This window comes from Halorubrum rubrum (genome assembly GCF_024494685.1).
GTDB classification, from domain to species: domain Archaea; phylum Halobacteriota; class Halobacteria; order Halobacteriales; family Haloferacaceae; genus Halorubrum; species Halorubrum rubrum.
The window spans coordinates 54180-138855 of sequence record NZ_JANHDM010000011.1 but is presented as its reverse complement, the minus strand read 5'-3'; the positions used below and the strand labels follow the sequence as shown (position 1 = coordinate 138855).

Annotated in this window: 85 protein-coding genes, 5 tRNA genes and 2 pseudogenes (1 of these 92 running past the window's edge); 43 read left to right on the top strand and 49 right to left on the bottom strand. The window is 68.1% G+C overall.

Going from position 1 to position 84676, the window contains the following annotated elements; genetic code table 11:
• Nucleotides 1-178 (bottom strand): annotated as a pseudogene (locus tag NO889_RS12890) (phosphoadenosine phosphosulfate reductase family protein); the annotation flags it as partial.
• Nucleotides 179-380: 202 nt separating this feature from the next.
• Between NO889_RS12890 and NO889_RS12885 the strand changes: the two are divergent.
• Complete coding sequence (locus NO889_RS12885; RefSeq protein WP_256412646.1) at nt 381-2246, top strand: aldehyde ferredoxin oxidoreductase family protein; 1866 nt, start codon at nt 381-383, stop codon at nt 2244-2246.
• Between the two features lie 119 nt (nt 2247-2365).
• Nucleotides 2366-3157 (top strand): aldo/keto reductase, encoded by a 792-nt coding sequence (locus tag NO889_RS12880; RefSeq protein WP_256412654.1) that lies wholly within the window; start codon nt 2366-2368, stop codon nt 3155-3157.
• A 33-nt stretch (nt 3158-3190) separates the two neighbouring features.
• Here NO889_RS12880 and NO889_RS12875 read toward each other — a convergent pair whose 3' ends face one another.
• The 3 genes from NO889_RS12875 to NO889_RS12865 form a co-directional block, all read right to left on the bottom strand.
• Entirely contained in the window at nt 3191-3424 is a 234-nt protein-coding gene (locus NO889_RS12875; RefSeq protein ID WP_256412645.1) for a YgaP family membrane protein, read from the bottom strand.
• Between the two features lie 131 nt (nt 3425-3555).
• Entirely contained in the window at nt 3556-3987 is a 432-nt protein-coding gene (locus NO889_RS12870) for a universal stress protein (protein ID WP_256412644.1), read from the bottom strand.
• Nucleotides 3988-4070: 83 nt separating this feature from the next.
• The gene (locus NO889_RS12865; RefSeq protein WP_256412643.1) at nt 4071-4571 is read right to left on the bottom strand and encodes a cupin domain-containing protein; all 501 of its coding nucleotides are present in this window, start codon (nt 4569-4571) and stop codon (nt 4071-4073) included.
• A gap of 89 nt (nt 4572-4660) precedes the next feature.
• Between NO889_RS12865 and NO889_RS12860 the strand changes: the two genes are divergently transcribed.
• The 3 genes from NO889_RS12860 to NO889_RS12850 all read left to right on the top strand — a co-directional run bounded on the left by NO889_RS12860 (nt 4661) and on the right by NO889_RS12850 (nt 7106).
• Nucleotides 4661-5491, top strand: a complete 831-nt coding sequence (locus NO889_RS12860; protein WP_256412642.1) for a hypothetical protein — start codon at nt 4661-4663, stop codon at nt 5489-5491.
• Between the two features lie 467 nt (nt 5492-5958).
• A complete protein-coding gene (locus tag NO889_RS12855; RefSeq protein WP_256412653.1) occupies nt 5959-6789 on the top strand; it encodes an IS5 family transposase in 831 nt (276 codons plus the stop codon).
• Between the two features lie 140 nt (nt 6790-6929).
• On the top strand, nt 6930-7106 hold the full coding sequence (locus NO889_RS12850) for a hypothetical protein (RefSeq protein ID WP_256412641.1): 177 nt from the start codon (nt 6930-6932) through the stop codon (nt 7104-7106).
• A 1169-nt stretch (nt 7107-8275) separates the two neighbouring features.
• Here the strand turns inward: NO889_RS12850 and NO889_RS12845 are convergent.
• The 4 genes from NO889_RS12845 to NO889_RS12830 form a co-directional block, all read right to left on the bottom strand.
• Nucleotides 8276-8974 (bottom strand): LiaF transmembrane domain-containing protein, encoded by a 699-nt coding sequence (locus tag NO889_RS12845; protein ID WP_256412640.1) that lies wholly within the window; start codon nt 8972-8974, stop codon nt 8276-8278.
• A 611-nt stretch (nt 8975-9585) separates the two neighbouring features.
• Nucleotides 9586-10602 (bottom strand): NADP-dependent oxidoreductase, encoded by a 1017-nt coding sequence (locus NO889_RS12840; RefSeq protein ID WP_256412639.1) that lies wholly within the window; start codon nt 10600-10602, stop codon nt 9586-9588.
• Nucleotides 10603-10676: 74 nt separating this feature from the next.
• A complete protein-coding gene (locus NO889_RS12835) occupies nt 10677-11213 on the bottom strand; it encodes a GNAT family N-acetyltransferase (protein ID WP_256412638.1) in 537 nt (178 codons plus the stop codon).
• Nucleotides 11210-12481: an ornithine cyclodeaminase, nickel-pincer nucleotide-dependent gene (locus NO889_RS12830; protein WP_256412637.1), complete on the bottom strand. Its 1272-nt coding sequence runs from the start codon at nt 12479-12481 to the stop codon at nt 11210-11212. The genes NO889_RS12835 and NO889_RS12830 overlap by 4 nt, the downstream gene beginning before the upstream one ends.
• A gap of 278 nt (nt 12482-12759) precedes the next feature.
• Here NO889_RS12830 and NO889_RS12825 point away from each other — a divergent pair, with 278 nt between their 5' ends.
• Nucleotides 12760-14043, top strand: a complete 1284-nt coding sequence (locus NO889_RS12825; protein ID WP_256412636.1) for an RNA-guided endonuclease InsQ/TnpB family protein — start codon at nt 12760-12762, stop codon at nt 14041-14043.
• A gap of 11 nt (nt 14044-14054) precedes the next feature.
• On the opposite strand, the gene NO889_RS12820 is transcribed toward NO889_RS12825, so the two are convergent.
• Complete coding sequence (locus NO889_RS12820) at nt 14055-15893, bottom strand: site-2 protease family protein (protein WP_256412635.1); 1839 nt, start codon at nt 15891-15893, stop codon at nt 14055-14057.
• 109 nt (nt 15894-16002) lie between these two features.
• Between NO889_RS12820 and NO889_RS12815 the strand changes: the two genes are divergently transcribed.
• Nucleotides 16003-16242, top strand: a complete 240-nt coding sequence (locus NO889_RS12815; RefSeq protein ID WP_256412634.1) for a DUF8024 family protein — start codon at nt 16003-16005, stop codon at nt 16240-16242.
• A gap of 81 nt (nt 16243-16323) precedes the next feature.
• Here the strand turns inward: NO889_RS12815 and NO889_RS12810 are convergent, their stop codons facing one another.
• The 3 genes from NO889_RS12810 to NO889_RS12800 all read right to left on the bottom strand — a co-directional run bounded on the left by NO889_RS12810 (nt 16324) and on the right by NO889_RS12800 (nt 19966).
• Nucleotides 16324-18054 carry a methyl-accepting chemotaxis protein gene (locus NO889_RS12810; RefSeq protein ID WP_256412652.1) on the bottom strand — a complete coding sequence of 577 codons (1731 nt, stop codon included), beginning with the start codon at nt 18052-18054 and terminating at the stop codon, nt 16324-16326.
• Nucleotides 18055-18210: 156 nt separating this feature from the next.
• The gene (locus NO889_RS12805) at nt 18211-19194 is read right to left on the bottom strand and encodes a 5,10-methylenetetrahydromethanopterin reductase (RefSeq protein ID WP_256412633.1); all 984 of its coding nucleotides are present in this window, start codon (nt 19192-19194) and stop codon (nt 18211-18213) included.
• A gap of 16 nt (nt 19195-19210) precedes the next feature.
• Complete coding sequence (locus NO889_RS12800; protein WP_256412632.1) at nt 19211-19966, bottom strand: coenzyme F420-0:L-glutamate ligase; 756 nt, start codon at nt 19964-19966, stop codon at nt 19211-19213.
• A gap of 560 nt (nt 19967-20526) precedes the next feature.
• Here NO889_RS12800 and NO889_RS12795 point away from each other — a divergent pair.
• Entirely contained in the window at nt 20527-21030 is a 504-nt protein-coding gene (locus tag NO889_RS12795; protein WP_256412631.1) for a DUF367 family protein, read from the top strand.
• 358 nt (nt 21031-21388) lie between these two features.
• Here NO889_RS12795 and NO889_RS12790 read toward each other — a convergent pair whose 3' ends face one another.
• Entirely contained in the window at nt 21389-21751 is a 363-nt protein-coding gene (locus NO889_RS12790; RefSeq protein WP_256412630.1) for a DUF5518 domain-containing protein, read from the bottom strand.
• 149 nt (nt 21752-21900) lie between these two features.
• On the opposite strand from NO889_RS12790, the gene NO889_RS12785 reads away from it, so the two are divergent.
• From NO889_RS12785 to NO889_RS12775, 3 genes are all read left to right on the top strand, one after another.
• Complete coding sequence (locus NO889_RS12785) at nt 21901-24390, top strand: heavy metal translocating P-type ATPase (RefSeq protein ID WP_303653138.1); 2490 nt, start codon at nt 21901-21903, stop codon at nt 24388-24390.
• Nucleotides 24391-24450: 60 nt separating this feature from the next.
• Complete coding sequence (locus tag NO889_RS12780; RefSeq protein ID WP_256412629.1) at nt 24451-25455, top strand: hypothetical protein; 1005 nt, start codon at nt 24451-24453, stop codon at nt 25453-25455.
• Nucleotides 25456-25536: 81 nt separating this feature from the next.
• Complete coding sequence (locus tag NO889_RS12775; protein WP_256412628.1) at nt 25537-25836, top strand: WNWW family protein; 300 nt, start codon at nt 25537-25539, stop codon at nt 25834-25836.
• A 54-nt stretch (nt 25837-25890) separates the two neighbouring features.
• Here NO889_RS12775 and NO889_RS12770 read toward each other — a convergent pair whose 3' ends face one another.
• The 5 genes from NO889_RS12770 to NO889_RS12750 all read right to left on the bottom strand — a co-directional run bounded on the left by NO889_RS12770 (nt 25891) and on the right by NO889_RS12750 (nt 31934).
• A complete protein-coding gene (locus NO889_RS12770; RefSeq protein WP_256412627.1) occupies nt 25891-27024 on the bottom strand; it encodes an ABC transporter ATP-binding protein in 1134 nt (377 codons plus the stop codon).
• A complete protein-coding gene (locus tag NO889_RS12765; RefSeq protein WP_256412626.1) occupies nt 27014-28243 on the bottom strand; it encodes an ABC transporter ATP-binding protein in 1230 nt (409 codons plus the stop codon). Before NO889_RS12765 ends, NO889_RS12770 begins: the two co-directional genes overlap by 11 nt.
• Nucleotides 28240-29136: an ABC transporter permease gene (locus NO889_RS12760; RefSeq protein WP_256412625.1), complete on the bottom strand. Its 897-nt coding sequence runs from the start codon at nt 29134-29136 to the stop codon at nt 28240-28242. The genes NO889_RS12765 and NO889_RS12760 overlap by 4 nt, the downstream gene beginning before the upstream one ends.
• Nucleotides 29137-29138: 2 nt before the next feature.
• On the bottom strand, nt 29139-30098 hold the full coding sequence (locus NO889_RS12755) for an ABC transporter permease (RefSeq protein WP_256412624.1): 960 nt from the start codon (nt 30096-30098) through the stop codon (nt 29139-29141).
• A 75-nt stretch (nt 30099-30173) separates the two neighbouring features.
• A complete protein-coding gene (locus NO889_RS12750) occupies nt 30174-31934 on the bottom strand; it encodes an ABC transporter substrate-binding protein (protein ID WP_256412623.1) in 1761 nt (586 codons plus the stop codon).
• 251 nt (nt 31935-32185) lie between these two features.
• On the opposite strand from NO889_RS12750, the gene NO889_RS12745 reads away from it, so the two are divergent.
• Both NO889_RS12745 and NO889_RS12740 read left to right on the top strand, forming a co-directional pair.
• A complete protein-coding gene (locus NO889_RS12745) occupies nt 32186-33697 on the top strand; it encodes an amidase (RefSeq protein ID WP_256412622.1) in 1512 nt (503 codons plus the stop codon).
• Nucleotides 33698-33838: 141 nt separating this feature from the next.
• Complete coding sequence (locus NO889_RS12740) at nt 33839-34030, top strand: hypothetical protein (protein WP_256412621.1); 192 nt, start codon at nt 33839-33841, stop codon at nt 34028-34030.
• Between the two features lie 49 nt (nt 34031-34079).
• Here the strand turns inward: NO889_RS12740 and NO889_RS12735 are convergent, their stop codons facing one another.
• Nucleotides 34080-35147 carry a type II glyceraldehyde-3-phosphate dehydrogenase gene (locus NO889_RS12735; RefSeq protein WP_256412620.1) on the bottom strand — a complete coding sequence of 356 codons (1068 nt, stop codon included), beginning with the start codon at nt 35145-35147 and terminating at the stop codon, nt 34080-34082.
• A gap of 234 nt (nt 35148-35381) precedes the next feature.
• Between NO889_RS12735 and NO889_RS12730 the strand changes: the two genes are divergently transcribed.
• Nucleotides 35382-36332 carry an aminopeptidase gene (locus NO889_RS12730; RefSeq protein ID WP_256412619.1) on the top strand — a complete coding sequence of 317 codons (951 nt, stop codon included), beginning with the start codon at nt 35382-35384 and terminating at the stop codon, nt 36330-36332.
• 16 nt (nt 36333-36348) lie between these two features.
• Here NO889_RS12730 and NO889_RS12725 read toward each other — a convergent pair whose 3' ends face one another.
• The gene (locus tag NO889_RS12725) at nt 36349-37314 is read right to left on the bottom strand and encodes an HVO_0234 family beta-propeller protein (RefSeq protein WP_256412618.1); all 966 of its coding nucleotides are present in this window, start codon (nt 37312-37314) and stop codon (nt 36349-36351) included.
• Between the two features lie 129 nt (nt 37315-37443).
• On the opposite strand from NO889_RS12725, the gene NO889_RS12720 reads away from it, so the two are divergent.
• Nucleotides 37444-38427: a nucleoside recognition protein gene (locus NO889_RS12720; protein WP_256412617.1), complete on the top strand. Its 984-nt coding sequence runs from the start codon at nt 37444-37446 to the stop codon at nt 38425-38427.
• Between the two features lie 9 nt (nt 38428-38436).
• Here NO889_RS12720 and NO889_RS12715 read toward each other — a convergent pair whose 3' ends face one another.
• Together NO889_RS12715 and katG are read right to left on the bottom strand one after the other, a co-directional pair.
• Nucleotides 38437-39729: an MFS transporter gene (locus NO889_RS12715; RefSeq protein ID WP_256412616.1), complete on the bottom strand. Its 1293-nt coding sequence runs from the start codon at nt 39727-39729 to the stop codon at nt 38437-38439.
• An 84-nt stretch (nt 39730-39813) separates the two neighbouring features.
• Nucleotides 39814-41958 carry a catalase/peroxidase HPI gene (gene katG, locus NO889_RS12710; protein WP_256412615.1) on the bottom strand — a complete coding sequence of 715 codons (2145 nt, stop codon included), beginning with the start codon at nt 41956-41958 and terminating at the stop codon, nt 39814-39816.
• Nucleotides 41959-42337: 379 nt separating this feature from the next.
• Here katG and NO889_RS12705 point away from each other — a divergent pair, with 379 nt between their 5' ends.
• Nucleotides 42338-43648: a phosphoribosylamine--glycine ligase gene (locus NO889_RS12705; RefSeq protein ID WP_256412614.1), complete on the top strand. Its 1311-nt coding sequence runs from the start codon at nt 42338-42340 to the stop codon at nt 43646-43648.
• 195 nt (nt 43649-43843) lie between these two features.
• Here NO889_RS12705 and ddh read toward each other — a convergent pair whose 3' ends face one another.
• Entirely contained in the window at nt 43844-44818 is a 975-nt protein-coding gene (ddh, locus tag NO889_RS12700) for a D-2-hydroxyacid dehydrogenase (protein ID WP_256412613.1), read from the bottom strand.
• A gap of 522 nt (nt 44819-45340) precedes the next feature.
• Here ddh and pcm point away from each other — a divergent pair.
• Both pcm and NO889_RS12690 read left to right on the top strand, forming a co-directional pair.
• Complete coding sequence (gene pcm / locus NO889_RS12695; protein WP_256412612.1) at nt 45341-46021, top strand: protein-L-isoaspartate O-methyltransferase; 681 nt, start codon at nt 45341-45343, stop codon at nt 46019-46021.
• Between the two features lie 73 nt (nt 46022-46094).
• Complete coding sequence (locus tag NO889_RS12690) at nt 46095-46874, top strand: protein-L-isoaspartate O-methyltransferase family protein (RefSeq protein WP_256412611.1); 780 nt, start codon at nt 46095-46097, stop codon at nt 46872-46874.
• A 51-nt stretch (nt 46875-46925) separates the two neighbouring features.
• Here NO889_RS12690 and NO889_RS12685 read toward each other — a convergent pair whose 3' ends face one another.
• The gene (locus NO889_RS12685; protein ID WP_256412610.1) at nt 46926-47408 is read right to left on the bottom strand and encodes a DUF7382 domain-containing protein; all 483 of its coding nucleotides are present in this window, start codon (nt 47406-47408) and stop codon (nt 46926-46928) included.
• A gap of 511 nt (nt 47409-47919) precedes the next feature.
• Here NO889_RS12685 and NO889_RS12680 point away from each other — a divergent pair.
• From NO889_RS12680 to NO889_RS12665, 4 genes are read left to right on the top strand one after another with little or no spacing between them, the layout of a single operon-like run.
• The gene (locus NO889_RS12680; protein ID WP_256412609.1) at nt 47920-49119 is read left to right on the top strand and encodes an ATP-binding protein; all 1200 of its coding nucleotides are present in this window, start codon (nt 47920-47922) and stop codon (nt 49117-49119) included.
• A 40-nt stretch (nt 49120-49159) separates the two neighbouring features.
• Nucleotides 49160-49507 (top strand): fluoride efflux transporter FluC, encoded by a 348-nt coding sequence (locus NO889_RS12675; RefSeq protein WP_256412608.1) that lies wholly within the window; start codon nt 49160-49162, stop codon nt 49505-49507.
• A complete protein-coding gene (locus NO889_RS12670; RefSeq protein WP_256412607.1) occupies nt 49504-49866 on the top strand; it encodes a fluoride efflux transporter FluC in 363 nt (120 codons plus the stop codon). Before NO889_RS12675 ends, NO889_RS12670 begins: the two co-directional genes overlap by 4 nt.
• Before the next feature lie 49 nt (nt 49867-49915).
• Nucleotides 49916-50278: a hypothetical protein gene (locus NO889_RS12665; RefSeq protein WP_256412606.1), complete on the top strand. Its 363-nt coding sequence runs from the start codon at nt 49916-49918 to the stop codon at nt 50276-50278.
• A 32-nt stretch (nt 50279-50310) separates the two neighbouring features.
• On the opposite strand, the gene cca is transcribed toward NO889_RS12665, so the two are convergent.
• Complete coding sequence (gene cca, locus NO889_RS12660; protein ID WP_256412605.1) at nt 50311-51729, bottom strand: CCA tRNA nucleotidyltransferase; 1419 nt, start codon at nt 51727-51729, stop codon at nt 50311-50313.
• Nucleotides 51730-51852: 123 nt separating this feature from the next.
• On the opposite strand from cca, the gene NO889_RS12655 reads away from it, so the two are divergent.
• The 3 genes from NO889_RS12655 to NO889_RS12645 all read left to right on the top strand — a co-directional run bounded on the left by NO889_RS12655 (nt 51853) and on the right by NO889_RS12645 (nt 52604).
• Nucleotides 51853-51959, top strand: a tRNA-Asn gene (locus NO889_RS12655).
• A gap of 60 nt (nt 51960-52019) precedes the next feature.
• The gene (locus NO889_RS12650) at nt 52020-52484 is read left to right on the top strand and encodes a group I intron-associated PD-(D/E)XK endonuclease (RefSeq protein WP_256412604.1); all 465 of its coding nucleotides are present in this window, start codon (nt 52020-52022) and stop codon (nt 52482-52484) included.
• Nucleotides 52485-52528: 44 nt separating this feature from the next.
• Nucleotides 52529-52604: transfer RNA gene (locus tag NO889_RS12645), tRNA-Ile, on the top strand.
• A 45-nt stretch (nt 52605-52649) separates the two neighbouring features.
• Here the strand turns inward: NO889_RS12645 and NO889_RS12640 are convergent.
• On the bottom strand, nt 52650-53519 hold the full coding sequence (locus tag NO889_RS12640; protein ID WP_256412603.1) for a TIGR01548 family HAD-type hydrolase: 870 nt from the start codon (nt 53517-53519) through the stop codon (nt 52650-52652).
• A gap of 152 nt (nt 53520-53671) precedes the next feature.
• Nucleotides 53672-54184, bottom strand: a complete 513-nt coding sequence (locus tag NO889_RS12635) for a UPF0146 family protein (RefSeq protein ID WP_256412602.1) — start codon at nt 54182-54184, stop codon at nt 53672-53674.
• Nucleotides 54185-54223: 39 nt separating this feature from the next.
• Here NO889_RS12635 and NO889_RS12630 point away from each other — a divergent pair, with 39 nt between their 5' ends.
• The 3 genes from NO889_RS12630 (at nt 54224) to ygfZ (ending at nt 56346) form a co-directional block, all read left to right on the top strand.
• The gene (locus NO889_RS12630) at nt 54224-54745 is read left to right on the top strand and encodes an archaemetzincin family Zn-dependent metalloprotease (protein ID WP_256412601.1); all 522 of its coding nucleotides are present in this window, start codon (nt 54224-54226) and stop codon (nt 54743-54745) included.
• A 74-nt stretch (nt 54746-54819) separates the two neighbouring features.
• On the top strand, nt 54820-55119 hold the full coding sequence (locus tag NO889_RS12625; RefSeq protein WP_256412600.1) for a DUF6432 family protein: 300 nt from the start codon (nt 54820-54822) through the stop codon (nt 55117-55119).
• A gap of 75 nt (nt 55120-55194) precedes the next feature.
• Nucleotides 55195-56346: a CAF17-like 4Fe-4S cluster assembly/insertion protein YgfZ gene (ygfZ, locus tag NO889_RS12620; RefSeq protein ID WP_256412599.1), complete on the top strand. Its 1152-nt coding sequence runs from the start codon at nt 55195-55197 to the stop codon at nt 56344-56346.
• 503 nt (nt 56347-56849) lie between these two features.
• On the opposite strand, the gene NO889_RS12615 is transcribed toward ygfZ, so the two are convergent.
• The 5 genes from NO889_RS12615 to secF form a co-directional block, all read right to left on the bottom strand.
• On the bottom strand, nt 56850-58028 hold the full coding sequence (locus NO889_RS12615; protein ID WP_256412598.1) for an inorganic phosphate transporter: 1179 nt from the start codon (nt 58026-58028) through the stop codon (nt 56850-56852).
• A 2-nt stretch (nt 58029-58030) separates the two neighbouring features.
• A complete protein-coding gene (locus NO889_RS12610) occupies nt 58031-58159 on the bottom strand; it encodes a DUF7859 family protein (RefSeq protein WP_255417636.1) in 129 nt (42 codons plus the stop codon).
• A gap of 445 nt (nt 58160-58604) precedes the next feature.
• Nucleotides 58605-59117 carry a metallophosphoesterase gene (locus NO889_RS12605; protein ID WP_256412597.1) on the bottom strand — a complete coding sequence of 171 codons (513 nt, stop codon included), beginning with the start codon at nt 59115-59117 and terminating at the stop codon, nt 58605-58607.
• A gap of 63 nt (nt 59118-59180) precedes the next feature.
• Nucleotides 59181-60806 carry a preprotein translocase subunit SecD gene (locus tag NO889_RS12600; RefSeq protein WP_256412596.1) on the bottom strand — a complete coding sequence of 542 codons (1626 nt, stop codon included), beginning with the start codon at nt 60804-60806 and terminating at the stop codon, nt 59181-59183.
• The gene (gene secF, locus NO889_RS12595) at nt 60806-61690 is read right to left on the bottom strand and encodes a protein translocase subunit SecF (RefSeq protein ID WP_256412595.1); all 885 of its coding nucleotides are present in this window, start codon (nt 61688-61690) and stop codon (nt 60806-60808) included. Before secF ends, NO889_RS12600 begins: the two co-directional genes overlap by 1 nt.
• 146 nt (nt 61691-61836) lie before the next feature.
• Here secF and NO889_RS12590 point away from each other — a divergent pair, with 146 nt between their 5' ends.
• From NO889_RS12590 to NO889_RS12580, 3 genes are all read left to right on the top strand, one after another.
• Nucleotides 61837-62754, top strand: a complete 918-nt coding sequence (locus tag NO889_RS12590; protein WP_256412594.1) for a winged helix-turn-helix domain-containing protein — start codon at nt 61837-61839, stop codon at nt 62752-62754.
• 207 nt (nt 62755-62961) lie between these two features.
• On the top strand, nt 62962-63672 hold the full coding sequence (locus tag NO889_RS12585) for a class I SAM-dependent methyltransferase (protein ID WP_256412593.1): 711 nt from the start codon (nt 62962-62964) through the stop codon (nt 63670-63672).
• Entirely contained in the window at nt 63669-65381 is a 1713-nt protein-coding gene (locus NO889_RS12580) for a serine hydrolase domain-containing protein (protein ID WP_256412592.1), read from the top strand. Before NO889_RS12585 ends, NO889_RS12580 begins: the two co-directional genes overlap by 4 nt.
• Nucleotides 65382-65896: 515 nt before the next feature.
• Here NO889_RS12580 and NO889_RS12575 read toward each other — a convergent pair.
• A complete protein-coding gene (locus NO889_RS12575; RefSeq protein WP_256412591.1) occupies nt 65897-66367 on the bottom strand; it encodes a DUF5812 family protein in 471 nt (156 codons plus the stop codon).
• 8 nt (nt 66368-66375) lie between these two features.
• Nucleotides 66376-66921 (bottom strand): DUF8056 family protein, encoded by a 546-nt coding sequence (locus tag NO889_RS12570; protein WP_256412589.1) that lies wholly within the window; start codon nt 66919-66921, stop codon nt 66376-66378.
• A gap of 75 nt (nt 66922-66996) precedes the next feature.
• Here NO889_RS12570 and NO889_RS12565 point away from each other — a divergent pair, with 75 nt between their 5' ends.
• On the top strand, nt 66997-67605 hold the full coding sequence (locus tag NO889_RS12565; protein WP_256412588.1) for an undecaprenyl diphosphate synthase family protein: 609 nt from the start codon (nt 66997-66999) through the stop codon (nt 67603-67605).
• A gap of 35 nt (nt 67606-67640) precedes the next feature.
• Here NO889_RS12565 and NO889_RS12560 read toward each other — a convergent pair whose 3' ends face one another.
• Together NO889_RS12560 and NO889_RS12555 are read right to left on the bottom strand one after the other, a co-directional pair.
• Nucleotides 67641-68819 carry an inorganic phosphate transporter gene (locus NO889_RS12560; protein ID WP_256412587.1) on the bottom strand — a complete coding sequence of 393 codons (1179 nt, stop codon included), beginning with the start codon at nt 68817-68819 and terminating at the stop codon, nt 67641-67643.
• 306 nt (nt 68820-69125) lie between these two features.
• Nucleotides 69126-69196: transfer RNA gene (locus NO889_RS12555), tRNA-Gly, on the bottom strand.
• Nucleotides 69197-69413: 217 nt separating this feature from the next.
• Here NO889_RS12555 and NO889_RS12550 point away from each other — a divergent pair.
• From NO889_RS12550 to NO889_RS12535, 4 genes and pseudogenes are all read left to right on the top strand, one after another.
• Nucleotides 69414-70079 carry a DUF7114 family protein gene (locus NO889_RS12550; protein ID WP_256412586.1) on the top strand — a complete coding sequence of 222 codons (666 nt, stop codon included), beginning with the start codon at nt 69414-69416 and terminating at the stop codon, nt 70077-70079.
• A gap of 73 nt (nt 70080-70152) precedes the next feature.
• Nucleotides 70153-70224: transfer RNA gene (locus NO889_RS12545), tRNA-Thr, on the top strand.
• Between the two features lie 357 nt (nt 70225-70581).
• The gene (locus tag NO889_RS12540; RefSeq protein ID WP_256412585.1) at nt 70582-70863 is read left to right on the top strand and encodes a ribbon-helix-helix domain-containing protein; all 282 of its coding nucleotides are present in this window, start codon (nt 70582-70584) and stop codon (nt 70861-70863) included.
• A pseudogene (locus tag NO889_RS12535) lies at nt 70856-71140 on the top strand (type II toxin-antitoxin system RelE family toxin). The gene NO889_RS12540 and the pseudogene NO889_RS12535 overlap by 8 nt, the downstream one beginning before the upstream one ends.
• Before the next feature lie 54 nt (nt 71141-71194).
• Here the strand turns inward: NO889_RS12535 and NO889_RS12530 are convergent.
• The 5 genes from NO889_RS12530 to NO889_RS12510 form a co-directional block, all read right to left on the bottom strand.
• Complete coding sequence (locus NO889_RS12530) at nt 71195-71752, bottom strand: class I SAM-dependent methyltransferase (RefSeq protein WP_256412584.1); 558 nt, start codon at nt 71750-71752, stop codon at nt 71195-71197.
• Nucleotides 71753-71830: 78 nt separating this feature from the next.
• A complete protein-coding gene (locus tag NO889_RS12525) occupies nt 71831-72949 on the bottom strand; it encodes an aminotransferase class V-fold PLP-dependent enzyme (RefSeq protein WP_256412583.1) in 1119 nt (372 codons plus the stop codon).
• A 28-nt stretch (nt 72950-72977) separates the two neighbouring features.
• Nucleotides 72978-73322 (bottom strand): thioredoxin, encoded by a 345-nt coding sequence (gene trxA, locus NO889_RS12520; RefSeq protein WP_256412582.1) that lies wholly within the window; start codon nt 73320-73322, stop codon nt 72978-72980.
• A gap of 96 nt (nt 73323-73418) precedes the next feature.
• Nucleotides 73419-74510 carry a sulfite exporter TauE/SafE family protein gene (locus tag NO889_RS12515; protein WP_256412581.1) on the bottom strand — a complete coding sequence of 364 codons (1092 nt, stop codon included), beginning with the start codon at nt 74508-74510 and terminating at the stop codon, nt 73419-73421.
• Nucleotides 74507-74668, bottom strand: a complete 162-nt coding sequence (locus NO889_RS12510; protein ID WP_256412580.1) for a DUF7512 family protein — start codon at nt 74666-74668, stop codon at nt 74507-74509. Before NO889_RS12510 ends, NO889_RS12515 begins: the two co-directional genes overlap by 4 nt.
• Before the next feature lie 404 nt (nt 74669-75072).
• Here NO889_RS12510 and NO889_RS12505 point away from each other — a divergent pair, with 404 nt between their 5' ends.
• On the top strand, nt 75073-75297 hold the full coding sequence (locus NO889_RS12505; protein ID WP_256412579.1) for a hypothetical protein: 225 nt from the start codon (nt 75073-75075) through the stop codon (nt 75295-75297).
• Nucleotides 75298-75495: 198 nt separating this feature from the next.
• A complete protein-coding gene (locus tag NO889_RS12500; protein ID WP_256412578.1) occupies nt 75496-75861 on the top strand; it encodes a DsrE family protein in 366 nt (121 codons plus the stop codon).
• A gap of 46 nt (nt 75862-75907) precedes the next feature.
• On the opposite strand, the gene NO889_RS12495 is transcribed toward NO889_RS12500, so the two are convergent.
• Nucleotides 75908-76609, bottom strand: coding sequence for a cyclase family protein (locus NO889_RS12495; protein ID WP_256412577.1), 702 nt, complete (start codon nt 76607-76609; stop codon nt 75908-75910).
• A 190-nt stretch (nt 76610-76799) separates the two neighbouring features.
• Here NO889_RS12495 and NO889_RS12490 point away from each other — a divergent pair, with 190 nt between their 5' ends.
• A complete protein-coding gene (locus NO889_RS12490) occupies nt 76800-77006 on the top strand; it encodes a hypothetical protein (protein ID WP_256412576.1) in 207 nt (68 codons plus the stop codon).
• Nucleotides 77007-77120: 114 nt separating this feature from the next.
• Here NO889_RS12490 and NO889_RS12485 read toward each other — a convergent pair whose 3' ends face one another.
• Nucleotides 77121-77519: a helix-turn-helix domain-containing protein gene (locus tag NO889_RS12485; RefSeq protein ID WP_256412575.1), complete on the bottom strand. Its 399-nt coding sequence runs from the start codon at nt 77517-77519 to the stop codon at nt 77121-77123.
• A 122-nt stretch (nt 77520-77641) separates the two neighbouring features.
• A complete protein-coding gene (locus NO889_RS12480; protein WP_256412649.1) occupies nt 77642-78493 on the bottom strand; it encodes a universal stress protein in 852 nt (283 codons plus the stop codon).
• A gap of 140 nt (nt 78494-78633) precedes the next feature.
• Here NO889_RS12480 and NO889_RS12475 point away from each other — a divergent pair, with 140 nt between their 5' ends.
• Complete coding sequence (locus tag NO889_RS12475) at nt 78634-78801, top strand: hypothetical protein (protein WP_256412574.1); 168 nt, start codon at nt 78634-78636, stop codon at nt 78799-78801.
• A gap of 39 nt (nt 78802-78840) precedes the next feature.
• On the opposite strand, the gene NO889_RS12470 is transcribed toward NO889_RS12475, so the two are convergent.
• From NO889_RS12470 to NO889_RS12460, 3 genes are read right to left on the bottom strand one after another with little or no spacing between them, the layout of a single operon-like run.
• Nucleotides 78841-79608, bottom strand: a complete 768-nt coding sequence (locus NO889_RS12470) for an ABC transporter ATP-binding protein (protein ID WP_256412573.1) — start codon at nt 79606-79608, stop codon at nt 78841-78843.
• Nucleotides 79596-80408, bottom strand: coding sequence for an ABC transporter permease (locus NO889_RS12465; RefSeq protein WP_256412572.1), 813 nt, complete (start codon nt 80406-80408; stop codon nt 79596-79598). The genes NO889_RS12470 and NO889_RS12465 overlap by 13 nt, the downstream gene beginning before the upstream one ends.
• Nucleotides 80408-81433: an ABC transporter substrate-binding protein gene (locus NO889_RS12460; RefSeq protein WP_256412571.1), complete on the bottom strand. Its 1026-nt coding sequence runs from the start codon at nt 81431-81433 to the stop codon at nt 80408-80410. The genes NO889_RS12465 and NO889_RS12460 overlap by 1 nt, the downstream gene beginning before the upstream one ends.
• 247 nt (nt 81434-81680) lie before the next feature.
• Here NO889_RS12460 and NO889_RS12455 point away from each other — a divergent pair, with 247 nt between their 5' ends.
• Entirely contained in the window at nt 81681-82592 is a 912-nt protein-coding gene (locus NO889_RS12455) for a 1,4-dihydroxy-2-naphthoyl-CoA synthase (RefSeq protein WP_256412570.1), read from the top strand.
• A 402-nt stretch (nt 82593-82994) separates the two neighbouring features.
• Here the strand turns inward: NO889_RS12455 and NO889_RS12450 are convergent.
• Nucleotides 82995-83079: transfer RNA gene (locus tag NO889_RS12450), tRNA-Leu, on the bottom strand.
• A 73-nt stretch (nt 83080-83152) separates the two neighbouring features.
• Nucleotides 83153-83536: a ferredoxin gene (locus tag NO889_RS12445; protein WP_256412569.1), complete on the bottom strand. Its 384-nt coding sequence runs from the start codon at nt 83534-83536 to the stop codon at nt 83153-83155.
• Nucleotides 83537-83697: 161 nt separating this feature from the next.
• On the opposite strand from NO889_RS12445, the gene NO889_RS12440 reads away from it, so the two are divergent.
• Together NO889_RS12440 and rnhB are read left to right on the top strand one after the other, a co-directional pair.
• Nucleotides 83698-84069: a 30S ribosomal protein S8e gene (locus NO889_RS12440; protein WP_066411517.1), complete on the top strand. Its 372-nt coding sequence runs from the start codon at nt 83698-83700 to the stop codon at nt 84067-84069.
• Between the two features lie 408 nt (nt 84070-84477).
• Nucleotides 84478-84676 carry the 5' end (the start) of a ribonuclease HII gene (gene rnhB, locus NO889_RS12435; protein ID WP_256412568.1) on the top strand. It continues 461 nt past the right edge of the window, so 199 of the gene's 660 nt are visible here — the first part of the coding sequence; it begins with the start codon at nt 84478-84480; its stop codon lies beyond the right edge, outside the window.

Genomic DNA, 84676 nt, shown 5'->3' with positions numbered 1-84676 from the left:
TCAGCGTCGAGTCCTTCCCGCCCGTCCACATCACCGCGGGGTTGTCGTACTGCTCGAGACCCCGCCGCGTGACCTCGACCGCCTTCTCGATCTTGTGCTGGAGCGACGGGTAATCGCCCGGACCCTCGCCCTCGCCGTCCGCGTAGTCGACGTCGATCGCCTCGGGGAAGTCGCTCATTCGCTTGGGACGCGGCGTGCGAGGAAGAAGGGTTTTGTGTTTTCTCGCGGGTAGCGCCCGTGAACACGGCTCACACGGAGTGTGGGCGAAACGCAAACGGGACGAGTGCTGAGTCCTCAGAGGTTCACGGTGGAGCGTGACGAATCCGATCCGGGACGCCTCGCCGCACACGTTTTTGTACGATCGCCGTGATGTCGTGTCAATGGCAACCAGGACGGACGGAGCCGCGACCGGCAGCGTACCGAGCGAGATGCGTCACCTGCTTCGGGTGGACCTCTCGGAACGAACCGTCGAGACCGAGGAGATCCCCGAGTCGTACCGGAACGCGTTCGTCTCCGGGAAGGGACTCGGCGCCGCGATGCTCCTCAACGAACTGCCGCCCGGAACGGATCCGCTCTCCCCGGAGAACCCGCTGTTCTTCGCCTTCGGTCCGCTCACGGGACACGCACCGGGAACCTCGAGGTACGGCGTGGTGACCAAGTCGCCGCTGACCGGCGCGTTCGTCGACTCGTACTCCGGCGGACACTTCCCGTCGATGTTCCGCTTCGCGATGCCGAGCTATCTCGGCGTCGTCTTCGAGGGCAGCGCCGACGAGCCGGTCCTGCTCCGCGTCGACGACGGCGAGGTTTCCATCGAGGACGCCGACCACCTGTGGGGGAGCCACGACGCCCGCGAGACTGCCCGAGAGTTCGCCGACCGCAACACCAAGGTCGCGGCGATCGGGCCGGCGGGGGAGAACCGGGTGCGGTTCGCGACGATCTCGAGCGACGAGGCCTCGCACCACGCGGGTCGCGGCGGGGTCGGCGCGGTGATGGGCAGCAAGAACCTCAAGGCGGTAGTCGCGAGCGGAACGAAGCCGGACGACGGCGAGCTACAGGACCTCCGGATCGACCACATGCGGCGGCTCGGAAACGACGCGGAGGTCGAGTGGGCACGGGAGGGAGGCACGCAGCTCATCGTCGACTGGACCCAGGAGGTCGGCGCGCTCCCCTCGCACAACTGGACGGAGGGGACGATAGACGACGTCGAGACGCTCAACATCGACGCCTTCGAGCCGGGACATCGACGACCCGACTCCTGTTACAACTGTCCGGTCGCCTGCGGGCACGTCACCGACTTCGCCGGCACCGACGTCGACGGCGCGTTCCCGGACGCCAGCGTCGCGTGGGGGCCGGAGTACGAGACGATCGGGATGATGGGCGCGAACACGGACGTGACCGACGTGACGGGCGTGACGGAACTCGCGGACCGCGCCGACCGGCTCGGGATGGACACGATCACCCTGGGGAACGTCCTCTCCTGGTTGATGGAGGCGAGCGAGCGCGGCTTCGTGGAGTTCGACATCGAGTTCGGCGACGCGGAGACGGCCGCGCGGGTGGTCGAGCAGGTCGCCCACCGAGAGGGGATCGGCGACGCGCTCGCCGAGGGAACGGTCGGCGCGGCGGAGCGCCTCTGTCCGGACGCTCCGGAGGCCCGCGAGGCCGCAGTCGAGGTGAAGGGGATGGAGCTTCCGGCGTACGACCCGCGCGCGTCCCTCAGCATGGCGCTCGCGTACGCGACCTCGGACCGCGGCGGCTGTCATCAACGCGCGTTCCCGATCGGCTCGGACGCGCTCGGCGGGGAGCGCGACCCGTTCGACACCGAGGGGCACGCGGCGACCGTCGTCGCAGAGCAGAACGAGAGCGCGCTCTCGTTCAGCATGGTCGCGTGCGACTTCACCGCCTACAACTACGAGCGCGTCGCCGAGTGGCTCCGCGAGTTCGGTTACGATCTGACCGTCGACGACCTCGAGACGGTCGGCGAGCGGGCGTGGACGATGACCCGCCTCTTCAACCTCCGCGAAGGGTTCGGCCGCGAGGACGACAGCCTCCCCGAACGGTTGACGCGGCCGCTGGAGTCGGGCGGCCCCGCGGACGGCAACCGGGTCACCGAGACGGAGTTCGAGACGATGCTCGAGGAGTACTACGACATTCGCGGCTGGACCGACGAGGGCGTCCCGGAGGCGGAGACGATAGATCGGCTCGAGCTCGAGGCGTTCGTCCCGGACGAAGTCGAGATCGGGAGGTGATCCCGACGCCGCGGAGGAGTTCTCGCGCGCGTTTCCGAACCCATTAGTCGCTCGAGCGTCCACCTCCATTCATGCCTTCTTCCGAGCAGTCGTCCGACGGCGTGACGCGAGCGAACGGGATGCCGGTCCTCGGACTCGGCACCTGGGAGAACGAGGACCCCGAGCAGTGCGCCGAGAGCGTCAGGGCCGCCCTCGAGGCCGGCTACCGTCACATCGACACCGCGCAGGCGTACGGCAACGAGGCGGCCGTCGGCGAGGGGATCGCCGCGAGCGACGTCGACCGCGAGGACGTCTTCCTCGCCACCAAGGTGTGGATCTCGAACCTCGCGTACGAGGACGTCATCGAGACGACCGAGGAGAGCCTCGCGAAGCTCGGCGTCGACGCCGTCGACCTGCTGTACGTCCACTGGCCGGCCGGCGCGTACGACCCCGAAGAGACGCTGCCGGCGTTCGACGAGCTCCGCGATCGCGGGCTGATAGACCGGGTCGGCGTCTCGAACTTCGAGCCCGACCACGTCGAGCGGGCCATGGACGTTCTCGACGCGCCGGTCTTCGCGAACCAGGTCGAGACGCATCCGTTCTGCAAGCAGACGGAGCTGCGCGAGCACGCGGAGGAACACGGCTACGAGATCGTCGGCTACTCGCCGCTCGCGCGGGGAACGGTGTTCGACGACGACGTGATCGGGGAGATCGCCGCCGACCACGACGCGAGCGCGGCGCAGGTCAGCCTGGCGTGGCTCCGCGAGCGGGGCGTGACGGCGATCCCGAAGGCCACGAGCGAGGACCACATCGTCGACAACTGGGCGAGCCGGACGCTGGAGTTGACGGGCGAGGAGCTGGATCGGATCGACGGGATCGAGCGGTACGACCGGCGGGTTCACCCGGACTTCGGCCCGGACGCCTGGGAGTAACGCCGCCGAAGCGGTTCCGAACGCTCGGGTCGATTATCGCGTTTCGTCGGGCGAGACCGAGCAGGTGTCGATCCCGAGGAGTGAGTACAGTCCGCACGTCCCGGTCGCGGCGGTGACGAGCATGGCGAGCGAGGCGATACCGAGGATCGGTGCCGCGATCGCCGGAAGCGGAACGGATCCGGCGAGCGTCGCGAGCGACGCGACCCCCAACGCTGCGCCGACGGCCGTCCTGACGCGTTTGTCCATAGCTCCCACGTTCTTGTCCATACCACACACTACTACCGCGGGAGACTAAAGGCTATCGGCGATCGGATCCGGACGGCGATCGCCGGAAGCGGCAGCGATCGGCGGCGAGTCGTCTCGGTCGTCGTCGCCGGATGTCCGTCGCCGGACGACCGTCACCGAATGACCGTCACCGGGACGACCGCCTTGTCGACGACGCTCTTCGCGACGCTGCCCACGACCTGTTCGCGCTCCTCGGAGAGCCCGCGGTGGCCGACGTAGATCGCGTCGGCCGCGGTCTCGCCCGCGAACTCCGTGATCGCGTCCGCGGGGCGGCCGGTGAGAAGCTGCATCTCGACGTCGATCTCGACGTCCTCCTCGTCGGCGAGGTCGGCGGCGACCGACCGCGCGTTCTCGAGGATACGCTCGCCCTCCTCGACGGCCGCCTCCTCGCCGGGGAGGACGAGCGTGCCGTCGATCAGTTCGGAGTCCGGCGTCAACACGTGGGCGATCACGAGCGTGGCGTCGAACGCGATCGCCTGACGTGCGGCGTACCGGACCGCTTCGTCCCCCAGCGTGGACCCGTCGGTGGCTACGAGGTAACGCATATCTGGAGGTTTCGCCGCGACCCACATAACTCCTGTCGGGCGTTCCCGTGTCGTGGCTCTCCGGGGACCGTGGAGACCGCCCGCTACTCCCCGTCCCAGTAGTCGACGCCCGCGTCGGCGTCGTAGTACCCCTCCAGCGACCGCTCCTCCCGGCCGCCCGGCGGCGATCCCACGAACACTCCGAACGTTCCCGAGTCGGGGTACACCGTGACGTCCGGCTCGACCATCGTCGAGGTCGCGAGGTATCGGAGGGGGTCGTCGGAGTCGTTGATCACGCGGTGGCCTCCGGACGCGTCGGCCGGGAGCGCGACGTACGCGCCCGCCTCGATCGGACGGGTCCCGTCGGCGGAGCCGTCCTCTCCCGTCGCCAGTCGGATCGCGCCGGTGCCCTCGAGGACGTAGATCGCCTCCTCGTTCGCGGTGTGGTAGTGGTACGGCCACGACTTGTGGCCCGGCGGAATCTCGTACAGGCTACACCCGAGCGCGTCGCTGCCGGCCGCCTCGCCGAGCTGCTTGCGTTTGAACCGGGCCTCGCCGCGGTCGGTCTCGATCCACTCCAGATCCGTCTCGTTCACGTGCCCCATGGGCCGTCGACGGAAGCGGACGCCATAGTTCCGGGGGGCGGGGGGCCGCTCGCGGCGTCGTGGACCTTTATGAGCCGCCCCTCCGAACCGTGCGACGTGATCCCCTCCACGACCGTCACGACCGAAACGGCCGGATCGTCCCCGCGATCGTCCGCGACGACTCGCTCGAACTCGGCCGCCCCGCGTCGATGTATCTGACCCTCTTCGGAGCCCTCCTCGTCGGGCTCGGCCTCGCGATGGCGTGGTACGGGCTCCGCCCGCTCGCGGTGCTCCCGCGCCTTCTTCGAGCCGAAGTCCGGCATCCCGACGCGGCGAGGGAGGCCGCGGACGGCGAGTTCGTGGCGGTCCGCGGAACCGCCCGCGCCGCGGGGGAGACGCTCTCGGCACCGTTCACCGGAACCGACTGCCTCGGCTTCGAGTTCGAGGTCACGGAGCGCCAGCCGTTCGCGGTCGGGCTCCCGTGGCTCGACGCCCGCCTCGACGACGGCGTCGCGACGAGGTCGTTCGTGCTTGAGGGTCCCGGCGGCGACCTCGCCGTCCGGCCGTCGTCGCGGCGGTTCGCGCTCGACACGGCGTCGACGGTCGTCCGCGTCGGCGCGACGGAGACGCCGCCGGACCGGATCCGGCGGTTCGTCGACACCCGCGAGGGGCTCGATCCCGTCGCCGGCTGGGTCGCGGCGATCCCCCTCTTCGGCGCTCGTCGGTATATCGAGCGGCGGATCGACCCCGACGGGACGTACCTCGTCGCCGGGCGGGTCGATCGTGGGGAGGGGAGAGATGGTCTCGCGCTCGCGGGCGACCTCGTGATCACGGATCGCTCGATCCGCGGATTCGTGCTCTCGCGGCTCCGGCGGGCCGCGTTCCCGCTTCTCGTGGGGATCCTGTTCGTCGCTATCGGGCTGTGGGGGATCGCGGCGTGAGTGTGCGTCCGGCGGAAGGGTTCGATCGTCCGTCGTTGAGGCGGCGACACCGCCAAAGCCCCAGTCGCCCGCCCGTACGCAGCAGAAGCCGCGACTGTGAAGGAGCCTCCAAACCCCCATCCCGCCCGCTACCGCGCCTCACGCCTCCCCAGCCTCGTCACCGGACTACGTCCGGCTGCAAGCGAGAGCCTCGCTCTCTCCCTGTCATCCGCCCTCCGCTTCGCTCCGGTCGGCCGATTCCCTCGCGCGGTTCGTTCGCGGCCCGATGGGGCGCTCACGGCACGCGCCACCGCATCGAGAATCCGTCGTTCGGTGGGGTGGTCTCGGTTGAGTCGGCTTTAGTGAAATTCTCGGTCAGTGATGGGTTCTGACGGGCTTGCCGGATACACGCCGGTGGCTGTGTTTAGACGCTAAGAATATTGCCTGAACGGCGTGATTTCGAGGAAGTGAAGCGAGCAGAGTTCGATGTGCCTTCGAAACTCGCCCGCTTCACCGACCGATGTGTGGCTTTGTCTCAAAAATCTGTCGGGAGTGACGGAAATAAGCCTGTCAAGAAAGGGGAAGGTGGCTACGCTGACTGGGTGATCATCACTCTCCACGGACTCCGTGAATATCTCGACCTTCCGTACCGCCGACTCCTCGATATCCTCCGTGAAATGCCTGATATCGTGGAGAAACTCGGGCTGTCGGTCGAGGAGTTGCCGGACTTCACCACGGTTTGTGCTCGGAAGCAAGCGCTGAAGATGCGCGTCTGGCGAGTGCTGTTGCGGCTGTCGGTGAATCTATTTGATACTGGAGAGATTCAGGCCATCGACTCCACCAGTCTCGCTCATCGTTCGTCCAGCCACAACTACGCGAAGCGTGTCAAAGGCACGTTTGAGTCGGTTAAAACCACGCTTCTCGTGGATTGCTCGACGAGAGCAATCCTCGATGTTCACTGTTCAAAGAACCTTCCACACGACACACAGATCGCGTGGCAAGTCCTCACGAGAAATCTCGAACAGCTAGGAACTGTAGTCGCCGACAAAGGCTTTGACTGGGACGAACTCCGTCATATGCTGCGTGAAGAAGGCATCAGACCGGTGATCAAGCACCGTGAATTCTACTCGCTTGATGCCGCTCACAATGCTCGGATTGATGATGAAACGTACCATCGACGATCTATTATTGAATCGATATTTTTCGCGCTGCGCAAGCGATTCGGCTCGACGATTAAAGCCAGAACGTGGTTTGGTCAGTTTCGAGAGATCGTCCTAAAGGTCGCCATCAGAAACATCGAGCAGTCTCTCACCGCCTGAAACACGTGAATTCGAGCGTCTAAACAAGGCCCTGGGCGCGTATGTAGCACCGAAGGAATTCGTGAGTACTCGACGATCAAGGTACGCGTTCGTGTATACCACTAGTGAAGAATTAACACACTGTCGTTAGAAGTACCTACATGGATATCCGACGGAACCTCTACGTCGCTGCATTCGTTGGTGCATCGTTGTCGTACATTTTCAACGTCCTTGCATTCACTGGCACCTTCGATGTGTTCCGTTGGTTCGTGTTCGCTGTCGTCTTTCTCGGCTTTACTTTTGGGTTTGAGAGGTTCATCGGGTGGCAGACTGGATAGCAAGAGTCTCGATTGAGGCGAGTTGTCATTCAGTGCTGCAGACATGCTCTATATTCAGCAAGTCCTTGAGATCGTATCAATGGAACGATGGAACAGAAAACCGTCGCCTCATCTTGCTCGCCATGCGAGTCGCGCTGTGTATGCAGCACGCTCGCATAAGTATCCATCCGAAACTGGTGATTTCTCTAACGAGAAGTCCCACATCTGCATAACGACTACTCCGGCAAGAAAGGTATCGAGAAAATAGGATTTCAACAGAGCCACAGAGACGATTCTCCCGATCGGCAGCGTCCTGTACATCGTCGCCGCGCTGGGATGCGCCGTCGAGGGCGTGGGCTACATTCTCTACCAAGATTGGGCAGTGAGAGTACTCGTCGCTACCGCCGTCCTATCGACGGTGGTCCTCGTCGTGATGTGGGACCGAAAATCGAATCTGTTGGTAGAGAAACGGATACTGGGCGAACTCATCAATCTCGCTATCGTGTACTTGCTCGTCCTACGGTGACGGCCGACCTTCCTCCAACGATACCGACGGAAGGCCGAACGAGGTGGTTCGAACTGTATGCAGTAACGGGTCCAACGATGCTCCTCACGTTATGTCTGCTGAATCCGCGATTCGCTCGTACACTCGTCGCTGGCATCGTTGGCTTCCTCCCAGCAGTGCTCCTGCAGTTGGTCGCCGGAGAGGATGTCGGAGTGCTCTCGGATGCTTCGACATGGTTCCACGGTATCGGGACAGCTGTGCAGTCCGTCAGCGGTGAGTCGTTCCAGCTTGTCGGTGGCGGTCTGCTCGTCGTCGGTGCAGTTGTCATAACTGTTCTTTCGTATCGACTGGCTGTATGGAGATTTGACCGATACTCACCCTCTTTGTAGCATTATCGGGGATGATCTCAATTATCCAGAAATTGAGGAGACTACTCACAACCGGTGCAGGTGCCGGGTTGGTGATTGCGCTCGTTTCCGGGGCTGTAGTCTATCATACCGCAACGAGTGGGTGAGCGCCTCATCAGACCGAACCGGATACCCAGATAGTCCACAATTTGATGTTGTGTTAGCCTCCAAAGTGGTCTATTCTACAGGAATTCGCTTTTCATTGGACTGGTCAGACTATCTGTCGGATGAAAATCGCGGAGGTCGTTCAATGCGGCTCGGTGTGTGCGAACGGGACGTCAGTCACGGACCTGGATGTCTCCGAACACCGCGATGCCAGTCACGATCAGGTCTGGATCGCCATCTCCTGTTTGGGCGTCGGACCGTTTCGGACGCCGGTCGGTCGTCTCGCCGAAGATGCTGAGTGTCTCGATCCGGACGTCCCAGTCGTTCGGAACCCGGATTTCAGCGTCTCCAAACACCGATATCGTCTCGACGATGGCGGGACGCGTCCGAACAGTGGACTCGCGGAGATCGATGAGGGCATCACCGAACACCGAGACGAGTTCTGCACCGGTAAACCGATCAGTGGAGACGCGCCGTTCGTCAGTACCGAAGACGGCGATGGCGGTCAATTCACCGGCAGCGCTATGGCCTTCAAGTCGGATACGTTGGCGTCGCCGCGAGCGATTGACCAGTATCAAGAGCCCAAACAGAACGACAAACAGCGGCCACCAAGTGCTGATCGTCCCATCCGGTAGGGTACCGACGTTGCGAAGGAAGAACGTTCCCGCGATAGCGATGATCATCACCGGGCCGACGAGGTTCCGGAACTCACTTCGAAGCAATGCCCAGACACCAAGGAGTACGAACAGCAGCGGAACCCACTCCCAGATAGATCGAATTTCGAGAACGCCTGTCGTTGAAAGGAGCAAGAGCAGACCGATGAGGACAATGAGGCCGCCAGTAGTGAGTCGTCCAGAGAGATTTCGAGTCATAGATCGTGCTTGTCCAACGAGCACATTAAATATGAGCCACCTGATGGTCGTGCTCAAGACAGGAGCAGGCCGTACGCCAAGCGGATCGAGTTCTATCAGGAGGACTGGAGCGTATTAACTGATTTGTGAACCGTGAACTTACGGGTTCGGGTTCCACTCACGCACCTGTGTTACAAAGAATTCGTGCGTGTAAGATGGAGGGCGCTAATCAGTTGGTTTTGCGTTCGAGATACCACCCGATTCCTCCACCGACTAAGTCACCCAAGAGAACACCAAACGGACCACCGAGCATCAGACCGAATAGAATTCCGAGTACCGCTCCGACGGCGGCATATCCGCCTTCAAGATCGGGCATAACGAGAGAGAATGAGCGTCAGTAACTCGTACCCACATAGCTTCGTCCTCTCGGTTTGTCAGATGTTACACTCCGAAAATCGAGAATCCACTCCTCGGTAGTTGCTAAACTCATCCTCTATATTCAGCACGCCGTGTCTATCAATTCAGTACTATTCCAGCGGAACCGTTGGGGTTGGAACGTCGCTCGTCGAGATCTCGACGAAGCACTCAGTGAGTGGACAATCACGGCCCGACCGGGACCCCGTCACCCGACCTCACTCCGCCGACGACACCCGCACGACCTGCTTTCCGACGTTGTCCCCGGAGAAGAGCCCGAGGAAGGCATCCGGCGCGTTCTCCAGTCCCTCGACGACGGTCTCGCGGTGGCCGATCTCGCCGTCGGCGACCCAGCCCGCGAGCCGCTCCGCGGCCTCCCCGAACCGGGTGGCGTAGTCGCTCACTAAGAGCCCCTGGACTCTCGCTCGCGGGGCGATGAGGAGCGGGAGCTTCCGCGGCCCGGTCGGCGTCTCCTCGTCGTTGTAGTGGGCGATCTGGCCGCAGACGGCGACCCGCGCGTCGAGGGTGAGTTCGCGAAAGACCGCGTCCGTGATCGGTCCGCCGACGTTGTCGAAGTAGACGTCCACGCCGGCGGGGGCGGCCTCCGCGAGCGCCGCACCGTAGTCCTCCGCACGCCGGTAGTTGATCGCGGCGTCGAAGCCGAGATCCTCGGTGAGCCAGTCGGTCTTCTCGTCGGTACCGGCGAAGCCGACGACGCGACAGCCGTTCAGTTTCGCGATCTGACCGACGACGGAGCCGACCGCGCCGGCCGCACCGGAGACGACGACCGTGTCGCCCGGCTTCGGCTCGCCCACCTCGAGCAGCCCGAAGTACGCCGTCCGTCCGGGCATCCCCAACACGCCGAGGTACGCCGACGGGTCCGCCACCGTCGGGTCGACCGGCGCGGCGTCGTCGGCGTCGAGGAGCGCGTGGTCGGCCCACGTCCCGTTCCCGGTGACGAGGTCGCCGGCGTCGTAGCGGTCGTCGTCGCTCGCGACGACCTCGCCGACGACGCCGCCCCTCAGCGCGTCGCCGACCGCCCACGGCTCCGCGTACGACTCCGCGTCGCGCATCCGCCCGCGCATGTACGGGTCCACGGAGAGGTAGCGGACGCGGACGAGCACCTCGCCGGGGTCGGGCTCCGGGCGCTCGCGCTCGCGGAGGTCGAAGCAGTCGAGGTCCGGTTCGCCGCGGGGCCGTTCGGCCAGGATCCACTCGCGCGTGGTGTCGGTCACGCCCGCCCTTCTCGGCCGCGAGTCAATAGCCTTCGGGCGGCGGCGATCGGTCGCGGTCGGGCCCCGCCCGCGCTTCAGTCGAGGTCCGTCCCGACCGGCCGGGCGACCATCTCGCCCCAGTGTTCGAACCCGTGGCGCGCGTAGAAGGCCCGCGCGCGCTCGTTCGCCGCGTCGACGTCGAGCACGATCCGGTCGAGCGGGAGGTCCTGGTCGGCGGCGAGGTCGACCGCGGCATCCATGAGGTCGTCGGCGACGCCGGTTCCCCGGTGGCCGGGCGCGAGGTAGAGCTCGTTTATCACCGCGGCGTCCCAGACGAACGCCAGCCGCTCGGGGAGACAGAAGACGTAACCGACGAGGGAGGCGTCGGCGTCGTCGCCGTTCCCCGCGGATCCGTCCACCGCGACGGTCACGCAGCGCGGCTCGTCGGCGACGCAGCGGTCGACCCACGCGAGCCACGCCTCGCGGTACTCGTCGGTGAGCTTGCCCTCGTAGGTCGTCGCCTTCTCGTCGCCGCCGGTGTTCTCGCCGAGCCCGCGCTCGAAGGCGACCTTCAACTCGTAGAGCGCGTCGGCGTCGGTCGCGGCGTCGTAGGGGCGGAGCGCGACGCTCACGCGTTCTCACCCGCCTCCGCGACCGCCGCGTCCTCCCCCTCCAGCACGAACTCCGCGAGCGTGGGCACGAACGTGCCGATGTCGGTGACCATGCCGACCGCCTGCGCGGAGCCGCGGTCGAGCAGCTGCGTGACGGTGGCGGGGTTGATGTCGACGCAGACCGTCTTCGTCGTCGACGGGAGACAGTTCCCGACCGCGACCGAGTGGAGCAGGGTCGCGAGCATGAGCACGATGTCGGCCTCGTGCGCCTGGTCGCGGATCGCGTCCTGCGCCTCCACCGCGTCCGTGACCGTGTCCGGCAGCGGACCGTCGTCGCGGATCGACCCCGCGAGCACGGTGTCGACGTCGTTTCGCACGCACTGGTACATCACGCCCTCCGTGACGATCCCCTCCTCGACCGCGGCCTCGATCCCGCCGGCGCGGATGATCTCCGAGATGGTCCAGATGTGGTGTTTGTGGCCCTTCCGCGGGTGTTCGAGCGTCTCGACGTTCATACCGAGCGAGGTGCCGTACAGCGAGCGCTCCAGGTCGTGGGTGGCGAACCCGTTGCCCGCCGACAGCGAGTCGACGTAGCCGGCCTCGACGAGCTCCGCGAGCGCGTCGCCCGCGCCGGAGTGGATCACGGCGGGTCCGGCGACGACCATCACGTTCCCGCCCGCCGCCTTCACGTCGCGCAGCTCCGTGGCCACCTCGCGGATCGTCGACTCGGAGGGCCGCTCGGAGGAGACGCCGCCCTGCATGAATCCGAACGCGCCGCCGGAACCGCGGGGTCGCTCCGGCGGGTTCACGCGGATCCCCGACTCGTCGGTCGCGACGAGGTCGCCCTCCTCGACGCCGTTGAGCACCTTCGTGTACGCCCGCGGCTCCCCGTCGGGGCCGTCGGGGTCGACGATCAGCGCGCAGTCCATCTCGATCCGCTCGACGTCGATCCACTCGCCGTCGTAGCGCACCTCGGTCGGGTGATTCGTCGTCGAATAGAAGTCGGGGGGGACGACCTTGTCGTCGGGGGCGGCGACGAGCGTCACGTCGGAGGGGTCCTCCAGCACCGCGCCGTTCTGGTGGAGCTCGTGGAGGATCGCCTGGAGCGTTCCCTCGTCGTCGGCGGAGACGCGCATCCGGCAGTACGACTCGGCCTCCTCGTGGGTTCCCACGTCGAACTGCTCGACGTCGAAGGAGCCGCCCAGATCCATCACCGCGCCGAAACACCGCTGCATCGTCCCGCTGTCGATGATGTGTCCCTCGATCTCGACGGTGCGCGAGTGGCTCATACCTCCCCGTGTCCCCCCGCGGAGAAACCGGTTTCCCCTGCGGCGGACGTTGCTGTCGGCGGGGGCGTCGGCGGACGGCGAAACGGGTCGACGGTCCCCGCGGCGGCCGGTCAGCAGCATGAGACAAGTGGAACCTCCGACCTCAAGGAGCAAGCGGAGCGAGCGAGTAGGTCGGAGAGGGAACCGACCCGGCACTACACCAGCCACGTTCGATGGTTGGTCGACTCCTCACAGAACCGTTACTAATTTAAAAACAAGAAAATACATCTGAGTTACGGATGGAGGTCCGTCGCACCATTCCTGTCAAGCTCGATGTGGCCGACAGCGACGCCGACCTCCTACATGAAACCATCTCCGAGTTCCTGTGGGCCGCCAACTACGTTGTAGACCACGCCTGGCAAGGCGAGTATAAAACGACAAGCAAAGCCCAACTCCAACGTGAAACCTACGACGACGTACGGACTGAGACACGGTTACAAGCGAATCTCGTTCAGAACGCTCGCAACAAGGCCGCCGACGCCGTCCAGAGCGTCGTCGCCCGCTGGAAACAAGGCGACTACGCGGGAAAGCCGCACTTCTCCGCCTCCACACTCGTCTACGACAAGCGGTGTGCCACGTTCAACGACGACCACGCGACGCTCTCAACCGTCGAAGGCCGCATTACGGCCGAGTACGTCCTTCCGGACGAGAATCGCGAGACGCCTCACTCGGAGTACCTGTTCAACGACGACTACGACGTGACGGGCGCAGAACTCCACTACCGCGACGGCGAGTTCTACCTTCACGTCCGCACAAAGGCGGACGTGGAGTTCGAGACTGCCGACGACGGCAACGCCGAGCACAGCACAGTCCTCGGCGTTGACCTCGGCATCGAAAACGTCGCCGTCACGTCAACAGGCACGTTCTGGAACGGCGCAGAGCTGAACCACTGGCACCGCGAGTTCGAAAAGCGACGCGGGTCGCTCCAACGGCGTGGGACGCGGGCGGCCCACGAAAATATCCAATCGGTCGGACGCACGGAGACGGGACGCTACGACCACTTTTTACACACCGTCTCGAAGGAACTCGTCGCGGAAGCAGTCGAACGCGACTGTGACGTGATCGCGTTCGAGAACCTGACGGGGATTCGTGAGCGGATGCCGAACGCCAAGAAGTTCCACGCGTGGGCCTTCCGACGCCTGTTCGAGTACGTGGAGTACAAAGCCGAAGTCGTCGGTGTCTCGGTTGAACAGGTGAGTCCCGCCTACACCTCCCAGCGGTGTTCGAAGTGCGGGTTCACTCACGAAGACAACCGCCCCACTTCGGACGGACAGGACGTATTCGAGTGTCTGAAGTGTGGATACTCTCCCCACGCAGAGTACAACGCGGCGAAGAACATCGGCCTGAAGCATCTCCGCTCGGCGCAAACGTCGTCGGGCGGAGGCGCACCCGTAAACGTGCGCTTGAATCGCGGGACGTTGAACGTGAACGGCGATTATGAGCCTGCCAGCGATGGCCAGAACGGGAGTCCACGCGAAAGCCCCGCCCTCAACGAAGCGAACGGCGAAGCCGTGAGCGAGTAGGGCGGAGTAGTTTACATCAGTCCGAGCGCCGAGAGGATCTGGTTGCCGAACACCATCGACACCAGCCCGAAGAGCATGACCAGCCCGGAGGAGACCGTGATCGTCCGGACGGCCGCGTGCCGGTCGCCGATCGGGAGCCGGCTCACGACCGCCTCGGCGACCATCCGGAGGATCCGGCCGCCGTCGAGCGGGAACGCCGGCAGACAGTTGAACAGCGCGAGCTGGATGTTGATCCAGCCGGTCCAGAAGAGCAGGTTCGCGAAGAGGAACGCGCCGCCGCCGAGGAACGCGAGCCCGCCTTCGAGGACGTAGAAGTTGGTGATCCCGCCGGCGAACCCGGCGAAGTTGAACGGGAGCCCGAAGAGGCTCCCGAGCGGAAGGATCAACGTGACGAAGACGAGCCCGAGCGCGGAGTTCGCGAGTCCGCCGATCGGAACGCCGTCGAGCGCGTCCTCGCCGCCGTCGCCGCCGAGCAGTTCGAGGTACGCGCCGGCCGGGTACTCGGAGACGCCGACGTCGTCGAGGGCGAGCCCGCTCGTGCCGGGGAAGACGCTCACGCCGATGAACCCGCCCTCGCGGTTCGGGTGGGGATCGAGCTCGACGTCGTAGCTGACGCGCTCGTCCGCGGCGGTGTACGCGATCACCTCGACGGTCGTCCCCGGCTCCCGCTCCTGGAGGGTCGCCGCGAGCGCGTCGTCGTCGCGGATCCGGTCGCCGTCGATCTCCACGATCGTGAGCGGCTCGCCGACCGCCGCGCCGGCGTCGGCGATGGGGCCGTCCTCCTGGACGCCGACGACGTACGCGCCTATCGGCACCTCGCGTTCGGTGACGTTCGCGCCGTCCGTCGCCTCGGTCGTCACGGTCGCGCGCTCGTCGTCGCCGACGGCCCCGAGGAGTTCGCTCTCGGTCCGAACCGGCTCGCCGTTCACCGCGGCGACGACGATCGGGTCGTCCTCGACGGTGACGCCGAAGGGGTTGCCGCCGGCCGATCCGATCGCCTGGAGCTCCCGTTCGACCGTGACCTCGCGCTCCCCGTCGCCGTCGTCGACGAGCATCGAGACGTCGGCGTCGGCGTCGGCGTCGGCGAGCGCGGACTCGAACTCGGCGGCGTCAGCGACCGGCTCGCCGGCGACCTCGACGATCCGGTCGCCCCGCGTCAGGTCCGCGTCGGCCGCCGGCGACCCCGGATTCACCTCGCCGACCGCGTAGCCGGGCGCGACGCTCATCGCGCCGACGACGGGACCGAAGAGCAGCGCGAAGACGACGACCGTGAGGACGACGTTGGCGGTGACGCCGGCGGCGAACATCCGAGCGCGCGCGCCGCGGGACGCCTCCTGGGTCGCCTCCTCGTCCGGCTCGACGAACGCGCCGACGGGAAGGATCGCGAGGAAGACCAGCCCCATCGAGTCGATCTCGATGCCCTCGACGCGACAGAGCAGGCCGTGTGCTCCCTCGTGGACGACCATCGCGATCGCGAGCCCGCCGACGATCTCGGGCGCGACCGACAGCGGGAGGAACTCGTTGACGCCGGGGATGATGAGGAAGTTCTGCGGCTGCTGGATCGCGGAGGGCTGCGTGGTCGACAGCGCGGAGAGCCCCGAGGAGACGATGAGGACGAACGAGCCGACCATCGCGACGAGCGCGCCACCGAGCCCGAGGTTCGCGACCGCGCGCCAGAACCGCCGCGGTCCGGCCAGTCGCTCGAGGAGCATCCGTCCGCGACGGGTGTGGAGGGTCGTGAGCGGCCCGGAGACCCGCACGGAGTCCGGGAGGATCCCCCGGTTCCGGAGCCACGTCATGGCCGCCGTGTACGCGAGGACCCCCGTCAGGACCCACAGCACCGTGTTCATGTCGAACCCGTCAGGGTCGGCCGGGTGTAAGGCGTTCGGTTCGGGGAGTCGGACCGGCCGCCGCCTCGCGAACTAAAACCCCAAGTACCCCCCCGACCAACGTCGATACATGATGGCGCTCATCGACTTCGTCTCCCGGCTGGTCGGCGACGTCGGCCGCTTCGTCGACATCTTCGCGAACGACCTGATCCTCGGCGCTGGCGACCCGCTCTCGGCGCTTCTGGTCGTCGTCGGACAGGCGTTGATCGTCGCCTCCGTGGCCGTGCTCGGCTACGCGGCGGTCGGCGCGCTCCTCGGCGAGATCGGCGTGAAACTCCCCTCGCTCGGCGGTCGCGGTCCGAGCGAATAGACGTCTGGAAGCGCCCGAGCCGCCGATATCGGGCGACCCGCGGGCGTCGATTCCCGGTCCGTTTCGACGGACGCGCGCCGATCAGTCGTCGCTCGGGGTCGACTGTAGCTTTCCTTTCTTCGTCGTCTCCGCCGCCGCGGTCGTCGCCTCCGGTTCCGTCGCCTCCACGTCCGCCTGCTCCGTCACCCCCGCCCGCCCCGTCGTCCCCGCCGGAACCGTGAACTCGTCGAGCGTCGACAGCAGTTCGGCGGATCGATCGGCGAGGGCGTGGACGTGTCGGGTCACCTCCGAGACCGTCGCGGTCTGTTCCTCGGCCGCCGCCGCGACGGTTTCCGCCTCCGTCGCGGTCTGTCCGCTGACCGCCGCGATGTCGTCGACCATGTCCACGACCTCCTGTGTCGTCCGAGCCTGGTCGTCGGTCGCGTCGCTTATCTCCTGGACCGTCTCGTCGACCGTCGTCACGCCCTCGACGACCTCCTCGAACTCTCGGAGGGTGGACTCGATCGTGTCGACGCTTTCCGCCACCTGCGACTCCATCGCCTCCACGTCGTCGGCGGTCTCCGAGGAGGCCGCCTGGACCTCCTCGATCCGCCCCGAGATCTCGGCCGCCTCCTCGCGGGTCTCCTCCGCGAGCGACTTCACCTCGTCGGCGACGACCGCGAACCCGTTCCCGGAGCCGTTCGCCCGTGCGGCCTCGATCGAGGCGTTGAGCGCGAGCAGGTTCGTCTCCTCCGCGATCCCGTCTATCACGGAGGCGATCTCGTCGATCTCGCCGATCCGGTCGACGAGGTCCGCCACCGCGGCGGACACCTCCGCGATCCGCGCCTCGAGCGTCTCCAGTTCCGCGATCGCCTCCACGGCCTCCTCGCGGCCGGTCCGCCCGCGGTCGGCCGCGCTACGGGCGGTTTCGGCGGCGTCGTCCGCCGACGCCGCGATCTCCTCGACGGTCGCCGACAGCGTGCTCATCTCGCCGGAGACCGCCTCCAACTGGTCGGTCTGTGCGGCCGCACCGTCCGAGATCTCCTGGACCGAGCGGGCGACCTCCTCGCTCGCGTCGTCGACCTCGTCCATGCTCGCCCGAACGTCGTCGCTCGCGGCCGCGACGTCGTCGGTGAACGACTGGACGTCGCCGACGGTCCCGCCGAGCGTGGCGACGAGCCGGTTGTAGTTCCCGACGATCTCGGCGTACCGGTCCCGGTCGGTCGCCAGCGAGTCGGCGTCGATCGTCGCCGTGAGGTCCCCGTCCTGTGCGCGCTCCGCGGCGTCCCCGAAGGCGTCGACGAGCGACTCGAGCTCCGTCGTGTACGCCTCGAGGTTCGCGGCCATCTCCGAGAGCGACTCGCCGAAGGAGCCGGGAACGTCCTCGTCGAGCGCGGGATCGTCGAAGGTCTGTGCGGCGAGCGCCTCGGCCTGCGACGACACGGTCCCGAGGTAGCGCTGTACCTCGGTGAAGGAGTTCACGAGGCTGCCGATCTCGTCGGGCTGGTCGCTGCCCGCGAGTGCGGTGCCGGCGGTCTCCCCAGTCCTGCCGGTCTCCATCCCTGTCGAGTCCCCTCCGACGTTCCCCGCCGCGATCGCGTCCGCGCCGGCCTCCAACTTCCGAACCGGGACGACGAAATCGCGCCGCACGATGAGGAGGGTGTTGTAGATCGCCACGATCGCGCCGAGAAACAGGACCCCCGAGACGACGTACGAGAGCCGGCCGGCGAACAGAAACGGCGTGAGGAAGATCGCGACGGTGACGAGAAACTGGATCCCGACGGCGGCGACGATCTTCCGCTCCATCGACTTCGAGATACCCAGCCGGTCCATCGTTCCCCAGAGGAGCGACTCGTACCGCCCGCGGGCCCCGGCGTGTCGCTGTCGTGCGGTCGACATACGCGACGTTCGACGGAACCGAGTAATGAACCTCACCCCGAGGTTATCAGACGCGATTCTCGATTTTCGAGTCGCGAGAATTCGGCGGGATCAAAACAGGCCGTCGACGGCGTCCGCGGCGAGGTCGACGCCGGCCTCCAGGTCCGGGCCGAGCGGCGATCCGACGACCAGTCCGTCGGCGTGCTCGGCGAGAGCGCTCGCGCGCTCGCGGACGGTTTCGGGCGTTCCCGCCATACAGAACGCGTCGATCATCTCGGGAGTCACCCGGTCGAACGCGGCCGAGAAGTCGCCGGCGGAGACGCGCTCGCCGATGGCCGCGGCGGCGTCGACGTCGATCCCGTGGCGGTTCAACACCGGCGGAGGCGCGCCGCCGGCGATGAACGCGACCGGAGGACGGGCCGCCTCGCGGGCCGCCTCGTCGTCCTCGGCGATCGACACCGCGGCGTAGGCGATCAGGTCGAACGCCCCGCGGTGATCGGGACGGTCGGAGAGTCCGTCGTCGACCTGCTCGCGGGCCCACGCGAGGTCCTTCGGGTGCGAGCCGTTGTACAGCAGCCCGTCGGCGTGCTTCGCCGCCATCCGACACATGTGTGGGCCCTCGCCGCCGACGTGAACCGGAACGTCGGCACCCTGTGGCGGCTCGTAGTTGAGCCCCGCCTCGCTCGCCTCGAAGGTCCCCTCGTGGTCGACGCGCTCGCCGGCCCACAGCTTCTGAGCCGTCTTGAACGCCTCCAACACGGGGCGGAGCCCGCGCTCGTCTTCGAGTCCGAGGTTCCGCAGCGTCGAGGGGTCGCCGGGGCCGATCCCGAAGACCGCGCGCCCCCCAGACAGTTCGTCGAGGGTGGCGACCTGCGAGGCGAGGGTGACGGGGTGGGTCTCGTAGGGGTTGGCGACGCCGGGGCCGAGCCGGACCGACTCCGTGGCGGTCGCGAGCCGTGAGAGCACCGCCCACGGGTCGCGGTTGTTGTAGTGACACGTCGAGTAGACGGCGTCGTAGCCGGCGGCCTCGGCGCGGACGCCGAGGTCGACGATGCGGTTCGGGTCGTGTTCGGGGGTGAGTTCGATGCCGAGCATTGGTGGTGTCGTGTGGCTACGCCTCGTAGTTCCAGTCGCGCAGTGCCTGCCGGACGAAGTCGCCCTCGACCTCGCGGAAGTGCTCGTCCGAGCCGTCGTGATCGCCGAACGCCCAGTCGCGGACGACGACGACCGGGGTTCCGCCCGCGCCCTCGCCGGCGACGAGGTTCGCCGCCGACGCGAGCTCGTCGATCACGTTCTGGACGGTGACGCCCAGCTCGCGGCCGTCGCGGTCGCGCTCGCCGCGCCAGTCGCGGCTCGCCGGCAGCCCAGCCCAGCCGATCGCGACGCCGCGCTGGCCGTGGCGGAACGGCCGGCCGCAGGTGTCGCTGACGATCACGTGGTCGGCCGCGACGCCCTCGCGGATCCGCGCCGCGCTCTCGGAGGGGCGCTCCGGGAGCAACAGCAGGTCGCCGCCGGGGACGTTCGACCGGTCGATGCCCGCGTTGACGCCGACGTGGCCGAAGCGGGTCGCCGTGAGCAGGAAGGGAGCCTCCATGATCAGTTCGGTGGACTCCTCGAGGACCGCCTGCGCGAACCGGGGGTCCTTCTCCTCGCCGGCGATATCCGAGAGCCGGTCGGCGATCTCGTTGGCGCGCGGGCTCGGCTGGAACGCCGCGAGGTCGTAGGTTCGGCCCTCGGCCTTGGAGACGATGGTGCTGGCGACGACGACGACGTCGTCCTCGCGGAGGTCGACGCGCTCGTCGATCATGGCCGCGAGGTCGTCTCCCTCCCGGATCTCCGGGAGGTCCGGGACGGCGAACAGCTCCATACACGACCCTGCGCGTCGGCGAGGAAAAACCCCGCCGGTACCGGGCCGGCTTGACGGTACCCGACGAACCGGATCCGTCGACACGAGAACAGACGAACGGACGCGGTGGCGTGCGCCGGCGAGCACCGCGAAGCGGTGCGAGCCGCCCGCACGAGGGAGTCGACTGGCCGGAGCGACGCGGAGGGCAGTCGACGAGGCTGGGGAGGCGTGAGGTGCGGATGTGGGGCGGTGCGGTCGGGAGGGGTGGGACTCAAAGGGGCAGCCGGGAGGCGGGCGCAGGCGTTCACGAGAGCAAAGCTCTCGTGAGCCAATCAGAACGTTTTGCGTTCTGATGACGACGTAAGCACTGGAGGGAGTGAGCGAAGCGAACGACCGAAGCGCGCAGCGAGCGTGCGCCTCCCGGCTGGGGCTTTGGACGTGTTCTCCGCGCCAGCAACGACTTAGTAAAAGTAACAGACCGAAGCGACGATCGATCCGAACACGCTCTCCGTAACGACGTATACGTATCCGCGCTCGACCGCTCCGCACACCTTATAAACGACTCCGCCGATCTCGTACTTGTGGACCTCCACGTCCGGTACGAGGGCGACGACGACCCCGAGAAGTGTACGGCCCGGAAGCTCGCGCGGTTCGACCTCGCGGAACTCCACCGCTCGGACCGGGCCACCCCGTACGGGGTCGTCCTCAATCCGCACGCCGAGCGGGCGCTCTCGCCGGCGGATACGGAGGTGGCCCGCGAGAACGCGCTCGTCGCGCTCGACTGCTCGTGGGAGTCCGCCGGCGAGAAGCGGTTCACGATCGCGGGCGAGCACCGCGCGCTGCCGTACCTCGTCGCCGGAAACCCCGTGAACTTCGGCCGCCCGATGCGGCTCACGACCGTGGAGGCGTTCGCGGCCGCGCTCTCGATACTCGGCGAGCCGGACCACGCCGAGCGGGTCATGGCCAAGTTCACCTGGGGCGAGACGTTCCTCGAACTCAACGAGGAACCCCTGCGGCGGTACGCCGACTGCGAGGACTCGAGCGAGGTCGTCGCAGTCCAGCAGGAGTACCTCGACCGCGAGTGAGGTGGCGGAGTATTCGATGTCGCCCGACGGGACGAAACGAGAGGCGTGGTTACGGAAGGCGTTTCCAAAAATCCAGCCGATCGACTGTATGGGGTGAAACAAGCGACTGCGGAGAACGTCCCCAAAGCCCCAGCCGCGAGGCGATACGCGCCTCTGGAAGCCGGCGGCGGAGCCGCCGGCGACTGCCCCGTTGAATCCCACCCCGCCCCGCGACCGCACCTCACGCCTCCCCAACCTCGTCGCTCACTGCGTTCGCGACGTCCCTCGCGGTCGGTTCGCGGGTGCTGTCGCACCCGCTCACCGGCGCGCCACCGCATGAATCAATTTCGAAAGATCCGACGAAGCACCGTTCCGAACCTTACTCCCCGAGCACGCCGCCGATCGCCCCCGCGAGCGCGGAGTCGACCGCGAACAGGAACGTGAGGAGGAGCCCGACGACGAGGACGCCGGCGCCGCCCAGCAAGCCGCCGAGCGGGCCGCCCGCGAGCCCGACGAGGCCCCCGAACGCGGCGAGCAGCAGCGTGACGACGACCCCGCTCACGGAGCCGGCGAGCAGGCCGTGCCACGTGCCGGAGAGCAATCCGCCGCCGGCGACGTAGCCCGCGACGAACCCGCCGATCAACCCGGCACCCACGTGGCCGACCACGGGCGCGAACGTCGCCAGCAACCCGGCTATCACCGTGACGACGAACCCGTAGCCGACGGCGCGCCAGTCGGTCATACCCGCCGGTAACCGCCCCGTCGGTAAATACTCGCCGTCGTTCCCCCGACTGTGTTATTAAAATATCCCCCAAGGATACGAACCGCATATAAATATACGACGGATCCTGGCAGATGGATTAATAACCGTGGATCGGTTAGGGATCGCCAATGAGCGAACGAAACGGGACGAACGGCTCCGAGGACGACGAGCCCGGCGGTGCCGGTCCCGAAACTCACGGTTCCGAACTCCGGCTCACGGTCCCCGACATGGACTGTGCGTCCTGTGCGGGCAAGGTCGAGGGAGCCCTCGACCGCGCGGGCGTCCTCGCCGTCGACACGCGACCGACGTCCGGGGTCGTCGTCGTCACCCACGACCCGGCGGTCCTCGACGCCGACGGGATCGTCGCGGCGATCGAGGGCGCGGGCTACGCCGTCGCCGACGCGGACGCCGACACGGTGGCCGACGACCTGTGGCGGAGTCCGCGCGCGATAGCGACCGCGGCCGGCGGCGCGTTCCTCGTGGTCGGGCTCGTCCTCGAGTGGCTCCTCCCCGGAGCGAACCCCGTCTTCGCCACCGTCGGCGGTGGCGTCGGCGTCGTCGGCCCGTGGGAGGTCTCGGGCGCGTCGCTCGCGTACCTGCTGGCGATCGCGGCCGCGGCCCCGCCGATCCTCCGGAACGGGTACTACTCGCTGCGGGGGCTGAGCCTCGACATCGACCTCCTGATGTCGATCGGGGTGGTCGCCGCCCTGCTCATCGACCTCCCGTTCGAGGCGGCGACGCTCGCGGTGCTGTTCTCGACCGCGGAGCTCCTGGAGCGGTTCTCGATCGACCGCGCGCGCACCTCGCTGCGCGAACTGATGGAGCTCTCGCCCGACGAGGCGGTCGTGATCCGCGACGGCCAGGAGGAGACCGTGCCGGCCGCGGCGGTCGCGGTCGGCGAGCGGCTCGCCGTCCGGCCGGGCGATCGCGTCCCCCTCGACGGGATCGTCCGCGAGGGCGCCGGTACGGTCGACGAGTCCCCGATCACCGGCGAGTCGGTCCCCGCCGAGAAGGAGCCGGGCGACGAGGTGTACGCCGGCTCGATCAACGAGGCGGGCTACCTCGAGGTCGAGGCGACCGCCCCCGCCGAGGAGTCCACCATCGCGAAGGTGGTCGAGCTCGTCGAGGCGGCCAACGCCGAGGAGACCCGCGCCGAACGGTTCGTCGACCGGTTCGCGGGCGTCTACACGCCGATCGTCGTGACCGCCGCGGTCGCGACCGTCGTCCTCGGTACCGTCGTCGTCGGCGGCCCGGCGGAGACGTGGTTCGTCCGCGGACTCACCCTGCTCGTGATCGCGTGCCCGTGCGCGTTCGTCATCTCGACGCCCGTCAGCGTCGTCTCCGGCGTGACCGCCGCCGCGCGAAACGGCGTCCTGATCAAGGGGGGCGAACACCTGGAGGCCGCGGGCGACGTCGACGCCGTCGCCGTCGACAAGACGGGGACGCTCACGACCGGCGACCTCGCGGTCACCGACGTGGTCCCGCTCGGTGGAACCGACGCCGACGACCTCCTCGCGTGTGCGACCGCGCTGGAGCGCCGGAGCGAACACCCCGTCGCGGAGGCGATCGTGACGTACGGCGAGGGTGCCGGCGAGGACGCCGGCGAAAGCGACGACGACCGCGACGCCGCCGACGCCGACCGCGCCGATCCCGGCCGCGACGTGACCGGCTTCGAGGCGCTCGCCGGCGAAGGCGTCCGGGCCGAGATCGACGGCGAGACCCACTACGCCGGCAAGCCGTCGCTGTTCGAGGACCTCGGCTTCGATCTGGGTCACGCCCACGTCCGCGCCGACGGCGGGGCCCTCGAACGGGTGGACGGGACCGGCGAGGTCGACGACGCCGGAGCGTCCGAGGAGACCACCCGACTCCACGAGCCGGAGCCCTGCGAACACGGCGAGTACCTCGACCTGGCCGGCGAGACGATCCCGCGGCTCCAGGCCGCGGGCAAGACGGTCGTGCTCGTCGGCACCGAGGACCGGCTGGAGGGCGTGATCGCGGTCGCCGACGCGGTCCGGCCCGAGGCGGCGTGGGCCGTCGACCGGCTCCACGACCTCGGTATCGACCGCGTCGTGATGCTCACCGGCGACAACGAGCGGACCGCCCGCGCGATCGGTGAGACGGTCGGCGTCGACGAGGTGCGCGCCGAGCTGCTCCCGAAGGAGAAGGTCGCCGCCGTCCGCGAGATCGGCGACGCGAGCGACGGCGGGGTCGCGATGGTCGGCGACGGGATCAACGACGCTCCCGCCTTGGCGGCCGCCGACGTCGGGATCGCGATGGGTGCGGCCGGCACCGACACGGCCCTCGAGACCGCGGACGTGGCGCTCATGGCCGACGACCTGACCCGCCTCCCGTACGTTATCGACCTCTCGGCGCGCGCCGGACGAACGATCCGGACGAACATCGGCGCGTCCCTCGCCGTGAAGGCGCTGCTCGCCGCTGGCGCGCCGTTCGGGTACGTCTCCGTCGCGACGGCGGTGATCGTCGGTGACATGGGGATGAGCCTCGGCGTCACCGGCAACGCGCTCCGGCTCGGGAACGTCGAGCCGGCGGAGCCGCCGGAGCCGCCGGACTCGTCGGAGCCGACGCGGACGATCGACTCGGCCGAAGCGGCGGAATAGCCCCCCACGATCCCGAATTCGGTCGGATTTAACAACGCGCCGCGCCTACCGGAGACCGGGATGCCCTCCGAGAGCGGTTCCGCCGAGCCGGTCGAGACGGCCGAGTCGTCTGAGACGACAGAGCGGACCGAGGCCGCCGTCGAGTCGACGATCGACACGAACTCGGTGACGGCGGCCGAAGCGGGGTCGATCCCCGATCCGGTCGAGTGGGGACCGGTCCGTCACGACCGGCTCCGGTCGGTCGCGCTCGGCGTGACCGTCGTCGTCGGGGTCGCCCTCCTCGCCGTCGGCGGGATCGTCGCCGTCGGCGTGGCGGGCGCAGCGTGGACCGCGGCGACCGGCGGCGGGTTCGGCGGAGAGAGCGACCTGTGGGTGCTCGCCGTGCTGCTTTTCGTCGGCGGCCCGTTCTCGCTTCTCTACCTCCTGATCGCCTACGACCGGTCGACCGAAGGGGCACGAGAGCGGGTCCGGTCGTCGTTCGGCGACTACTCGCTCTCGCGGGAGTCGATCCGGCCCGCGTGGGTGCTCGCGGGCGCGGCTCCGTTCGGCGCGCTCTGGGTGTGGGGCCCCTCGCCGGCCGAGGTCGGGCTGTTCTACCTCTTCCCGCTCATTTGGTTCCTGCCGGTCCTCGTCGGTTCCAAGGGAACGTCGGTCCGACTCGATCCCGCGGAGCGCGTCGTCGAGCGGACGGACCACACGCACGACCGGACCCGATCCGACGACCTCGACGCCGTGATCCGGACGCGTCGGATCGAGCTGCCGTGGACGACGTTGTTCCTCCTGGCGTACCGGGGGAACGCCTGGTACCGGTCGACGCCGTGGCTGTTCGTCCCCAGCGAGCGGGCCGACGCCGTCGAGGACGCGCTCGACGCCGTCCTCGCGCGCTCCGACGGGCCCGACCGGGCGAGCGTCCCCGAGCGGGTCACCCTCGCGATCCTCGGGAGCAGTTCGCTCGTCGTCGGCCTGGCGATGTCGGCGGCGGGTGCCGACGGGGGTGGGGTCGCGTTGGGGCTGCTCTCCGCGCCGTTCACCCTGCTGTTCTTGGCGCTCGCGGCGCGGCTGTGACCCGGCGACAGAGCGGAGGACGACGCCCGACGGATCGCCCTCACCGGACGACTCAAATAGCCGCACGACCTATCCGAAAACATGGACCGCAAGCGGCTGGAGCGGACGTTGGCCGAGGAGTTCGGGGGTACCGCCGCGGAGCGGCGCGTGATCGCTCGGGCCGCCAGCGACCTCGCGGACTCCGGAAAGCCCTCCACCGACCGCGGACACGCGCTGACCGTTCCCGGCGTGGTCCGGCACCTCTCCGACGCGCCCGACGGCTCGTCGCTCGTCGAACGCTGGAACTGGTGGATGGGCGCACTGGAGACGGCCTACGGCGGCTACGACTACTTCACCGTCCGGTTCGTCGAGGACGACGAGGAAGCCGGTCTTCGGCGGTAACGGTCGAAGAGGCGACACGGCGTCGCCGATCACTGACGCCGGAACGGAGACGGCTCAGGACATCGGGTCCTGATTCTCGCGCCGCTCGCTGGATCTCCCTAGCCAGTGGCAGGCGATCGCGTGCTCCGCGGAGGACTCGCCGCCGGTGGAGATCGCCTCGACGCGTTCCGGCGGGGGGACGGTGCCGGACTCGCCGGCGACCGCCCGAAGCTCGGGTTCCGTTCCGGCACACTCGTCCCCGAGGTACTCCGGACACCGCGTCCGAAATCGACACCCCGACGGCGGATCGATCGGGCTCGGCGGGTTGCCCTCGAGCAGCGACTCGTGACGTTTCCGCTCGCCGTCCACGCGCGGTATCGAGTGAAGCAGCGCCCGCGTGTACGGGTGTTGCGGGTTTCCGAAGATGTCCTCCTTCCGTCCCCGCTCGACGATTTTCCCCAGATACATCACGGCGACGCGGTCGCTGATGTGTTTGACGACGCTGAGGTCGTGCGCGATGAACACGTACGAGAGGCCGTACTTGTCCTGGAGCCGCTTCATCAGGTTGATGATCTGCGCTTGAACGCTCACGTCCAGCGCGGAGACGGGCTCGTCGGCGATGATCAGATCCGGCTCGACCGCGAGCGCGCGAGCGATCCCGATCCGCTGCCGCTGTCCGCCGGAGAACTCGTGTGGATACCGGTCGAGGTGTGACTCCTGGAGTCCGACCTCGTCGAACAGCTCGGCGAGCCGTTCCCGTTTCTCCGCGCCGCTCGCGATGTCGTGGACTTCCAGCGGTTTGGCGACGATCTCGCTCGCGGTCTTCCGCGGGTTGAGCGACGACATTGGGTCCTGGAAGATCACCTGAACCCGCTTTCTGAGTCGCTTGAGTTCGTCGCCGCCCAGGTCGGTGATCTCCTCGCCGTCGAACTCGAGCGTCCCCGCCGACGGGTCGTACAGACGGGAGAGTACGCGGCCGAGGGTCGTCTTTCCGCAGCCGGATTCGCCGACGAGACCCAGCGTCTCCCGTTCGCCCACTGCGAGGTTCACCCCGTCGACCGCCTTGACGTGCGTGGGCTCCCCGAGGAATCGATCGAGGAGCCCCGTCTCGGTCTGGAAGTACTTCCGTAACCCCGTGGCGCGGAGCAACGGTTCATCGGTCGATTCGGCGGCCGGCGCCGTTGACGTCTCGAGTGAATCAGTACTCATCGCGATCACCTCGGCGTTCCGTTTCGTCGAAACCGCCCGTCGGACTCCCTCCATCGGCTCGGACGGTCGACTCCGCTACGGTGGCGTCGTTCGAGCTCCCGTCCCCGGCCTCGATCCGCCTCTCGAGGGCCGCGACGGCTTCATCGGGCACGTCGGTGACGTGGCCCGACTCGTCGACGCGAACCCGGTCGTTTTCTCGATGACAGCGCACCGCGTGCCTCGCCCGTCTGTTCGAGTCGAGTTCGTACTCGACGAGCGGCCGGTCACAGAGGTCGAACGCGTACTCACAGCGGTCTTGGAACGGACACCCCGGCGGTTTGTCGATCAGATCCGGGACGGTCCCCTCGATGACGCTGAGCCACTCGCGGTCGTCGTCGATCCGCGGAATGCTCGCAAGCAGTCCCTCGGTGTAGGGATGATGCGGATCCTCGAAGAGATCGTCGACGTGGCCGGTCTCCATGAACTCGGAGGCGTACATCACGGCGACGCGGTCGCAGGTCTCCCGGACGACGCCGAGGTCGTGCGTGATGAGCATCACCGAGATGCCGAACTCGTCGCTCAACTCGAGGATCTCGTTGAGGATCTGCGCCTCGATGCTCACGTCCAGCGCCGTCGTCGGCTCGTCGGCGACGATCAGCGACGGGTCTCCGGCGAGCGCCTGCGCGATGACAACGCGCTGGCGCATCCCGCCGGAGAGCTGGTGTGGGTACTCCGTCGCCCGCTGTTCGGGCTCGGGGATCCCGACGGTCTCGAGCAGTTCGATCGCCCGCCGCCAGGAACGGCTCTCCGTCGAGGTTCCGGTGACGTACTTCCGGCGCATCTCGCTCCAGAACCCGGTCCGCTCGCCGACGTCGCCGTGGTGGCGAACGACCTCGGCGATCTGCTCGCCGATCGTCATCACCGGGTTCAGGCTCGTCATCGGGTCCTGGAAGATCATGCTGATCTCCCCGCCGCGGACCGAGCGCATCTCGGACTCGCTCAACGAGAGCAGGTCGGTACCGTCGAACCGCACCTCGTCCGCCTCGACCGTCCCGGCGTCGTCGAGGAGTCGCATCACCGACAGCGCCGTGACGCTCTTTCCGGAGCCGGATTCGCCCACGACGCCGAACACCTCTCCCTCCTCGATGCTGAAGGAGACATCGTCGACGGCGGTGAGCCGCCCCTGTCCGGTCTCGAAGGACGTCGTGAGTCCGCGTACGTCCAACAGCGGTTCGCTCATTCGCTATCCACCTCCCTCACGTCGAAGGCGTCCCGTAAGGCGTCACCGAAGAGGTTGATTCCGAGAACGGTTATCATGATCAGAACTCCGGGAAGGATCGAGATCCACCACGCCGTCGTGATGAAGTCGCGACCCTGTCCCAACAGCGCGCCCCACGTCGGCGTCGACGGCTTCACGCCGAGGCCGAGGAACGAGAGCGTCGCCTCCGCGAGCATGGCGCGGGCCACGAGCACCGTGAACTGGACGATGATCGGGGCGACGGTGTTCGGGAACACCTCCTCGAAGACGATTTCGAGGTCGCCGAGACCGACGCTCTCGGCGGCGAGCACGTACTCCTCCTCGCGGATGGAGAGGACCTCGCCGCGGGTGATCCGGGCGAAGTCGTCGATGTAGGCGAACCCGACGGCGACGATGACGTTCCAGACGCCCTGTCCGAACACCGCGACGAGCATGATGGCGATCAGAAGCCAGGGGAACGCCCACATCACGTCGACGCCCCGCATCAGGAGGTCGTCGATCCAGCCGCCGTAGAACCCGGCGATCAGTCCGAGGAGAACGCCGCTGATCGCGCCGAACAGGACGGCTCCCAGCCCGACGCCGAGGCTGATCCGCGCCCCGTACATCAGTCGGGAGAGGAGGTCCCGTCCGAACGAGTCGGTTCCGAGCGGCGTCTCGCTCGACAGGGCGGGCGCCTGAAGCGGAGCGAAGTCCTGTGCCATCGGGTCGTACGGCGCCAGTTCCGGCGCGAATATCGCCGCGATGACGAACAGCGTGACGATGACCACGCCGAGCTTGGCTTTCAGGTCCCGGTTGACCGTGCCGATGAACTGTTCGATGAGGTCGGTCCGGAGGCCGAACACGCGGCCGCCGTCGGTGTCGAATCGACTCGACACGGTCACTCACCACCGCCGTACTTGATGCGTGGGTTTATCATCGTATACAGGAGGTCGACGACGATGTTCGCGAGCACGAACACGAAGGAGACGATCAGCACGGTCCCCTGGATCAGCGGGAAGTCTCGTCGGTTGATCGAGCCGATGAGCAGCCGACCGATGCCGCGGATCCCGAAGACGATCTCGACGGCGACGACGCCACCGAGTACGACCGCGAGGAAGATCCCCGCGAGCGTAACGACGGGGATCAACGCGTTCTGTAGCCCGTGTTTGAACAGCACGAGGTTCGAGGTGAGCCCCTTCGCGCGTGCGGTCCGCATGTAGTCCTCGTTGAGCACCTCGAGCATCGACGACCGCATCATCCGCATCAAGATCCCGCCGTACGGGAACCCGACCGCGATCGCCGGTAGGAGGATCGACCTGAGCCACGGCCCGACGCCCTCGTTTATCGGCGTATACCCGAACGTCGGGATCGCGTCGACGTTCACGCCGACGACGAGGATCAGGACGATGCCGATCCAGAAGGCGGGCATGCTGATCCCGAAGAACGCGATCGTCGTCGAGAGGTAGTCCTCGATCTCGTACCGTTTGACCGAACTGACGATCCCGGTCGGAATGGCGATCACGAGCGCGATGACCATCCCCAGCATCGCGATGCTTAGCGTGGGACCGGCGACCTGAACCAGCGATCCGAGGACCGGCTCCCCGGTGCGGATCGACTCGCCGAAGTCCCCCGTCAACAGCCGTCGAAGCCACTGGAAGTACTGGACGTACAGCGGCTCGTTCAGCCCCAGTTCCGCCCGAAGCGCCTCGAGCGCCTCCGGGTCCGCGTCGCCGCCGAGCATCAGCCGCGCCGGGTCGCCCGGGATCGATCGGACGGCGAAGAACACCACGGTGACCACGAAGAGCATGACGAACACGGAGTGGACCAGCCGCTTGAGTAGGTACTGTCTCAGGCCCATCCGCGCTCACCCCCTTCGGGTCGGGACGCCTTCCCGGCCGTGAACCCCCTGCGGGCGATCGGCGTCGGTCGTACGCTACTCATCCAGCGAGGCGCGGTGGAAGTTGCTCAGTCCCGCCTGGGTGCCAACGCCGCCGAGCTCCGAGACGAGCGCCTTCGGATTCAGCGGGAACATCGTCGGGATGAACGGCACGTTCTCCACGAACATCTCGTTGATATCCTGGTACACCTCGGCGCGGTCCTCGAGGTTCGGCGTCGTGTTCGCCTCCGCGAGCAGGTCGCTGTACTCCTCGTCGAACCAAAGCGAACGCTGCCAGGCACCCTCCGTCGTCTCCTCGTTCGGGTAGCCGAACTGCTTGAAATCGGACATCCACGGGTCGACGTCGGACGCGCCGCCGTACGCACACAGGAGCTGCTCGTACCGGTACGTGTTGTCCCAGTACGACGACTGCTGTTGGATGTCGATCTCGATCTCGACGCCGATCTCGCTGAGCTGCTCTTGAACGACGGTGAGCTCCCGTTCGTCCTCCGTGAGCGCCAACACCGTCGCCTCGAGCCGCGGCTCGCCGGTGTAGCCGGCCTCGTCGAGCAGCTCCTCGGCGCGTTCGGGGTCGTAGTAGAAGCCCGGATCCGGCTCGCCCTCGCCCAGTTCGTTGTACAGCCACCCGATGGCGGGGTTGTAGAGCGTGTGTGCCGGTTGGCCGTAGCCGAACGCCGCCCGTTCGACGATCTCCTCCCGGTCGATGGCGATCGCGAGGGCCTCGCGAACCCGCGGGTCGGCGGTCGGGATGTCCTCCCCGTTCCACATCTCCGTCGGCTCCTCGCCGAGCCCGCTGATCCACCGCACCATCTCCGGGTTGTCGTCGGGGTTCGAACAGAGCGGCGCTATCCCGCTCCACTCGCCGGCGCTCGCCGTCTGAACGGTGAGGCTGCCGGTCCCCTCCGCTTGCTGTGCGAACTCGCCCGTGAGGAGGTTCGCGTAGTCGATCTCGCCGCCCTGGAGGGCCGACCACATGGTGCTCGGCTCCGGGATCAGCTCGATGTCGATCCCGTCGAGGTACGGAAGCGAGTTCCCGTCCGCGTCGGTCTCCCAGTAGTCGTCGTAGGCGTCGAGCGTGAGCGACTCGCCCGCGGTCCGTTCGGTGAGTTCGAACGGGCCGCTGCCGATCGGCATGCGCGCGTACTCGTCGGGATCGTCCGCGGCGCTCTCGTGAACGATCGTCCCCGCACGCCCCGGTCCGCGGAGCATGAACGAGACGAACGGCGCGTACGGCTCCGTGAGGTTGATCGTCAGGTCCAGCCCGTCCGCCTCGATGGAGTCGACGTTGGAGACCTTCCCGGCGTGGGGAGAAGTGTCCATTCCGGCGAGCCGTTCCAGCGACCACTTGACCGCCTCGGCGTCGAGCGTGTCCCCGTTGTGGAACGTCATCCCCTCGTGGAGTTCGAACTCGTACGTCGTGTCGTCGGGGAGCGACCAATCGGCCGCCGCGTCGCCGACGATCTCGATGTCCTCGTTGAGCTTCAACAACCCGTTGAAGAGGTTCGAGTGGATCTCGATCTGGATCCCCAGATCGACCATGTGCGGGTCGAGGAACTCGATCTCGTCCGTGAGCCAGCCGGCGCTTATCCGACTTCCGGAGGCACCGCCGCCGCTTTCACCGTCGTCGCCGCTTTCACCGTCGTCGCCGCTTTCGCCGTCGCCGCCGTCCCCGCCCGAGCCGTCGCCGCCGCCGAGACAGCCCGCCGTCCCCCCGATACCCGCGGCACCGAGCAGTTTTACCGTCGTTCTCCGGTCGATCTTCGGTCCTTCCAGATCCGATCTCTGTATGTCGTCCATGTCGACGATGGCAGAAACAGAATCGATAGATGAAAACGCTACGTATTCAGTAAGGTAATGTCCTAATACGATACTCATATGTCCAATTATTGTGTCCGTTGAAGGTGATCCACAGTCTACCGTATTCCTTTAACATTTGGTCCTCTTCGGCGTGTCTAATCGACGAACGCCGAGCAGAATTTCAGTTATGCGGAGATACGGACATAACGGAGGGAAAGCCCTATTTGTTCGCCCTCTGTCTCCCTCCCTAGATGGACGACCGAACGATCGACGACGACTTCGACCTGTTGGAGACGACGGTCGGCGAGATACACGACGCCTTCGAGGCGTCGACGCTGACCGCGGCGGAACTCGCCGAGGCGTACCTCGACCGGATCGCAGCGCACGCGGACGACCTCAACGCGGTCCTGACGGTGAACGAGGGCGCGCTCGCGCGTGCCAGGGAGTTGGACGAGCGGTTCGAGGCGGACGGCCCCGTCGGCCCGCTCCACGGGATCCCGACGGCGATCAAGGACAACCACGACACGGCCGACATGCCGACGACGGCGGGGTCGAAGCTCTTCGCGGAGTTCGTCCCCGACGAGGACGCGTTCGTCGTCGAGCGGCTCCGGGAGGCGGGCGCGGTGATCCTCGCGAAGACGAACCTCCAGGAGCTCTCGTTCGGGGTCGACTCCGTGAGCTCGCTCGGCGGCGAGACGCGGAACCCCTACGCGCTCGACCGGCGGCCGTCGGGCTCCAGCGGCGGGACCGCCGCCGCGGTCGCGAGCAACCTCGCGGCGGTCGGGACGGGGACGGACACCTGCTCGTCGGTGCGATCCCCGCCGGCGTTCACGAGCCTCGTCGGCGTCCGGCCCACGCGGGGGCTCGTGAGCCGCACGGGGATCGTCCCGCTCTCGGCGACGCAGGACACAGCGGGCCCGATCACCCGGACCGTCGCCGACGCGGCGCGGACGCTCGAGGCGATGGTCGGGTACGACCCCGCGGACCCCGTCACGGCGCTCGGCGTCGGCGAGGTGCCGGAGGAGGGGTACGCGGCGCACCTCGACGCCGACGGGCTCGAGGGCGCGCGGATCGGCGTCGCGCGCGACCTCTTCGAGGTGTCCGACCCGGAGAACCCGGCGGCGGACACCGCCGAGGCGGTCGAGGCCGTCATCGAGGACGCGATGGAGGACCTGACGGCCGCGGGCGCGACCCTCGTCGACCCGGTCGAGGTCGTCGACGCGGAGACGTTGGACTCCGCGCGGGTCGTCGGCGAGGAGTTCGAACGCGACTTCGACGCGTACCTCGCCGCCCACGAGGACACGCCGGTCGACTCGCTGCGGGAGCTGGCCGAGAGCGGGACGATGGCCCCGAGCGTCGAGGAGCGCGTCCTCGACGGCGGGATCCTCGGCGTGGCCGAGGGAGTGGACGACGACCCCGAGTACCAGCGGGCGCTCGCGCGGCGCGAGACGATCCGGACCGAGACGGTGAACCGGCTGGTCGCCGACGATCTCGACGCGCTGTTGTACCCGCCGTCGATGGCGCTGCCGGTCGAGATCCCGGAGCACCAGCCGTTCTCGGAGATGCGCTGTGAGCTTTCGGCACACACCGGACTCCCCTCGATCGTGTTGCCCGCCGGGTTCGCCGCCGGCGAGAACGGCGGGGACCTTCCGGTCGGGTTCGAACTCCTCGGCCGACCGTTCGACGAACCGCGGCTCCTCGAGCTCGGGTACGCCTACGAGCGGGCGGCCGAACCCCGCCGGCCGCCGGAGCGGTTCGCGTAGGCGGCGGGAACGGCGACCGGGTCTCGGCGACCCGCTCGGCGGCGGCCCGATCGTCGGCGGATCGCGCGGGGGATCGCTTCACTTTCAGTTTCACTCCGCGGTTGGCTCGGTTATACGGGCGTTCCGGTCGAACCCGCAGGTATGAGCGTGTCATCGGAGGACCGGCCGCGGTACGCGTCGCCGACGCGCGTGGACGTCACGGAGTGTCGAACCGACCGCATCGCCGACCGGGTCCGGTCGAACCGGGTCGCCGGCGGCGAGGTTCACCTGGAGCGTCGGGGCGGCCGGACGTACCTCGTGGCGACGCCGACCGAAGGGGCCCAGTCGCGGTAGGGCGAGGAATCGAATCGAGAGAGGAGCCCGTCCCGAGAGTCGGGACCCGTCAGTCGTCCGCGGTGATCGGATCGCGGGCGTCGCCGCCGGACAGCAGCAGGCTCTCCAACCCGACGCCGAGCGCCTCGTTCGTTCGCTCCACCGACTCGGCCGCGGAGAGGTCGGTCGTCAGCGCGCGGATCGCGTCGACGTTCTCGGGGACCACGTCCGCCTCCTGGTGGACGTTCTCGAAGAGGTACAGGTCGCGGCCGGAGACGTTTATCGACTCCTCCCAGACGCAGTTCTCCCAGAGGTCGCCACGGGGCCGACCGCGGTCCATCGCGTACTCCTTCAGTTTGCCGGCCCCGTCGATGCCGGCCGCCTCGGGGATGGTGAAGATCCGGGACTCGTCGGCGAGCAGGTCGCGGACCGCCTCGGTGGTCGGGGGCTCACGGAGCGTGACGTTGACGCTGTGAGTGTGCATCGTCGTCACCGGAGCCTTCAGCGCGGCCGTGTCGACGTCGACGCCCGACAGAACGGTGTTGACGTCCGGGCCGTGGTGAGAGGGGACGGTCGTCGGATCGGGCACCACGTCGTTTATCGGGCCGCGGCCGGTCTCGCTCGGGTCACCGCCGCGGCGGACCAGCGTGACGCGGGCCTTCTCGATCCCGTAGGCCGCCTCCAGCGGCGCGAGCAGGCGGGCGAGCCCCGTGGTGTTACACGAGACCACGCGCAGGGTGTCGGCCCCGCGGCTGGCCTCGAAGTTCGTCCGAGCGTTGAAGGAGGCGTCGGCCACGTCGGCGCCCTCGCCTCCCTGGAAGATCGCGGGCGTGTCGTGGGCCGCGTACACCGACCGGTTCTGCGCGCCGATCCCGGAGGGCGCGCAGTCGACGACGACGTCGACGGACTCGAGCAGATCGGGGAGGGTCCCGGCGATCCCGACGCCCGCGGTCTCGAACTCGCCGGCGCGCTCGGCGATCGCCGCGTAGAGGTCGTAACCGCGCCGAATGGCTGCCTCGGCCTCGTAGTTCGGCTTCGTCTTCGTGACGCCGACGAGTTCCATGTCGGGCTGGGCCGCGACCGCGTCCGCGACGCGTTTCCCGATCGTCCCGTAGCCGTTGACGCCCACGCGTATCATATCTTTACGTCCACTGTGGCACCCTATAATCTTTTCGAGGAAATCAATAAGAAATTAACTACTTCATGAGTAATGACTCCGTTAATTCGCGCCGGAGGAACGTACAACCTTGTTCCGTAATCCAGTAATAATAGAGTTGTTCCGTCAATGGATCGCGTGCGTGGTCGGTCACCGTCCCGGATCGGTCGGATCGGGATGGTAAGGACTAACGCCCGTGGCGATCCACGGGGCGACATGAGCGATCACCTCGCGGAGGCGGCCCGAACCGCCGTCGACCAGTGTCTGGACGTGAAGGCGGACGAGTCGGTGGTCGTCGTCACCGACGACGAGCGCGAGCCGATCGGGGAGGCGCTGTACGCGGCCGCGACCGCGGCGACCGACGACGCGACGCTGCTCCGGTACCCCCCGAGCGAGCAGCACGGGACCGAGCCGCCCGCGCCGGTCGCGGCCGCGATGGCGGAAAGCGACGTCTTCTGTGCGCCGACGACGAAGAGCCTGAGCCACACCCGCGCCCGCGGGGCCGCCTGCGAGGCCGGCTCTCGCGGCGCGACGCTTCCGGGGATCACGGAGGACGTGTTCGTCACCGGGCTCGACGCCGACTACGCCGCCATCGACGCGGCCTGCGACCGGGTGCTCGACGCGGTCGGCGACGCCGAGGAGGTCCGCGTCACCTCGCCGGCGGGGACGGACGTCACCTTCGGGATCGGCGACCGCGAGTGGCTCGCGGACACGGGGATGGTCCACGAGCCCGGCGACTTCTCGAACCTGCCGGCCGGCGAGGTGTTCGTCGCGCCGGAGACCGCGACCGGGACCTACGTCGTCGACGGGACGATGATGCCGCACGGCCTGCTCGACGACGGCGAGGAGCTCGTCTTCGAGGTCGAGGACGGGCTGGTCACCTCGATCGAGGACGACGCGATCCGCGCCGACGTGGAGGCCGCCGCCGAGGCGGTCGGCGACGCCGCCTACAACCTCGCCGAGCTCGGGATCGGCACCAACGTCGGCGTCGAGGAGCTCGTCGGCTCCGTTCTCCTCGACGAGAAGGCGGCGGGAACGGTCCACGTCGCCATCGGCGATAACGCCGGGATCGGCGGGGAGACCGACGCGCCGCTCCACCTCGACGGGATCATCAGGAATCCGACCGTTTACGCCGACGGCGAGGCGGTCGCGCTGCCGAGCGCCTGAACGAGCGTCGTCGAGTTCACTCCACGACCGCCAGCGCGATCCCCGCGACTCCGGAAACGCCGAGCGCCTGGTGTCGCCAGCCGTCGCCAGCGTCGACGCACAGCGTCCCGGCGTCGGTGACCGCGACCGACACGCCGGGGCCGTATCCGAGCGCGGCCGGCCGCTCCTCGACCGGGAGGTCCGCGACGCGCCAGGCGTCGGCGGCCCAGCCGGCGTCGTCCGCGTCCCGGTTTTCACCGTCGCGAACCAGGAGATCGCCGTCGACGGCGGCGAGCGCGTGGCCGTCGCCGTCGGCGGCGACGGCGGTCGCGTCCCCGTCGCTCGCGGACATCCAACCGTTCCCGAGCCAGTAGAGTCCGTCCGCGGTCGCCGCCAGGGGGACTCCCGCGCCCGCGACGTCGCGGGCGTCCGCGAGCCCGACGGACTCGAGCGCGGAACCGTCGTCCCCGCGGATCGCCGCCCCGCCGACCCGATGGACCCCGTCGTCCGCGGCGACGAGCGGCCCGTCGACCGCGCGCGCGCCGTTCACCGTTCCGATCCGGGTCACGTCGGTCGCGGAGGGCCCGTACCCGCCTCCGTCACCGTCGACCCGGTGGATCCCGCCCGCGGCGTCGGCCGCGAGGAAGGCCCCGTCGTGGACGCCGACCGCGACCGCGGAGTCGATCCCGACGGGCGAGAGTGCCGGATCGTCGCCCGCGACCCCGCCGTCCACGGACTTGCCGCCGCGGCCGTCGCCGATCGGACCGACGAGGAGGTCCTCGTCGGTCGCGACCGCCAGGATATCGGAGGCGTTCGACCGTGCGAGGACGGCGACGTCGCGGGCGGGATCACGGGTCGCCAGCTCGAACTCGCCGACCTTGTCGCCGGAGATCGCGACCCGGACGACGCCGGCCCCGGTCGCGACGTAGGCGTCCGTGCGACCGGCGGAGCCCGCGTACACGCGCTTCTCCTCGATCGAGATGTCGTCCTCGGCGGGTGCCATCGCGAGGGGGTTCTCGGCGGGAGACTATAAGCCGCGCGGCGGCGCGACCGGCCAGTCCCCCGCCGTCGGTGTCGTCCGGTCGCGACCGGTTCCGACGGTCATTTGCCGGACCGGGACGTACCGTCGCGAGTGCAATCGGTCGTCGCCGAACTCGCCGGGTTGGTCGCCGAGGTGCTGCCGCGGCTCGCGCGGATCACGTTCTTCATCGCCGCCGGGGTGTTCGCCGCGAACGTCGCGGTCGCGTTCGGGCTGATCCGGTACGTGGCCGGACTCTCGGGATACCTCACCCGACCCGCGAACCTCCCGGACGAGGTGGGCACCGCTATCCTCACGACCGCGGCGTCGACGACCGCGGGGTACGCCACGCTCGCGGAGTATCGCGAGTCGGGGCTGCTCGACGACCGCGCGACGCTCGTCGCCGTGGTGATAAACACGTTCTTCGGGTTCGTCCAGCACGTGTTCACCTACTACGTCCCGGTCCTGATCCCGATCCTCGGGGCGACGACCGGCGTCCTGTACGTCTCCGCGCGCGCCGGCATCGCGCTCGCGATCACGGTCACGGGCGTGCTCCTTGGGGGGATCCTCGTGTCCGAGCGCAACGTGGACCGCTCGGCGCTCGCCGACGTCGACGCCGCCGGCCCCGAGGGCGACGACCGGACCCGCTCCGAGCGCGTCCGCGAGGCCGCCGCGAAGTCGTGGTCGACGCTCCGGCGGATCGTCCCCCGGCTGGCGGTCGTGTACACGCTCGTTATCGCGTTCGTGGCCAACTACGACGTGGAGTCGCTGACGGCGGTCGCGGAGCCGGTCACGGGGGCGCTCGGACTGCCGAGCGCGGCCGTTCCCGTGATCGCGGTGTACACCCTCGATACGACCGCCGGCGCGGTCGCCATCCAGCCGCTTCTCGACGGGACGTTCACGCCGCGGACCGCGGTCGCGACCCTGCTCATCGGCGGAATCCTCTCCTTTGCCGTCTCGACGTTCCGGCGCTCGATCCCGTTTCAGTACGGGATCTGGGGGGCGTCGTTCGGCACGAAGGTGATCGCCGTCAACACCGCGTTGAAGCTCGTCTTCATCTCGCTGACGGTCGCGCTGCTTCTCGTCCCCGCATGGTGAGGGAAGTCGTCAGGATCCCTGCTCGGCCGCGGCCGCCGCCGCGCCGTCTCGGATCCCGTCGCGGTAGCGGGCCACGATGACGACCGTCGCGACCGCGGCGAGCACGGCGAAGACGCCGACGAGCGCGAACGTCCCGCGGTAGCCGCTCGACTCGATGAGCGCGCCGAAGAGCGGCGGCGCGACCGTGTTCCCGATCATGATCCCGATCGTCACGACCGCGAAGTTCCGCCCGATGTCGCTCCGCGCCGACAGCAGGTCGGCGAGCTTGTCGCGGGCGGGGAGCCCGATGCTCCCGAGGCTGCCGGCGAGGACGCCGATCCCGACCGCGACGAGCGGCGGGGCGAACTCCGAGGCCAGCGCGAAGACGGCGACGCCGACGAGCAGGTACGCGGCCGCGAGGATCGGGCCCGGCCGGAACCGGTCGGCCAACACCCCGCCGGCGAGTATCAGCGCCGCGCCCGCGACGAACATCGCCGTGAGCGAGAGGCTCGCGATCCCGGAAGCGACCCCGTAGCCGTTCTCCAAGAACACCGCGAGATACGAGGAGACGCCCCAGAACGCCGTCGACGCGAGTAGCGCGACCACGCCGAGCCCGAGGATCGGCCGCGACGCGCCGAGCGCGCGGATCTCCTCTCGGATCCGGGCGAGCCGGGAGGTCGCCTCCGTGCGCGCGTCCCCGACGTCGGGGTTCGGCCGCGTCACCTCGTCGCTCACGTGTCTGGCGAGCACGTAGCAGGCGATCGCGCCGTAGACGGCCCCGACGACCGCGATGAGGCCGAAGGCGTGCCGCCACGTCGCGCCGGGCAGCGACGTGACGCCGAGGATGACCACGGGCGGGGCGGCGAACCCGAGGTTCCCGGCGAAGCCGTGGGCGCTGTAGGCCTTCCCGCGGAGGTCGGCGCTGCTGGCGTCCGAAAGCAGCGGGAAGTGCGACGGGTGGTGTCCGGCGATGCCCGCGCCGAGCACCGCCTGCCCGACGAGGAGGGCCTCGAAGGTCGGCGCGACCGCGAGGATCCCCGCGCCGAGCGCGCCGAGCCCGAGACAGAGCGCGAGGGTGATCACGCGGTCGTAGTTGTCCGAGAGGTAGCCGTACGGCAGCTGGAGGGCGGTGTTGACGAACGCCTGGACGCCCATCGCGACGCCCAACGCCGCGAGCCCCACGTCGAAGTCGGCGGCCAGCGTCGCCAGGATCGGCGGGAACAACACGAGATACAGGTGGTTCACGACGTGTGAGCCACTCACGAGCCCGACCACGACGGCGGTCTCACGGGGCACGGAACCGAGCCCGAGACGTTCGAACATCTACCGGTCCATCGCGAGATCCGGGCAAAACGGTACGTCAATCGGCCGGCGTTGCCGAGGAGTGGTCCGTCGGCTACGGACCCCTCACTCGAGGTCGAAGCGGTCGAGCGTCATGACCTCGCTCCACGCGTCGGCGAAGTCCCGAACGAACTTCTCCTCGCCGTCTTCGGCACCGTAGACCTCTGCGACGGCGCGGAGGCGGGCGTTCGACCCGAATATCAGGTCGAGGCGCGTCGCCGTCCAATCGACCTCGCCGGTCTCGGGGTCGCGGAGCTCGAAGACCTCCTCGTCCTCGTCGACCGGCTCCCAGTCCCGATCGAAGTCGAGCAGGTTGACGAAGAAGTCGTTCGTCAGCGTCTCCGGCTCCTCGGTGAACACGCCGCGGTCGGAGCCGTCGTAGTTCGCGTCGAGGACCCGCATGCCGCCGACGAGCACCGTCATCTCGGGGACGGACAGCTTCAACAGCTCGGCCCTGTCGACCATCTCGTGTTCCGGCTCGTGGGGCAGGTCCTCGCCGAGGTAGTTGCGGAAGGCGTCGACCTCCGGCTCGAGCACCTCGAAGGACTCCACGTCCGTCTCCTCCTGCGTGGCGTCGACGCGCCCCGGCTCGAACGGGACGTCGACGTCGTGGCCGGCGGCCGCGGCGGCCTCCTCGACCGCGAGGTTTCCGCCGAGGACGATCAGGTCGGCGAGCGACACCCGCGTGTCGTCGTCGCGCGACCCGTTGAACTCCGCCTGGATCCCCTCGTAAGTCTCCAGCACGGACTCCAGCTCCTCGGGGTCGTTGACCTCCCAGCTTCGCTGGGGCTCGAGGCGGATCCGCGCGCCGTTCGCGCCGCCGCGCTTGTCGCTGTGGCGGAACGTGGACGCGGACGCCCACGCGGTCTTGACCCGCTCGGAGATCGACAGATCGGCGTCGGCGATCAGCTCCTCGAGGTCGGCGATCGCCGCCGCGTCGACGACGTCGTAGTCGGCGTCGGGAAGGGGATCCTGCCAGAGCATCGTCTCCTCGGGGACCTCGGGGCCGAGGAACCGCTCCGGCGGGCCCATGTCGCGGTGGATGAGTTTGTACCACGCCCGCGCGAACGCGTCCTGGAACTCGTCGGGGTCGTCACGGAACTCCTCGAGGACGGCTCGGAAGTCGTCGTCGTGTTTCAGCGCGACGTCCGTCGTCAGCATCATCACGTCCTCCTTGTCCGCGGGGTCCTGGACGCCGGGGGCGGCGTCGTCGAGCTCGTCGTTCTTCGTGGTCCACTGCCACGCGCCGCCAGGACCCTTCTCCGGCTCCCACTCGTAGCTGAGCAGGTTGTTGACGTAGCTTAGGTCCCACGAGGTCGGCGTGGCGTTCCACGGCCCCTCGATCCCGCTCGTGATCGTGTCGGGGCCCTTCCCCTCGCCGAACTCGTTGTCCCAACCGAGCCCCTGCAGATCGATGGGGGCGTCCTCGGGCTCCGGCCCGAGGTTGTCGCCGGAGTCGGCGCCGTGAACCTTGCCGAAGGTGTGGCCGCCGGCGATGAGCGCGACCGTCTCCTTGTCGTTCATCGCCATGTGGCTGAACGTGTCGCGGATGTTCGCCGCGGACCCCTCGAGATCCGGCTCACCGTTCGGGCCCTCGGGGTTCACGTAGATGAGGCCCATGACCGTGTTTCCGAGCTCGTCGTCGAGGCGTCCGTCCTCCTCGAAGCGCTCCGCCGAGGTCGACTCCCACTCGTCCTCGGGACCCCAGTCGACGGCGTCGTCGGGCTTGAAGTCGTCCTCGCGGCCGCCGGCGAAGCCGACCGTCTCGAAGCCCATCGACTCGAGGGCGACGTTCCCGGTGAGGACGATCAGGTCGGCCCACGAGAGCTTGCGACCGTACTTCCGTTTGACCGGCCAGAGCAGTCGCCGCGCCTTGTCGAGGTTGACGTTGTCCGGCCAGCTGTTGAGCGGCGGGAGACGCTGTCGGCCGCCGGCCGCGCCGCCGCGGCCGTCGTGCGTTCGGTACGTCCCGGCGCTGTGCCACGCCATCCGGATGAAGAGCGGGCCGTAAGTGCCGTAGTCGGCCGGCCACCACTCCTGTGACGTCGTCATTACCTCCTCGATGTCCGCCTTCACCGCGTCGAGATCGAGCTCCTCGAACGCGTCGGCGTAGTCGAACTCCTCGTCGAGCGGTCCGGGGTTGCCGGCGTGTTCGTCGAGGACGTCCAGGTCAAGCTGGTTCGGCCACCAATCGGAGTTGTCTCTTGGCATTATGGGTGAGATCGTGATTGCGTCGTCCGTGTTCGTCACCGAACGCGTCCGTACGGGGACTCCGCCCGGTGGGGACGGGACTGCCGAAGTTCGCCGCCAGTGCGAGAACGCCCGGCCTGGCGATCCATGAGGTACCCGTCCCGGAAGCGGAGTGGTCACGCGTTCGGCGTCGTCCGTGTTTTTCTTACCTCGAATAAAAATCTGGCCACTCTTCGCAGTACCGTGCATAACACGGAACTCTTATTCTGAATTCGTAAACGATAATTTAAGACGCGGGAATTCGGCGAGTCGGTCCGTGGCTCCGGTTCGTCCGGAGTCGGGAGCGGGATCGGTCTCGACGCCAGCACACACTAAAGGTCCCGCCGCGAGACGGACCTCCATGGACACCAAGCGGTTCCTGTTCGTCTCCGCCGACGCCGCGTTGATCACCGACCTGGCCTGGCAGGTACATCGCGAGGGCCACGACGTGAAGTACTACATCGAGGCCGAAAGCGATCGGGAGGTCGGCGACGGCTTCGTCCCGAAGACGGACGACTGGCGCGCGGAGGTCGAGTGGGCGGATGTCATCATTTTCGACGACATCTGGATCGGTTCCGACATCGGCACGGGTGAACTCGCCGAGGAACTCCGTGAGAACGGGAAAGCTGTCGTCGGCGGGACGCCGAACACCGATCATCTCGAAGAGGACCGAGGGTACGCGATGGAGATCCTCGAAGAACACGGCGTGAACACCGTCGAACACCATATCTTCGACAGTTTCGACGCGGGGATACAACACGTCCAGGAGAATCCTGCCCCGTATGTGATCAAACCACTCGGCGAAGTCCAGAACGTCAAGCGCTTACTGTACGTCGGGAACGAGGACGACGGGAGTGACGTCGTAGACGTGTTGAAGGCGTACAAGAAGGCGTGGGGTCACCGGATGAAGGGCTTCCAGCTACAGCGCAAAGTAGAGGGTGTCGAAGTCGCTATCTGCGGGTTCTTCAACGGGAACGAGTTCATTGACCAGGTCAATTTCAATTTTGAGCATAAGAAATTGTTCCCAGGGAACATCGGTCCCTCGACCGGCGAGATGGGGACCTCGATGTTCTGGGCCGGCCAGAACAAACTGTTCAAGGAGACCTTCGGGAAACTCGAAGGGTGGCTCGCCGACGAGGGCTACGTCGGGAGCATCGACATCAACTGTATCGTAAACGAGACCGGGATCTACCCGCTGGAGTTCACGCCGCGGTTCGGCTACCCGACGATCGCGTTACAGGAGGAGTCCATCGAGTCCGCGACCGGCGAGTTCTTCTACGACCTCGCGCACGGTAACGACCCCGACCCGGAGGTACACAGGGGGTATCAGATCGGCGTGCGGGTCGTCCTCCCGCCGTTCCCGTTCGACGACGAGAAGACCTACGACGAGAACTCCCGGAACGCCGCCGTCGTCTTCGAGACCGAGAGCCGCGAGGGCGTCCACCTCGAGGACGCGAAGCAGGTCGACGGCCAGTGGCGGGTCGCGGGCGACAACGGCATGCCCGTCGTCGTGACCGGCAAGGGCGACACGATGCAGGCGGCGCGCGAGCAGGCGTACGACCGCATCGACGACCTCGTGATGCCGAACATGTACTACCGCGACGACATCGGCGAGCGCTGGATCGACGGCGACGGCGACCGACTCCAGGCGTGGGGATACCTCGGCCCGTAGGTACGTTCTCCGTCGGAAGAACGGACGTCTCAGCCGTCGGCCCGCTCCGCGAGACGCTCGACGCGACGTCGGTCCAGTTCAACGACCGCCGACGGCGACACTCCTACCCGCGGTTGGACGACCGGGGGTACCGCCACGAGACCGTCGAAGACGGCGGGAGGGTCGTGACCGTGATCTGGCCGAGCCGTCCCCGCCTCAGATCACGCGATTCACGAGGGGTTCGCCGGCGATCGCCCGTCGGCGGTTCTCGCGGACGACGTCGGCGATCCGCCGATAGTAGTCGCGGGTCGCCGCCGCGGCGTGCGGCGTGACGATGACGTCCTCGCGGTCCCAGAACGGGGAGTCCTCGGGCAGCGGCTCCGTCTCGAAGACGTCGAGGGCCGCGCCCGCGAGCCGGTCGGTCTCGAGTTCCTCGAGCAGCGCCGCCTCGTCGACGACGCCGCCGCGCGAGACGTTCAACAGGTAGCCCGAGTCGGGCATCGCCGCCAGCACGTCGGCCCCGATCAGGCCCCGCGTCTCCTCGGTCAGGGGAGTCGCGACCGCGACGAACCGCGCGCCCGCGACGGCGGTCTCGATCGCTCCCGGCGTGTACACCTCGCGGACGTGAACGACGGGGGTCGGCGTTCGCCGCACGCCGACGACGTCCATCCCGCAGGCGTCGGCGCGGGCGGCGATCCCTCGCCCGAGCGTCCCGAGCCCGACGACGCAGAGCGACTCCCCGTCGAGGGTGAACGGTTCGTCCCACTCCGGGGGGCTCCACTCGCGCTCCCGTCCGCGATCCCGGTGGTGGTGGAGCCGGCGGGCGAACGAGAGCATGTAGCCGAGGACGGTCTCCCCCACGGCGTCGCCGTGGATCCCGGTGCTGTTGGTGAGCCGGATCCCTCGCGATTCGAGCTCGTCGAACGGGAACCGGTCGACGCCGGCCTGGATCGAGTGGATCCACGAGAGGCCCGCGGAGAGGAACGCGTCCTCGTACGCGAAGGTCACCAGCGCGTCGCACGCCTCGAGTTCGGCCGCGGAGCCGACGACGCGAACCTCGGAGCGATCGGCCGAGTCGGCGGCGTCAGCGCCGGCTGAATCCGCGTCCTCGTCCGGGTCGAGGGCGTCGCACAGGACGGTCGGCGGAAAGATCAGGTCGACCGACTCGTGGACGCCGAGAGTGAACGCCATGCGACCGGCTACCGACAGCGGGGACAAATAGGTTGCTCCGGCGTCGGCGGATCGCTCGATACAGTCGAAGGAGTGAGCGATCCATGCGGTGGCGCGCCGGTGAGCGCCCGGAGGGCGCGAACCCGACCGCGAGGGACGCCACGAGCGCTTGAAAAGCGCGAGTGGCGAGGCTGGGGAGGCGTGAGGTGCGGTGCGGCGCGGTTGGGGTGGGATTCAAAGGGGCAGTCGCGAGGGCGACGGCGGCCGACGTAAGCACCACAGCGAGTGAGCGTAGCGAATGAGCGAGGAGCGCAACGAGGCCTCCGAGCCGTCGCGACTGGGGCTTTGGCGGTGGTCACCGCGCCAGCAACGATCCCGTTCTATTCATCCCGATCAGCCTCAATATATCCACCCTATAAGCACCGCTCGACGTACCGGATCGCGCCCTCGTCGGACGGTGAACGGATCCGGACCGCCCGAAACGATCCGATCGAACCTCCTCATGCCGATAAGTTCTCTACGACGGGAGTGATACGGCGTGGCATGGACGACGTCGATCACGCCGCGGAGCGCCGACGGCTCGTCGAGCACCTTCGGCGGCGAACCGACGCGAGCGAGCGGACGCTGTCGGCGATCGCCGCCGTCCCCAGACACGAGTTCGTCCCCGACGGGGATCGAGCGCACGCGTACGCGGACCGGCCGCTGCCGATCGGCCACGGACAGACGATAAGCGCGCCGCACATGGTGGCGGTCATGGTCGACCTCCTCGAGGTCTCCTCGGGAGACCGGGTGTTCGAGGTCGGCACGGGCTGTGGCTATCACGCCGCGGTCGTCGCCGAGATCGTCGGCCCCGGAAACGTCTACAGCGTGGAGTACGTCCCGGAACTCGCCGACGCCGCCCGCGACCGGCTGGACCGGCTGGGATACGACGTTACCGTTCGAGCCGGAGACGGACGGACCGCGTTCGCGGAGCGTGCCCCCTTCGACGCCGCCTATCTCACCTGTGCGGCACCGGGAGCCGTTCCCGACGAGATCGTCGAGCGGACGCGGGTCGGGGGGCGCGTCGTCGCCCCCGTGGAGTCGAACGACGACGCGGGCGGCCTCCTCGGCGGCGTCGGAACCGGTCGATCCGCCGCGAGCCAGCGGCTCGTCCGGCTGACCGTCCGCGACGACGGCGTCGACCGCGAGGACCACGGCGCGGTACGGTTCGTGCCGATGCGGTGAGTCGCGAACCCCGGCCGTCACGTCACCCCGCGCGGAGCGTGCGGTTTTAGACCACGGACCGCCGAGAACGGGCATGGACGAAGCGGCGCTCCGGACGGACATGATCGAGGGGCTCGAACACCAGCTCGGCGAGCCCCTCGGCGCGTCGGTGCTGTCGGCGCTCCAGACGGTCCCCCGCGAGGCGTTCGTGGACGACGCCCCGTACGCGAACGACGCGAGCGAGGAGGCCGGAACGCGAGCGCTCGCGCCGGCGACCGTCGCGCGGATGCTCACGGCGATGGACGCCGACGAGGGGGACGACGTGCTCGTCGTCGGGGCCGGGATCGGCTACACGAGCGCCGCGCTCGCGGAGATCGTCGGCGCGCGCCACGTCCACGCCGTCGACATCGACCGACGCGCCGTCCACCTCGCCCGCTCGAACCTCGCGGACGCCGGATACGGCGCCGTCCTCGTCGACCGTCGCGACGGCGCGGGAGGGCTCCCGGAGTACGCCCCGTACGACAGGATCCTCGTCGAGGCGGCCGTCGTGACCCCGCCGCGGTCGCTCCGCGATCAGGTCGACGCCGACGGACGGATCGTGTACCCGCGCGGGGCGGGCGACCAGACGCTCGCCGCGATCGAGCCGACCGATCGCGTTGACGGTTCCGGACCGAGCGACGACCCCGCGCCCGACGGCTTCCGAACCGTCGAGGAGGCGGGTCCCGCACGGCTCCGTCCGATGCTCGTCGACGGCGAGCAGGCCGGGATCGAACGGAACCGGACGCGACGCGAGGACGCCGAGTTCGCCGAACAGGGGTACTTCGCGAGAAGCGGCTGGGAACAGGAGTGGATCGACTGGGACGAGCGGATGTGAACTGCGAGGCGGATGAGCGAAACGCCGCACGCCACGCATCTTGGTGTCGACTCACTCCGCGACCACGAGCACCTCGGTGTTGGCGCGTTCGTCGACGAAATCGCTTCCGGCGGGCGGTTTGACGTCGATGGAGAGCGTTCCATCGAGCTGGTTCGCACCCAGTTCCGGAGATACGTCGACGCTGGCTATCCCGTCCGAGCCGGACTTCGCGGTGGCGAGCCCGTCAAGTCGTGCGGAGCCGCCGCGGACGATCACCGTCGCGTCCGAGACGCGGTTTCCGTCCGGGTCGACGACCGCGACGTCGAGCGTCTGTGACCCCGGCGTCGTCACCTCCGGCTGCGGCTGCGCGTCGATCTCCGTCGACGAAAGCCCGTCGATGTCACCTATCATCCCCATCATCACGCTGAGGCTCGCGACGCCGACGACGAGGGCGATCACTAGCCTGACCGGCAACCCCTCGATCGCGCGGCGGTCGTCGAGAAACGATCCGACACCGGCCTTCGAGTCCGACGTGTCCGACTTCGAGTCGAGCATACGACCGGTGGCCGCGGATTAGTATATAAGCAGTCGGTCGGGATCGAGAAGAGCGGCTCCGCTGAAAACAGCCGCTATGTTTCGAGTGCTAATTGGACGGGTGTTTCAGTAGTGATCGGGGTGATGAGAACGGGATCGTTGCTGGCGCGGTGACGACGTCCAAAGCCCCAGCCGGCTCCAGTCGAGGGCCTCGCTGCGCTCCTCGCTCACTTCGTTCGCTGCGGTGCTTGCGTCGGCCGTCTTCCCGGAGCCGGCTGTCCCTTTGAGTCCGCCCGCAACCGCCCCGCAACCGCACCTCACGCCTCCCCAACCTCGCCACTCGCGCTTTTCAAGCGCTCGTGGCGTCCCTCGCGGGCTCCTCGCGTCCCGATGGGACGCGAGGAGGCGCGCCGACCGTTCGGGCGATCGCTCGTTGCTTAGGCTGTACTGAGGATCTCGACAGAGCCGAGTGAGCGGTCCGCCGCTCACGTCTCGTGCGACGGCTTTTATTCGATACCGCACGATCCCGCGTATGAACGTTCTCGGGCGGGACGACGGCGGAGGCGGAGCGGATGACGGGAGGAACTCATCGCCGGCGAGCGTCCGCCTCGGCTCCTTTCTGGCTCGGGACGGGAGCGACGGGGCGGCCGTCGGGATGGACGCCGACTCCCCGCACGCGGCGGTGGTCCTCGGGAAGCGCGGCACCGGGAAGTCGTACACGCTCGGCGTCATCGCGGAGGGGCTCGCGGACGCGGTCGGGGTGGCTCCGGTCGTCGTCGATCCAATGGGCGTCTTCGGCGGACTGACCGATATCGGCGGGCGGGTCGTCGATCCCGCGGTCCGCCCGGCCGATATCCCGGCCTCGGTCTGGCCCGACCTCGTCGGGCTCGACCCCGCGGACGGCCCCGGAAGCCTGCTGTGGCGGGTCGTCGCCGACGCGACGGAGCGGAGCGGGCCGACGAGCGACGTCTCCCCGTCGATCGAGTCGCTCCGGTGGGCCGTCTCGGAGGCCGACGCTCCCGACCGGACGCGTCGGGCCGTCCGGAATCACCTCCGGCTGGCGGAATCCTGGGGCGTCTTCGACGCGGCGGCCCCGCCGGTCACCGCCTTCGCCGCGGGCGGCGACCCGACGGTACTCGATCTGTCCGGAACCCCCGAGGTCGCCGCCGGGGCGGTCGTCCGCGCGGTCGCCCGCGGCCTGTACGACGCACGAGTGAACGGGACCGTCGACCGACTCCCCTGGCTGCTCGTCGACGAAGCACACGCCTTCTTCGACGGCGTGGCCGACCCGGCGCTGCGGACGCTTCTGACGCGGGGACGCGCCCCAGGGGTGTCGCTCGTCTGTGCGACCCAGCGTCCGAGCGCGCTGCCGGACGTCGCCGTCTCGCAGTCCGACCTCCTCGTGGCACACCGGCTCACGGCCGGCCCGGACGTGGACGCGCTGGCGACGGCGGAGGCGACGTACCTCGCCGGCGACCTCGTCGCTCGGCTGCCGACGGGCACCGGCGAGGCGCTCGTCGTCGACGACGCGAGCGAGACGGCCCACTCGGTCCGCGTGCGAGAGCGACGAACGCCACACGGCGGCGGCGATCCCCGTGCCCGCGACACGGAGGCGGCTCGGAGCGAACGGGCGGCACGAATCGAGGAGGCAGCACGGGACGAGGAGCCAACGCGGACCGATAGATCGTCGGGGGGCGAACGGGTCGTCGGGACGGCCGGCCGCGGTCCGTGAGCATCGGAACGCACAACTCGGTCCGCCCGCAGGGACGGTCATGGAACGGACGGCCTCGGGGGTCGGACTCGTCGCACTCGGCGGATTCGTCGGCGCACTGGCTCGATACGGCGTCGACGTCGCCGCCGGCGACGTGACCGGGGCCGGAACGCTCCTCGTGAACGTCGTCGGGTCGTTCGCGCTCGGATTCCTCGTCACGCGAGCGGTCGGTCCGCGGACGCGGCTCTTCGTCGGCACTGGCGTGATCTCCTCGTTCACCACGTACAGCACGTTCGCGACCGACACGGTCGCGCTCGGCACGGTCGGCGGAACGGCCTACGTCGCCGTGAGCTACGGACTTGGGTTCGCGGCCGCGCTGGCGGGGCTCGCCGTCGGGAGGCGACCGTGACGGCGGCGAACCCGCTTCTCGGAGCGGTCGCGGTCGGCCTCGGCGGCGCGGCGGGCGCGACGTGTCGCCACCTGATCGGCCTCACCGTCTCCGGTCGTCGCTCGCTCGCCGCGGTCAACGTCCTCGGGAGCCTCGTGCTCGGGGCCGTGCTCGCCGCTCCGGTCGACTCCGCCGTCGCGCTGGGGGTCGGCGTCGGCTTCTGTGGCGCGTTCACGACGTTCTCGTCGTTCGCGGTCGAAACGGTCACGACGGCGGAGAGCGGCGAGGCCGACGTCGCCGTCGGGTTCGCCCTCGGAGTCCTCCTCGCGGCGATCGGGGCGGCGCTCCTCGGGTCCGCGGCCGTCGCCGTGGCCACGTGACCGCGGAGAGAGCGACAGTTACAGGACGGACGAGGCCGTACGACGCGACGTGAACGACGACGCCGACGCACCGACGGAATCTCCGAGCGCGGACGGCGGATCCGGCGTCACCGACGCGAGCGAGACGGACGCTCCGAGCGAGACGGACGCTCCGAGCGAGACGGACGCTCCGAGCGACGTCGCGGACGTGGACTTCGCGGACCTCTCGCTGCCACAGCGGGTGTTCGTCGCGGCCGTCCAGAACCCGACCCGCGGCGTCGTGGTCGCGGTGCTTCTCGCGTTCGGGTTCTCGTTTTACATCGCGCTCTGGATGGCGTTCCCCCGCGTCGCCGTGCTGTTCTCGGTGGTCGCCGTCGTCGTCGTCCTCGTCCTACTCGGGCTCTACTACCTGTCGACCCGCGTCCTCGACTGATATCGGCCGGTACCCGACCGGAGGGGCGGACCTCACGGGTGCGGCTCGTAGAACTCCCGGAGCCCCCTCCCGAAGCGGTCGGCGAGCGTCGCCACGGCGTCCCCGACGAGCACGTCCCGGTCCGCAAACGCCGGCTCGATCTGGGCACCGAGGGCGATGTCGGCGGCGGCGTCGCTCTCGAGGTATCCGCGGACCGTGGTGAACTCCCGCTCGCGCTCGACGACGTACCGGTTTCCGTCGATGAAGGGGCCGTACGTGTCGGGATCGACGTCGTCCGCGTACGACTCGTAGAACCGATCGGCGTGTTTCCGCACGGCGACCGGCGGCCCCTCGTGGCGCTCGACCGCCGGCCGTGTCGCCGTCTCGACCTCGACGTACAGGGCCGCTCGACCCCCGCCGTCGCCGCTTCGGTCGCGACCGCTTCCGTCGCCGCCCACACCACGTCCGCCGCCGTCCCCGACCATCGCCCGAGCGCGGAGCGCGTCGAAACCCCGTTCGTTCAGCCCGCGAACGACGCCGTCGAGCGATCGGCGGAGCTGGGGCCACAGCTGGTCATCGACGACGTCCGGGGCGTCGAAGACGACGGCGACCGGGGTCGTCTCGCGTCTGTCGAGGTGATCGCGGACCGCCCCCGCGTCGAGCGGTTCGGGAGTTCGCGGCTCGAACAGCTCCTCGCGGGGGGTCGCGAGCAAATCCCTCGCGTAGTGTTGAAACCGCGCCAGGTTCGCCGCCGATAACACCGCCGCGACGTTTCGCGTCGGGTCCGTCGGATCGACGACGACGAGCGGGTCCTCGAACGTCCGTTCCGCGTGTCCCTCGGGATCGAACTCCACCGGCGGGTGCCAGCTCCGGGCGGACTCGACGAGCGGGACGAACCCGCCGAGTTCGGCGACGAGTAGCTCGGTGAGGTATCCCGAAAAGCCCTCGGTCCGGAGGTCGCTGCCGTACGCGCCGATCCCCTTGAGGAACGCCTTCGCGAGGACCACGTCGCCGGCGAGGTCGTCGTCGAGCCGCTCCGAGAGGTACGCGTCGTGGAACGGCGTGCGGTCCACGGCGGAGATCAGATCGCCCGCCTCCGCGACGTCGTGACAGGGGACCAAATCGACGTCGAACCCCCCGAAGACGCCCTTCACGTAGGGGTGCTCGGCGTACTCCTCGTGGCCGTCCGGCAGGACCGCGTGGCCGACCGCGAGCCCGTACTCCTCGAGCTCCTCGCGGTCGAGGTCCGCGGGAAACCGAACGAAGAGGTCGATGTCGCGGTCGCCGGAGACCCACGTCCCGCGTGCCGTCGAGCCCACCTGGACCACGTCGGCCTCCACAGGGAGGTCCGCGATCGCCGCCCGAGTTCGATCCGTCAGCTCGGCGGCCGTCGTCCGCAGCCGCTCGCGTTCCTCCACGTCCGGAAGGGCGTGCTCGCGGACGCGCGACAGCACCGCGTCGAGGTCGGCCATACGCGGGCTTCTCGCGGTCCGGCCGAAAGCGTGTCGGTCGTGGGGAGGGGTGACCGGGGGTTCCCGGACCGGGTCGGGCGGAAACGAAAGCCCTATCAGATCCAGTCGAGTACGATGAATCGAGCCGAAGTAGCTCAGTTGGTAGAGCGCCTCGCTGTTACGACGATCGGCGGTTTCCCCCGACCGTCGCAGTCACGAGGCGGTCCCAGGTTCGAGTCCTGGCTTCGGCGTCCTTCCTACGCTTCCGGTACCGATCACGCGTTTTGTACGATGACGACACAACGTGTCACATGTCGCGTTTCGAGCAGTACGATCGGCTCGGAGAACCACAGAAGCGTGGACAGGCCACGGAAGCGATCGTCACGGCGGAGCTGATCGCCCGCGACGTTTCCGTACTCACGCCGGCGTACGACAACGAGCCGTACGACCTCGTCATGAGGATCGACGATGAGTTCTATCGGCTCCAGATCAAAACGGCGTACGACGGCAAAAACGATGGCGCGGTGGAGTTTCGGACCCGAAGCGTCCGGACGAAAAGCGGAGGATACGAACGAGAGGGCTACGACGGGAAGATCGATTACTTCGCCGTCCTGAACGTCCGAACAGAGGAAGTGTATCTCGTTTCGATCGAAGACGCCGGAGCGGCAGCGACCACGATCCGGTACGAACCCGCCGCGAACAACAACCGAGCGAACGTTAACGGGCACGCGGAGTACCGACTCGATGCGGTTCTCGACCGGATCCGATCGGAGTAATGCGGTAATCTAAAGAACGTCCCTCGTATACCGGATATCGACGCGGGCCTTTAGCTTAGTCTGGCTCAAAGCCCTCCGCTCATAACGGAGTGATCGCCGGTTCAAATCCGGCAAGGCCCATTCTCACGGCGAACATCCTCGCGAGCCGCTGCCCCGATCGCGACGCTACTCCAACAGGTCCACCAGCCCGTTCACGTCGTCGAGGACGGCGTCGGCTCCGGCCTCCGTGAACGCCCGCGTCCCCGCCTCGCCGGTCAGCCCCCCCGTCAGGACGCCGACCGCGTAGTAGACGCGCGAGTCGTCCTCGCGGTCCGCGTTCCGGGCGGTTCGCACGTCGTCGAGGGTGTCGCCCGCGAACGCGATCCGCCCGGCGTCGAACCGCTCGGCGAGTTCGACGAGCGCCCGCGGGTGCGGCTTCCCCTCCTCCCAGTCGTCCATCGTGAACCGGTGGGTTTCGGAAACCTCGAGCCCGACGCGGTCGAGTGCGATCTCAGCCTCCGCGGCGGGCCGCCCCGTCAACACGCCCACGTCGAAGCGGTCGGTCAGGTCCGCGATCGTCGCCGGACCGACGAGCGTCGGCTCGTCGTGGATGTATCCCGTCGTCGACACCGGCGGGTCGCCGCCCTCGAGCTCGCGGTACAAGTCCTCGCCGAGGTACAACGCCTGGAACACGTCGTGGAGGCGGTCCGTGTCCCACTGGTCGCGAACCCGCGCTTGCGCGACGTTGGGGAGGTCGGCGACGACGCGTTTGGCCGCCGCGAGGCCGCCGCCGGCCTCGTCGGCCGCGATCCGGTCCGTGAACGCCTCGACGTCCATCCGGAGCCCCTCGCGGCGGGCCAACACGAAGAGGGCGGCCGCGTACGTCAGCTCCCAGTCATTGTTGAAGCCCCCGGCGTTCTTGAACGCCTGGATCGCCTCGCGGCCGATCGTCTTGCCGCAGACGCGGTCGACCGACTCGATGATCGCCCGGCGGTAGGAGTCCGCGACGTCGACCAACACCCCATCGATATCGAGCACGACGGCGTCGACCTGCATACCCGTAGGCCGGCAGGGGGAAAAATGAACGTTCGGGTTCCCGCGGTTCGGTCCGCTGAGTGAGGTGGATCCGGTTCGCGGGAAGCGGCTTCGACCCACGGAGCCGACTCACGAGGCGGTCCCGGAGGTCTTCTCAGGCGGTCTCGGAGATCTCACGGGGAGCGATCCGTGACCGATCGCGCGACGTACAGCGTCGTTCCGGGTCTCGACCGGCGCTCCACGGGGACGACCGGCTCCTCGAACCCGAGCGTGGTGAACAGACAGGCGGCGTCGAGGCGGGTCGCCAACTCGAGGGCGGGGCGTTGAAGCTCCGCCGGGAGGCGGCGGGCGTACACCGCGTCGATCCCGGTTCCGTCCTCGCTCCCGACCCCGAGCGCCGACGACGGGTCGGCCGTGTCCGCGAGCGCGACCACGTCGCCGTGGCGGACGCGGAGCGAGCCGTCGGGGGCGGATCGCTCGTCGGCCGACCCGTCGGCTCCGTCCGCCCGGTCGTCCCACTCGTCTGCCCCGTCGTCGCCGTCGACCGCGACGTCGATCGCGATCACGTCGCGGCCGCGGTCGGCGAGGTCGCTCGCGACGCCGAGGCGGTCGCCACAGCCGACCTCGAGGAGTCCGTCGAACCGGTCGAGTTCGGTCACGAGCGCACGACGTGAGGGAGATGCCACGGCGGGGGGTTTATGACCGCGGCGGTCAAAAGCCGTTCCATGCTCGTGGACATCGTGCCCGTCGGGGAGGTTTCCCCGCGAGTGAAACGGGAGGCCTCCGCCGTGCTGCGGTCGGTGTACGACTGTGACGTGACGGTCCACGACGACCAGGCGGTTCCGGACACCGCCTACGACGACGGACGGGGACAGTACCGCGCGGAGGACCTCATCGAGGTCGTCAGCCGCGTCGGCGGCGGCGAGAAGAACATCGGGATCACCCCGCGAGACCTCTACTACCGCCGGCGGAACTACGTGTTCGGGCTGGCGTACCTCAACGGCAGCGGCTCCGTCATCTCGACGCACCGACTCCGGACGTCCTCCGACGGCGGCGTGTCGACGAAACCCGCGATCGACGTCTTCGCCGACCGCGTCCGCAAGGAGGTCGTTCACGAGGTCGGCCACACCCTCGGGTTGGAACACTGCGACAACAGCAAGTGCGTGATGTCCTTTTCACCCACGGTCCGCGAGGTCGACGTGAAAGAGGAGAACCTCTGTGGGACCTGCTCGCGGCTCGTTCGGTGAGTCGAGCGTCACCGGTGAGTCACCCCGCCCGTCGCGCCGGTAGAGGTAAACCCCGTCCGATCCATATTGGAGACATGGCCGCAAAGTCGGAGTACCGCGACCGGCCGGACGTCCAGGTCGCGTTGCTCGACGCGCTGGTCGACCGCGGCGACGAGGGGATGACGGTGTTAGAGCTCCGGGCGGCCGTCGACGCCGACATCGACGCGGTCGAGGACGCCCTCTCGACGCTGAAGGAGGACTCCCTCATCACCGTCGAGAGCGGTGAGCGCGTCCGCGTCTACCCCCACGATCGGGTCGTCCCGGACCCCGACCCCGACGAATCGAAGCCGCCCGGCGGGCTCCTCGAGAGTATCAGAGAGCGACTCGGGCTGTAGGGCGTCGAGGGCGATCCGACGGATCCGTCACCCGCGAACCGCGACCTTTTGCCCGTGCCGCGACTGGAGGGAGCCATGACGCTCGTCTCCGACGCCCACGACGGTCACGGCGCGCGCTATCGCGACCGCGGCGGCAGACAGGTCGTCGACCACTACGGCAAGCCCGCCCGCGTCGGGAAGGCCGTCCGGAACGTCGTGGGCGCGATCGAGATGGGATACGGCGTGCTCTCGGTCACGGGCGAGGACCGCGTGGAGTTCGTCGACAACGCCGTCAGCAACCGCGTCCCCGCCGAGGACGGTCGCGGCGTCTACGCGCTGCTCTGTGACCCGCAGGGCGGGATCGAGACGGACATGTACGTCTACAACGCCGACGAGCGGCTCCTCGTCTTCGTTCCCCCCGAGCGCGCCCAGCCCGTCCGCGAGGACTGGGCGGGGAAGGTGTTCATTCAGGACGTGGAGGTCGCGGACGTCTCCGCGGAGTTCGGCGTCTTCGGCGTCCACGGCCCCAAATCGACCGAGAAGATCGCCTCGGTGCTCGGCGGGCCGGGCGCGCCGGAGGAGCCGCTGACGTTCGTCCGGGGATCGATGGTCGACGCCGGCGTCACGGTGATCGCGAGCGACGCGCCGCTCGGCGAAGAGGGGTACGAGGTGGTGTGTGCGGCCGCGGACGCCCCCGACGTGTTCGACACGCTCGTCAACCGCGGGCTCAACGCAGCCCCGTTCGGCTACCGGACGTGGGACGCGCTCAGCCTCGAGGCGGGCACGCCCCTCTTCGAACACGAGCTCGAGGGGACGCTCCCGAACGTCCTCGGGATCCGCAACGCACTCGACTTCGAGAAGGGGTGTTACGTCGGCCAGGAGGTCGTCTCCCGCGTCGAGAACCAGGGGCGACCCAGCCGCCGGCTGCTCGGGCTCGCGCTCGACGGGCTCTCCGAGGACCTCGCCGGGATCGACGGCGACGCGGACCCCGACGGCGTCACGGACCGCCTCCCCGACCCCGGCGCGGCCGTCTTCGCGGGCGACGCGGCGGTCGGCGACGTGACCCGCGCGGCCGTCGGCCCCGCACTCGAGGAGCCGATCGCGTTCGCGCTCGTCGACTTCGACGCCGCTGCGGAGTCGGTCACCGTGCGCGTCGACGGCACCGAAACGAGCGCGACCCGGACCGCCCTCCCGTTCGTCGAAGGGAGCGCCCGATCCGGGCGGTTGCCGACCTATCCGAGCGACTGAGAGGAGATGGAACGCGGTGGCGCGCCGGTGAGCGCCCACTTGGGCGCTCACCGACCGCGAGGTCGCCGGCGGCTTCGCCGCCGGCTGCCAGAGAATCTTTGATTCTCGCTGGACGCTGCGAGCGCTCGAAGAGCGCGAGCAGCGAGGCTGGGGAGGCGTGAGGTGCGGGTGCGTTCCCGCGAGTGGAACGAGCGGGAGCATGGAAGTCGCAGCCCGCGCAGCGAACGAAGTGAGCGCAGGACCGTCTTCCGGTGGTGCGGTCGGGCGGGGCTCAAAGGGGCAGTCGCGAGGCGGGCGCAGGCGACACAAGGACCGCAGGGAGCGAGCACCGCGAGTGACCGAGGACCGCAGCGAGCGTGCGCCCGCCTCGCGGCTGGGGCTTTGGAGGTGTTCACCGCGATCATGACGCCGCTTTCGTACCGACGACCGAAGACATGGATACCGATCAGAGAGATACGGCCGGGATCTCACGCCCGCGATCACAGGAGAGATCTGATAACCTCCTACAACGCCAACCGGACGACCGAGTAGACGCCGAACCCGAGCACCAGCGACCCGACGAGCGACGCGATCCACGCGAGCACGGTGTACCCCATCTTCGACCGGCTCACCCCCGAGTCCCCGGCGGCGTACCCCGCGCCGACGATCGCCGAGACGATGATCTCGTTGAACGAGACGGGGATCCCGAACGCGACCGCGGTCTGTGCGATGGCGAACGACGGAATGAGCGCCGATATCGACCGCCGCGGCCCCATCGAGGCGTAGTCCTGTGAGATCGCCTTGATCATCCGCGGCGCGCCGGTCCACGACCCGGCGAGCAGGCCGACGCCCCCGCCGACCAGAAGCGCCCACAGCGGCACGCCCACCTCGGAGAAGATCGGCACGAGCGGCCCGATCGCGAGGCCGACCTGCGAGCCGCCGGCGGAGAACGCTACGAGCCCGCCCATCGCGAGCAGGAAGCGGCGCTGTGCGCCCGCGCGGCCTCGACCGATGTCGACGTACACCGCGAGCGCGACGAGCGTGGCCGTCGCCGCCGTGACGGCGACGACCCCGACCCCGCCGGGGACGCCGAGTTCGGCGGAGACCGCCTCGGCGATCGACGCCTGTTCGCCCGCCGGACCGAGCAGCGCGAACCCGACGTTGGCGACGATCGCGCCGACCACGCCGGCCAGCGCTGCCGTGAGCCCGCGTTCCGGGAGGCGGTCGCCGATCAGCGTTCGGGCGACGCCGTAGGCGATCCCGCCGCCGACGAACGGGGTGAGCACCCACAGCGTGAGTATCTCGGTGTACTTCGGCCACGCGGGGTCGCCGCCCATCGCGAGGCCGACGCCGACGACCGCGCCGGTGACGGTGAACGCGGTCGCGATCGGGTAGCCGGCGAAGACGCCGATCGCGACGAGCACCGCGGCGGTGACGAGCGCGATGATCGCGGCGGTGGCGGTGAGCGTGATCCCGCCGATCAGCTCCGTGCCGACCGCCTCGGTGACGTTCGCCCCCTGGAGGACCGCCCCGAGGAGGCCGAGGACGCCGACGACGAGGCCGGCGCGCATCACCGAGATGGCGTTGGCTCCGACGGCCGGGGCGAACGGCGTCGACCCCGAGGAGCCGGCCCCGATGGACCACGCCATGAAGAGGCTCGCGATGCCGGCGACGAGGAGCGTGAGGATCGTGACGGCAACCATCGCTATCGCCGCCCGTCCTCGTACCCCTCACGCAGCCCCATCAGGGTGCGCCGGACGAGGAGGAAACCGAAGAAGAACAGCCCGAGCAGGCCGACGAGAACGAGCACGAACAGCGGCTCGACCGATATCATACAACGGATCTCCGTCGGCACCGAGTTAGGCGTTTCGACCCGACGGCCGAGCGAACACGGACCACGAGTGCTCGGCCCCGTCGGTCACTAAAACGCATTTTTGTGCCTCGGACACCTATAATACGGTACCGGGTCGATACACGAGTGCGACCCCCGCTTCGGCCCTCCGCCGAGTACCGATCGATGCCGGTACCCGGGATTCCACCGCGACCGAGGCACACGTCCGCCCTCCGTCCGCCCGGACGATCCCCCCTCGTCCGGACGGTCGACGCCTCCGGACCGACGGCCGCCTCCCCGACGGCCGCCCGTCCGATCGGGCCGAAGCGGGGAGTCGTCGCCGTCCGTCCCCACCCGTCCGACCGATCCCCCCTCCGTCGAGACGCGGGACGGACGCGTGCGCTCTTCCTCTCGGAGGTCGTCCGATCGACTTCGACGGTCGTCGTATCTATCCCTCGATCCGGAACCGCTCGAAGACATCGCCGTCGGGCGTGACGAGTCTCCCGTCGAGCCCGCCGTCTATCGGATCGAGTTCCGCGTGGGCCGGACGGTTTCCCCGCGGCTGAGCGTGGCTTCCCGGATTCAGGATCGGAACCCCTGTCGAGTCGTCGAAGCGCGGCCGATGCGTATGTCCGCAGATAGCGGCGTCAGCGTCGCGGCCGCGAGCGAGCATAACGAGGCCGGTATCGCCGCTTCGATGTCTGTGCGTCACCGCGAGGCGGACGCCGTCGAACTCGACGGTACGGACCTCAGGGAGCCGCTCGCGGATCGCCGCCTCGTCGTTGTTGCCGAACACGGCGCGGAGGGTGCCGGCCGCGGTGCGCTCGAACGCGTCGAGGACCGGCTCGCGGTAGAAGTCGCCCGCGTGGACGACGACCTCGGCCGCCTCGACCGCCTCGCGAGTCCGACCGCGGAGCTTCGGGTCGTCGGTGCTGTGGGTGTCCGAGACGACGACGAGCATGTCTCCGGGTTCCGGCGCGTGGCGGTTAAGCGTCGCGGGTGAAGGCGTGGGAGCGACGCCTCGTCACCGGACCGTCAACAGCCGGCGGAGGATGTCGCCGTAGGCGGGCCGCGTGATCAACACGCCGATGAGCACGCCGAGGATGGTGAAGATCGCGAACCCGGAGAGGTCGCCGAGGCTCAACACCATCAGCGGCGACATGGCGACGATGGTCGTCGCCGCGGCCGCGCCGATCACCCAGAACGCCCGGCGGAACCGCGAGTCGAACACCGTCCGGGAGTTGACCTCGCCCTCGCTCATCACCTCGTCGGCGATGATCACGAGGTCGTCGACGCCCGTCCCGACGACGGCGATGAAGCCGGCGATCACTGCGAGTTCGAGCGGGTATCCCACGAGCGCCGCGAACCCGAGCAGCGCGTACACCTCGGCGAGCGCGGTGACGATCATCGGGAGCGCCACCTTCGGCTCGCGGTAGCGGAGGAACACCACGCCGGCGACCGCGAACACCGCGAAGACGCCGGCGAACGCGGAGTAGAGCCGGAAGTTCTCCCCTTGCGTGGCGGAGATCGTCGAGGAGGTCCCCTGTCCGCTGATGTCGAGTTCGGCGGGGAGCGCGCCCGCACGGAGGTTGATCGAGATGGTCTGTGCGTCGGCGAAGGAGGTGGTCGTCAGCCGGAAGTTCCCGCTGTCGGCCCAACTCCCGCTCGCCATGCTCCGCGCGAGGCCGTCGTCCATCCCGAACGCGTTGACGACCTCGCCGTCGACGACGAGCAGCAGACAGGAGTCGCTGGACTCGCCGAGCGAGTTCGTCTCCATGTCGTAGTCACAGCGCGCGCCGCCGGAAGCGCTCGCGACGCCGTACTCCACGGCGGCGTCCTGGAACCGGACGGCCGGCGACCGCTCGCCCTCGGAAGCCTCGTTGACGACGGAGACCGGGACGTACGCACCGGAGCCCGACTCTCGCCTGCTCGCGGTCCCGATGTTCTCGAAGTCGCCCTGAACCAGGATCCCGTCGCTTCTCGCGGTGTCGTTCGTGGCGTTCGAGTCGGGGTACGCGATGGCGATCTCGACGGTCCCGCGCTCCTCTAAGAGGTCGATCACGTCCTGGCGACCCTGGCCGGGCACCTCGACGAGGATGAAGTACTCGCCGGTGATCGACTGGACCTGTTGGACGCTCCCGCCCGAGAGGCCGGCCTCGTTGATCTTCCCCTGGATGACCTCGACAGCCGCCTCGCGGGTCTCCTGGGTCACGCCGCTTCTGATCCCCTCGTACTCGTACCCCGAGGCGTCCATCGCCTCGCGGAACTCCTCCTCGCTCACCGACGTGTCGGTGACCTCGACGGCACCGGTGCCATCGGTTCCGGTCCCCTCGTCGTCGAGGGCCGCGTCGACCTCGCGGGTCGAGACGCCCTCCAGTTCGGCGGCGACGTCGCTCGCGACCTGCGTCGGAGTCTCGCCCGCGAAGTCGACGCCCGTCGCGGTGTATCCGACAAGCGGCGCGCGGATGCGGGTTCCGCCCGCGAGGTCGAGGCCGTACTGGAGGTTCGTCACCCCCTGCGTCGCGTCCTCGGCCGAGCCGCCCGGCGCGGTCTCGGGGGCGAACTGCGGGGCGAAGAGCGCGACCGTCGCGCCGAGCACGACGACGACGAGGAGCAGCACCCGCCAGTTCTCCTTTATCGGCTCGAACATCAGCGTTTCACCCCCTCGAACTTGTACCAGCGCAACAGCGCCACGTTCAGCAGGTACGTGTTCATCAGGTCCGCACAGAGCCCGATCGCGAGGATGATCCCGATGTCACGGAGGAGCCCGACTCCGAATATCGTCGCGACGATCGCCATCACGAGCATCGCGGCGATGGAGGTGACCGTCATCGTCACCCCGGTCCGCATCGCGCGGCTCACCGACTCGTAGAACTCGCCGGTCCGGCGCAACACGGAGTTGTTCAACAGGATGTCCGAGTCGACGCTGTACCCGATGATCATGAGGAGGGCGGCGACGATGCCGAGCGTCATCTCGATGCCGAGGAGGTTCATCGCGGCGACGGGGATCACGAGGTCCGAGAAGGCGGAGGCGACGATCGCCACGGAGGGGACGAACGTCCGGAACAGCGCGAAGACGAGCACGCTCATCCCGAGGAACGCGAGCGCGAGCCCGAAGATCGTCGTCCGCGCCGTGTCGGACGCGAAGCTCGGCGACACCTGGTCGATCGCCTCGACCGACAGCCCCGCCGCGTCCGCCTGCGTCTCCAGATCGCTCGCCAGTTCGCCAGGGTCGTCGTCGGCCGCGCGGAAGGTCACGACGTACACGTCGTCGGCCGGGATGGAGCGGACCGAGTCGGGCTCGCGGTCGAACGCCGTCTCGATCCGTTCCTCGACGTCCCCGCTCTCGTCGTCGGCGATGCGGAGCTCCACGCCGCCCGTGAACTCCAGACCGAGCGTCGCCGGCGCGCCGGTGGCGACGTACCACCCGCCGATCACGAGCACCGCCAGCGCGAGCACCGCCAGCGGCACGAGCACCAGCTGGCGGTTCGAGTACTCGGTGTAATCGACCTCCGGTACCTCGATCGCTGTCATGAAACCGATTCGTCCGTGAGCCCGAATAAGCCTTCTCATCAACTAACCGTTACGCACAGATACATAAACACACGAACAGTACTCGGAGGGTAGAACGATTCTCGGCGCAGACGCTATTGGGGATGAGTGAGAACGAGCGTTCGTGTATGGGTTCCGAGCAAACGGCGGCGGATGTGTTCGCGCTGCTTTCGGACGAGAGCCGGGTGGAGATCCTCCGGGCTGTCGCCGTGGCCCAATCCGAGCAGGCCCCGTCGAATTCGGGGTTTGCGCCGTTGTCGTTTTCAGCGATCTACGAGCGCGTCGAGATCGATAACACGTCGAAGCTCTCGTATCACCTCGGCGAGCTCGCGGGGACGTACCTTCGGAAGGTCGAGGGCGGCTACACGTTCACGCACGCTGGCGAGCAGATCGTTCGGTTCATCCTCGCCGAGAACTTCACGCAACCGCCCGACGTCGACGGTATCGAGACGGAAGGGATGTGCCTGTTCTGCGGGGAAACGCAGCTTGAGGCGGGGCTGGACGACCAGTACTTCATGGTGCGGTGTCCGTCGTGTGATCGGCCGGTGACCGGCTACATCGTGACGCCGGCGCAGGCGCGTGCGCGTTCGGGGCCGGCGTTGCTGGAGTCGCTCAAGCGGAAACAGGCGACGGAGTTCGGCCTCGTTCAAGAGGGGATCTGTCCCGAGTGTGCCGGGGAGATCCGGACCGAGGTTCTGGATGCGAGCGAGCAGTCGCTGCCCGGCGATGTACCGGTCTCGCATTTCACGGTCGACGAGTGTGAGGCGTGTCTACGCCGGTATAGCGGACCGCTGACGTACAGCGCGGCGTTTCGTCCCCCGTCGATCGCGTTTTACTGGGAGCACGGCGTCGATATTCTGGGGAGCGGGTGGTGGGAGCTCCATCGATATCTCAGAGAGGGCCGGTGGAGCGCCGAACGGATCGCTACTGATCCGGTTGAGTACCGAGTCGAGTTGCGTCACGAGGGTGCGGTGCTTCGGGTGTTCCTCGACGACGCTGCTCGGACGACGCGGACCGAGCGCGTGCGCGGTCGGGATCTCGATTGAGCTGGATCCGTCAATAGAGTTTCAAAATCGCGGTTGAGCGTTTCGGAGGTGTGGGCGCTGTTGTGCTTCGTTGTTCGTGTTTTGGCTGTTGAATACGGGCAGGCGCTTAACCGTGGTTTTGAAACCGGTCTGAAAATATATCAATTATTCGATAATATTTATCGGGCACGTTGTCCTCTCTTCGGATGAAGACCGAGGTGCTCACCGATGGCCAACAACGACACGATCAACACGTCGGACTCCCCCCGACACTCGACGGATCACGGAACGAAATCGTCGACCGACGGTCAGATGACCGTCCAGGACATCCAGGACGCCTACGCACGCTACGCGAGATGGATCGACCGGCTCGGCTGGCTGAATCGCCTGGTAACCGGGCGACATCGCCGCCGCCAGTTCTCCCACGCCGAGGGACGGGTACTCGACGTCGCGTGCGGAACGGGTGAGAACTTTCGGTACCTCCCGGAGTCAACCGAGATCGTCGGCATCGACGTCAGCGAACCGTTGTTGGAACGCGCCAGATCCGAGCTCGAGGCCCTCGAACGGGACGGGACCGTCACGCGGATGGACGCACAGGACCTCGAGTTCGAGGACGACAGTTTCGATACGGTCATCTCCTCGTTATCGACCTGTACGTTCCCCGATCCCGACGCGGCGCTTCGAGAGATGGCGCGCGTCTGTCGGCCCGACGGACGGGTCCTGTTGCTCGAACACGGTCGAAGCGACAACGGCCTCATCGCACGGTACCTGGACTGGCGCGCCGACGCCCACTACGAGAAGTCCGGCTGTCGAGTGACCCAAGAGCCGCTCTCCGTGGTCCGTCGAGCCGGGCTCTCCGTGGCTGAAGCCGAAACCGCGCAACTCGGCCGGATCACCCGAATAGCGTGTGACCCGGTCGTAGACGAGCCCGCGGAATGAGCGACCGGAACCCGAGTCGACGAACCAGCGATGCCGGGTACACATCCCGGCGAGCGGTTCTCGCCGGGCTCGGTACCCTCACCGTCTCCGGGCTGGCCAGTACAACGGGCAGAGCGACCGTCGGTGTCGAATCCATGGCTGAACCCGTCTCATCCCCTGAGAACCCGTTTCCTGACGCCGATGAGGTCGAATCGTTCGTCGATGACGTGATGACGCAGCGAGTCGGGACGACGACGCCGGGCGCGGCCGTGGCTATCGTTCGACGCGATGGTCCCATCCTCATCAAGGGATACGGCGACGCTGCTGTGGACTCCGGCACACCGGTTCGAGCACCCGAGACCGCGTTTCGCGTCGGTTCAGTCGGCAAGCTCGTAACGTGGACGGCCGTTATGCAAGGCGTCGAACGGGGCGTCCTCGATCTCGACGAGGATGTCAACCGTTATCTCGACGGTTCTGCGATCACGGTTCCGGAGACCGACGCGGAGCCGGTGACGCTACGCCACCTCGGAACTCACACCGCGGGGTTCGAGTCGGCGATCGATCCTGACGTGGTCGCTGACCCGAACGGTATCGAGCCGCTGGAAACCGTTCTCGCCGATGGGAAGCCGCGTCGCGTGCGCCCGCCGGGTGAACTAGTCGGGTACTCGAACTACGGGGCGGCCCTCGCCGGACACATCGTCGCGGAAGTCCACGATACCACGTTCGAGGAGTACGTCCAGTCAGAGATTTTCGAACCACTCGACATGAGCCACAGCACGTTCTCTCAGCCCGTCCGGGACGACTATTCTGGAACCCTCGCCGTAGGCCATACCCGAGATGGAGACGACTTCCAGTCCGCTGAGCCGGTGTACATCAATATGCGTCCGGCGGGGTCGATGACGGCGACGGCGCGTGATATGGCGGCGTTCATGTGCGCACACCTCGGTGCCGGTACGGTCGACGACACACGGATCTTACAGGCAGACACCGCACGAGTGATGTACGACCACCATCACGTGCGGCATCCCGCCGTCACCAACTGGCGGTACGGCTTCCACGAATACGGGAACCCGGACGCTGGAGTAATCGGTCATTCAGGCGCGACGGTTCACTTTTCGAGCCATCTCGTCCTCGCACCGGCAGCTGATATCGGGATCTTCGTGAACTACAACAGCAACAGCGGTGCGTCACCGCCACCGGGTGACGTGATCGACGAACTTCTTGTTACATACGGGCTTCGATCACCGTCGACTGACCCCTCACCGACACCACAGTCGGGGGGCCGGGAACGCGCGGAAACCGTTGCCGGCGAGTATAGCCTCTCCAGCCTGCCACGCCGCGGTCCGCTCCAACTGATCGATGTGCTGGAACACGTGTCAGTCGACCCCGCAGCCAACGGCCGTCTCCGCACGACGACGCTCGACGGCGATCCGCGGCAGTGGATCGAGACCGATCCGTACGTCTATCACGAGGTTGACGGGAACGATGTCCTGGCGTTCGAGGTCACGGACGGTGAGGTCGAGGCAATGCATCTGGCAAGCGAGCCGATCGGCGTCTACCGGCCAGTTCCGTTCCACGAACGCCAACTCGTCACCGGGAGCGCTCTCGGAGTACCCCTCGCCGGATTCGGCCTTTCGCTCGCCGGATGGGGCGGACGGCGCGTTCGGCAGCAGTGGAACCAGTACCGCACGGAGACGGATTCGGTCACCGAGAGGAAACACACCGAATGACGGACCACTCCAGAGCGACCGCTTCCCAGCAGTCAGGCGACCCCACCGAACACACGGACGGTGACGAGAGAACGGGAGATCTCACCCCTCGAGGGCGTCGTCTCACGTGGCTCGCTCGTACGGCCAGCGTCGGACTGAGTGCCGTTTCCCTCGGATTTGTCCTGCTCCTGGTAGTCGTCATTGAGAGGGGCGGCGAACTCGCGCTCATCACGCGACCGGTCCCGATGCAAGTCGCGCTCACACTCCCGTCCCTCGTCGTGTTTTTCACGCTCGTGACGACTGCCGGCGCACTACTCGCGTGGTGGAATCGGTGCTGGTCACGGAGAGCCCGTATTCACCAAACACTACTGGCAGTTCTCGGACTCGGGTTCAGTTGGCAACTCGTCAGGCTCGACTTCATCACGTTGTCCACCGTTTTCTAGTTTCTCTCAGTCCGATACTCGGCATGGAGAGAGGATCGCATCCCTTCTTCTCTCTCCAGAACCGCGAAACGGCGCTCCGAACCGCTCCCGAACTCAGGGCAGGTACCGCACGCTGAGCACGCCCGGCTCCGCCCGGACCTCGACGCGGTTCACCCCGAGCCTGGCGGCTCTCGAGAGCGTTCCCTCGCGATCCGAGAGCACGTCCCCGGCCGCCTCCTCGGTCGCGTCCTCCGGCGGCGACAACACGTGGATCTCGCCGATCCCGGCGCGCGGTTCGCGAGTCAACTCCCCCGTCTCTAGGTCGGCGGCCAGTTCACGCTCGTGAACCGTCGGGGGCTCCTCGCTGCGCTCGAGCGAGAGCGACCGTCGCTCTTCCAGTTCGATCACCCGGTAGGTGACCTCCATCGGCGGGTCGGGCGCGACGGTCGCCTCGACGGCGTCGTCGACCGCCAGCCCCGGATTCGAGCTCAGCGTGTGGACTTGGCCGTCCTCGGCGTCCTTGAGCACCGCGGAGTCCTCCTCGACGTGGGTGACGAGGAACGTTCCCTCCTTTTCGTCGGTCATCGTCGGCGCTAGGCCGCCGAGCCATTTCCGGGTTTCGAGCCGTCCTCGTCGTCGTCTCGGAGCCGGTAGTGTGTCCAGAACACGACCGCGGCGGCGAGAACGGGGAAGAGCGCTCCGGCCGGCCGGGGGAGCGCGTACAGCGCCGACAGCAGCACGGACTCGGTCGGGTCGCGCAGGTCCGCGGGCGCGGTGACGATAAGCCCGAGGTACAGCGAGGCTAAGAAGAGAAAGCCCGCGTACGCCAGCTTCCGGTCGTAGCCGGCCGCGACGGGAAGCTCCCGACGGTGCCGGCGGGCGACGAAGAGCAGCGGGGCCAGAAGCGGGGCGACGGCGGCGAATCCCAAAACCACGTACAAAGAGCGCGTGAACAGGTACGTCCCGCTCGGGACGCCGGCGGTTTCGGCCATCCAGACGACGAGGGCGAGCGCGACCACGAGCGCGATGGCCGCGGTCGCCAGCGTGCCGATAACCCCGTAGACGCGCATCGTCCACGAGTCGGTGTTGCGGATCGCGTACGGGATCGCGCCGAACACCCCACGGTAGCTGTCGGTCATCACGCGCCCTTGGAGCGACGGGCGATTAAACCTCTCGTCCGCGAGGTTTTACACCCCGCGGGGCGATCGGCGACCGTGGGACTCTACGACGCGTATCTCACGGTTCGCCACCGCCTCCACGAGGGAGACCCGCCAGAGCACGTCGCCATCGTCATCACCGAGCGCGACCTGCTCGCGGACGGCGCGCTCGACACCCTCGCCGCGGCGCTCGGCTGGGCGTTCGACTACGGGGCGGAGCGGGTGACCGTCTCCGTCTCCGTGCTCGACGAGGCGGTGGTCCCCGCGCTCGTCCGAGAGTTCCGGGAGCTGGACGCGCCGCGGCCGATGTCGATCCGCGGTCCGGGCGACACCGAGTCGGCGGGCGCTCCGATCCGCGTGAACGTCGGCCTCGGTGGAAAAGCCGAGTTCGCCGCCGCGGTCCGCGACATCGCCGCCGACGTCGACGCCGGCGAGTTGCGGCCCGAAGAGATCGACGAGGCGGCCGTCACGGACCGGTTGGTGTTCCCGACCGAACCCGATCTGGTGATCAAGACCGGCGCGGAGCGGCTCTCGGATTTCGCCATCTGGCAGTCGGTGTACGCCGAACTCTACTTCACCGACGTGAACTGGCGGGAGTTCAGGCGGCGAGACTACCTCCGTGCCGTCCTCGACTTTCAGGACAGACAGCGACGGTTCGGCCGGTGAGGCTCGGGCGAACGTCAACCGAACCGCATTCGGCCTCACCAGACGAACCGGAAGAGGAGTCCGAAGGCGGCGAGCGCGCCGAGCGTCGAGAGCAGCGGGACGACGTTCTGTAGGACGACGATCCGGGCGGTCGTCGACGGGTTGAACAGGTCCGCCGCCGCCGGGATGTCCGCGGGGTCCTCCTCGCCGATCCCCTCGGGCTCGTCGCCGGGTTCGTCGGCCTTCAGCGCGCCGACGGAGACGTTCGTCTCCCCGCCGCCGCGGATCCCCTCGCCGACGGTGACCGTCCGGGTCGCGCGGCCCCATCCGAGTCCGACGATCGACATCGTCGCGATGATGACGAACGACGCGGGGATCCCGATGGCCGAGAGGCCGACGACGATCCCCGAGGAGACGACGGCGACGACGATCGCCGCGGTGAGCGGGAGGTCGGTGATGTCGTTGCCGAGGGTGTCGAGCGTACGCCGTGCGATGGTGAACGCGCCGACCGCGACCGCGGCGCTCCCGAGAAGGATCATGGGGTTCATCTCGACGACGCCCGCGCCGACGAGCGGTGCGATCGCGTTCGCGATGTTCGAGGTTCCCGAGGAGAACGCCATCAGACAGCCGATGGCGACGACGATGATCGCGCCGCCGACCTCCCGGCGCGTCGTCTCCGGTCCGAGGCCGGGACGCGGAACGGTCCCCGACTGGTCGAACTCGAGGAGCGGACCGTCGGTGCTCTCGATCGCGATCCACTGGTTGATCCGCGGGTAGAAGTACCGGCCGATGACGCCCGAGACCCAGAATCCGATGATCGGCGCGACGATCCACCAGACCGCGATCTCGCCCATCACGCCCCAGTCGAGGCTGCCGGTCGCGACGCCGAGGCCGGCTATCGCGCCCACCGCCGTCATCGACGTCGACGCCGGAACACCGTAGTAGTTGCCGACGAAGAGCGCCCCGCCGATGAAAAACAGCACGACGATGCTCGTCTCGAGGGTGAACACGTCACCGCGCGTGACGAGTTCCCGTCCCAGCGTGTCGACGACGCGCCGGCCGAGCGTTCCCGCACCGATGAAGAAGAAGACCGACATGAGCGCCGCGGCTCCGACCTTCGAGAGGACGCCGGAACCGACGGCGGGACCGAACGCCGGCCCCGTCGTCGAGCCCCCGACGTTGTATCCGACGAACACCGTGACCGCTAACCCGACGACGAGAAGAAGTTCGACCATATACCGATCGGAGTGTATTCTCACGGTTAAGCCGTCCGTTTCCCGGAAAGATACGCCGCCGAAACGGTGCGGACGTGAGCGTGAAACGCCCGTCTCGGCCGTTGGAGTCGATCGAAAACCGCACTGATCGAGATCGTCGCGAGCGACGCCAGACGTTCGCTTCGCTCACACCTCGCTCCGCTCGCCGCACGACTGATAGCGTTCAAATCTCTCGGCGTATCTCGCTCACTTGTTCACAGAAAGCACCGGCCGAGACTCCCGCTCGTTTCACTCGCGGGAGTCAGGCGGGTGCACGACCGAAGGGAGTGCACCGGCCGAGATTTGAACTCGGGTTGCAACCATGGCAAGGTTGCGTGATACCACTACACTACCGGTGCGTGCTTCGCAATAGAGGATGGTCGGGTCGGATATTTAAATCTGTCACATCGAGACGGCACGCGGATCGTCCCCGGTTCGCTCCCGAAACGGTCGGACGGGCGTTCGACGATGGAAGGGCGGGGGAGCAGGTCGATCGGGCGGGCTGTGACCCGGATCGTCGCCGTCGCGTGGGCGGTTTCCAAAGGTCTTTGCCCTTGCCTACCGAACGGATCGGTAATGGACGATGTCGCGCGGGCGCGTGATGCCGCACGCGAGGCGCTCGCGAACGTCGAGCCCGAACGCCTCCGTGAAACCCTCGACGACCGGCTCGCCGACGCCGCGGTAACCCCCGGTGTCCTCTCGCTCGTCACCGCCCGCGCGCTCGACCCCGACGTCGACCTCGAGGGGGTCGTCGACCGGGCCGCCGGCGTCCAACTCATCTACGAGGGGCTCCGACTCACCCGGTGGCTCGCTCACGAGGAGCCGTGGGCGACCGCCGCCACCCGCGAGTCCGACATCGACGCCGACATGGACGTGCTCGCCGCGGACGTGCTCGTCTCCCGCGGGTTCTCGCTTCTGGCACACACCGGCGCGGCGGCCGCGGCCGTCGAGGTCGTGCGCGCGTTCGGCCGCGACCAGACCCGACGCGCGGAGGAGGGACTCGATCCCGCCGAGGCGACGGCGCTCGACCGGAACCTGGAAGTGGACGCGCTCGAGCTCGCGGTCGTCGCGGGCACCACCGCGGTCGGCGGCGATCCGCCGGCGGAGCTGCTCGAGTACGCCCGCGAACTCGCCGCCGACTGCGACCGGGAGTTCCCACCACCGGGGCGGGCGCTGCCCGAGGCGACTGCCGACCGCATCGCCGACATCTCCGACCGGGCCGTGAGCGCGACCGACCGATAGCCGTGGAATCCGACGACACGGACGGTGTGGATCGAAACCCCTAAAGTCGGTTCCGGTCAACGACGTATTGCGCGCCTGGGTAGCTTAGCGGTAAAGCGCGTCCTTGGTAAGGACGAGACCCCGGGTTCAAATCCCGGCCTAGGCTCTTTCTGCCGTACACTTCTTGTGCGCAGACTGTTCCGGCTACGCTCGTCTGAACGAATCCCGTTCAAGATTCGCGTCTCGCGCTAAACAGGGCATCCCTCGCCGTACTGCGATTCGATGAAGTGTCAGTACACATAAACAAACACACAGACAGCGGCGGGATAGACCAGAAATCGACCGAGGGCGCGTCCCCTCAGGGACACTCTTGATTTCGCTAATCCGCGCTCACAGAGAGAGGGATGAAACGTAGTCAAGAATGTGATATAAAAATCCCCTCGATGCGGCTATCCACGTCGGTTACGCGGTGAGTGAGCCTCCGCCGAAACGACTATTGGTAAGACCAGCGTATTACGTCTATATGTCCGAAGCGGCCACAAACGACGACGGCGAGGACGACATCGCCACGGTGAACTTCAAACTCACCGAGTCGTTCCTCGAACAGGTAGACGATACGTGGCAGGGACGCGGGTTCAACAGTCGGAGCGAGTTCATCCGGTACACGCTTCGGGACGCCGTCGAGTTCCCGACGTTCGACCGCGACGAACTCGTCGCCCTGCTCGAAGCCGAGGAGGACATCCGCGAGGGACGGACGACGAGCGCCGAGGAGGCCCGCGAGCGGTTCGGCACGAGCGATGAGTGACGACGGGTAGACGTGGGAACTCTCCTCGACGGCCGAAGACGACCTCGACGGACTATCCCCCGCCGACCAAGACCGGATACTCGACAAGCTCGACGAAATCGTCTCCTCGCCGTGGCGCGACCCGCCGGACTACGGCGAGCCGCTCCAGAACAGCCCGTACAAGAAGATACGCGTCGGGGAGTTTCGGCTCTCCGTGAGCTTCCGGCAGGACGACGGGCGGCTCGTCGTCGCACGTATCAAGCGTCGGGGCGGCGCGTACACCGCTGACGACGACTAAGTGACGAAAACCCCTCGATGCGGCGAGGGACGGGTAGCGGATTCGTTCGTCTCCCTACGGCGCCAGCGCGACGACCGCGAACGTCTCCGTGCGGGTCGTCCCGTGGACGACATCGAAGCCGGCCGCCTCCAGCATCGCGGTCGCGTCCGCCAGGCCGTACCGCTCCCCGGTCGGCGGTCCGTCCTCGCCGCTCCCGTCGGCCGACCAGTCGAAGACGGCGAGCCGGCCGTCGGTCCGAAGCACCCGACCGAGCTCGGCGACCGCGTCGTCGTCGGCGAACTCGTGGAACGTCATCGTCGAGAAGGCGGCGTCGAGCGCACCCGCGTCGAACGGCAGATCGGCCACGTCGCTTTCGACGAGCTCGACGTTCTCGGGAAGTCCCTTCTCGCGGTAGCGATCGTTCATCTCCGCTTGAACGTCGACGCCGTACACCGTCCCGGCGTGGGGGGCGACGTCGTCGGTGTAAAAGCCCGTACCGCTGCCCAGGTCGACGACCGTCCCGTTCGGTGCGGGATCGACCGCGTCGACCAGCTCCTCGCGGGAGACCCAGGCGTAGCGCTCGGGGTCTTCCAGCTTCGCCGCCCGGTCGGCGTCGAACGTGTGAAATCCCATACGGCTGTATTGTGTCGACCGCGCAAAAATCGGTCGATCCCGGCTTCGTCTATGGGACGGCGGTCGTCCCGTCGACGCCTACGGCTCCCCGGAAAGCGCCTCGACGACGTCGTCGATCTCCCGCTCCGTCGAGACCGCGTGGACCGACACGCGGACCGCGTCCGGGTGCGGGAGGTCCCGGATGACGATCCCCCGATCGAGGAGGCGCTCGACGGTCGCCTCCGGCTCCGCGACGTCGACGGTGACGAGCCCGGTCTCGTACTCGCTCGGGCTCAGCAGCCGCTCCTCGTCGAGCCCCGCCTTCAGGCGATCGGTGAGGTCCGCGATCCGGTCCGTGACCGCGTCGAGGCCGATCGATTCGATCGCGTCGATCCCCTCGAGCAGCCCGACGTGTGCCGCCGGCGTCGTGGTGCCGACCTCGAAGCGCTTCGCGCCGGGCGCGTACTCGATGTCGTGAGCGGTGGGCGTCTCCACCCCGCGGTAGCCGACGGAACTCGGCGTCATCTCCTCGGCGACCGCGCGGTCGACGTAGAGGAAGCCCGCCCCCCACGGCCCGAGCAGCCACTTGTGGCCGGCACCCGCGACCGCGTCCGCGCCCCACGCGTGGAGGTCGACGGGGACCTGCCCCGGCGACTGGACCGCGTCGACGAGCGTGAACGCGCCAGCGTCGTTCGCGACCTCGACGAGGTCCCGGACGGGCAGGCGCGTGCCATGCGTCCAGGTGATCGCGCTGAAACAGGCGAGCCGCGCGTCGGCGACCGCGTCGGCGAAGGCGTCACGGTCGATCCGGCCGCCCTCGGTCTCGACGACGCGGACCTCGATTCCGACCTCCTCCTCGAGCTGCCGCCAGGGGAGGACGCCCGCCGGGTGTTCGAGGTCGGTCCGGACGACGACGTCGCCGGGCTCCCAGTCGATCGCGGCCGCGATCCGCGCGATCCCGTCGGTCGTGCTCTCCGTCAGGGCTATCTCCTCGGCGTCGGCCCCGAGGAAGTCGGCGATCCGCTCGCGGACCGTCTCGTAGGTCCCGAACGCACGCTCGTACGGATCGGTCCCGGTCGGGTCGTACTCGTGGTCGGCGAGGAAGTCGGCGGCGGCGTCGACGACGTACTTCGGGCTCGGTCCGTGCGCGCCGTAGTTGAGGTACGCGGTGTCCTCGTCCAGCGCCGGAACGTCAGCCCGCAGCTCTCGCGGCGTCATGCCCGCGGCCTCCGCGTCGAGCCGTACATCACTCGAGACGGCCGGAGACGGCCTCCCGGAGGGCGTCCTCGGTCTGCGCGCCGACCATCCGGTCGGCGACTTCCCCGTCGGCGAACACCAGGAGCGTCGGAATTCCCTGGACGCCGTACTCGCCGGCGAGTCCCTGGTGCCGATCGACGTCGACCTTGAGGACCGCCGCGTCCGTCTCGGCCGCGACGGCCTCGACCGCCGGCTCCATCATCTGGCACGGCCCACACCAGTCGGCGTAGAAGTCCACGAGCACGACGTCGTGTTCGGCGACGCGGTCGTCGAAGTCGGCCGCCTCCTCGAGCCCGACGGGTTCGGTCGGCACGGATTCGCTGGTTTGTGTCATCACCGAGAGATACGCACCCCACGCTCATAACGGTTTTGGATGCTCGATACAATACTCCGTCCTGGGGGGAGAACGGTTTGCCGCCGGACGGGCCGCTCACTCGCCTCGCTGGGCCGAGCCGGGGACGCCGCGGGTCCGTCGCACCGCGAGCGCACCGTGATAGAGGATCATCGTACAGACGAGCAGCGCGGACCCGATCAACAGGACGAAGCTGAGCCGGTCGAGGATCGGCATCGCGAGCCACGCGGAGAGCTCGCCGATCCCTACCGCGGCGCTGGCGACGAGCAGCATGAGCCCGAAGTAGATCGTCACGTCCTCCTCGTCGACGTAGGCGGTCGCGCTCGAGCCGATCCGTGCGCCGAGCGCGCTGCCCACGAGCAGCGCCGTGACGATCCCGAGGTCGATCACGCCCGCGCGGCCGTAGGTGAACGCGCCCACCGCTCCGGACATGAGCCCGCCGAAGAGGCTCGTCCCGACCGCGGCCGCGAGCGACGTGCCGATCACGTAGTAGATCGCCGGCATCCTGACGAACCCGCCGCCGACCCCGAGGAAGCCGGAGACGAGTCCGACGCCGCCGCCGACTCCGGAGATCGTCCACAGCGACGCCCGGCTGCCGTCCGCGAGGGTCATCATCGGCGGTATCTCGTACGACTGGATCTTCCGGGCGATCGCCGGGACCTCGTCGTCCGCACTCTCGTCGTCGACGTCGCCGCTTCCGTCGTCGACGCCGTCGTTCTCGTCGCCGTCGGCATCCGTGTCGTCGTCCTCGGTATCGAGCGCGCTCCGCGTGAACAACACGCCGATCGCCGCCAGCAGAAGCACGTACGCGACGCCGACGACGACGTTCGCGATCCCCAACACTTCGAGGCCGAAGACGAGTCGGCTCCCGAGCTCGATGCCGACGGTGATCCCGACGAACATCAGCGCGCCGAGCTTGTAGTCGACCTGCCCGGCGTCGTGATGTTTCATGGTCGCGATCGCGGCGGTCCCGAACACGAACGCCATCGAGCTGCCGATGGCGACCGGGGCCGGGTACCCCAGGATCAACAGCGCGGGCGTCACGAGGAACGACCCCCCCATCCCGAAGAACCCGAAGAACACGCCCACCATGAAGCCGAAGGCGACGAACAGGCCGAAGATCTCCGGGCCGAGACCGAGGAGTTCGGTCGTTGCGAGCGAGCCGATCATCTCCCGTTCGCGAGCCGATCCAGGACGGCCGGCCCGACCGTCTTCTCGACGGCCCCGTACCCGACGTAGAGGGCGATCGCCTCGAGGAGGACGATCCCGATCACCGCCAGTGCCTGTACCGACGGCGACGCGCCCGCGAGGAGCCCGGCACCGGTCATCGGCTCCCCCCGTCTCGCGCCGCCCGCGTCCCGTTCCGAGTCGGCCGATCGATGTCGGTCATGTACCCGAAGGTAGCCGGCAGGGAGATATAACGGTTTTGGGTTAGTTATACAATACTATATTCGCGTGAGAGACGGGGAACGATGGATAACGTACGGATATTATTTTCGGAGACCCAAGCCGAAAGCGACGATCCTCGGATCGGGAGCCGATCCGTCCCGACCGCTCGTGATCAGTCCCGTGACTGGATCCCGACCGGCGATCGCAGCATCTCACCGGCCCATCTCGCGTGAGTTTTTCCGTGGGATCTCTCTACACAACCATCCTGATTTCACGCCGACGTGTTCTCCGCACGTGAGAATCCACACCCGGTCATTTATGTACCGAACGCGTATATGGAGGTATGAGTCACTCATCGCGTTCTCCACGTATCGACCTCGACGCGGCGTTCAAAGCGTTCGGCGCGGTGACGATCCTGATCGGGGTCGGCCTCACCGTGGGCGTGATCGCGCTCACCGACCCGTTCGGCGAGTACGTCACGGCCACGCCAGCCGCGACCGGAAGCCTGCTCTTCACCGGGCTGCTCGCCGCGGTCGGCTACGCGGCGTACGCGCTCCGCCGCCGCTGAGCCACGTTCTCGTTGAGCCACGTCCTCGTTGAGCCACGTCCTCGTTGAGCCACGTCCTCGTTGAGCCACGTCCTCGTTGAGCCACGTCCTCGTTGAGCCGCGGGCCGACGAGTCGATCCGGACACGAGCCGGTTCGATTTCAGGGTATTGGCCTCGCGTGACGACAGTATTATTTAATATTGGGAGTATAAAACACACATGTCCGACACGCTGGACGACGACGTGGAGCAGTTGGGTATCGTCCTCGAGACCGCCGACCCCGAGCGGGCGTGGAACGCGTTTCGGCTCGGGATCACCGCACTCGAGGACGGACTGGACGTCTCGGTGTTCCTTCTCGGCGAGGGCGTCGAGACCGAGGAGATCACGGACGACGAGATCACGGGCGACGGGTTCGACGTGCGCGAGCGCATGGAGGCGTTCGACGACGCCGGCGGGGAGCTGCTCGCCTGTGGAACGTGTCTGGAGATACGGAAGCGGGACGGAAGCGAGGTCTGCCCGATCTCGACGATGAGCGACCTCCTCGAGGTCGTGACGACGTCCGATCGGGTCCTCACCGTCGGGTGAGTCGCCGTCGACGTCGGTTCTCACGATCCGTCCGATCGGGTCCCGATCACGCGTCGTCGGGACCGTCCCGGTCCGCGTCGACCTCCCGGTCCACGTCGGGCTCTCGGTCCGCGTCGGTTTCCGCGACCGCCCGGATCGGTGCGCCGTCGGCGTCGATGGCCAACGGGTAGGCGTGGAGGATGACCCGTTCGGGGAGCCGCTCGAGGCCGGTCAGGTTCTCGATGACGAACCGCTCCGCGCCGAGCAGCGCGCGGTGGGCCGGCACGCCCGAGGGCTCGTCCGGACTCGCGCGCTCGGTCGGCGTCGGGTCCGGGTTGAGCGTGTCGGTGGCCACGTGGTGGCCGGCGTCGACGCAGCGTCTGGCCGTCGCGGGAGCCAGGTAGGGATGGTCGAGGTACCGGTCGGTCCCCCAGTGGTCGTCCCAGCCGGTCCGAAACGCCAGCAGCTCCGCGTCGGTCTCGGGAACCGCGTCCGGCGGGATCGCCTCGCGTGCGCCGACGCCGCGACAGTCGACGAGGCGCGCGTCGAACCGGAACTCGTCGACGGCGTACGCCCCGAGCGTCAGCCCGTCGGGCTCGGTGTGGCGCGGGGCGTCGACGTGCGTCCCGGCGTGGCTCCCCAGTTCGAGGGCGGTGACCTCGTACCCGTCCGCCTCGTGGGTCGCGTGGGGCGAACACGACACGTCCGGATCGTCGGGATACGTCGGCATTCCGGTCTCGATCCGGTGTGTACAGTCGTACAGCGTCATGGTTCACGTCCCGGTACGTCTCGTATAATCCTGTCCCCGACCGTGTGGGTTCGTTGAACCGTCGTCCGCCGTACGGATACGTTCCCGTCCGAAACGCTTGGTCGCTGAACGGTGTATACTGCTCGTATTCACTCTCGGGTAACTACGTCCTAACCGATACGAATTTGAAGATTCGCCGAACAATCTCAGTATGGAGTTACGAACGTTGCTCTCCGATCACCTTCCAAACGCCGTCGTTGCTGCGGCCATATTCACGCTCTACAACGCCTATACTAGCGGTTTTTCTGACCCAGTCACGATTGGTTTCGAATTCAGTTCCTACGTTATTGCGATCTTCATCGGATTCGTGGTTATCACTCCGATTTTGGACAAGGCATTCGACAGCGCTACAACATGAATGGCCTGTACTGAGCGAACCGAGTCGACCCGTCTCACCCGCTCGAGGATCCTAACGAAGTCGACGAAAAAAAGCGACTCGGGGGTGGACCGGTTCGATCCGGCGCGGGTCGGATCAGCTCGAGGCGGTCGCCGACTCGGCGCTCTCGTACTTGTCCTCGAACTCCTGGATGAGCTGGCCCATCTTCGCGTACCAGTCGTTCAACATCCGCTGCATCTCCCCCGAGATCTTCTCGGGATCGGTCGGCTGGTAGACGTGGTAGTAGCCGCCCTGGTCGTAGTTGATCTGCTCTTTACTGATGAAGCCGGTCTGGAGGAGCCGCTGGACCGCGCGGTAGGCGGTCGATCGCTCCCGGTCGACGGCCTCGCCGATCTCGTCTATCGTCAGCGGCTCCTCGCTCTCGACGAGCACCTGGAAGCACTCCCGGTCCAGCGGTTTGAGCCCGTGAAAACACTCCAGTAACCCCTCACACTCCATGTCGCTCCGGAGCTGTTCGGCCAACGAATCTGGCATGATATTACCTGCGAGTACGGCCCGTGCGCCTAAAAGGCTTGTGTATAGAACACACAATTCCGTGCGAGGAGGGATCGAACCCGTCGATGTTCCGTTCTCCGGCCGAACGTTCGGCCGGGAGTTCAAGCCGACCGCGGCGGCGGCACCAAGAAGACGTTGCCGGCCGCGTTCACGACGACCTCCTCGCTCACGCTGCCCAAAAGCAGCCGCCGCAGACGGCTCCGGCCGCGCGATCCGAGGAGCAGCGTGCTCGGCTCGTGTTCGCGCTCCGCGGCGAGGATCTCCGCCGCCGGATCCCCGCGTCTGACGTCGGTCCGGGAGTCGAGTCCCCACGCGTCGAGCCGATCCTCGAGCTCGCCGAGCCGCGCTTCCACGTCGCCCTCGTCGCCGGTGTCGTCCTTCGGCGAGCGCACGTGGACCAGCGTGACCTCCTCGGTCGCGTGTCGGAGGTACTCGAACGTCTCGAAGGCCCGTTCGGCGTTCTCCGAGAAGTCGGTGGCGAGGAGCGTCCGCTTGAACAGGTGTCGTCGCACCGTCTCGGGGTCGTCGACGCCGCGCTCGATCCGGTCGACGAGCAGCGGCGCCACCGTGGTCCGGGCGAGGTTCCGCGCCGTCGATCCGATGACGCGGTTCTCGAGCGGGCTCTTCCCGCGAGAACCGACGAGGATCAGGTCCGCGCCGACCGCGCCCGCGATCCCGTTGATCCGACGGTGCGGCGTCCCCCGAACGACGTGCGTCTCGACGTCGAACCCGGCGGCCTCGACCGTCTCCCGGTAGCGGCGAAGCCCGCGCTTTCGCCGTTTCTCGAAGTCGATCCCCGGCATCCCGGAGTGGACGTTGGAGGGGACCACCGTCACGAGGTGGATCCGGTCGACGCCGATCCGCGAGAGGCAGTTCAACCCCGTCTCCGACTCGATCATCGTCTCGCTCGCCGTCGAGAGGTCCGTCGCGAGCACGGCCGACTTCCCGCTCATCGGTCCCGCCCCCGTCCCCGGTCCGCCGACCCTCTCGGCCACACGGTATTCTCCATATCGCACAATACTCTCGCTCGGAGATAAAACCCGCGGTCGAACGGTATCGGGGGATATACCCGGCGGCGGGCGTGTTCTCGGGCATGACCGACGACGAGACTGCCCTCGCGGAGGCGGTCGACCGCTTCCTCGAGGACGCGGACGCGGCGTTCGACCAGTACGATCAGGGATACGCCGACGCCGACGCGACCGTCTCGGTGCTCCGGAGCCACGCCGACGACCTGCGGGACGCCCTCGAAGGGGATCGATGAGAGAGCGAGCGCGGCTCGGCGAGCGGATCACCGACCGGGTCAGGGACGTGCGCCGATCAGCTCCCGCACGCGGGCGACGCGTTCGCCGAAGGCCGGATCGCCGCGCTCGCGCGGCCGGTCGACGTCCACGTCGACGACCTCGCGGACGCGTCCCGGCTCGGCGGCCATCACCACGATCCGGTCGGCGAGCGTCACCGCCTCGGCGACGTCGTGGGTGACGAAGAGGACGGTCTTCCCCGTCGACGCCCACACGTCGAGCAGCTCGCGTTGGAGCATCTCGCGGGTCTGCGCGTCGACCGCGCCGAACGGCTCGTCCATTAACAGGAGGTCCGGGTCGACCGCGAGCGCCCGCGCGATGGCGACGCGCTGTTTCATTCCGCCCGACAGCGACTTCGGATACGACCCGCGGAACTCGCCTAGCCCGACGAGGTCGAGCATCTCGTCGACCCGCGCCGCGCGTTCGTCGGCCGACCGGTCGCTCCGTTCGAGCCCGAACCCGACGTTCTCCTCGACGGTGAGCCACGGGAACAGGTGGTACTCCTGGAAGACGACGCCCATGTCGGTCGTCGGACCCGTCACCGGCGTCCCGTCGAGCCGGACCTCGCCGTCCGTGGCGTCGGCGAGCCCGGCGATGACCCGGAACAGGGTCGTCTTTCCACAGCCGGAGGGACCGACGAGACAGACGAACTCTCCCCCCTCGACTGAAAAGGAGACGTCGTCGAGCGCGCGGACCGGGTCGCCGTCGCCGTCGTAGGTCTTACCCACCCGGTCGACGACGACGCCGGAGTCGTCACTTACGCCTGCCATACCAACACCCGCCGTTGGGCCGAGCGGAACGCCACGTCGACGAGGAGGTACATCAGGCTCAACACGAGGATGTACGCGATCACCTTGTCGACGAGCAGGTTGTTGCTCGCGCGCAGTATCTCCCTCCCGACGCCCGGCACGCCGAAGATCTCGGCGGCGACCACGAGCATCCAGCACCGTCCGAGCCCGGTCCGGATCCCGGTCGTGATCCCCGGCAGCGCGGCCGGGAGGACGACCGACCGGATCATGTCGAGGTCGCCGCGCACCCCGAGCGTCCGCCCCACGTCGAGGAGGTCCTCGGAGACGCCCTCGACCGCGCCGTAGGCCGCGTAGAAGTTGATCCAGAACGCGCCGACGGCGATGATGAACGCCGCGCCCGCGTCGTTGATCCCGAACCACGCGATCGCGAACCCGATCAGCGCGAGCGGCGGAACCGGTCGCAGGGTCCGAACGAGCGGCGCGGTCACGTCGTCGAGGGTCACACTCCAGGCGAAGGCGACGCCCGCCCCGACGCCGAGCCCGGTCCCGACCACCGTACCGGGCAGCCAGTGACGGACGCTCGACGCCAGCGCCGCGGTCATCGTGCCCGCGGCGAGCTCCTCGAGGAACCGGACCCCCACCGCCGCGGGCGAGGGCAACACGTACGCCGGCTGCGTGAGCGAGACGAGATACCAGAGCCCGAGGAAGCCGGCGACCCCCGCGACGCCGCGGAGCAGCCGCGTCGGATCGGCGAGTCCGAGGACGGCGTACACCCCTGCGTCGTCCCTCCCGTCGAGCCGTCCAGAGGTGTCGGCGGCCATCAGAGCGAGTCGTAGACCCCGAGATCGAAGATCTCGTCGGTCGAGAGCCGTTCGTCGATCTGGCCGTCGTCCGCCGCGAACTCGGAGAACACCGGCGTCGCCTCGGTGATCTCGGCGGGGTCCGTGACGAAGTTCGACAGCGGCGAGTCGAGCGCGCGCCGGGCGCGGTCGGCGGGCATCCCGATGCCCTCCTCGACGTGTCTGGCGGTCACGTCCGGCTCCGCGCCGATGAGCTCGGTGGCGCGGACGTGTCCCTCGAGGAACTGCGCGGCGAGCGGCGACTCGCGGACCTCGTCGCTCATCAGGGTGACCGCGGCCGGCTGGCCGGGGAGTATCTCCGCGGCGGTCCGGAGCATCGTGACGGACGACCCCTCCGCCTCCGCGATCGTCGGCACCGGCTCCATGATCGAGGTGCCGTCGATCTCGTCGTTGGCGATCGCCTGCCAGACCGCGCTCGCGCCGCCGATCTCGATGATCTCGACGTCGTCGTTCGTCTCGGGGTCGACGCCGACCTCCCGGAGCCAGTACCGCAGCAGCACGTCCGGCACGCTCCCCTGCGGGAACGTGCCGAACCGGAAGGGACGGTCGTTCTCCGCCGCCCACGTCGCGAACGCCTCCGCGCCCTGTGCCTCGAAGACGTCGTGGAACGATGACTCGGCCATGATCCCCATCGGCTCGCGGATGTTCGCCGCGGTCACCTGCGCGGGGATCCCGCGGTCGATGACGATCATCGCGGGCACGATCCCGAACATCGCGACGTCGATGTCGCCGCCCCCGAACGCCTGGACGATCGCCGGGCCGTCGGTGAACTCCTCGCCGGTGACCTCGGCGTCGATCCCCTCGAGATACCCCTCCCCCTCCATCACGTACCACTGGAGGTCCGGGTAGATCGGCATGTGCGCGACGGTCAACTCGTCGAGTCCGCCGCCGTCGCCGCCGAGACATCCGGCGAACCCGACCGTCGCCGTTCCACCCGCGGCCGCCAGAAACGACCGCCGCGAGCCTCCCGCGTTTCGCTGGTTCATGTCGATCCAAGGGGATCGGGGATCAATACCCTCGCGCCACCAGCAATCGCCGACCGTACCGCCGACGCCACCGTGCGCCGATATCGGACGGGAGACGCCGCTCGATCGGGGTATCCACCGATCGCCTCGTCGGTGCCGCGTCCCCGATAGGCGTAAGCATTGCCGGTCCCGGAGGTCGATCGGCCCGCCGTCGATCCTCCCGCCTCGACTCGCCCCCGTTTATGTCGCCGCCGCCCGACCCTCCGACATGGTCTCGGAGATCTTCGACCCCGACGCGTGGGAGCCGGTCACGGACGAGTTCGAGGACGTGACGTACCACCGCGCCCGCGACGCGCCGGTCGTCCGGATCGCGTTCGACCGCCCCGAGGTCCGCAACGCGTTCCGCCCGGGGACCGTCGACGAGCTGTACGCCGCGCTCGACCACGCCCGCAAGCAGGCCGACGTCGGCTGCGTCCTCCTCACGGGCAACGGCCCCTCGGAGAAGGACGGCGGCTGGGCGTTCTGCGCCGGCGGCGACCAGTCCGTGCGGGGCGGCTCCGGTTACGAGTACCGCGACGACGACGAGGCGGGCGAGGCGGACGACCCGCTCGTGCGCGAGGCGAAGGCCGGCCGGCTCCACGTCCTCGAGGTCCAGCGGCTGATCCGGTTCATGCCGAAACCGGTGGTCGCGGTCGTCCCCGGCTGGGCGGTCGGCGGCGGCCACTCGCTTCACGTCGTCTGTGACCTCACGCTCGCGAGCGACGAGCACGCGAAGTTCCTCCAGACCGACCCCGACGTGGCCTCATTCGACGGCGGGTTCGGCTCCGCCTACCTCGCCAAGCAGGTCGGCCAGAAGAAGGCCCGAGAGGTGTTCTTCCGCGGGAAGACCTACTCCGCGGCGGAGGCCGTCGACATGGGGATGGCCAACGAGGCGGTCTCACACGAGGACCTGGAGTCGGTCGCCCTGGAGTGGGCCGAGGAGATGACGAGCAAGTCGCCCACCGCGATGCGCATGCTGAAGTACGCGTTCAACCTGACCGACGACGGGATGGTCGGCCAGCAGGTGTTCGCGGGCGAGGCCACCCGGCTCGCGTACATGACCGAGGAGGCCCAGGAGGGGAGAGACGCCTTCCTCGAGAAGCGTGAGCCCGAGTTCGACGACTACCCCTGGCACTACTAATCGAACGTCACGACTTGTCACGCGTTCCGCCGCGGTGGCGCGCGCCTCCGAGCGGCCGGAGGCCGCGAGGAGCGCGTGCGAGGGACGCGGTGAGCGCTCGAAGAGCGCGAACCGCGAGGCTGGGGAGGGGTGAGGTGCGGGGCTGTGCGGGGCGGGTGGGGCTTTGAAAGTGTTCACTGTGCCAGCAACGATCTACGTCCGAGAAGCCGGGGCTTCGTCCGCCGTGTTCCGGCCCCGTCGCTCACGGATTGCTCGCCGCAGGCATGCGGGGGAAGGGATTCGAACCAACGAAAGACGGTCCGGGCATGCGGCTCGCTCCGCTCGCCGGTCCGGGCTGCGACTTTCTGGGTTCGAACCCTTCTGATCAGATACCTGCGGCTCGCGAGTTGCTCGCCGCAGGCATGCGGGGGAAGGGATTCGAACCCTCGAACCTCTACAGGAGCGGATCTTAAGTCCGCCGCTTTTGGCCAGGCTCAGCCACCCCCGCGCGGATCCGGGTACCGCCGGCGGGGTCAAACCCCTTTCGGAAGCCGGCGTGGGGATCCCGCCGGCTCGTCCCGCTACCAATCGACCGACAGCGTCCCGTCGCCGTGCGGGTTCGGTGCGATCTCCTCGTCCGTCCGCCGGTCGACGACGTGGATGACGCCGCGCTCCTTCTTGGCCGGACACACCTCGGCTGCCCGGACGTTCTCGGCCAAGTCCTCCTCCCCGATGTAGTAGGTCCGCGGCTTCGCCATCCCGCTCATCACGTCCATCTCCCAGTTGTCGGCGACCTCCGCGCACTTGCCCGCGCCGAAGCACTTGTTCGCCTCGAAGACGATCTTGTACGGTTTCTCCTCGATCGGCGGCCCCTCGCCGCCGAGGTCGCTCGCAGCGAGGACGCCGTCGTCGCTTCCGTCCTCTCCGTCGGCCTCGTCGGGTTCGGTCCCGCGCGCGTCGCTCATACCTGCCGATCGGTGACGGCGGGACTTTCGTCTGTCGGTCGCGTCGGCCTCGACGCTCCCCTGGCGTCTCCCGGCGCGGTCCGAATCGGTCCGGATCGGCCGCGAGACGCCGCTCGTCCGGAGTCGAACGGTTCAAGTATTCGCTGGCTGTTCGTAGGGACATGAAAGACCAGGGACGCTCCACGCGCAAGCGAACCGGCGGCCGACTGAAGCACGCCTCGAACAAGAAGCGCCACCAGCTCGGCCGCGAGCCCGCCGAGACGACGGTCGGCGAGACCCGCGTTCAGTACATCGACTCCCGCGGCAACGAGCGAAAGGTTCGCGCGCTCGCGACGAACGTCGCGCAGGTCGCCGACGGCGACGAGGTCGTCGAAGCCGACATCGAGGACGTCGTCGAGAACCCCTCGAACGTCAACTACGTCCGCCGGAACATCGTCACCAAGGGTGCCGTCATCGAGACGAGCGAGGGACGCGCCCGCGTCACCTCCCGACCCGGCCAGACCGGCCAGGTCAACGCCGTCCTGATCGAGTAGAGTCGATTTCCTCGGTGTCCGTTTTTTCGCTCTCGTGAGGCCGTAGTCTCGACCGTCATCACCGATCCGGGCTCCAAGCGTGGTGAGCTGCTGGCGCGGTGAACACCACCAAAGCCCCAGCCGGGAGGCGGACGCACGCTCGTTGCGCGCTTCAGTCGCTCACGTCGTTCGCTCCTTCCAGTGTCGCCGGCGGCGGAGCCGCCGGCTGCCCCTTTGAACCCCACCCTACACCGCCCCGCACCTCACGCCTCCCCAGCCTCGTCGGTCGCCCTCCGCTTTGCTCCGGCCGACCGACTCCCTCGCGGGCTCCTCGCGGCCGTTGGGCGCTCGGAGGCGCGCCGACCGCCCCGACGACCATTCGGCCGACCGATCTCAAGCTATTTGTCCCTCCCATCCCCCGATCCGGTCGTGTACGTCGGCGTCGACGAGGCCGGCAAGGGGCCCGTGCTCGGGCCGATGGTCGCCGCGGCGGTGCGCGCGGACCCGGAGAGCCTGCCGGCCGACGTCGACGACTCGAAGCGCGTCGCCCCCGAGCGACGGGAGGCGATCGCGGCGGAACTCCGCGCGGGCGCGGTCGACGTCGCGGTCGCGACCGTCGAGACCGCGG

Excerpts from the sequence above, each read along its gene's own strand:
- NO889_RS12585 (WP_256412593.1), top strand. The coding sequence starts at position 62,962 with ATGGCCAACAACGACACGATCAACACGTCGGACTCCCCCCGACACTCG.
- pcm (WP_256412612.1), top strand. The coding sequence starts at position 45,341 with ATGGACGACGTCGATCACGCCGCGGAGCGCCGACGGCTCGTCGAGCAC.
- NO889_RS12725 (WP_256412618.1), bottom strand. The coding sequence starts at position 37,314 with ATGGCACCCGCCGAGGACGACATCTCGATCGAGGAGAAGCGCGTGTAC.
- NO889_RS12675 (WP_256412608.1), top strand. The coding sequence starts at position 49,160 with ATGGAACGGACGGCCTCGGGGGTCGGACTCGTCGCACTCGGCGGATTC.
- katG (WP_256412615.1), bottom strand. The coding sequence starts at position 41,958 with ATGCCAAGAGACAACTCCGATTGGTGGCCGAACCAGCTTGACCTGGAC.
- NO889_RS12600 (WP_256412596.1), bottom strand. The coding sequence starts at position 60,806 with ATGTTCGAGCCGATAAAGGAGAACTGGCGGGTGCTGCTCCTCGTCGTC.
- NO889_RS12815 (WP_256412634.1), top strand. The coding sequence starts at position 16,003 with ATGATGGCGCTCATCGACTTCGTCTCCCGGCTGGTCGGCGACGTCGGC.
- NO889_RS12735 (WP_256412620.1), bottom strand. The coding sequence starts at position 35,147 with ATGATACGCGTGGGCGTCAACGGCTACGGGACGATCGGGAAACGCGTC.
- NO889_RS12605 (WP_256412597.1), bottom strand. The coding sequence starts at position 59,117 with ATGCTCGTCGTCGTCTCGGACACCCACAGCACCGACGACCCGAAGCTC.
- NO889_RS12685 (WP_256412610.1), bottom strand. The coding sequence starts at position 47,408 with ATGCTCGACTCGAAGTCGGACACGTCGGACTCGAAGGCCGGTGTCGGA.
- NO889_RS12790 (WP_256412630.1), bottom strand. The coding sequence starts at position 21,751 with ATGACCGACTGGCGCGCCGTCGGCTACGGGTTCGTCGTCACGGTGATA.
- secF (WP_256412595.1), bottom strand. The coding sequence starts at position 61,690 with ATGACAGCGATCGAGGTACCGGAGGTCGATTACACCGAGTACTCGAAC.
- NO889_RS12465 (WP_256412572.1), bottom strand. The coding sequence starts at position 80,408 with ATGGCCGCCGACACCTCTGGACGGCTCGACGGGAGGGACGACGCAGGG.
- NO889_RS12870 (WP_256412644.1), bottom strand. The coding sequence starts at position 3,987 with ATGCGTTACCTCGTAGCCACCGACGGGTCCACGCTGGGGGACGAAGCG.
- NO889_RS12845 (WP_256412640.1), bottom strand. The coding sequence starts at position 8,974 with ATGACTCGAAATCTCTCTGGACGACTCACTACTGGCGGCCTCATTGTC.
- NO889_RS12505 (WP_256412579.1), top strand. The coding sequence starts at position 75,073 with ATGAGTCACTCATCGCGTTCTCCACGTATCGACCTCGACGCGGCGTTC.
- NO889_RS12780 (WP_256412629.1), top strand. The coding sequence starts at position 24,451 with ATGCCCTCCGAGAGCGGTTCCGCCGAGCCGGTCGAGACGGCCGAGTCG.
- NO889_RS12540 (WP_256412585.1), top strand. The coding sequence starts at position 70,582 with ATGTCCGAAGCGGCCACAAACGACGACGGCGAGGACGACATCGCCACG.
- NO889_RS12575 (WP_256412591.1), bottom strand. The coding sequence starts at position 66,367 with ATGACCGACGAAAAGGAGGGAACGTTCCTCGTCACCCACGTCGAGGAG.
- NO889_RS12440 (WP_066411517.1), top strand. The coding sequence starts at position 83,698 with ATGAAAGACCAGGGACGCTCCACGCGCAAGCGAACCGGCGGCCGACTG.
- NO889_RS12475 (WP_256412574.1), top strand. The coding sequence starts at position 78,634 with ATGACCGACGACGAGACTGCCCTCGCGGAGGCGGTCGACCGCTTCCTC.
- NO889_RS12745 (WP_256412622.1), top strand. The coding sequence starts at position 32,186 with ATGGACGACCGAACGATCGACGACGACTTCGACCTGTTGGAGACGACG.
- NO889_RS12640 (WP_256412603.1), bottom strand. The coding sequence starts at position 53,519 with ATGCAGGTCGACGCCGTCGTGCTCGATATCGATGGGGTGTTGGTCGAC.
- NO889_RS12805 (WP_256412633.1), bottom strand. The coding sequence starts at position 19,194 with ATGCTCGGCATCGAACTCACCCCCGAACACGACCCGAACCGCATCGTC.
- NO889_RS12820 (WP_256412635.1), bottom strand. The coding sequence starts at position 15,893 with ATGAACACGGTGCTGTGGGTCCTGACGGGGGTCCTCGCGTACACGGCG.
- NO889_RS12590 (WP_256412594.1), top strand. The coding sequence starts at position 61,837 with ATGGGTTCCGAGCAAACGGCGGCGGATGTGTTCGCGCTGCTTTCGGAC.
- NO889_RS12530 (WP_256412584.1), bottom strand. The coding sequence starts at position 71,752 with ATGGGATTTCACACGTTCGACGCCGACCGGGCGGCGAAGCTGGAAGAC.
- NO889_RS12650 (WP_256412604.1), top strand. The coding sequence starts at position 52,020 with ATGTCGCGTTTCGAGCAGTACGATCGGCTCGGAGAACCACAGAAGCGT.
- NO889_RS12480 (WP_256412649.1), bottom strand. The coding sequence starts at position 78,493 with ATGAGCGGGAAGTCGGCCGTGCTCGCGACGGACCTCTCGACGGCGAGC.
- NO889_RS12715 (WP_256412616.1), bottom strand. The coding sequence starts at position 39,729 with ATGTTCGAACGTCTCGGGCTCGGTTCCGTGCCCCGTGAGACCGCCGTC.
- cca (WP_256412605.1), bottom strand. The coding sequence starts at position 51,729 with ATGGCCGACCTCGACGCGGTGCTGTCGCGCGTCCGCGAGCACGCCCTT.
- NO889_RS12775 (WP_256412628.1), top strand. The coding sequence starts at position 25,537 with ATGGACCGCAAGCGGCTGGAGCGGACGTTGGCCGAGGAGTTCGGGGGT.
- NO889_RS12495 (WP_256412577.1), bottom strand. The coding sequence starts at position 76,609 with ATGACGCTGTACGACTGTACACACCGGATCGAGACCGGAATGCCGACG.
- NO889_RS12830 (WP_256412637.1), bottom strand. The coding sequence starts at position 12,481 with ATGAGCCACTCGCGCACCGTCGAGATCGAGGGACACATCATCGACAGC.
- NO889_RS12825 (WP_256412636.1), top strand. The coding sequence starts at position 12,760 with ATGGAGGTCCGTCGCACCATTCCTGTCAAGCTCGATGTGGCCGACAGC.
- NO889_RS12570 (WP_256412589.1), bottom strand. The coding sequence starts at position 66,921 with ATGACCGACAGCTACCGTGGGGTGTTCGGCGCGATCCCGTACGCGATC.
- NO889_RS12455 (WP_256412570.1), top strand. The coding sequence starts at position 81,681 with ATGGTCTCGGAGATCTTCGACCCCGACGCGTGGGAGCCGGTCACGGAC.
- NO889_RS12770 (WP_256412627.1), bottom strand. The coding sequence starts at position 27,024 with ATGAGTACTGATTCACTCGAGACGTCAACGGCGCCGGCCGCCGAATCG.
- NO889_RS12525 (WP_256412583.1), bottom strand. The coding sequence starts at position 72,949 with ATGACGCCGCGAGAGCTGCGGGCTGACGTTCCGGCGCTGGACGAGGAC.
- NO889_RS12810 (WP_256412652.1), bottom strand. The coding sequence starts at position 18,054 with ATGGACCGGCTGGGTATCTCGAAGTCGATGGAGCGGAAGATCGTCGCC.
- NO889_RS12460 (WP_256412571.1), bottom strand. The coding sequence starts at position 81,433 with ATGAACCAGCGAAACGCGGGAGGCTCGCGGCGGTCGTTTCTGGCGGCC.
- NO889_RS12485 (WP_256412575.1), bottom strand. The coding sequence starts at position 77,519 with ATGCCAGATTCGTTGGCCGAACAGCTCCGGAGCGACATGGAGTGTGAG.
- NO889_RS12705 (WP_256412614.1), top strand. The coding sequence starts at position 42,338 with ATGGACACCAAGCGGTTCCTGTTCGTCTCCGCCGACGCCGCGTTGATC.
- NO889_RS12690 (WP_256412611.1), top strand. The coding sequence starts at position 46,095 with ATGGACGAAGCGGCGCTCCGGACGGACATGATCGAGGGGCTCGAACAC.
- NO889_RS12680 (WP_256412609.1), top strand. The coding sequence starts at position 47,920 with ATGAACGTTCTCGGGCGGGACGACGGCGGAGGCGGAGCGGATGACGGG.
- NO889_RS12740 (WP_256412621.1), top strand. The coding sequence starts at position 33,839 with ATGAGCGTGTCATCGGAGGACCGGCCGCGGTACGCGTCGCCGACGCGC.
- ddh (WP_256412613.1), bottom strand. The coding sequence starts at position 44,818 with ATGGCGTTCACTCTCGGCGTCCACGAGTCGGTCGACCTGATCTTTCCG.
- NO889_RS12630 (WP_256412601.1), top strand. The coding sequence starts at position 54,224 with ATGCTCGTGGACATCGTGCCCGTCGGGGAGGTTTCCCCGCGAGTGAAA.
- NO889_RS12445 (WP_256412569.1), bottom strand. The coding sequence starts at position 83,536 with ATGAGCGACGCGCGCGGGACCGAACCCGACGAGGCCGACGGAGAGGAC.
- NO889_RS12515 (WP_256412581.1), bottom strand. The coding sequence starts at position 74,510 with ATGATCGGCTCGCTCGCAACGACCGAACTCCTCGGTCTCGGCCCGGAG.
- NO889_RS12550 (WP_256412586.1), top strand. The coding sequence starts at position 69,414 with ATGGACGATGTCGCGCGGGCGCGTGATGCCGCACGCGAGGCGCTCGCG.
- NO889_RS12580 (WP_256412592.1), top strand. The coding sequence starts at position 63,669 with ATGAGCGACCGGAACCCGAGTCGACGAACCAGCGATGCCGGGTACACA.
- NO889_RS12490 (WP_256412576.1), top strand. The coding sequence starts at position 76,800 with ATGGAGTTACGAACGTTGCTCTCCGATCACCTTCCAAACGCCGTCGTT.
- NO889_RS12755 (WP_256412624.1), bottom strand. The coding sequence starts at position 30,098 with ATGGGCCTGAGACAGTACCTACTCAAGCGGCTGGTCCACTCCGTGTTC.
- NO889_RS12560 (WP_256412587.1), bottom strand. The coding sequence starts at position 68,819 with ATGGTCGAACTTCTTCTCGTCGTCGGGTTAGCGGTCACGGTGTTCGTC.
- NO889_RS12625 (WP_256412600.1), top strand. The coding sequence starts at position 54,820 with ATGGCCGCAAAGTCGGAGTACCGCGACCGGCCGGACGTCCAGGTCGCG.
- NO889_RS12875 (WP_256412645.1), bottom strand. The coding sequence starts at position 3,424 with ATGGACAAGAACGTGGGAGCTATGGACAAACGCGTCAGGACGGCCGTC.
- NO889_RS12730 (WP_256412619.1), top strand. The coding sequence starts at position 35,382 with ATGAGCGATCACCTCGCGGAGGCGGCCCGAACCGCCGTCGACCAGTGT.
- NO889_RS12785 (WP_303653138.1), top strand. The coding sequence starts at position 21,901 with ATGAGCGAACGAAACGGGACGAACGGCTCCGAGGACGACGAGCCCGGC.
- NO889_RS12880 (WP_256412654.1), top strand. The coding sequence starts at position 2,366 with ATGCCGGTCCTCGGACTCGGCACCTGGGAGAACGAGGACCCCGAGCAG.
- NO889_RS12470 (WP_256412573.1), bottom strand. The coding sequence starts at position 79,608 with ATGGCAGGCGTAAGTGACGACTCCGGCGTCGTCGTCGACCGGGTGGGT.
- ygfZ (WP_256412599.1), top strand. The coding sequence starts at position 55,195 with ATGACGCTCGTCTCCGACGCCCACGACGGTCACGGCGCGCGCTATCGC.
- NO889_RS12510 (WP_256412580.1), bottom strand. The coding sequence starts at position 74,668 with ATGACCGGTGCCGGGCTCCTCGCGGGCGCGTCGCCGTCGGTACAGGCA.
- NO889_RS12865 (WP_256412643.1), bottom strand. The coding sequence starts at position 4,571 with ATGGGGCACGTGAACGAGACGGATCTGGAGTGGATCGAGACCGACCGC.
- NO889_RS12800 (WP_256412632.1), bottom strand. The coding sequence starts at position 19,966 with ATGGAGCTGTTCGCCGTCCCGGACCTCCCGGAGATCCGGGAGGGAGAC.
- NO889_RS12850 (WP_256412641.1), top strand. The coding sequence starts at position 6,930 with ATGGATATCCGACGGAACCTCTACGTCGCTGCATTCGTTGGTGCATCG.
- trxA (WP_256412582.1), bottom strand. The coding sequence starts at position 73,322 with ATGACACAAACCAGCGAATCCGTGCCGACCGAACCCGTCGGGCTCGAG.
- NO889_RS12750 (WP_256412623.1), bottom strand. The coding sequence starts at position 31,934 with ATGGACGACATACAGAGATCGGATCTGGAAGGACCGAAGATCGACCGG.
- NO889_RS12885 (WP_256412646.1), top strand. The coding sequence starts at position 381 with ATGGCAACCAGGACGGACGGAGCCGCGACCGGCAGCGTACCGAGCGAG.
- NO889_RS12500 (WP_256412578.1), top strand. The coding sequence starts at position 75,496 with ATGTCCGACACGCTGGACGACGACGTGGAGCAGTTGGGTATCGTCCTC.
- NO889_RS12765 (WP_256412626.1), bottom strand. The coding sequence starts at position 28,243 with ATGAGCGAACCGCTGTTGGACGTACGCGGACTCACGACGTCCTTCGAG.
- NO889_RS12610 (WP_255417636.1), bottom strand. The coding sequence starts at position 58,159 with ATGATATCGGTCGAGCCGCTGTTCGTGCTCGTTCTCGTCGGCCTGCTC.
- NO889_RS12615 (WP_256412598.1), bottom strand. The coding sequence starts at position 58,028 with ATGGTTGCCGTCACGATCCTCACGCTCCTCGTCGCCGGCATCGCGAGC.